This is a genomic window from Streptomyces sp. NPDC046870, from assembly GCF_040704595.1.
In the GTDB taxonomy this organism is placed as follows: Bacteria; Actinomycetota; Actinomycetes; order Streptomycetales; family Streptomycetaceae; genus Streptomyces; species Streptomyces argyrophylli.
Genome location: NZ_JBEYXM010000019.1, coordinates 1 through 114,136, shown reverse-complemented (window position 1 = coordinate 114,136; position 114,136 = coordinate 1). Strand labels below are relative to the sequence as shown.

The following is a 114,136-nucleotide window of genomic DNA, read 5'->3' as shown; positions in this document are numbered from 1 at the left end:
GGCAACGTTCCCCTTCATGCCCCACGCGAATCCCCTGCTGCAGGTGATGTGATGACCACGGCGACGACCCCGGCACTCCGGACGCCGCCCGGCCGGACGGCGACCGCCGGGTCAGCCCCGCCTTCCCTGCCGTCCCTCACCGGGCTGCGCTGGATGGCGGCGCTGCTGGTGTTCGGACTGCACGTGCACAACTTCGGCTGGTTCGGCGGCACCGGTGGCCGCCTCGTCTCCTGGGCCTTCGGGGCCGGCGCCACCGGAGTGTCGTTCTTCTTCGTCCTGTCCGGATTCGTCCTGACCTGGTCGGCGCGGCCCCGCGACCGGGCGCTCGCCTTCTGGCGGCGGCGCGTCGCCCGGATCTACCCGGTGCACCTGGCCACCCTCGCCGTCGCCCTCGTCATGGCGTACACGCTGTCGCACCAGGCGCGGCCGACGGCGAAGCAGGCACTGGCGAACGCGCTGCTGCTGCACTCCTGGTGGCGGCCGTGGTGGCAGACGCTGAACCCGGTGAGCTGGTCGCTGGCCTGCGAGGCGTTCTTCTACGCCGCCTTCCCGCTGCTCTTCCTGCTGCTGCGCCGGCTCGGGGCGCGCTCCTCGGCCGCGCTGGGCGGGCTGTCGGGGGTGGCGGTCGTGATGCTGGCCTGGACCGACGCCCACCACTGGTGGACCTACTCGGTCTACTCGTTCCCCGCCGCCCGGCTGCCCGAGTTCGTGCTCGGCGCGGTCACCGCGCGACTGGTGCTGCTCGGCCGCTGGCGCGGACCGGGTCTGGAGGCCTCGCTCGCCCTGGCCGTCATCGGCTACTTCATGGTCCCGCAGGTCACGCCCGGCTACTCCGCCACGGTGTGCACCGTCACCGGGTTCACCCTGCTCATCCCGGCGGCGGCCGTCGCCGACCTGCGGGGGCTGCCCTCCCTGTGGCGGCGCCGGCGGATGGTACGGCTCGGGGAGCTGTCGTTCGCCTTCTACATGGTTCACCTGCTGGTCCTGCGCGCCGCGACGGAGGTGCTGGGCAAGAAGCCGCACTTCGGCGCCCTGATGGGAGGGGCGGTCACCGCGACCGCGTTCACCGTGTCGCTCGCCCTGTCCTGGGCCCTGTACGAGGGGGTGGAGCGCCCGGCACGGCGCCTGCTGCTGCGCCGTCGCCGTCCGTCTCCGCGGCCGGACCCGGCACCGGTCCGCCGGGAGGCCCCGGCGGACGAGGCCGGTCGCACGCACGGGTGACGTCCGCAACAGCGAGGAGAGTCCCGCGCGATTCGGGGTAGGCGGCTCCCCGACACCGGCCCGGCGGCACACCGGCGGGCCGGCACCACGTGATCGCACCGAAGGAGCCGCATCGACGTGCGCGGGAAGCAGACCGGGACGAGCCGACGGCCGACGACGGCCGGGCCATGCCCCGCCCCCGCCGCCCGCCCGGCGCACGTCACACCACGTCCCGGTACGAGGGGCCACGGCCCGGCTCGCGCTGCGGACCACGGCACGGGGGTCTCCGGCTTCGCGCGCCTTCCAGGCAGCGGCGCGAGAGCCGGCGCCCCGGCCGGTGGACGGCACCACGACAGGGCGGCCGTCCACGGCCGAACACGCACACGGCACCGGGACACGACGGGTCACCGCCCGCTCCCGGCCCCGCGCCACGGCACGGGGTCCCGCGGCCCGGCTTGTGCTCCGGACCACAGTGCGGCAGCCCACGCCCCGACCCGGGGGCGGCAGCACGACAGGGCGGCCGTCCATGCCCGAGCCCGGGCAGGGCACCACGACACAGCGGCCGATGCCCCAGCCCGCACAGGGCCGGGTGCCCCGGCCCGTACGCCACGCCCCGGCCCGGTGGGTCCGGCCCGCACACGGCACCACGACACGACGGCGCATGGCCAGGGCGAGGAGCCGTGCCGCGGGACGGCGGCGTACGGCCGTGCCGTCCGTCCGGCGTGCCCGTCCCCCGGTCGCGCCGGCCCTCCCGCCCTGGACCGTGGCCGGTCCCCCCGCCGTGCTCCCGGCCCACGCCCGGGCCGTCCGGCCGTCCCGGCCCACCCGGCCGCGACCCCGGTCCACCTGTCTGCCCGGTCCGCGCGGTGTTCCCGGTCAAACGACCCTGACCTGGGGAAAGTTGTCGGGGCCGGGTTTGGCCCGCTCGGACGGCGGGGGCTACGGTGGGCGGTCGGCAATGATCGGTACGGGGAGCCGGCCGACCGGCGGACCTGGCTGTGCGAGAGGAGAGGATGAGAGTGCCCGAGCAGGACGCGGCCGCATCGGCCCCGCAGGTGGTGAGTGCCTTCCTGGAACGGCGCAAGGAGCAGATCGCCCAGCGCTGGGCCGACGCCCCTCTGTTCCGCTCGGTCTTCACCGTCTCCCGCGACGAGGCGGTCGAGGCGTGCAAGGCCGTCGTGGACGCGCTGTCCGACGTGGCGGTCAGCGGACGGCTGGAGGACATCACGTCGCCCGGTTTCACGCCGGTGCGTGACCAGCTGGGGCGGATGACCCAGACCCGGACCCGCACCGGATCCACCCCGGCCCAGATCGCCGACGAGGTGGCCGGCCTGCGCGTCCCCGTGGTCGACCTGCTGCGCGAGGAGTTCACCGACCCCGCCACCGCGCAGGCCCAGGAGTGCGTGGTGGCGCTGACGCTGCTGCTCGGCACGCTGCGCCTGGTGGTGATGGAGACGGCCCTGGACGCGAACGCCGAGCTGATCGAGCGGCAGCGCCAGCAGCTGCTCGAAGTGGCCACCCCCGTCATCAAGTTGTGGGAGGGCACGGTCGCCGTACCCCTGATCGGGACACTGGACAGCGCGCGCAGCCAGGTCGTGATGGAGTCGCTGCTGGAGGCCATCGTCGACCAGCGCGCCCGGTACGCCATCCTGGACATCACCGGCGTGCCGACGGTCGACTCGCTCGTGGCGCAGCACCTGATGAAGACGGTGGCCGCGGCGCGCCTGATGGGCGCGGAGTGCATCGTCTCCGGCATCCGCCCGGCCATCGCGCAGACCATCGTGCAGCTCGGCATCGACCTGGGCTCGGTGCTCACCCGGGCCTCGCTGTCCGACGCGCTGGCCTACGCACTGGGCAAGCAGGGCATCGAGGTGTCCCGCGCGGACGCGGGTGCGAGCGCCCGGTGAACCAGCCCGTCCCCGCCCAGCCGTCCCAGGTCCCGGTGCTCGCCCTGGGCGACGTGCTGCTGGTCTCGTTGCAGGGCGAGCTGCACGACGGCATGGCCGAACAGCTGCAGCACGACATCACCAACCGCATCGCCACCAGCCGGGTGACCGGTGTGGTCCTCGACATCTCCGGTGTGGACATGGTCGACTCGTTCCTCGGCCGGGTCCTCGCGGAGATCGCCTCCACGGCCGCCCTCCTGGCGGCCCGCACGGTCCTGGCCGGGATGCGGCCCGCCGTGGCGATCACGCTGGTCGAGCTGGGTCTCACCCTGCCCGGCCTGGTCACCGCCCTGGACGTCGACCGTGCCCTGGAACTGCTCTCACAGAGGGGGAGCTGATGCAGTCGTCCGGCCAGGCTTCCGCGACGAGCCTGCCCATCGGCTCGGACGCGGATCTGGCCTGGGTCCGGCAGCAGGTGCGGCAGTGCGCGGCGCAGCTCGGCTTCGGTCTGGTGCAGCAGACCAAGCTGGTCACGGCGGCGAGCGAGCTGGCCCGCAACACGCTGGTGCACGGCGGCGGCGGGCGGGCGGAGATCACGCCGCTGGACAACGGCCGCAGCCGAGGTCTGCGCATGAGTTTCATCGACGACGGTCCGGGCATCCGCGACATGGAACTGGCCATGACCGACGGGTACACCACCGGCGGCGGCCTCGGACTCGGGCTGAGCGGAGCGAAGCGGCTGGTGCACGAGTTCAGTGTGGTCACCGAGCCCGGGCGGGGCACGACCGTCACCGCCGTCGCCTGGGTGGCCCAGGTGCCCGCGTCGCGTCCGGGGGTGGGATGAGCCGGGTGTGGGAGATCCCGGTCCACGACTCCACGCGCGTCCGGGACGCCCGGATAGCGGCCCGTGAGGCGTGCGGACAGGCGGGCCTCGCCGCCGCGCGCACGGCGGCCGCGGAGCTGGTCGCCACCGAGCTGGCCACCAACCTGCTCAAACACGCCGGCGGCGGCCGCATGGTGGTCAACCTGGTGGCGGCGCCCGCCGGCGGCGGGGAGACCGGGTCGGTGCAGCTGTTCTCGCTCGACCACGGTCCGGGCATCGCCGACGTCGGCGCCGCGCGACGGGACGGCTGGTCCACCGCCGCCGGCTCGCTCGGCGCGGGCCTCGGCAGCTGTCAGCGCAGCGCCAACGCCTTCCACCTGTACAGCCTGCCGGGCCGGGGAACGGTCGCGGCGGCGCGGATCGATCCCGAGCCGATCAGGCGCGGGGCACCGGCGGCACCGGTGCCGGCGGGCGGGATCACCACCGCCCTCGCGCAGGCCGAACAGTGCGGTGACGCATGGAGCTGGGTGCGTTCCGGGAGCCTGGTGACGCTGCTGCTCGCGGACGGTCTGGGGCACGGTCCGAAGGCCGCGCACGCCTCCACCGCGGCCGTGGCGGAGCTGCACCGCGCCGCCCAGCTGCCGCCGGCCGACATCCTGCGCCGGCTGCACACCGTGCTGCGGCCGACCCGGGGCGCGGCGGTCTCGGTGGCCCAGGTGGACACGGACCGGGCGGAACTCAGCTTCGCGGGCGTCGGCAACGTCGGCGCCCGGGTGCGCACGGGGGATTCCTGGACGTCCCTCGTCTCCCATCCGGGGATCGTCGGCGCGTACTTCCCGGCGCAGGTCCCCGTGCGCCGGGTGCCCTGGCACGGGGACAGCCTGCTCGTCCTGCACAGTGACGGGCTGCCCAGCCGGTGGCAGCCGCCGCAGGACCCCCATCTGCTCGCCCAGGACCCGTCGGTGGTGGCCGCGGCCATCCTGCGCGACGCGGGCAGCCCGGCCCGCCCCGCACGCGACGACACCAGTGTGGCCGTACTGGCCCCCGACCGCCGGACCAGCGCCCATGACAGCCGCCTCTGACACCTGGACCATCGCCCGCGCCGCCGACGCGGCCCGCGCCCGTGCCCTGCTGGCGCGGCTCACCGCGGACGCCGGGGTGCCCGCGCTCGACCGCGCCCGCTTCCTGAGCGCGCTCGGCGCCCGGCTGCGCCGCGCCGTCGACGCCGGGGGCGCGGACCTGGCCGTGAGCGCCGAGGCGGGCGGGGAGCTGCGGGTCGCCCTGGACGGGCCGGAGCCGTGGCGGCACACGCTCGTCTGCCCCGCCCCCGTGACCGGCCCGCTGCCCGGCCTGGACGACGCCCCGCTCGCCGAGGCCGTGCTGGACGCCGACGAGGACACCGCCGCCCTGCTGGCGCACCTGGCGGAGACGGAGGAGCTGCTGCGGTTCCACCGGGAGGAGCTGCACCAGACCAACCAGGGCGTGCTGGCGCTGCACGCCGAGCTGGAGGCGGCGGCGCTGGCGCAGCGCGAACTCCTGGACGCGGAGCGGACGGCGCGCGCGGAGGCGGAGAAGGCCCGTCGTCTGCTGACCTTCCTGGCCAACGCGAGCGCCGTGCTGAACGCCTCCCTCGATCACGAGGACATCCTGCGCCGGCTGCCCGAACTGCTGGTCCCGGAGTACGCGCGGCACGTCGACGTCTGGTTCGTGGACGACGAGAGCGTCCCGCCGGCCGAGCGGGCCGCCGCCACGGTGACGGCGGCGCGCACCGGCCGCCCGCAGCACGCGGGCCCCCACCCCGGTGACCTCCCCGGCGTGGACGACCTGCCGGCGTCCGCGCTCTCCCCGCGGCGGCCGCTGCTGTGCCTGCCGCTCGGCGCGCGCACCGTGCAGGGGGTGCTGACACTGTCGGCGCCCGGTGAGCGCTTCGACCCGGACACCACGGTGATGCTGCTGGAACTGGCCCGGCGGGCGGGTATCGCCCTGGACAACGCCCGCCAGTACGAACAGCACCGGGACGTGGCGGAGGCCCTGCAACGGGCGCAGCTGACCGAGCTGCCCACCACGCCGGGTCTGGAGCTGGCCGCGCGCTACCTTCCGGCGACGCACGGTCTGAACATCGGCGGCGACTGGTACGACGCCTTCCCGCAGCCGGACGGCAGTGTGCTGGCGGTGATAGGGGACGTCACGGGGCACGGGCTGCGCGCGGCGGTGATCATGGGCCAGCTGCGGACCGCGCTGCGCGCCTACGCCGTCGAGGGCAACGGCCCGGCGCGCATCCTCACCCTGCTGCACCGGATGCTCCGCCATCAGCAGCCGGAGTTGTACGCGACCTGCGTCATCGCCCGGTTCACGCCCGGGGAGCCCGGGGTGGTCTGGGCGGCGGCCGGGCATCCGCCGGCCATCGCGCGCGGCCCGGACGGCGAGGTGCGGGTGCTGGAGGGCAGACCGGGGATCATGCTGGGCATTCCGATGGCGTTCTCGTACGAGGAGCACACCCTGGAGCTTCCGGTGGGCTCGACGCTCGCGCTGTACACGGACGGTCTGGTGGAGCGGCGGTCGGCCGGGATCGACGCGGGCATCGAGCGCCTCGCCGAGGCCATGAGGGCGCTCGGCCGGTCGGACCTGGCGGATCTGGACGGCGCGGCCGACGCGCTGCTGAAGCCGATGCTGCACGACTCCGAACACGACGACGACATCTGCCTGCTGCTGTGCCGCACCACGCTGGAGTGAGGAGCCGCGTGCGCCGGCTTCCCCTGGCGGGGGAGCCGGCGCGGGGGCGTGGCGCGTACGGCGGACAGGTGACCGAGGCCGTCAGGCGGCGGACGGGAAGCGTTCCCAGACCCGGTGGGCGCCGAGCAGCTGGGTGAGCTGCTGGAGCGCGGCGGTGGCGGTGTCGTCGGCGACGACACCGGGTGCCTCCAGCGGGATGCCGGCCGCTTCCAGGGCGCTCTGCCCGCCCTTGGCGGCGCCGATGGCCTTGCCGTGCCGGAAGGCCTCCGCCAGCAGCAGCCCCACGCGCGGGTCGGGGGTGCCCGGCCGGCCGTTGGGGTGACCTGCCTTGGCGTCGCGGGCGCCGTAGGCGTCGGCGCCCACGCCGGGGGTTCCGGCCACCAGCAGGGCGTCGAACTCCACGGAACGCGCGGTGGCGTAGGTCCGCTGCACGGTCAGGGCGTCCTCGCCGTCGCCGAGGGTGCCGCCGGCCGGTGCGACGATCAGCGGGACCATGCCGCTGTCGAGCACCTGCTGGCGTACGGCCCGTACGCCGTCCAGGTCGCCGTCGGGGCCGGTGACGATGCCGATGATCCGGCCGTCGGTGGGCCAGGTGTGCCCGACCTGGGAGAGGGCGGGGCTGGGCTCGACGTCGGCGAGCGGCACCGTCGGCGCGGGGGCGGGCAGGCCGAGGCCGGCGGCGACGCCCTCGCACAGCTCCGGGTCGATGTTGGCCAGGACCTGAAGGGCCCTTTCCCGGATGGCCTGTTCGTAGCACTTGCCGAGTTCGAAGGTGTAGGCGCCGATGATGTGCTCGCGCTCCACCGGGCTCATGCTCAGCCAGAACCTGCGGGGCTGGCTGAAGTGGTCCTGGAACGACTCGGGCGCCTCGCGGACCTTGGTCGCCTCGGGGACGCGGACGGGGGTCTCGACGTAGGCGCCTTCGAGGTCCGTGCCGGGGGTGAAGGGGCAGCCGCCGTCGAGGGAGTTGGGGCGGTAGGGGGCCACGCCCCGGTGGACGGCCGTCTGGTGGAAGCCGTCGCGCAGCATGTCGTTGACGGGCGAGTGCGGCCGGTTGATCGGGATCTGCGGGAAGTTGGGGCCGCCGAGCCGGGTGATCTGGGTGTCCAGGTAGGAGAAGAGCCGGCCGGCGAGCAGCGGGTCGTCGGTGATGTCGATGCCGGGGACGAGGTGGCCGACGTGGAAGGCGACCTGCTCGGTCTCGGCGAAGAAGTTCGACGGGTTGCGGTTGAGGGTGAGCCGCCCGATCGGCTGTACGGGGGCCAGTTCCTCGGGGACGATGTTCGTCGGGTCCAGCAGGTCGATGCCCTCGAAGGTCTGGTCGGGGGTGTCGGGGAAGGTCTGGATCCCGAACTCCCACTCGGGGTAGGCGCCCGCCTCGATGGCGTCGTAGAGGTCGCGGCGGTGGAAGTCGGGGTCGACGCCGTTGATGATCTGGGCCTCCTCCCACACCAGGGAGTGCACGCCCAGCTTCGGCTTCCAGTGGAACTTCACCAGGGTCGTCTCCCCGGCGGCGTTGACCAGGCGGAAGGTGTGGACGCCGAAGCCCTCCATCGTGCGGTACGAGCGCGGGATGCCCCGGTCGGACATGTTCCACAGCGTGTGGTGGGTGGCCTCGGTGTGAAGGGTGACGAAGTCCCAGAAGGTGTCGTGGGCGCTCTGCGCCTGCGGGATCTCCCGGTCCGGGTGCGGCTTGCCGGCGTGGATGACGTCCGGGAACTTGATGGCGTCCTGGATGAAGAACACCGGGATGTTGTTGCCGACGAGGTCGAAGACGCCCTCGCTGGTGTAGAACTTCGTCGCGAAGCCCCGGGTGTCGCGGACGGTGTCGGAGGAGCCGCGGGAGCCGAGCACGGTGGAGAAGCGGACGAACACCGGTGTCTCGACGTCCTCGGCGAGGAAGGCCGCCTTGGTCACGTTGGCGGCGGTGCCGTAGCTGCGGAAGACGCCGTGCACTCCGGCGCCGCGGGCGTGGACCACGCGCTCCGGGATGCGCTCGTGGTCGAAGTGCATGACCTTCTCGCGCAGGTGGTGGTCCTGGAGGAGCACCGGTCCGCGGGGGCCCGCCTTGAGGGAGTGGTCCGTGTCGTAGAGCCGGGTGCCCTGGGCGTCGGTCAGGTAGCTGCCGCTCTGCGCCATCCGCGCCTGGTCGGCGCCGGTCGGCTGCCCGGTCGGCGAGACGGTGGCCGGGCCGCTCTGGTCGGGCTTGGGCGGGTACGGCTCATGGGGGTCGGTGGGCTCCGCGACCGGCGGCGACTTGGGTGCCGGCTTGCCGGGGATGCCGTCGTCGGGGCCCGCCGGCCCGCCCTGCAGGGCGTCCGCCACCTTGTCCGCCGCTCGCTTCAGGGGATTGGTCTCGCTCATCAGTTCTGATTCCTTCGCTGGTCACGGGGGCGGGTCCGGCAGGGGCTGGGTACGTGTCCGAGGCGCGGCTGCCCGCGCCGGGACACGGCATCGAAGCCGTACCGGGCGAATGTCGATGGGAAGGTGGTGTGACAGGGCTCGTACCGAGGTCCCCGGGCCGGGACGTCCGAAACCGGGAATCACGGGGGATTTCCGGTCGGGGTGAAGTCGGGCCGTCTCCTGTCGTGTTGCCGGGGCGTGAGGCCCGCCGGACGCGCTGGTCCGGACCCGGGGAACCACCGGCAGGGCCAAGTGCCCCCCTGCCGAGGACGTGTCGGTCAGCAGGGCCGGCTTCTTGACCCGGGGCAGGCGGCCACCCGGCGGCCGCCCGCACAGGCCACCCTAGGCGCTGACCCCGCCGGGCGCAGTTCGGGACGGGCGTGGGCGTACGGCGTGGAGTACGGCTTCCGGCCGCCGGTCACGGACGCGCGACGACCCGCAGGGTCTCCAGGGAGGAGTCCGCCGCGTCCGGGATGAGGAAGCCGTGGGCGACACCGCTGCGCAGGTAGTAGAGGACCTCCGCGGTGATCACCTCGCCCGGCGCCACGACCGGCACGCCCGGCGGGTACGGGCTGATCGTCTCGGCGGCGATCCGGCCCACGGCCCGCTCGGCGGGCACCTCCTCGGCGGGGCCGAAGAAGGCGTCGCGGGGCAGCACCGCCTGCTCCAGTTCCAGGACGCCGGGCTCGGGCAGGTGCACCGCGGGCCGTCGCTCGATGGAGTCCGCGCGTTCCACCAGGGAGCGCACGGACTCCACCAGCAGCTTCTCGGTCTCCTCGTCGTCGGCGTGGGTGATGGAGGCGCTGATCCGGCAGGTGTCGGAGCCGCCCACGTCGACGTGGCAGTTGGCGCGCAGCCACTCGGCCGCCTGCATACCGCTGATACCGAGGTCGCGTACGTCGACTACGATCTTCAGGGGGTCGAACTCGGCGGCCAGGTTCTCCTCTACGACCTCGCCGCCCATCACCTTCAGCCCCGGCAGCTCGCGCAGCAGGGCCCGGACGCGCTCGGCCCGGTGCAGCGCCGCGTCCAGGAGGTCGTGCCCCTGTTCGACCATCTGCCGCCGCCAGCCGTCGAGAGCCGCGTAGATCAGGGTGGAGGCACTGGTGGTGCCGAGCAGGTCCTCGCGCTGTTTGAGCACGGTGGGCGAGACCCGGTCGTGCTGGAGGTGGAAGACGGAACTCTGCTCGATCGCGCCGCCCATCTTGTGCACGCTGGTGACGACGAGGTCCGCGTCCGCGTTCATGCCCCAGACGGGCAGACCGTCGTGGAAGGGCAGGTGGGCGCCCCACGCCTCGTCCACGATGAGCGGGACGTCGGAGGCGTGGCAGGCGTCGGCCACCGCGCGCACGTCGGCGCAGGTGCCCCAGTCGGTGGGCGTGATCAGCAGCATGCCCTTGGCGTCGGGGTGCTCGCGCAGCCGGTTGCGCACGTCATCGGCCTCGGGCGGGTGGGCCATGTGCCGTTCGGTGTCGAACTTGGGGTGCACCCAGATCGGCTCCACACCGTTGATGATCACCGCCGCGATGACCGACTTGTGGGCGTTGCGGGACACCAGCAGCTTCTCCCCCGGTCCGGCGACCGAGCACATCGCGGTCCGCACGGACAGGGAGCTGCCGCAGGTGGAGAAGAACGCCTGCTCGGCGCCGACCGCGTCCGCCATCAGCTCCTGGGCCTGCTCCAGCACGCCCTGGGACTGGCGGCGGTCGTCCAGACCGTTGAGGCTGAGCACGTCGGAACGGAAGACGTCCATTCCCAGGATCTCGGCGACCCGGGGATCGGTGCCGCGGCCCTGCTTGTGCCCGGGGGGCCCGTACGCCACGTCTCCTCGCCGCCGGAACTCCTGCAGAGCCTCCAGGACGGGTACCCGTGAGTGGTCCATGCCTGTCCTCCTGAGCTGGTCGGTGCCGCATCCACCGTGTTGCACCGGCCGCGCTCCCCAAACACACGGCCGGTGTCAGGCGGCCGTTCGGTGGAACCCGGCCCCGGCACGGAACACGCCCGCCGCACCCCCAGGAGGTCTCGTGTCGCTGTACCAGCGGATCCGGGAGGAGACCGCGCGCCGCGCCGACGCGCTGTGGACCGTGGCGACCGCCCTGCACGCGGACCCGGAGACCGCGTTCTCCGAGCACCGCGCGGCGAAGCTGCTCACCGGCGAGCTGGAGCGCGCGGGGTTCGAGGTGCGGCGGGAGGCCGCCGGCCTGCCGACCGCGTTCACGGCCCGCGCGGGCGAGGGCCGGCCGGTGGTGGCCTTCCCCCTGGAGTACGACGCGCTGCCCGGCCTCGGGCACGCCTGCGGGCACAATCTGATCGCGGCGGCGGGCCTGGGCGCGGCCCTGGTCACGCAGGCCGTGCGGGACGGCACCGGGGGCACGGTCCTCGCGGTGGGCACGCCGGCCGAGGAGGGCGGTGGCGGCAAGGCCCTGGAGGTGGAGGCCGGGGTCTTCGACGGGGTGGACGCCGCCCTGATGTTCCACCCCGGGGTGTACGACTGGGTGCGGGCGCCGCTGACCGCGCAGGAGCAGTACCGGGTCGGCTTCCGGGGCCGGGCCGCGCACCCGACGGGCAACCCGACGGAGGGCATCGACGCGCTCGCCGCGCTGATCGAGCTGTTCAACGTGCTGTCGGCACTCGGGCGGCGGCTGCCGGAGGGCTCCCATGTGCAGGGGATCATCACCCAGGGCGGTACGGCCACCAACATCGTGCCCGAGTACGCCGAGGGCCGCTTCGGGCTGCGCGCGGTCACGACGGCGGCCCTGGACGAGCTGGCGCAGCAGCTGCGCACCGCCGCGGAAGGGGTTGCGCTGGCGACCGGCACGGCCGTCACGGTGGAACGCGCGAGCGTGCGCTACGAGCACTTCCGGGACAGCTCGGTGCTGTCCGAGCGGTTCGCCGGGCACCTGGACCGCGCCGGGATCGCGCTCACCGCGCCCACGCCCGGCGTCTACCTGGGCTCCTCCGACATCGGCAACGTCAGCGGCCGGGTGCCGGCCATCCACCCGTTCGTCGCGATCATGGGCGCCGACGGCTCCGACCACACGCCGGAGTTCGCCGAGGCCGCGGCCTCGGAGCGGGCCCGCCGGGTGCTGACGGCGGTGGTGGAGGCGCTGGCCTGTACGGCGGTGGACCTCCTGGGGGACGCGGACCTGCGCGGTCGCGCGTGGGCGGACCTGCACCTGACGGCGGACTGACGGCCGTGGGCCCGCCGGCCCCGCGCACCATCCGTCGTGCCGCCGTCCGGACGGTCAGCCGGGCCGTCCGCAGCGGACCTCGCGCCGGTCCTCCCGTTCGGCGGCCTTCGCCTGGCCCCGCACGTCCTCCACGGCGGCGGGCAGGGCCCGGCGGATCGCCTCGGGCAGCCGGCGGCGCGTCGGCCACTCCACCAGGCAGCGGGCGACCTCCCGCAGTTTGATGTTGGTGTGCTGCGAGACGTGCCGCAGGACGTCCCAGCCCTGCTCCGGACGCAGCCCGCCCATGGTGATGACCACGCCGATCGCCTGGTCGACCAGGGCGTGCGAGCCGAGGGCGTGACGCAGTTGCTCCACCTCCTCCTGAAGGGCCTTCAGCTGGTCCGTCTGCTCCTCGGGTCCGATCATGCGCCTCACACTCCGCAGCCCGGGCACACAGCGCCAGCCGTCAGGCGAACAACAGGGCAAGAGGCCGTACAGAAAGCGAAAAATCGCTGGTCGGCGGGCCGTGGAAGGGGAATTCGGGGGCAGCAGCTGGGCATGGACAGCCTCACCTTCGACAGCCATGACCTGGACGTGACGGAGGACTTCCTCAGCCGGGCCTACGCCAAGATGCGTATCGCCAGCGGGACGCCCGGCTCGAACCGTGCCCAGATCCGCCGCGCCGGCATCCCCGCGGTGAGCGTCGACGAACTCGCACTGGACTTCGAGATGTCCTACTCGGTGTCACCGCTGGGCCGGATCTGCCTGTGCGTCGTGCACGAGGGAACCGTGCGGGACCACGCGTTCCAGGGTGTCGAGGACTCCTTCGGGCCGGGAGACGCGGTGCTGTTCGCGCCGCCGGACCTGCCGTACCAGGGCCGCATCTGCAACGCCCGGTACAACATCACCATGCTGGATCCGGCGCTGCTCGCCCAGGTGGCCGGGGACGGGTCGCGACCGGTACGGCTGATCGGGCACCGGCCGCGCTCGGCCGCCGCGGCGCGCCACCTCACCCGTACGATCGCCCATCTGCGCGACGACGTGCTGTCCGACGCCCAGATCGCGGACCAGCCGCTGATCGCCGCCACGGCCGCCCAGCACCTGGCGGCGAGCGTCCTGGCCGCGTTCCCCAACACGGCGCTGGACGAGCCCGCCGCCCACGACACCGGCGCGCACCCGGCGGTGCTGCGCCGCGCGCTCGCCTACATCGACGACCACGCGGACCAGCCCGTCACGGTCGCGGACATCGCCGCCGCTGCCCATGTGACGGTACGGGCGCTGCAGTACGCCTTCCGCCGTCACCTGGACACCACTCCGCTGGCCCAGCTGCGCCGGGTGCGGCTCTCGCACGCCCATCACGAGCTGATGGCCGCCGATCCCGGCAGCGGCGTCACGGTGACGGAGATCGCGGCCCGGTGGGGTTTCCACCACCCGGGCCGCTTCGCCTCCCTGTACCGGGGCACCTACCGCAGGGCCCCGCACGAGACCCTGGCCGGCGGCTGACACCGGCCGGCCGGTGTCCTTACGGGAAGGACGTCACCTTGGACGGGACCGTGTCGGTCCCCGAGGTGGGTGCGCCCGTGCTGTTGACGACGTGCGCGTACTGGCCCTTGCCGCCGAGCGAGATCACCAGCAGGTCGTGCATCCTGATCCCGCTCTTCACGGGCACCTGGAAGCCGTGGGCCTGGACGATCGAGGGATCGGCCGTGTAGTTGCAGTAGCTGCCCAGGCCCCACGCCTCGTGGGTGGTGACGGAGTCGGCGACCTTGTAGGCCGCGTAGCCGGTGATGCCGTCGTGGGTGATGGCGGCGGCGTTCGGGGCGTCGTAGGCCTTCTCGTTCTGGAAGAAGATCGTCCGGCCGCGTTCTCCGTTCCAGTAGACGTCGTACTTGTTGAAGTGCTCCACGAACAGGCCGGTGGCCAGGACGTCGTCGCCGTTCACACGCAGGCCGTAGTCGGCGCGGTTGGTGTCCCAGCCGACACCGCTGCCGTGGTCGGCGCGCCAGAGCCAGGTGTGGTCGATGATGACGTCGTCGCTGTTGACCACCACGGAGTTGGTGGCGAGTCCGGGCCCCGCTCCGCCGACGCGGATGAAGACGTCCTGCATGGTGGTGGGGTTCGCGGAGTGGTCGGCGGCGGCGTCGGGGGTGCCGATGCGCAGGAGCGTGTCGGAGTTGACCGGGCCCGCGTCGATGAGGAATCCGGCGAGCCGCACCCCGTCGACGTCGGCGACGTGCATCGCGTCGACGCCGTTGTCGGGGACGAGGGTGGCGAGACCGAGTCCGAGGACGACGGTGTTCGGCCGGGTGACCTCGATGGTCTGGTCCAGGTGGTAGACGCCGGGGGTGAACAGGAGGTTGAGGCCCTGGGCGAGGGCCTGGTTGATGGTGGCGGCCGTCGCGCCGGGCTTGACGACGTAGAACTGGTCGAGCGGGAGCGACGTACCGGCGTTCGCGGGCCAGGAGACGCCCCGGGCGTTGGTGCGCTTGGCCGGGACGAACACCTTGTAGGCGGACCCGTCGAGGTAGAGGAACGGCTTCTCGCGGGAGACCGGGGTGGTGTCCAGGGTGGTGTACGGGCCGCTGTCGAAGTTGGTGGCGGGGGCGCCCTGGACACCGCTGAAGGTCATGTTCCACACGCCGTTGGTCCAGCCGCCGACCGAGCTGTCCCGGGTGTACCACTGCTGCTGGGAGTACGGGCCGACGGTGCCGTCGATCTTGGAGTCCGCGATGTAGCCGCCGGAGGCCCAGCCGTAGCCGTTGGGGGCGAGGTTGAGGCCGCCCTGGACGTGGATGCGGCGGAAGGGCGCGGCCTGGGCGACGGCCCAGCGGTCGGTGCCGTTGACCGGCTTGAGGGCGAGGTTCTCCGCCGAACGCCAGAAGTTCTGGGTGGCGTTGCCGTTGAACCAGCCCGCGTCGACCGTGATGTCACCGTTGATCTGCGTGTCGTCGGGGTTCAGGCCGAGACCGGAGATCGAGGTGTAGAAGCCGAGTTGGGCGTTGATGTTGTTGTAGGTGCCGGGCTTGAGCAGGAACTGGTAGCGGCCGGTGCCGAACTGGGCCGACTCCTGCTTGGCGAAGACGTCGTCGAACTTCTGCTGGAGGTTCGGTGTCGAGGGGTCGACGACGATGACGTTGGGGCCGAGGTCGCCGCCGCCCTGGACGGGCGGGACGCCGGTGGTGCCGGTGTGCACGGCCACCTCCCACAGGGAGTAGCCGTAGCCGGTGCCGCGGGCGGTGCCGTAGATCCGGACGTACCGGCCCGAGCCGCTGACGTCGTAGGACGCCGTGCCGCCGGTGGCGCCGGTGACGCTCTTGAGGGTGTTCCAGCTCTGCCCGTCGGAGGACGCCTGGATCTGGAAGTCCTTGCCGTAGGCGGCCTCCCAGTTCAGGTCCACCTTGCACAGGTCCTGGACGGAACCGAGGTCGATCCTGAGCCACTGCGGGTCGGCGGCCTGGCTGGACCAGCGGGTCCCGGTGTCACCGTCGACGGCGGCGGAGGCGGGGGTGCCGGCGTTCTCGGTGGAGGAGGCCGTGGCGGCCTTGCCCTGGGCCGCGTTCGCGGTGCCGCAGCCCGCCTGGGCGCCGTCCGCGGTACCGAACACCTGGAACTCCCACAGGGAGTAGCCCCACGTGGTGGCCCGGTGCACGCCGAGCATCCGTACGTAGCGGCCCCGGCCCGACACGTCGAGCGTGTCGGTGCCGCCGTCGGAGCCGGTGACGGACTTCAGATCGGTCCAGGTGCTCCCGTCCCCGGAGATCTGGACCTTGTAGTCCTTGCCGTAGGCGGCCTCCCAGTTGAGGACGACCTGGGTCACGGTGGCGGTGCTCCCGAGGTCGACCCGGACCCACTGGTCGTCACTCGCGGCCGAGGACCAGCGGGTCCCGGTGTCGCCGTCGACGGCCTTGGCGGCGGCGGTGCCGCCGTTCTCCTCGGACGACGCGGTGGCGGTCTTCCCCTGGGACAGGGGTGTCTCGGCGGCGGTGGCCGAGGGATGTGTGGCGGGCAGGACGAGCAGCGCGGCCGTGGCGGCCAGCACTGCGCCCAGCGATCTCAGTCTCATGCAGCGGCTCCAGACATGTGGGGATGCAACGGGAGTGACCCATGGCTTAGTTCATGCTTTGATTTAAGAGATGAACCAACTCGCCCACAAGTCTTCGGACACGAGATTCCTTCAACTGCCGGTGTCGCCCCGCGGTTTGCTCGGCCGCTTCGCGTACGTGGTCGGGCGCGGGTCAGCCCGGCTCGGGCGGGGCCGCGGACAGCGGGACGTCCCAGGCGAGTTGGCGGACGAGCTGCTCGTCCGGGCCGTGGACGCGGCAGCCGGGCACGGGGGGCTGACGGTGATGTTGCGCTCCGTCCGCGGGCGGCGGAGCCGCTCGTACCCGGCGCACGCGGCCCGCGTGTCGGGCAGGTCACGCAGGGCGTCGCCCCCGGCCACCCGGCGGCCGGCTCGGTCGCTTCCCGTACGTGGGCGGGCGCGGGTCAGCTCGGCTCGGGCGGGGCCGCGGACAGCGGGACATCCCAGGCGAGTTGGCGGACGAGCTGCTCGTCCGGGCCGGCGGGACGCGGCGGGCCGGGCGCGGGGGCGCCGCGGGTGAGAGCACCGCTGACGGTGATGTTGCGCTCCGTCCGCGGGCGGCGGAGCCGCTCGTACCCGGCGCACGCCGCCCGCGTGTCGGGCAGGTCACGCAGGGCCTTGGCCAGGACCACGGCGTCCTCCAGGGCCATCGAGGCGCCCTGGCCGGTCGCCGGGGAGGCCGCGTGGGCCGCGTCACCCACGAGCAGGACCCGCCCGGTGTGCCAGGGGGTGCCGAGCGGCAGCTCCGTGGCGTTGGTGACCATGAGGGCGTCGGCGCAGTCCTCGACCAGCGCGGCGGCGGGGGTGTCGTCCTCCCTCAGCGGCGGCAGCAACTGCGCGCGCAGCACGGCCGGCGGCGCGGCGAGGGCATCGGCGGGCAGCGGACCGCCGCCGGTGCGGGCGAACCAGTACGCCTCCCCCGTCGGTGACACCGCGTACCCGAAGGCGGTCGTGCCGCCCCGCACCATGGTGATGGCGCCGTCCGGGCCGGGTTCGGGGACGTTCGCGGTGTAGCCGTAGTAGACCCGCTGGCCGGCGTACCCGGGCCGGGCCCCGGGCATGAGCAGGCCGCGCACGGTGGAGTTCAGGCCGTCGGCGCCGACGAGCAGGTCGCCGGTGGCCGTGGAGCCGTCGGCGAAGTGGGCGGTGACGTCGTACGGGCCGTCCGTCACGGACACCAGCCGGGCGCCGTGGCGCAGCCGGACACCGCGGCGGACCGCCTCGCCCTGGAGGGCCGCGTTCAGCTCACCGCGGCGCAGGCACCGGTAGCGCAGGGCGGGGTCGTCCGCCTCGCCGAGCGGTGTCTGCGCGAGCTCGGTGCCCCCGCTGTCCAGTAGCCGCAGCGAAGTCAGCGGAAAACCGACGGCCGTGACGGCGCGCGTGGCGTCCAGCTCGGCCAGGGCGCGCATGCCGTTGCTCGCCAGCGTGAGGAAGGCACCGATGTCCTCGGCCGTGTCCGGGTGCGCCTCGTAGACGGTGACGTCGACACCGGCCTTGTGCAGGCCCAGGGCGGTCGCGGTCCCCGCGATGCCGCCGCCGATCACCAGTACCCTCATCGCGTCCGCTCCCTCATCTCCCGCTGCGCGCGCCGACCGTGGCCGTGACCATCCAAGGGCAGCGCCGGGGGCCGCCGGAACGCACGGGGCCGAAATCAGGACAGTCGGGCCCTCCCGGGTCCCTGGCAAGGCGCGGGTCACGGCCGCCGCTGCGGTAACCGGCCTTCGGGGGACCCTGGTTCGCGGCGGGCGTCCGCTGGTTCCCGGCCCGTGCGCCGCGCGCTCCCGGTCCGCCTCCGGCTGCCGCGCGAGCCGCTCCTGAGGCACGCGGCCGGGTGCGCTGTGCGCCGGCACGCCCCCTGTGTGAAGGGTGGTCCCCGGTGAAACGGGTACTCCTCGGCCATGCGGGTGAGCGTGGTGGACGCGGGGTCGAACACGGTCCGACTGGTGATCGCAGATGTGGAGGGTGGCGTTCCGCTGCCGGTGCACACCGTCAAGTGGAAGCTCCGCCTTTCCGAACAGGTCGGCCCGGACGGCACCATCGCCGACGAGGCGGTGGAGCGACTGGTGAAGGCGGTGGCCGCGGCGGGCGCCACGGCCCGGCGGTGGCACGCGGCGGGCCCGCTGGCCTTCGCGACCGCGGTGGTGCGCGGCGCCCCCAACCGCCACGAGGTGCTGCAACGGGTGGCGTCCGGCACCGGTATCCGCATGTGCACCCTGCCCGGTGAGACGGAGGCCGAGCTGACCTTCCTGGCGGCGCGGCGCTGGCTGGGCTGGAAGGCGGGGCCCCTGGCACTGCTCGACATCGGCGGCGGCTCGCTGGAGGTGGCCTTCGGCCGGGGCCGGCTGCCCGACTTCGCCGCGTCCCTGCCGCTCGGCGCCAACCGGCTCACCCGGGAGCATCTGGGCCTGCAGGATCCGCCCGGCCCGGGCGAGCTGAAGGAGCTGCGCCGCCGCATCCGCCATGAACTGCGGGACGTGGCCGCGCGGATCCGCTGGGAGCGTCCGCGCACCGCCGCCGTCACGTCCCGTACGTTCCAGCAGCTGGCGCGGTTGTGCGGAGCCGCGCCGGGCCGGTTCGGTCCCTTCGTGGACCGGGAGCTGGTCTGCCGGGATCTGCGCGCGGCGGTGCACGCCCTCGCCGGGCTGCCCGCAGCCGAACGCGCCCGGCTGCCCGGGATCTCCGCCCCGCGCGCCGCCCAGAGCCTGGCCGGCGCGGTCGTCGGGCACACGGCGCTGAAGCTGATGGGCCTGCCCCGGGCCCTCGTCTGCCCCTGGGCGATCCGCGAGGGCGTGCTGCTGCGCTACGCCGAGGACGGCGCCGACTGGTGGGTGGACGCCACCGGCGGGACCGGGGTCAGCGCGCCGGCCCCCGCGGCGCCGCTCCGCATCGCGAGCCCGTCCCCGTGACGGACGGTCACCGGGCGCCTGAAAAGGTTCTCCTGACGGTTCGCCGCGCGCAGGGGGACCACCGGTCGTCCCCGTTCGGGTGAGCGGTGCTTCGGGGCGGTCGGCCGGGTTGAACGCTCCCGCGTGGGGCCGGGGCCCGTCCGCTCACCCGGTCCGGCGGCGCGTGCCGCGAGCGCGCATGAGGTGTCCCTTGCAGTGCCCGGCGGGCCCGCGCCGCCGCCCTCCTCCCAAACGACCGCGCGAACACCTCCGAGGACCAGGAGACCGGCACGCTCGCGGGCGAGGGATGCGCCAAGGCCCCCGAGCTGCGTGCGAGCCGGCCGCCCACTCTTGACGTGTCTGGTTCAGACCTTTACCTTCTCGGGTCACCGGCGAACAAGCATGAGTCCAGCGTTCACCTACATGAACGCTCTCGTCGCTTCGCAGCCGGCCCGCATCCGGTCCGAAGAAGGGACCCCCCACATGACCCGATCCCGGATACCCACGGCGACGGCCACCGCCGTCCTCGCCCTCGCCCTCACCGCGCTCGCCACCGGCGGCGCGGACGCGGCCGACCCGCGTGTCGCTCCCGGCGGCAACTTCGACCTGTCCGTGTGGCAGCTCCAGGAACCCGTCGGCTCCCCCGGCAAGCCCACCACCATCCCGTCGTCCCGGCTCCAGGGCGCGAACGGCTACCAGGACGCGTACTTCTACACCGACACCCGCGACGGCGCCATGACGTTCTGGGCGCCCGAGAAGGGCGTCACCACGCCGAACTCCAAGTACGCCCGCTCCGAACTGCGCGAGATGAACCGAGACGGCTCCGCCGCCGACTGGGCGCTCGGCGGCAGCCACCGGCTGAGCGCGACGCTGCGCGTGGTGTCCGTGACCAAGAACGTCTGCGTCGGCCAGATCCACCTCGGCTCCGGCGGTTCCTCCACCAAGCCGCTGGTGGAGCTGTACTACCGCGCCAACGGGGACATCGTCCTCGGCACCGAGGACTCCCCGGACGGCGGCCAGACCCAGCACCCCGTGGGGCACGTGTCCATCGGCAAGACGTGGAGCTACACCATCGCCGTCTCCGGCGGGAACACCATCGACCTGACCGTGAACGGCACGACCACGCACTACGCCATCCCGTCCTCCTTCAAGCCGTACAAGCAGTACTTCAAGGCGGGCTCCTACAACCAGTCCTCCTCGGACAGCACCACCAACGGGGCCCGCGTGGCCTTCTACGGGCTGACCGTCTCGCACGGCTGACACACGGCCCGACCTGCGCGACTGGTGCGAACGGCGGGACGGTCGTAGCGTCGGGTGCACGCGGTCGGACACAGCACGACGGGTGGGAGCGACCATGCGCGGATCAGTGACGGGAACGGCGGTCCTCCTCGCGGCGGGAGCGCTGGTGACAGCGGCCATGACCACGGCAACGGCCAGTCCGCCGGTCACCGCCACGACGCAGCCCCGCGCCGGCACCTCGCCGTCCCACACCGACGCCTCGCAGCCGGTCCTGGTCGACTGCCTGTGGAACCGCACCGTCCGCCCCGGCGACTTCATCCTGGCCTGCGGCGACGGAAACAGCCGTCTCACCGGGCTCCACTGGACCAAGTGGAGCCCGGAGGGGGCCACCGCCGTGGGCATGAACATGGTCAACGACTGCAAGCCGTACTGCGCGGCCGGCACGTTCCACGCGTACCCGGTGACCGTCCGGCTGGACGACACCGAGCCCTGGAAGAAGCACCCCGACGTGCAGCGCTACAGCCGGATCAGCCTCACCTACGAGGAGGGCCGTCCGGAGGGCTTCAAGCAGGTCATGACGTATCCGCTCTGGGACTGACGGGACCCGCGGGGAAGGCGCCCGGCAGTGGTCCGGGCGGGCGATCCCGCGGCCCGGCTCCCGCCACCGGTGACCCGTTCCCCGTCATGTTGGTGTGACCCCGCACGCCGGCGCCCCGCGCGCCGACCGAGAAGAGGTCACATGCCCCGACTCCCCCGCCCGGCCGGTGCCGCCGCGGTCGCGCTCGCGCTCGGCCTCGTCGCCGCCGCGCCGGCCGCCGGCCAGGAGCCGCTCGTCACCGACGCGCGCGTCCTCGCCCACCTCGACCTGGCCGCCGGGCAGACGCCCGAGAACATCGCGCTCGACCAGGACGGCTCGGCCTACCTGACCTTCGCCTCCGCCCGGCAGGTCGCCCACGTCACCGACGACGGCCGCGTCAGGACCCGCGCCACCCTGCCCGCCGTCGCGCACGCCGCCACACCCCTGCTGCACAGCGCCGCCGTCACCGGCATCGCCCGCGCCCACGACGGGACGCTGTACGTCAACTACGCCACCGGCACCAGCGCGACCGGCGTCTGGCGCCTCTCCCCCGGTGACGCGCCGGAGCGGATCGCCGCGCTGCCGGCCGACGGGCTGCCCAACGGACTGGCCCTCGACGAGCGGCGGGGCGTGCTCTACGTCGCCGACTCGGTGCGCGGCACCGTCTGGCGCGTCCCCCTGTCGGGCGGCACGGCCACGGCGTGGGCGAGGGGCGCGGCGCTCGCCCCGCTCCCGGCGGCGCCGGCGGGCGGCTTCGGCGCCAACGGCGTCAAGCTCCACCGGGACGCCGTGTGGGTGTCCAACACCGACCGGGGCACGCTGCTGCGCATCCCCGTCCGCGCGGACGGTGCCGCCGGCCCCGTCGAGACCCGGGCCGGCGGACTCGCCGGCATCGACGACTTCGCCTTCCCCGGCCACGGACGGAGCGTGCTGGCCGCGCTGAACCCCGGCAACAGGGTCGTCCTGGTCCGCGCGGACGGCACCGTCACAACCCTGCTCACCGTACGGGAGGGCCTGTCCGGCCCGACCTCCGTGGCCGTCCGCGGGCGAAGCGTGTACGTGCCGAGCGCCGCGTCCGCCACCCGGCACGACCCGAACCTCCTCCTCGCCCGCCTGCGCCACCTCATCGGCCGGGGGTAGCGCGGGCGCGGGGTCTGCCGGGGCGCGCGCGGTCCCGGCCCCCGCTCAGCTCAGTTCCGCCAGGAGGTCGCCGCCCTCCACCTGCTGGATGCGGTTGATGGCGAGGCGGGAGACGCGGCCCGCCTTGGGAGCCGTGATCGTGGCTTCCATCTTCATGGCCTCGATGGTGGCGATCGTGGCACCCGCCGCCACCTCGTCGCCCTCGGCGACGGCCAGGGTCACCACACCGGCGAAGGGGGCCGCGACATGGCCGGGGTCGGAGCGGTCGGCCTTCTCCGTCACCGGGATGTCGGAGGCCGCCGCACGGTCACGGACCTGGATGGGCCGCAGCTGGCCGTTGAGCGTGGACATCACGGTCCGCATACCGCGCTCGTCGGCCTCGCCGATCGCCTGGAGCTCGATCAGCAGCCGGACGCCGGGCTCCAGGTCGACGGCGTACTCCTTGGCCGGGCGCAGGCCGTAGAAGAACGCCTTGCTGTCGAGGACGCTGGTGTCGCCGAAGGACTGGCGGTGCGTCTCGAACTCGCGGGCCGGGCCGGGGAACAGCAGCCGGTTGAGGGTGGCCCGGCGGTCCTTCGCCAGCCCCTCGCGGTCCTCGGCGGACAGCTCGGGCGCGGGCCTGGGCGCCGCCCGCCCCTGCAGCGCCTTGGTACGGAACGGCTCCGGCCAGCCGCCGGGCGGCGTGCCCAGTTCGCCGCGCAGGAAGCCGATCACCGAGTCCGGGATGTCGAACTTGTCGGGGGTGGACTCGAACGCGTCCGGGCTGACCCCGGCGCCCACCAGGTGCAGGGCCAGGTCGCCGACCACCTTGGAGGACGGGGTGACCTTCACCAGACGGCCGAGAATGCGGTCGGCGGCGGCGTACATCGCCTCGATGTCCTCGAAGCGGTCGCCGAGGCCGAGGGCGACGGCCTGGGTGCGCAGGTTGGACAGCTGGCCGCCGGGGATCTCGTGGTGGTAGACGCGCCCGGTCGGGGAGGCCAGGCCCGCCTCGAACGGGGCGTAGATCTTCCGGACGCCCTCCCAGTACGGCTCCAGGTCGCCGACCGCCTGGAGGTCCAGGCCGGTGGGCCGCTCGGAGTGGTCGGTGGCGGCGACGATCGCGGACAGCGACGGCTGGGAGGTCGTACCGGCCATGGAGGCCACCGCGCCGTCGACCGCGTCGGCGCCGGCCTGGATCGCGGCGAGGTACGTGGCGAGCTGGCCGCCCGCGGTGTCGTGCGTGTGCAGGTGCACGGGCAGGTCGAACTCGCGGCGCAGCGCCGAGACGAGCTTGGCGGCGGCCGGGGCGCGCAGCAGGCCGGCCATGTCCTTGACGGCGAGGACGTGGGCGCCGGCCTCGACGATCTGCTCGGCGAGGCGCAGGTAGTAGTCGAGGGTGTAGAGGCGCTCCGACGGATCGCTGAGGTCCGCGGTGTAGCAGAGGGCGACCTCGGCGATCGCGGTGCCCGTCTCGCGCACGGCGTCGATGGCGGGCCGCATCTGGCCTACGTCGTTGAGGGCGTCGAAGATGCGGAAGATGTCGATGCCGGTGGCGGCGGCCTCCTGCACGAAGGCGTCGGTGACCTCGGTCGGGTACGGGGTGTAGCCGACGGTGTTGCGGCCGCGCAGCAGCATCTGGAGGCAGATGTTGGGGACGGCCTCGCGCAGGGCGGCCAGCCGCTCCCAGGGGTCCTCGGCGAGGAAGCGCAGCGCGACGTCGTAGGTGGCACCGCCCCAGCACTCCAGGGAGAGCAGCTGCGGCAGGGTGCGGGCGACGACCGGGGCGACGGCGAGGAGGTCCTTGGTGCGCACCCGGGTGGCGAGCAGGGACTGGTGGGCGTCGCGGAAGGTGGTGTCGGTGACGCCGATGGTCGGCGACTCGCGCAGGTGCCGGGCGAATCCCTCGGGGCCGAGGTCCACGAGGAGCTGGCGGGAGCCGGCGGGCGGCTCGCCGGCCGGCAGCGGTGGCAGCTTGGTCAGCGGGTCGAGCGTGTCGGGCCGCCGGCCGTGCGGCTGGTTCACCGTCACGTCGGCGAGGTAGGTGAGCAGCTTGGTGCCGCGGTCGGCGGAGGAGCGGGCGGTCAGCAGGTGGGGGCGCTGCTCGATGAACGAGGTGGTGACCCGGCCGGCCTGGAAGTCGGGGTCGTCCAGGACCGCCTGGAGGAACGGGATGTTGGTGGCCACGCCGCGGATGCGGAACTCGGCGACCGCGCGCCGGGCCCGGCCGATGGCGGCCTGGAAGTCACGGCCCCGGCAGGTGAGCTTGACCAGCATCGAGTCGAAGTGCGCGCTGATCTCCGTACCGGCGTGGGTGGTGCCGCCGTCGAGGCGGATGCCGGAGCCGCCCGGGGAGCGGTAGGCGCTGATCCGGCCGGTGTCCGGGCGGAAGCCGTTGGCGGGGTCCTCGGTGGTGATGCGGCACTGGAGGGCGGCGCCGCGCAGGGTGACCGTGTCCTGGGACAGGCCGAGGCCGGCGAGGGTCTCGCCGGAGGCGATCCGCATCTGGGCCTGGACCAGGTCGACGTCGGTGACCTCTTCGGTGACGGTGTGCTCGACCTGGATGCGCGGGTTCATCTCGATGAACACATGGTTGCCGTCGCGGTCGAGGAGGAACTCCACGGTGCCGGCGTTGCGGTAGCCGATCTCGCGGGCGAAGCGGACGGCGTCGGCGCAGATCCGGTCCCGCAGCTCCGGGTCCAGGTTGGGCGCGGGGGCCAGCTCGATGACCTTCTGGTGGCGGCGCTGGAGCGAGCAGTCCCGCTCGAAGAGGTGGATGACGTTGCCCTCGCCGTCGGCGAGGATCTGCACCTCGATGTGGCGGGGCTCCACGACGGCCTTCTCCAGGAAGACGGTGGGGTCGCCGAACGCGGAGGCGGCCTCGCGGGAGGCGGCCTCGATGGATTCGCGCAGCTGGGCCGGGTCCTCCACGCGGCGCATGCCGCGCCCGCCGCCGCCGGCGACCGCCTTGACGAAGACGGGGAAGCCGATCTCCTCGGCGGCGCGCACCAGTTCGTCCACGTCGGTGGAGGGCTGGGAGGAGCCGAGGACGGGCACGCCCGCGGCGCGGGCGGCGGCGACCGCGCGGGCCTTGTTGCCGGTCAGCTCCAGCGTGGCCGCGCTGGGGCCGACGAAGGTGATGCCGGCCTCCTCGCAGGCGCGGGCCAGTTCGGGGTTCTCGGACAGGAAGCCGTAGCCCGGGTAGACGGCGTCGGCGCCCGCCCGGCGGGCGGCGCCCACGATCTCCTCGACGGAGAGGTAGGCCCGCACCGGGTGCCCCGGCTCCCCGATCTCGTACGCCTCGTCGGCCTTCAGCCGGTGCAGCGAGTTGCGGTCCTCGTGCGGGAACACGGCGACGGTGCGCGCGCCGAGTTCGTAGCCCGCCCGGAACGCGCGGATCGCGATCTCTCCACGGTTGGCGACCAGCACCTTGCGGAACATCATGGATTCCCTTCAGCTGCCTGCCGGCGACGAACACCCTGGTGTCAGCCACACCTGCCGTACTCGCGGCCACCCTAGGGGGTGCCCGTACAGGTCGATGTGCGAAAACCATCACACTGACGGGGTGGGCCGCGCCACACGGGCGCGCCGCGGCGCGAGGCGGAGGAGAGCGCCGTGGCGGAGCCATGGCAACCGGCGACGACGCGGCGGGGCGTGGTGCCAGGGCCCGCGAGCCCGGCATGATCCGAACGAGAGGCCCTAGCGGTCGAGGAACCGCGCCGGGACCCTGGGCTGGGCGTCTTCGGGGCGGTCGGCCTTTGGAGGGGGGCCGGGGGCGGGCGGGGGTGTGCGCGAGGGCCGTCGGCGCACGGGCCACGGCGACCGTACGGCGGAGCGGAACCGCTCCCCCCGGCCGCGCAGCAGGCCGAGCACGATCGCCGCGGCCACCGCGACCAGGTGCTCGCGGCCGGCCAGGTTGGGGACGGCGATGGACTCCCACACCATCGAGCCGCCGGTCAGCGTGAAGACCACGGGCGCGCGGCGGACCACCGAAAGGTAGGTGAACAGGCCGACCACGGCCGCGGAGGGCCCGGTGTCCAGGACGTGTCCGGCCTCGGGCGGCAGCCCGAACCCCCACCAGCCGGGCCCGAGCGCGATCATCAGGCGGGCGGTGAGGGTGCCCGCCAGAGTGGTGGCGTAGGCGATCACCAGGGTCCGGGCCCGGCCCAGGGTCAGCTCGGCGACGGCGAAGGCGAGGAACAGCTGGGTGATGCCCGCCCACACCGGCAGGTCCAGCGCGGGGACGTACAGCGACACGGGGGTGCGCAGCAGGGACAGCCACAGCGGCAGCTCGGCCCGGACCCCGCCGAGCCGCTCCACCCACAGGGCTCCGGTGGGGTGCTGGGCGATGTCGTGGAAGAAGACGACGCCGAACGCGGCGACGAAGGCCAGTACCAGCCCGGACAGTCCGCGCCGCGCGAGCCGCCGTACCGGGTCGACGACGATGGCACGCCACTCGCCCCACAGCGTCCGCCCGGTGAACCGGGCGAGCCGCGCGAGCAGTGGGGTGACCCGCGGGATGCGCCCTTCAGCGGTCATGAGGCACGGCAGCCCGTCGCCGTCTGTTCCCCCGTCACGCGCACCGCCTCCTCCACCTCGCTCCCGGCGGTCCGACCGTGCGAGGCGTTTCGTCCGTCACACGCCCACTTCAGGCGTCATCGTACGGATGCACCGATCGCTCCGGTCCGACCCGTCCCTCCGTGCAGTCCAGCGAGCCGGGAGGCGGGCGTCAAGATTCGCCGCGAGGGCGCGCCGGTGTGGGAAGACCCACAGGCGTACGGCCCGGAAAGCCGGGGCCGGGAGGCAACCGGCACCCCCTGCGGAACCGTCCTCGGAGACAGGCGTTTCCGGTACCGCGGACGAGAACGAACACGGAACCTTTCTGTTTCGATCACGAACTCTCGTATAGTGACGGCCAGTTCACCACCGGTGTCATCTCTCACCACCCGATGTTCCCGCCAGCCCCGCCCCAGCCTGCCGCCTCTGCCGCAAGGACCAGACCGGACCGATGACCGCGCCCACGCATCCCGGCGACCGACCTTCCCTCCGTACGTTCGTCTCCGCCCTCGCCGTGACCGGTGTGCTGTCGGCGCTCGTGGTCTGCGCGGCCGTGGCGGTGGCACCGGACGCGGTGCGCACCCCGCTCGCCGCGGGCGCGGGCGCGGCGGCTGTCCTGTTCAGCACGGCGGTCGCCACGGCCGCGCACGCCCTGCGGACCGCGCGGGGCACCCGGCGACGGCTGGAGAGCGTCACCCAGGACGTCGGACGGCTGCTCCAGCAGCAGGCCCGTACGGCCGAGGAGGCACGCCAGGAGCAGCAGCGGCTCATCGACGAACTCGCGCAGCAGCGCACCGAGTTCACGGAGTCCTTCGCGGCCGAGCGCGCGCGTCTGGAGGAGGACGGCGCACGGGAGCTGAACCGGCTGGCGAAGGAGAACGCCCGTCTGGCGGGCGAGTTGGAGCGGGCCCGGCGGGACCGGGCCGCGGCGGTCGCCGCGACCTCCAACGCGGCGGCCCGGATGCAGGCCCTCGCCACGGCGACCCTCGCCGACCTGCGGGCGATGGAGGACCGGCACACCGACGAGGACGTGCTGGCCGACCTGCTCCACCTCGACCACCGCACCGCCCAGGCCGGCCGGCTCGCGGACTCCGTCGCCGTGCTCACCGGGGCGCGTTCGGGCCGCCGCTGGGCGCGGCCGATCGGGATGGAGTCGATCCTGCGGGGCGCGATGGGACGGATCGCCGGGTACCGGCGGGTGCGGGTGCACTCGGTCAGCGAGGCCGCCGTCACCGGGCACGCCGCCGAGGGCGTGATGCACGCGCTCGCCGAACTCCTCGACAACGCTGCCAACTTCTCGCCGCCGACCGCCGAGGTCCACGTCTACGTGGAGGAGGTGCCGGCCGGGGTCATCGTGTCCGTGGAGGACAGCGGGCTGGTGATGGGCGAGGTGCAGCTGCGCCGCGCCGAGCGGGCGGTCTCCGGCGACGTGTCCGAGCTGGGCGGTCTGACCGGCACCCGGCTCGGGCTCGCCGTGGTCGGCCGCCTCGCCCGCAAGCACGGGCTCACGGTGTCGTTCCGGCCGTCGGCGCGCGGCGGCACGGGCGTGCTGCTGCTCATCCCGCAGGAGATCCTGACCAGCCCCGCCCCCGCAGCCGCCGAGCCGGCCGCCGCGGACCCGCGGCCGGAGACCAGCCCTTCCGCGCCGGTACGGGAAGCCGTGGACACCGGCGTCGTCCACGAGCCCGCCGCGCCGCCGGAGGAGGGCCCGGCCGGCCTGCCCAGGCGTCGCCGGGGCCGCACCCTCGCCCGGGCGGAACGCGCCCGTACGGCACCGGACACGTCCGGGCACCGTACGGCCCGCGGCGCCACGGACCACGGCACCACGGACCACGGCACCACGGACCACGGCACCGCGCCGGCCACGGACGCACCCCGCTCCGCACCGGCGCCCGCCGGGCACGGCACCGCGACGGACACCGCCGGACACCGCACCGCACCGGCCGCCGACGTAGCCCGCACGGCCCCCGCCTCCGACCCGGGCCGGGCCCGCGCCGCCCGTTTCAGCAGCTTCCGCCAGGCGGTGCGCCCGCCCGCACCGGGCACCCGCGGTCCCGGATCCGCCCCGGGGGACTGCGCACCGGACCAGTCCCGTGACCGCACCACCGACCCCGCGCACACCACGGCACCGGACGAGGGAGCCGCCACCGCGCCGCCGGACGACGGTGTGCCGGCCGGCGACTCCCCGTACGGCGCCGGCGAACACGTCTCCCCCGCCCCCTCCCACCCGCACGCGCACCCGGAAGGCGACACCACTTCATGACCGGCCCGACCACCGCCGACGACAAGCTCACCTGGCTCCTGGAGGGCCTGCTGGAGAGGACCCCGGGCGCCCGGCACGCGCTCGTGCTGTCCCGGGACGGGCTGAAGCTGTGCCGCACGCCGGAGCTGAGCGTCGACCAGGCGGACCAGCTCGCCGCGATCGCCGCCGGCATCCAGTCGCTGTCGCACGGCGCGTCCGTGGAGTTCGGCGACGGCAGCGGCGGTGTCCGCTCGGCGATGACGGAGTTCTACGGCGGCGTGCTGTTCATCGTGGAAGCCGGCGACGGCGCCCATCTGGCCGTGATCGCCACGGAGGACGCGGACGCCGGCGTCATCGGGCACAACATGAGCGAGTTGGTGGAGCAGCTCGGCGAGCACCTCACCGCTCCGCCCCGCACGTCATGAGCGGACCGGACACCGACCGGCCGGACAGGGGCCGCCCGGGCGTGAACCGCCCGGGCCGGGACGACGCCCCCGACCGGCTGTACACCATCACCCAGGGACGCACCCGCACCGGCCCGGACAACCCCTTCGACCTCGTCACCCTCGTGGTGGCCGAGTCGGAGCCGGCGGCCGGCATGCAGTCGGAGCACGTGGCGATCCTGGAGCTGACCCGGTTCCCCGCCTCGGTGGCGGAGATCGCCGCCGAGCTGCGGCTGCCCGTGGGCATCACCAAGGTGCTGCTGTGCGATCTGCTCGCGGCGGGCCGGGTCAGCGCCCGGCACCCGCGCAGACCGGCCATTACCGATCCCGACATCCTGGAGCAGGTGCTCGTTGGACTCCGCAACCTCTGACGCGCGCACTCCCGCGCGCACCCCGCTGGGTGCCTCCGCCGACCAAGGTTTCAAGATCGTGGTCGTGGGCGGCTTCGGCGTCGGCAAGACCACGCTGGTCCGCTCGGTCAGCGAGATCCGTCCCCTCAACACCGAGGAGACGATGACGCAGGCCGGTGCGACCGTCGACGACATCCGCCAGGTGCGCGGCAAGTCCGGCACCACCGTCGCCTTCGACTTCGGCCGGATCAGCCTGGACGCCCGCAACGTGCTGTACCTGTTCGGCGCGCCCGGACAGGAACGGTTCTGGTTCCTGTGGGACCGGCTGTTCTCCGGCACGCTCGGGGCCGTCGTCCTGGTGGACACCCGGCGCATCGACGACTCCTGGTACGCCATCGACCGGCTGGAGCACCACGGCACGCCGTTCATCGTGGCGTGCAACGACTTCGGCGGTCCGGTCCGTGCCGGCGCGGACGTCCGCGAGGCCCTCGACCTGGATCCGCAGGTGCCGCTGGTCGACTGCGACGCCCGCTCCCGGGAGTCGGGCAAGCAGGTGCTGATCACGCTGGTGCAGCACGTGAAGAACCGGTACGCCGACCCGTCCGCGCGGACGGTCCTGCCCCGACAGGAGTTCGTGTGACCACGCCCGACGCCGTCCCGCTGAGCGGACCCCGGTTCCAGGCCGAACCCGCCCGTCTGTACCGGGAGATGCGGCGCGACCACGGCGCCGTCGTACCGGTGCTGCTCGACGGCGGCATCCCGGCCTGGCTGGTGCTCGGCTACCGGGAACTGCACCAGGTGACCGGTGACCCGGTGCTGTTCAGCCGGGACTCGGACCTGTGGAACCAGTGGGAGAACATCCCCGCGGACTGGCCGCTGCTGCCGATGATCGGGCACAAGCAGCCGTCGATCCTCTACACGGTCGGCGAACGGCACCGGCAGCGTGCGGCGATGATCAGCAACGCGCTGGAGGCGGTGGACCCGTTCGAACTGCGCACGCACGCCGAACGGTTCGCGGACGAACTGATCGACGCGCTGTGCGCGGCGGGCGAGGCCGATCTGGTCGGGCAGTACGCGATGCTGCTGCCCGTACGGGTCCTGGCCCGGCTGTACGGCTTCCCGGACGAGGACGGTCCGGGGCTGGTCACCGCCCTGAACGACATGATCGACGGGCGGGAGCGGGCGCTGGCCGGACAGGCCCATCTGGCCGCGTCCATGGCGCAGTTGCTGGCCGACCGGAGGAAGGAGCCGGCGGCCGACGTCGTCTCCCGGATGCTGGCCGACGAGAGCGGGTTCGGCGACGAGGAGATCGCGCAGGACCTGATGGTGATGATGGCGGCCGGGCACCAGCCGACAGCCGACTGGATCGGCAACTCGCTGCGGCTGATGCTCACCGACGACCGGTTCGCGGCCTCCCTGTTCGGCGGGCGCAACAGCGTCGCCGAGGCGATGAACGAGGTGCTGTGGGAGGACACGCCGACGCAGAACGTGGCGGGCCGCTGGGCCGCCCGTGACACGCACCTCGGCGGCCGCCGCGTCAAGGCCGGTGATCTGCTGCTGCTCGGTCTGCAAGGGGCCAACTCCGACCCGCAGGTGCGGACCGACGCCTCCGCGCTGACCGGCGGCAACAACGCGCACTTCTCCTTCGGTCACGGCGAGCACCGCTGTCCGTTCCCCGCGCAGGAGATCGCCGAGGTGATCGCGCGCACCGGTATCGAGGTGGTGCTGGACCGGCTGCCCGACATCGATCTGGCGGTGCCCGCCGAGTCCCTCACGCGCCGGCCCTCGCCCTGGCTGCGGGGGCTGTCCGCGCTGCCCGTCCGGTTCAGCCCCGTACCCGCCCGCTGACCCGCGCCACGCCGGCCGGCCCGCTGTTCCGCCGCCCGTCCGGGGGCGCCGTCCCCGGACGCGGCGCCGTACCCGCCGTACCCGACCCCCGCCCTGGGAGGCACGTCACGATGACGACCGGTACCGAAGCACCCCGCATCGCCCTCGATCCCTTCGTCACCGACCTGGACGCCGAGAGCGCGGCGCTGCGCGCGGCCGGCCCGCTCGCCGCCGTCGAGCTCCCTGGCGGTGTCCCAGTGTGGGCCGTCACCCACCACGCCGAGGCCAAGGCGCTGCTCACCGACCCGCGGCTGGTGAAGGACATCAACGTCTGGGGCGCGTGGCGGCGCGGTGAGATACCCGCGGACTGGCCGCTGATCGGCCTGGCCAACCCGGGCCGCTCCATGCTCACGGTGGACGGCGCCGACCACCGCCGGCTGCGCACCCTGGTCGCGCAGGCGCTGACCCCGCGCCGGGTGGAGCGGATGCGGGAGCGGATCGAGAAGCTCACCCAGGACCTGCTGGACGCGCTGCCCGCGGATGGCGGGACCGTCGACCTGAAGGCGGCCTTCGCCTACCCGCTGCCGATGTACGTCATCGCCGACCTGATGGGCATCGACGAGGACCTGCTGCCCCGGCTGAAGGTGCTGTTCGAGAAGTTCTTCTCGACGCAGACCCCGCCGGAGGAGGTCGTCGCCACGCTCACCGAGCTGGCGCAGATCATGGCGCGGACGGTGTCGGCCAAGCGGGCCGCACCGGGCGACGACCTGACCAGCGCGCTGATCCTCGCCTCCGAGGACGGCGACCACCTCACGGACGAGGAGATCGTCTCCACCCTCCAGCTGATGGTGGCGGCGGGCCACGAGACCACCATCTCGCTGATCGTCAACGCCGTCGTGAACCTGTCCGCCCATCCCGAACAGCGCGACCTGGTGCTGTCGGGCCGGGCCGACTGGTCCGCGGTCGTCGAGGAGACCCTCCGCTACTCCACCCCCACCTCCCACGTCCTGATCCGCTTCGCGACCGAGGACGTGCCGGTCGGCGACAAGGTGATCCCGGCCGGGGACGCGCTGATCGTGTCGTACGGCGCGATCGGCCGGGACGAGGGTGCGCACGGCCCGACCGCCGGGGAGTTCGACATCACCCGCGACACGAAGAACCGGCACATCTCCTTCGGCCACGGTCCGCACGTGTGCCCCGGCGCCGCCCTGTCCCGCCTCGAGGCGGGTGTCGCCCTGCCCGCGCTGTACGCCCGTTTCCCCGGACTCGACCTGGCAATCCCCGCGACCGAGCTGCGCAACAAGCCGGTGGTCACGCAGAACGACCTGTACGAACTGCCGGTGCGGCTGAATCCGTGACGCGGCGGAACACCGTCCCGCCCGGCACGGCTTGACTTCGAGAGCGCTCCAGCTCGTAGCGTCGCAGAGCGCCGGTGCGCACGGCCGGCACCCGGTTCCCCCACGGGATGCCGGGCTCCGGATTCCGTCGCTAGATGGAAGAAGGCCCTCGCGCCCGGAGAACGACCGACGAACGCACGAAAGGCTGTGACCCCACATGCACAAGCGCAGGCTGCGGGACCTCCAGGTATCGGCCATCGGACTCGGATGCATGGGGATGTCCGCCTTCTACGGCTCCGCCGACCAGGAGGAGGGCATCGCGACCATACGACGCGCCCTGGAACTCGGCATCGACTTCCTCGACACCGCGCAGGTCTACGGGCCGCTGACCAACGAGTCGCTCGTCGGTGAGGCGATCAGGGGCCACCGCGACGAGTACGTCATCGCCACGAAGTTCAACTACCGGATGGACGACGCCGTCCCCGGCGACATGAGCACGGTCGGCCGGCAGGACGGCTCGGCCGAACACGTGCGCAGTTCGGTGCACGGCTCGCTCCAGCGGCTCGGCACCGACCACATCGACCTGTACTACCAGCACCGGGTCGACCCGAACGTGCCCATCGAGGAGACGGTCGGCGCGCTGGGTGAGCTGGTCGCCGAGGGCAAGGTGCGGTACATCGGGCTGAGCGAGGCGAGCGCGGAGACCATCCGGCGTGCGCACGCCGTGCACCCGGTCACCGCGGTGCAGAGCGAGTACTCGCTGTGGACGCGGGACGTGGAGGCCGAGGTGCTGCCCACCTGCCGGGAGCTGGGCATCGGCTTCGTGCCGTACTCGCCGCTCGGCCGGGGTTTCCTCGCGGGCCGCTTCACCTCCCCCGATGAGCTGGACGAGAACGACTTCCGGCGCACGAACCCGCGCTTCACGGACGCCAATCTGGAGGCGAACCTGCGGCTGGCGGAGAAGGTGAAGGAGATCGCCGCCGAGAAGGACGTGACCCCGGCCCAGCTGGCCATCGCCTGGGTGCTGGCCCAGGGCGAGGACCTGGTGCCGATCCCGGGCACCAAGCGCCGCACCTACCTGGAGCAGAACGCCGCCGCGGTGGACATCGAGCTGACCGAGGACGACCTGGCCCGCATCGACGCGGAGCTGCCCGCGGTGGCGGGTGAGCGGTACGACGAGGCCGGGATGAGGACCGTCAACCGCTGAGGCTCTCTCGTAGGGCGACCCGCGGGACCCCCACCCGGCGACCGGGCTGTCGCCGGGTTTCTCCCGCGCCTTCGCGTACCGGGACGGACAGGGCGGAACGGGACCTGTGAGGAACCCCACGCAGACTCCAACTCCCCGAGTGCCGCCGCCGTTTGACGGGGCTCACCGGACGCCGGCGAACGGCGTGGCGTCGACCGCGCCGTCCCGTCTGCCACCATGGTCGGCGCCCTGACCTGGCAGCCCCGGCCGTGCAGCGCTGCCGAACCGACGGGCTGGCCGGTCGTTCCGCTTTCCCGGTTGTCGAGTGTCCCGTCGTGTCTTCTGAGCCCGCCCAGCCCCCGTCGGCGTCCATCACCGCCCCGGCCTCGCGTTCGCCGTGGCGTTCCCTGCGGCACCGGGGCATGCGCTGGTGGTCGGCCGCGAACTTCGTCTCCAACGCCGGTACGTGGATGCAGCTCACCGTGCAGAACCTGCTCGTGCTGCACATCACGGGCTCGGCGGCGGCCACCGGGCTGTCCATGTCCGTCCAGGCGGCGCCCGCGCTGTTCGTGAGCCTGCTCGGCGGCGCCGCCGTGGACCGGTGGCCCCGGAAGCTGACGGTCACGGTCAGCCAGGCCCTGCTCGGCGCGGTCGCCTTCACCACGGCGCTGCTGGTGGCGCTGGACCGGATCGACATGACGGCGCTGCTGGTGCTGGCCGGCGTGACCGGCCTCATCGCCACCGTCGACGGACCGGCCTGTGCCCTGCTCGGCAACGATCTGGTGCCGGTGGCGGACGTGCCGTCCGCGATCGGGGTGGGCGCGCTCGTGCACAGCTCGGGCAGGCTGGCCGGCACGGCCCTGGCCGGGGTCACCGTCGGTTTCCTCGGCACGTCCGCCGCGTACGCCGCGAACGGGCTGTCGTTCCTGTTCGTGGCCGCCGTGGTCCCGTTCCTGCGGCCGGTGCCCGGGTCCGCCGGGGAGCCGGCGGCCGGGACGCGGGCGGTTCCGGCGCGCGCGGGCATGACCGTACGGGAGGGCCTGTCCTTCTTCGCGCGCCGGCCGCGCCTGGTCGCGCTCGCCGGCATCACCGGCCTCAGTTCCGTCTTCGGCCGCAACTACGGCCTGACGCTCGCCGTCCTCGTCACCGGACCGCTGGCCGGCGGCGCCGGGGCGTTCGGCACGGTGTCCACGGTGCTCGCGGTCGGCGGCATCCTCGGCGCGGTCCTCGGCGCCCGGCTGCGCCGGCCGTCCGTGCGGACCGTGGGTGTGCTGGCGGCGGGGGGTGCGCTGCTCCAGGTGGTGGCGGGGCTTTCGCCGTCACTGGCCGTGCTGCTGGTCCTGGTGCTGCCCATGGCGATCGTGGAGTCCGTCTCCGACACCGCCGGTACGGCCGTCCTCCAGACCGATCCGCCGCCGCACCTGCGGGGCCGGGTGCTCGGCGTGTGGAGCAGCGTCGGCACGGTGTGGAGCCTCGGCGGTCCGCCGCTGCTGGGCCTGCTCATGGAGTGGGCCGGCGCGCGCGGCGCGCTGGTGGCCGGCGGTCTGCTCATCGCCGGGCCGATCGGCGCGGGTCTGCTGTTGCGGCGCCGCCGTACGCCGGCGCCGCTGACACTGCCCGCGCGGGACGGCGACGTCCCGGGCCGCGAGACGCTGGGCACGGCGGCGTGACGCTCCGGCGGGGGCCGCGTGCGCCTCGCCGGACACGACGGCTCCGCCGGGCGCCGGCCGGCCTGCCCGTCCCTGGCTCCGCCGCCCGTCAGTCGTGCCGGCCGGGCAGGTGGTACACGTGGAACGCCTGGCCGATCACCGGCTGGGCGACGTTGCGCACGCGCACACCCCCGCTGGTCATGCCGTGCTCGGTGCCGGCGTGGGCGTGGCCGTGCACCGCCAGGTCGGCGCCGCCGGTGTCGATGGCCTCCGCGAGCAGGTAGCTGCCGAGGAAGGGGTAGATCTCCAGCGGCTCCCCGGCCAGGGTGTCCGGCACCGGCGAGAAGTGGGTCAGCGCGATCCGCACGTCGCAGTCCCACTCGTGCAGGTCCTTCAGGGCGCTGTGCAGGCCGTCGGCGCTCCGCCGGGTGTAGCGGACGAACTCCTTCATCAGCGGTTCGCCGAACTCCCCCGCGCAGCGGCCGACGAAGCCGCCGCCGAAGCCCTTGGTCCCGGCGACCCCGATGCGGGCGCCGTCGGCGGTGACGACGGCCGCCTGCCCCTCGAGGACGTGCGCGCCGGCGTCCCGGAGGATCGCCGTGACCTCCTCGGGCCGTTCGTCGTGGTGGTCGTGGTTGCCGAGCACGGCGACGACGGGCACCCCGAGGTCCTTGATCTCCCGGGCGACGATCGCGGCCTCCTCCGGTGTGCCGTGGCGGGTGAGGTCGCCGGCGAGCAGCAGGACGTCGGCGCACTCGGGCAGTGTCTCGAAGGAGGGCCGCAGGGTGCCCTGGCTCTCGGGGCCCATGTGGATGTCGCCCACGGCCGCGACGCGGATCATGTCAGGTCCTCTCCGTGGTCGGGCGAGGAGGTCCCGGCGATGAGCAGGTCGCTGTGGACCGGGTGCCCCGCCAGTTCCTCGCGGGCCGTGCGCAGGATGTGGTCCCGGCACTGGGTGGACGGCACGGTGCCGGTGAGCAGGACGGTGTCGCCGCGCAGTTCGAGCCGTACGCCGAGTTCCGCGAGGTCTCCGGAGGCCAGGTGCTCGGCGAGGTGGGCTACGCGGTAGTCGAGACTCCCTGCCGCCGGCGGGGGCGGCGGGGGCGTTTCGGTCATGACTGCCCCTCCTGGGCGTCGATCACGTTCAGCCGTTCGAGCAGGAAGAGGAAGGCGGCCGGCATGGGCTCGCCGCCGCAGGTCGTGCGGACCTCGTCCCAGTCGACCTTCTCGCGGACCGCGCGGGCCACCGGCAGCACCGACCCGAAGTCGCAGTAGTGCTCGGAGAAGGCGCTGATCAGGCTGCGGATGAGGTCGGTCGGCGACAGCACCGGCATGAGCACCGAGTCGACCGGCAGGACATGGGCCCGGTCGAGCATGTCCCGGGTGACGGGCTGGTGGGCCAGCGCGAAGATGATGTCGACGTTCTGCCCGTGGCAGGTGGTCTTCAGCAGCCAGTCCTCCGGTGGGGTCCGCACGGGCAGGCCGGCCTCGCTCAGTGTGGCGGCCACCGCCTCGGCGTCGTCGGGCAGGATCGCGAAGTCCGCGTCGTGCTGGAGGTAGCGGCTGCCGCCGTGGGCGTAGACGGCCACGCTCCCGGCGAGCGCGAAGGGGTGGCCCGCGCGTTTGAGCAGCGAGCCGATCTCCTTCGTCGCCTCCAGGATCGCCTGGCTGCGGTCGTGCGGCAGTTGCGCCGGTTCCCGCGCGGACGAGAACTCCAGGTCGGGCCCGTCCGAGGCGAGGCGGAGTTCGGTGACATCCGGTCGCCGGAGGGATGCGGTGTCCTCCCCGTTGTGCGTCATGACCTCTCCATTCGGCACCCTGCTTCCCGGGACGGCCGGATCGGCCCCGGGGCCGGTACGGGTACCCGGCGCACGGCCGGCGACACGGCGTCACCGAAAGGCTTCACCCGTCCGATGACGGGGTCCGGGGTTGCCGGGGGCCGGGGCGCGGTCGGCCGGGGAGCCGGGAGCCGGGGTACGGACAGCCAGGGCGCAGTCGTCCGGGGTGTCGGGGTGCCGGGAGCCGGGGTACGGACAGCCAGGCGCGGTCAGCCGAGGCGGGATCACCCGAAGCAGGCCGACCGAGGCGGAAGCGGCACCACCGCCCCAGGCGGGACCGGCCCAGACGGGCACGGCCGGGACGGGACCCGCCGTGGTGGCACCGCCCGACGTGGCGCCGCCCGCAGTGGACCGCCCCCCCCCGCGTGGGCTCGCCCGAGGCCCGGTCCGCCGGTTCCACGGCCTGCGGTCGGCCGGGCGGCGACGGCCGTCGCCGCGAGGCGGTCGCCTTACCGGGGCGGCCGTCGGTGAGTGGCCGGGCGACCTGGGCGGGAGCACGCTGGTAGGCATGGCACCCGGGGGCCCGCGCGTCCGTCTCCGGCAGCCGTGGCTCAAGGTCCACGCGCTGCTGGCGCTCCCGGTCGTGCTCATCGTGGTGATCACGGTCGTGGACCTGCGGCTGCCCTGGGACATCCACCTCGGACCGGCCCTGGTGATCGCCCCCGCGCTCACCCCTTCCTTCGCCGGCCCCCGGGCGACGGCGGGCGTCGGGGCGCTGGCAGTGGCCGCCCAGTTCCTCATCGGCGTCCACCGCGGCGGGCTCGCCACCACCAATCACATGGTGCAGCTCATCACCCTCGTGATCCTCGTGGTGCTCACCGTCGTCTACAGCGCCCTGCGCGAGCGCCGGCAGGCCCTGCTGGCCCAGGTCCGCACGGTCGCCGAGGCCGCGCAGCACGTCCTGATGTGGCCGCTGCCCGAGCAGATCGGCCCGCTGCGGATCGCCTCGCTGTACCTGGCCGCCGAGGACGAGGCCCAGATCGGCGGCGATCTCTACGCGGCGACCGTGTCCGACGGCTCGGTCCGCCTCCTCATCGGTGACGTCCGCGGCAAGGGGCTGCCCGCCATCGGCGAGGCCGCCCTGCTGCTCGGCTCGTTCCGGGAGAGCGCCCACCGGCGCATCCCGCTGGCCGAGCTGGCGACCCGGCTGGACCAGAGCGTCACCCGCTACGCGGCCGATCTGGAGAGTCCGGAGGAGGAGGGCGAGCGGTTCGCCACCGCGCTGCTCCTGGACATCCCGGAGCGCGGCCCGGTCACCATGACCAGCTGTGGTCACCCGCCGCCGCTGCTGCTGAGCCCCGGCCATGTGGTGACCGTGCCGAGCCTGCACCCGGCTCCGCCGCTCGGGGTGCACGCGGCCGCCGAGCACACCCTGGACGTGTTCTCCTTCGAACCGGGCGACACGCTGCTGCTCTACACGGACGGGGTCATGGAGGCCCGGGACGAGCACCACCGGTTCTATCCGCTCGCCGACCGGGTCGCGCGGTGGACCGAGGACAGCCCCGAGGCGTTGATGCACCACCTGCGGCGCGATCTGCTCGCGCACGCCGGCGGCCGGCTCGGCGACGACGCCGCGCTCATCGCCGTGCACCGCACCCCCGTCGAGCGCCGCCGTCACCACGGCCGCGGCGAGATGGCCCGCCACGGGTGAGCCCCCGGCCCGACCCCGCCGGCTCACGATCCAGGCCATCGGCCCGTCCCGCGCCTTACGGCGGCAACCAGGGCGAACGTCTGACTTCCGGTCGATAGCGGTACGACGGCACCCATGCGGGTGCCTGTCGCCGCCACGTTCAACTCACCTTGTGGCAAAGTTCAGTTCGGAGGGTGGCCCCTCCCGCCGAGACGTTGCGAGAATCTGCGGCGCCTCGACAACAGGGAGCCCACGTGCGTCAGTTGACCTCCGCGCTCGCCGCCGCCCTCGGCGCGCTCGCCCTCGTCCTCAGTTCGCCCGGCACCGCGGGCGCCAACGTCCTGCAACTGCTGCCGCAGAACGCCGACGGCCTGGAACAGACCTTCTCCCCCGCCTACGACTACGACGGGGACGGCTGTTACGCCACCGCCGCCATCGGCAGCGACGGCACCATCAACCCCGGTCTGAAGCTGGGCGGTGACGTCAACGGCCACTGCCACGACTACGCCCAGCTCGCCAACGCCAACACCTACTCGCGCGAGAAGTGCAACAACGGCTGGTGCGCGGTGATGTACGCCAGCTACTTCGAGAAGGACCAGGCGACCCTCGGGCCCGCCGCCATCGGGCACACCCACGACTGGGAGCACGTCGTGGTGTGGATCAAGGACGACACCGTCCAGTACGTCTCGGTGTCCCAGCACTCCGGCTACCAGGTCGCGGCCCGCTCCTCGGTGCGCTTCGACGGTACCCACCCGAAGATCGTGTACCACAAGGACGGCGTCTCCACCCACTGCTTCCGGTTCGCCAACACCAACGACGAGCCGCCGGAGAACGTGACGGGCGGCTGGTTCTATCCGCGGCTGGTCGGCTGGAACGGCTACCCGGCGGGCTATCGCGAGAAGCTGCTGAGCGCGGACTTCGGCGCGGCCACCATCAAGATCGACGACGGCGACTTCCAGTACGCGCTGGCGCACTCCATGCCGTCGGGCATCCCCTTCGACCCCAACGCCTGACCCCGGGCGCCCGCGTCGGCCCCGCGGGCACGCCCGGCCGGCCGGTGGGCGCGGGCCCCGCTCCGAATGGGGCGGGGCGGGACCCGTGCCCGGTGCCCCGGGTCAGCCGGCCGGCTTCAGGTCGGTGATCTTCAGGGTCTTCAGGTCGGACCGTACATCGATCCGGCTGACCTGCGGGTGCGGCCCGTCCCCCCAGGTGAGCGTGACCCTGCTGGTGGCGTGACCGGCGCCGGAGCCGGTGTAGGCCACCTTCCACTTCACCGGCACGTTCTGCGCGAAGAGGATGCCGTCGGCGTGTTCCCTCTTCTCGTAGGCGGCGACCTTCTTCTGCGCGGCGGCGGTGAGGTAGAAGCCGCGCAGCGCCTTGGCGCCGGCCGCGGCGGTGGGGTCGTCGGTGGCCCAGACGGCGTCGATGTAGGCGCCGTAGAAGTCGGCCACGTGCTGGGTGACGTTCCGCGGGTCGCCCTGTGCGGACGACACGGCGGCGGCACGGGTGGTGCCGTCCGCGGAGGCCCCCGCCAGGGCGGGCGTGACGGCGGCCAGGGTGAGGCCGGCCGTGAGGGCCGCGGCGGTGAGCAGGGTCTTGCGGCTGCGCATGGACATGTGTCCCATTCCCCCGGTTTCTTCGCGACCGGTCCGATCCCGGTCGTCGACAGCCCTTAAGACCGCTTTTCCCGCGCCCCGGTTCCGCTTTCCGCTCCCCTCTTTCCGGTCATTTCCCGTGCGGGGGCTGCGGCCCTTCGACGAGCCGGGCGAGGTTGTCCAGGGCCATGCCGGTGCCCCGTTCATTGTCCTCGGGCGGGATCGCGTCCGGGACGCCCTCGTGCCGGATCTCCACGTCCGTGCCGCCGTCGGCCGCGGTGAGCGTCGTCGTCATGGTCATCGTGGAGCGCAGGGCGTCGTCGCCGGTCTCGAAGGCGAAGACCTCGACGACCAGGGCGCCGGGCACCAGTCGGGCGAAGTGCCCCCAGTAGGTGTCCGTGCGCCCGCCGGACTTCCCGGCGCCGGCCGGGTCGTCGTAGGTGAGGGAGATCCGGAAGGTTCCGCCCTCACGGGCGTCGAAGGCGTGCACGCGGGCGGTCATGCCGGCCGGGACCCGCTAGGCCACGACCGCCTCCGGGTCGGTCAGGGCCCGGTAGACGGCGTGCGGGGGCGCTGCCACGTGCCGGGTGACGCGGGTGGTGTACATGGGGCTCACGGTAGCGGCCGGCGACCGCCCCGTCCGTCGTACGACGGGAGGCGGGGCCGAGGTCCGGGAGGTGGGTCGGACCCCGGCCCCGGGTCTGTCACGGCTTGCGGGCGACCGCGCCGTACATCGCGATGTCCTCGTCCCGGATGCCCTGTTCGCCGTTGCCGTCGGGGTGCCACTTGTGCACCTGGACGATGCCGGGCTCCACCAGGTCCAGGCCCGTGAAGAACGCGTGGGCCTCCTCCAGGGTGCGCAGCCGCATCGGCATGTTGCGGGCCGCGTACTCGCGGGCGACCCGGCCCACCTCCTCGGGCGCGAACTCGGCGGTGCCGATGGACATCGCGAGGTGGCTGCCGGACGGCAGCGGTTCCAGCAGCCGCCGTACGACGCCCACCGCGTCGTCGGCGTCCAGCATGAAGTGGACGATCGCGATGACGGTGAGGGCGACGGGCCGGCTCAGGTCCAGGGTCTCGCGCAGCTCGGGGGCGTCCAGAATGGCCGCCGGGTCACGGAAGTCGGCCTCGATGTAGGCGGTCCGGCCCTCGGGGGCGCTGGCCAGCAGGCCCTGGGAGAGGGTGAGCACGATCGGGTCGTTGTCGACGTAGACGACCCGGGACTCGGGGGCCACGGCCTGGGCGATCTCGTGCAGGTTCGGCGAGGTCGGGATGCCGGTGCCGATGTCCAGGAACTGGCGCATGCCCGCCTCCTGGGCGAGCCAGCGCACGGCACGGTTCATGAAGTCGCGGTTGGCCCGCATGTGCACCGGGAGCGCGGGCCACTCCCGGGACATGGCGTCGCCCGCCTCCTTGTCCGCGGGGTAGTAGTCCTTGCCGCCGAGTATGTAGTCGTAGATGCGGGCGGAGTGGGCGTTCTCGGTGTCGATCCGGTCGGCCGGCCATCCGTTGTCGGGCAACGCCGTGTCTCCCATTCGGTCAGGTGGGGCTCGGGGCTTCGCGTCAGCAGGTACGAGGGCGGGGCGGGCAGGCGGTATCGGGGCGGGTCACCACTCCTTGCGCAGCGCGGCGAGCAGGGTCTCGGTCCTGCGGGCGGACGCGGCCTGGGCGCTGAGCCGGTCCAGGGACTCCCGGTAGACCACGACCTCGTCGGCCTTGTCGAGGTAGACGGCCCCGAGGAGGCCGCTGAGATAGGCGATGTCGGGCAGTTCGCGGGCCCGGAACCGGAAGAGGTGGAAGGCTCCGGCCGGCAGCGCGGGGTGCGGGCCGTTGGCGAACGGCATGAGCTGCACGGTGACCTGGGGCAGCCGGCTGACCTCGATGAGGTGGTCGATCTGTGCGCGCATCACCCCGGGGCCGCCGACCGGCCAGCGCAGCGCGGTCTCGTCCATCACCACCCACAGCCGTGGCGGTGTGGCCCTGGTCAGCAGCTCCTGGCGGCGCATGCGCAGGGCGACACGGCGCTCGGCGACCTCGGCGGGCAGGTGCGGACCGGCCGTGGTGAGCAGGGCGCGGGCGTAGTCCTCGGTCTGCAGCAGGCCGTGCACGAACTGGTTCTCGTACGCCCGGATGTGCAGGGCCGCCTGTTCCAGGCTGAGGTAGGCGGAGAACCAGTCGGGCATGACGTCGCGGTAGGTGTGCCACCAGCCGGGCTTGTTGGCCTCGCGCACGGACTGCAGGAAGGTGTCGATCTCCTGCTGGTCGGTGACGCCGTAGACCTGGAGGAGTTTCTCGGCGTCCGCGAGCCGCAGCCGGGACACCTTGGCGGCCTCCATACGGCGGATCGTGGAGTGGCTGACCCCGATGGCGGCGCCCGCGTCGGCGTAGCTGAGGCCGGCCCGGGTGCGCAGCTCCTCCAGCCGTCTGCCGAGGATCATGCGCAGCACGGACGGGGCGCCGCCCCAGTCGGTCTCCGCGGTCACGCCCACCCCCTCGTCAGCTCCCAGGACACCCTCGCACGCGATCGGTGTGCGCAGCCCATTCGATCACGTTCTGGCCGATGCAGCATGCACTTCACCGCCTGCAAATTTCAACTTGTCGGTTGCGGAGCGTGGTTGGCGGGTGCCAGAGTGGACGCACTGCTCCGGCCGACCCGAGGAGCAGGCGACGCTGCCGGTCCGGGGAGGCAGGCCGCCGCCACGGCCCGCCGCCAGGCGGTGGGACGTCTGTTGCCCGAGCGGCCGGCCGACGCCCGCATCCTCACCCGCGAGGCCGGACGAAAGGCGCACGGCGATGGCTCCGCCCTCCCCCCACCGACGGTTCCCCCGACCGGCCGGCCAGGACAGCCGACTCGCCGTGCGGGAACGGCCGTCGTCCTCGTCGGCGACGGCGCCGCAGCGGCTGCCGGTCCCGGCCGGCGCCCCCGACCACCCGGAGGCGAGCACCCTGGTCGACTCCCTGGGCCCCATGGCCCCGACCACCTCGCCTCCGGGGCCGCATGTCCCGCTCCCACCCTCTGCCGAAGCGCACCGCTACGGGCGGTGAGGCCCGCGCCGCGCCCGAGGGAGAGGCCCCACCGACCCCGCGCGCCGGTCACCGCACCGCCCCCGGACCATCCCCCACTCGTCCGAAGGACAGCCATGCACCACGCCCCCACCCCTGCCCCCACCCCCACCCCCACCCCGGCCGCCGACCCGTCCTGGACCCGCACCCGTCCCAAGCCCGGCTCCCAGGAACAGGCCGGCTGACACGAGCGGCGGCCGGCCCGGGCGCCGGCACCCCGGTCGCCGGGTCGCGCGTCCGAGGAGAACGGCGTCCTTGCCGACGTCTGCGGGTGGCGCTTCCCGGCAGGGCCCGCCACAGCACGGGCCTCGTGCGGCCGGGACCCCGTACGGCGTGCCGGCCGCGACCCGCTAGATTCACCGCCGGTGCGGAGCGTCCGTGCTCTCGGTGGGCCGGTGCCGTGTCCGCCGTGTCTGCTGGGATGCGGGGTCGCATGGGCTGGTCGCTGTTCCGCCGTGGCCGGATCGCGTCGGGACTTGTGGTGCCGGGTCGGTGTACACCCGGGCGGCATGTCCTGCGCACCGAGCGGCTGTTGCTGTTCACCCCGCGCACCCGCCTGGACGTGGCGGCGGCACTCGCCGCGAGCGCCGACGCGGAGGCGCAGCGGTGGCTCGGCACCAAGGCGGACGAGGTGCTGCCCGACCCCGCCGTCCGCCGGGCCCTGCTGGCCTGGCGGCCCGCCGGGGAGGACGGCCGCCCGATCCCCCGCGAGCTGGCGGAACCGTTCACCCCCGGCCCGGACGACCCTCTCCTGCTGGTCGTGTTGCGCCGGTCCGGCCTCGGTTACGCCGGTGCTCTCGAACTGCACCACCTGACGGGCGAGATGGGCGGCTGGCTGGCGCCGGGCTGCCGTGGCCAGGGTCTGGGCGCGGAGCTGTTCCGCGCGGGCCTGGAGCTGGCCCACACCCACCTCGGGCTGGCCACGGTACGAGCCGGGGCCGAGCCCGCGAACGCCGCGAGCCGGCGTGCCCTGACCCGCGCGGGCCTCGTCCCCGACCAGGGCCCGCGCCGCCACACCCTGCCCGACGGCCGCGTGGTGGACGCCGTCTGGCACCGGCACGACACCACGACGCCGACGCACTGCGGCGACCGTCAGGGACCGTCCCGGCGGCGCCCGGCCACCCGGTCCGCGTCCGGCCGCCGTACGTCGTAGGCCCGGCCACGCCGGTCGGCAGGTTCCGGGTCATCGCACCTCGTTTGGCCCGGGCGGGTTGGCGGACCACCTCCCGCCGGGTCCGCCCCTCCTGACGCATCCTTCAGGGCCCGTGCTTCCCGTCGGCCCTGTCCTCCCCCTCGGCCCCTTCCTCCTCCGTTCCGCCCCCCAGGGCGCGGACGGCGGTCGACCACGCCTGGACGAGTGCGGTTTCCAGGTCGTCCAGCGGGTGGTCGGACGTGTCCAGCCGCAGGGCGGGGCCGATGTGCACGTGGACGCGGGGGCGGCGTACGGGCGCGGTGGCCCAGCCGGCGAGCTGCTTGACGAGGCTGCCGGAGGAGACCCGGCGGGCGCCCGCGTGCCCGACCGGCAGCACCGGGACGCCGGTGGACAGCGCGAGGCGTACCACCCCGGACTTCAGGCGTCCGGGCGGGCGGTCGTGGGAGGCGCGGTAGCGGGGCAGGCCGCCCTCGGGGTAGACGAGCACACCGCGCCCGGCCGCGAGGGCGTCGGCGGCGGCCCGGAGGGCGTCAGGGGCGCGGCGGCCGCCCCGGTGGACGGGCACGTGGCCCTCCCGGGTGAGGGCCGGGCCCAGCAGGGGCACCCGCCACAGTCCGGCGGTGGCCAGTACGGCGGGGCGCAGGCCGAGCCGGTGCAGGATGCCGATGAGCAGGACCGGGTCGAAGAACGAGGTGTGGTTGGCGGCGAGGACGTATCCCGTGCCGGACGGCCGCACCAGGTGCCGGGTGCCGCTCACGTCGGTGTCGCTGAAGACGGGCACCAGGGCCCCGGCCCATGCGGACAGCATCGGGCCCTCCTCTCCGCTGTTTCTCCCCCGTGCCGGTCATCACCGGCACCGCGCTCGCACGCACGGCCATTCTGCCCCTGATGCCCGTTTGGCGTGCGGTGTCCACAGGCCGGCGGGTGAAGGCGGACACCCTGGCCGGCGACTGGGACCGTGCTGCTACGACGGGATCCTCGGCGCCGGGATGTACGCGCTGTCCGCCGTGGGCATCACGACCGGCCGCCACCGACGCTTCGCCCGGTCCGGTGACGACGCGGGTGGCCGGGCACCGGCGCCACCACCAGAACGCCGGCCCGGAGGGCCGGCAGGCCGGGGCGTAGCGCGGGGACCGCTCCGGGGACGTGGCGGCGGGGCGGCTCAGGCGCCGGGCATCAGGCCCGCAGCCATCGTGGCCCCCAGCTCCCAGCACGCCCGGACGTCGGCCTTGCCCGGTTCCCCGGTGACGGTCACCGGCTCGGCCGCCCGGCGCCAGCCGAGGCCGGTGGTGACGGTCTCGACGGCGCGGACGGCACCGGTGACGTCGTTGCCGCCGTGGACGTAGAAGCCGAAGGGGCGGCCCCGGGTCTCGTCCAGGCAGGGGTAGTAGACCTGGTCGAAGAAGTGCTTGAGGGCACCGGACATGTAGCCCAGGTTGGCGGGCGTGCCGAGCAGGTAGCCGTCGGCTGCGAGCACGTCGGAGGCGGTGGCCGACAGGGCCGCCCGGCGTACGACGCGCACGCCCTCGATCTCGGGTGTCGTGGCTCCCGAGACGACCGCCTCGAACAGGGCCTGGCAGTTCGGTGAGGGGGTGTGGTGGATGATCAGCAGGGTAGGCACATCCGGCACCCTGCCGTGCGCGTACCGTCCCTCGCAAACGGCCGCTCCGAGGCGCCTTCCGAGGCATACTGCGAGGCGCGGTCCACGGGCGGAGTCCGGGGCCGCGCGACCGGCTTTCCGGGACGGGACGCGCGGCCGGACCGAGACAGGAGGATCAGTCGTGGTCGACGAGGACCGCAGGGCACAGGCCGCCGTGGTGTTCGACGCGCTGGGGCTCGCCTACGAGCAGGCGTTCGCCGGCTCCGCACCGCACCGGGCGTCACTGCGCCGGCTGGTGGAAGGGCTGGCGCCGGGCAGCAGGGTGCTGGACGTGGGCAGCGGGACGGGCCGCCCGACCGCGCAGACCCTGACCGAGGCCGGACACCGGGTGCTGGGCATCGACATCTCACCGGTCATGGTCGACCTGGCCGCGCGGCAGGTGCCCGGGGCCGAGTTCCGGCTCGCCGACATCCGAAAGACGCCGCTGCCGGAGGACTCGTTCGACGCCGCGTGCGCGTACTTCTCGCTGTTGCAGATGTCCCGCGCCGAGCAGGCGGCCGTCGTGGCGAAACTGGCCCGCGCGGTACGGCCCGGCGGCTTCGCCGCGCTGGCCACCGTGCCGCTGGACCTGGAGGACGCGGAGGGTCTCTTCATGGGGCAGCCGGTCCGGGTCACGAGCTTCGCCGCGGAGGCGTTCACCGCACTCGTCTCCGGCGCGGGCCTGACGGTCCTGGCGCAGGAGCAGGCCCTGTTCACCCCGAGCGCCCCCGAGGCGGGACCCGAGCCCCATCTCTTCCTGCACTGTGTGCGCGAGGCCGGGTGAGGGACAGCCGGTGAACCGCAGCTGGTGAACCTCATCGCGGCCGGTGTTGTCGGTGCCCTCGGCTACAGTGACGCCTCTGAACCGAAGGGGAGGCAACAGTGCAGGTCGGGGTGGGGACCGTCGGAGGCCGCATCGTCGTGGTGGCCGCGCTCGCGGCGGTGCTCGGCGGGTGCGCCGGGTCCGCGGACGGTGACGGGAGGAAGTCCGCGAGCGCGTCGGCGAGCACGCGGGGCACGGCGGCCGGGGACACGGGCGCGAAGGGCGCGACGGCGGCACGCGGCGGCACGATCGGAGCGGCAGGCTCGGCCTGCGAACTGCCCGTCAGCTTCGCCGTCGCCCGTCACTGGAAGCCCAAGTCGATAGACGCCGAGGAGGAGTTGGCCAAGTCGTCGAAGGGCGAGGACGGCGACCTCAGCGGGGCGCTCGCCGACGCCTTCCTCCGGCAGGGCCCGGTCACGGCCGCCTGCGAGATCGACGCCAAGCCGGCCGGCAACATCGGCTTCCTGCGGGTGTGGAAGGGCAAGGCCGGCGACGCGGACGCGGGCAGTGTGCTGCGCGCGTTCGTCGCCGCCGAGGACAACGTCGGCAAGGCGAGGTACCACTCCTTCAGGACCGGCGGCGGCGTCCCCGCGGTCGGGGTCGAGTACCTGTACACGAGCAAGCTGCTGGACGAGACGAAGAAGGAGAGCGCCTTCGCCGTCAGCACGCCCGACGGTCCGGTCGTCCTGCACCTCGGGGGCATGGACACCCAGGAGCACGAGGAGATGCGGCCCGCGTACGACCTCGCCCAGCAGACGCTCAAGCTGAGCTGAGGTCCGCCGCCCGCTCCCGCGCCGTGGCCCGGCCCAGGTAGGTGAGGGGGCCCGCGTCGGCGACCGGGATCTCGTGGAAGCCGACCCGGTCGTAGAAGGCGCGGGCGGCGGTGTTGGCGGTGACCATGCCGAGGTGGACCGCCTGGACGCCCTGTCCGCTCAGGGCGTCCAGGAAGGTGTGCAGCAGGCGGCGGCCGTGCCCCTGCCCCTGCCAGGGCGGCAGCAGGTCGATGTGCAGGTGGGCGGGGTAGGCGGCGAGTTCGGGGACGAGCATCCGCTCCGGGTGGTGCAGGAGGCTGATCATCTCCTCCGTGGGCGTGCGGGGCGGCGCGACGGGCTCGGGATAACGGCCGGCCAGCCGGGGGATCCAGCTCCGCCGGAAGTCCTCCACGAAGCGTTCGGTGTCCGCCGTACCGACGATGTATCCCACGGCCCGGCCCGTGCCGTCGTCCAGTACGAAGGCGAGGTCCGGGTCGAAGTGGCAGTACGGCTCGGCGAAGAGCGACGGCATCAGGCGCTGGTCGGGGTAGAGGGCCCTGGAATCGCCGCCGTTGTCCGCGGTGCGGACGCAGACGTCGGCCACGGCGTCGCGGTCGGCGGGGCGGTAGGGCCGTATCGGCGGGTTCGGGTGGAGGGACGGCATGGCCCCTATGCTCGCTCCTTGGGAGCGCTCCCACAAGGGGTGTGCCGTACGGCGGCGACCGCCTCGGAGAGGGCCGCCGCCGTACGCGGACGGTCAGTAGCGCATGCGCCTGGCCCGGAGCAGCATGAACAGGCCTGACAGCCCGAGCAGCGTGCCGATCGCCGCGGGCCACAGCTGGGCGCCCGTCTCCGCCAGACCGCCCCGGCTCGCCTGCGGTTCGGTCCCCGCGGCCGCCGGTGGGGCGTACGCGGCGGCGGTGGTGCCCTGACCCGGTGCGGTGGCGGTGGCCGTGGCGCCCCGACCCGGCGCGGTGGCGGACGGGGCCGGTGCCGGACGCGCCGCTGTGGACCGGGGTTCGGCGGACGCGGCAGGTGCCGCCTTGTCGTCCGTGTCGTGCTTGGTGGTGCGGGCGGGTGACGTCGTCGCGTCGTGCCGTGGCACCTCACCGGCCCGGGACGCCGACGGCGCGGGCGGGGAGGTGACGCTCCCGCCGCCGTCCTCCGTGGAGCCGTCGCCCGGCGTCGCCGTGGCGCTCGGACTCGCCGTGGGCGCCGGCGTCGTGGCGGAGCCGTCGTCGCCCGGGGAACCGCAGGTGCGGCCGGAGTTGATGCAGTCGACCATCTCGCGCATCAGCTTCTCGTCGAAGACGTTGATGAAGTCGCCGTGGTCGGTGACGGGCTTGTGCAGCTGCTCGGGGAAGGAGTCCACCGCGAACAGCGGGACGGTACGGCCGCCGTCCGTGAGGCTCGGCGCGTCGACATCGTAGACGATGCGCTGCACCAGCTGCGGAATGGGCGCGAAGCCCGCCGGGCAGGAGCCGTCGGCGGACGTGAAGGCCACGTGGGTACGGTGGTTGGCGCTGTCGATGTTGCGGCCGTCCCAGCAGCTCTGGAAACGGAAGGTGCGCACCACGTCACTGCCCGGCGGGCACAGCGGGTACTTGTCCTTCAGCTGCCGGTTCTCGTAACCGGTGCAGCTCCAGGACGCGTTGGCGTTGCCGGGGCCGTTGACGAAGGCCTTGGCGTCGCCCGTGATGATGCGCAGCAGGCGCGGCATGGCGGTGACCTTGCCGCGCGGGTTGCCGACGAACGTCAGCGTGACCTGCCTGGGCGTCACGATCCGGCCCGCGTTGCCCTCCGTACCGCCGCCCGGCGCGCCGGCGTCCCGCTCCTGGGTGCCGTTCTGCAGGCGCAGCACCGGCCAGTAGTACGACGACTTGTCGCCCTGGTCCGCACAGCTCGTGCCGGCCTCGGCCAGGTCCTCGTCGCTCGCGAAGGCGTTGTTGCCCTGGTTGCCGACGTAGTCGTGGAAGTGGTGGGCGCCGTTGGAGACGCCGGGGGCGACGATGACGTTGTCGGAGTTGAACAGGCCGCCCGCGTTGACCCCGCAGTCGGAGGTGAACGTGCCGCGCGAGGCGTCGGCCTGCGGCGGCGGGGCCGGTGCCTCGGGCGGTACGGAGGTGATGTCCGCGTAGTCCGAGACGACGGGCCCGTTGCCGCCCTGCCCGGCGCCGTTCTGTCCTTGACCGCCGCCGTTCTGTCCCTGCGCGTCGCCGCCCTGGTCCGCGCCTGCGCCGTCCTGCTCCTGGCCGGTGCCGCCCTGCCGGCCGCCGTCGGCCGGCGTGCCGGTGGCCTGACCGTCGTCGCCGGGACGCAGGGTGCAGGCGGCCAGATCGTCCAGGCCCCGCGGACGTTCCCCCGACCGGCCGAGGGCGTCGGCGATCCGTCCGATGGACTCCGAACGCTTCTCCTCCAGCGGCTTCATGATGGTGTCCCCGGCGGAACCGGCGTCCTGGCCGCCGGCCCGCCCCGCCTGCTGCACCTGCTGGTACGCCGCAGCGATCTGCTGGTCCAGCGCGGCGAGTTCGCGGTCGACCTCGGGACGGGCCGCGTCGGGCACGTCCGTCAGCCGGCCGCCGACATCGGGGCAGTCGATGGTCGCCATGCCCGAGGAGAGGACACGCCCGGAGGCGTCCGTGCCGGAGCCGTCGCCCCAGCCCTCGGTGGCCGAGGCGTAGACGTTCGCCCCGACGAGCCCGGCTCCCCCGAGCATCAGGGCGACCGCGGCGAGGGTCGCGCGTCGTGCGCCGGTCGGGCGTCTGCGCCTGTTGCGTACCAAGGTCGTCCCCTGTGTGATCGCCGGTGGTCTGACCGCCGGTGGGTGTGGCCGGCGGCCGGGCATGGAGTTCCCCGGCTTCATACGGCGGGCGGAGCCGCTGTGTTCAACGGAATCACGAATTCACCGGGACCTCACAGAAAACCATGGTCGCCGCCCTTTCCCCGTCGAACACCGTCGCGAACATCACGAATACGTATCGGACATTCCACACCTCAACCTTCACACGAGGTACACACGTTGGCTAGGTTGACGCGAGGCCGCCGCCCGGCTCTGCCCCGGCGAGCCGCCCAACTGCCCTGCGGGGCGAGGAAGGAGCACGTCCTCCATGTCGCCGGAGAGCCGCGACGAGGTGCGACAGCGGATCGCATCCCTCTACGACCGGGCGGAGAACGACACCGGTAACTTCAACGCGACCCGGGCCATGGCCGCCCGGACGCGTTCGCGTGGCGTACCGCTGGCCAAGCGGGCGGGCCGGCGTCAGGACCCCGCGCTGGACGAGGTCGCCCGGAAGTGGTTCGACGCGGCACGCGCCGCCGTCGGCCCGACCGTCCCCGCCGTACTGCCCGCGGACCGGCTGCCCGACAGGTCCGCCGCTCCGGCGCGTTCGCGGGAGCCGATGGACGGGGTGCCGCTTCCCGGGGGTGAACGGGAGGTCCGCGCCCTGCCGGGTGGGGGCGGTGAGCCCCTCGCTCTGCCGCGGGGTGGCGGCGACGCCCTGGGCCTCCCCGCCCTCCCGGGCGGCGGGGAGCCGCGCGCTCTTCCGGGCGGTGAGCGGCGGGCGCTGGGGACGGGCGGCCTGCCCGAACAGCGGTCCGCCGGACGGGAACCGGGTACCGGCCGGGTTGTGGCCGAGCTGACGACCGGCTCGGTGACGGGCTCGGTGACGGATGCGACGAGCGGGTTCCTGCCGGGCGGGGCCCTGCCGGGCGAGTCCCTGCCGACCGGGTTCCTGCCGGGCTGGGCCGTGCCGGGCGGGGCCTTGCGGTCGGAGCCCTCGCAGACCGCCGGGCTCCCGGCCACCGGACCCTTGCCCGTGCTGGACACCGGCCCGACCGCGCTGGTCGACACCACGAGCGGTACGGACCTCCCGGGCGCCGGGATCGGGTGGGGCGGCGGTGCGGCGGACACGTCCGGCCGGGGCTTGACGGGAACGGCAGAACCGGTCGGCTGGGCCACGGCCATACCGGCGGGCCCTGCCGTTGCGCCGGTCGCCGCGCCCGTCGTTCAGCGGGCGGCGGTCCAGTTGCCCCGGGCACTCCCCGGGTCGGCCGGACTCCTCCGCCTGTCCCCCGCCGCTTCGAAGGCCGGAGCGCGGCGGAAGCTCGACACGGCGCGCGACCTGCTGTCCGGGCGCACCCTCAGAGCGGGCCTGCCGGACACCGCCGACCGGCCGTGGACGGCGACGGCGCAGTCCGCCATGACCTCGGCCGTCCCGTGGCAGCGACACGGCGCGGAACCCGTCGTGTCGGCGGCGCCAGTGGCAAGTCCTCCGCCGGTCGGCATCACCGCTCCCATGACCGACACCGGCTCCCTGTCCCTCCCTCTCCCTCTCCCCCTGCCGGCACCCGCGCCCGTCGAGCCGCCCCGCGCCCCCCGTGCCGCGAAGGCCATCGCCTTCGCTCGGGCGCAGCTCGGGAAGCCGTGCGTGTGGGGTGCCACCGGTCCGGACTCCTACGACTGCTCCAGCCTGACCCAGGCGGCGTGGAAGGCGGCCGGCGTCACGTTGCCGCGTGCCGCGCACGAACAGGCGCTGGCCGGAACGCCGCTCACGACCGCCGGACTGGAACCCGGTGACCTGGTGCTCTTCTTCGAGGACGACCGGCACGTGGGCCTGTACGTCGGCGACGGGATGATGGTCCACGCGCCCGGGCCGGGGTCGTCCATCCGCGAGGAGTCGATCTACGGCGCCGGGGAGGCGGCGATCCACCGGATCATCCGGCCGGCCTGACGGGGCCCGGCCTCGGCGTCGGCCGCCCGCCCGCGCGCGTTCGGGCCGGGCGTGCGCCGGCGCCGCAGCGACCGGAGGAGCGGACGCGCGCGGAGAGCCGGCAGGTCCGGGGGGCGCGGCGATGTGGCCGGTCGCGCGGCCAAGACGCACGTCACCGCCTGAGGGCGACGCCCCGCCGAGCCCCGGCCGGCCTCGCCCTGCCCATAAGGCACCCCTGGGAGAGGCATAAGATCAGCTTATGAGGTCATAGACGGGACCCGCGTACCGACTTAGGTGTGCCTTAGTTTAGGCTCCTGATCACGTGCCCCATTCACGTTCGAAGGGAACCTGATCATGCCGCGCCCCCTGCGGGTAGCCATCGTCGGAGCCGGCCCCGCCGGGATCTACGCCGCCGATGCCCTGCTCAAGTCCGAGGTGGCCGCCGACCCCGGTGTCTCCATCGACCTCTTCGAGCGGATGCCCGCCCCGTTCGGCCTGATCCGGTACGGCGTCGCGCCCGACCATCCGCGCATCAAGGGCATCATCACCGCCCTGCACCAGGTGCTGGACAAGCCGCAGATCCGTCTGTTCGGGAACGTCGACTACCCGACGGACATCAGCCTGGACGACCTGCGCGCCTTCTACGACGCGGTGATCTTCTCGACCGGCGCGACGGCCGACCGCGAGCTGCGCATACCCGGCATCGACCTGGACGGCTCCTACGGCGCCGCCGACTTCGTCTCCTGGTACGACGGCCACCCGGACGTGCCCCGCACCTGGCCGCTGGAGGCCGAGAAGGTCGCCGTTCTGGGAGTCGGCAACGTCGCCCTGGACGTCGCCCGTATCCTCGCCAAGACCGCGGACGAGCTGCTGCCGACCGAGATCCCGCCGAACGTCTACGACGGCCTGAAGGCCAACAAGGCCGTGGAGATCCACGTCTTCGGCCGCCGTGGCCCGGCACAGGCGAAGTTCAGCCCGATGGAGCTCCGCGAGCTGGACCACTCCCCGAACATCGAGGTCATCGTCGATCCCGAGGACATCGACTACGACGAGGGCTCGATCGAGACCCGGCGCGGCAACAAGCAGGCCGACATGGTCGCCAAGACGCTGGAGAACTGGGCGATCCGCGACGTCGGCGACCGCCCGCACAAGCTCTTCCTGCACTTCTTCGAGTCGCCGGCCGAGATCCTCGGCGAGGACGGCAAGGTCGTCGGCCTGCGCACCGAGCGCACCGCCCTGGACGGCACCGGCAACGTCAAGGGCACCGGCGAGTTCAAGGACTGGGACGTCACGGCGGTCTACCGCGCGGTCGGCTACCTCTCCGAGAAGCTGCCCAAGCTCCCCTGGGACATCGACTCCGGGACCGTGCCGGACGAGGGCGGCCGGGTGATCGAGGAGGGCGGCGCCCACCTGCAGTCCACCTACGTCACCGGCTGGATCCGGCGCGGCCCCGTCGGCCTCATCGGCCACACCAAGGGCGACGCCAACGAGACCGTGGCCAACCTGCTGGACGACTACGCCGGCGGCCGTCTGCACACTCCGGCCTCCCCCGAGCCGGAGGCCGTGGACGCCTTCCTCGCCGAGCGGAACGTCCGCTTCACCACCTGGGAGGGCTGGTACAAGCTGGACGCCGCCGAGCGTGCGCTGGGCGAGCCGCAGGGCCGCGAGCGCGTGAAGCTCGTCGAGCGTGAGGACATGCTGCGGGAGAGCGGAGCGTAAGCCCCTCTCCTCCCTCCGGGCCCCTGGGGGCCGGCGCCGCCGCGCCGGCCCCCGCCGCGTTCAGTGCCGCACCGCCCGGCGAACGACTCGGTCGCGCAGCGAGCATGAAGGCGCGCCGGATTCCGGCGCGTGCCGACAGGGGTGAACGGGGTCCGCCCTCGAGCGGATGGACGGGCGGGCCCCGTTCGCCGGACATTGTGGGGGCCGGGACCGCCGCCCGGGCACGGGTGAACCGCGGTCACCTGACGCGCACCGCGCACACCCCGGGCGTACGGCGCACACCCCGCGCTCCGTGCGCACCCCGGGGCGACGCGCGGGGCCGGGCCCCCATCGCCGTGTCGCCGCGCCGAACGGTGATACTGGGAGGCCCACCCGCCCCCATCAGCAGATTGGCTCATGTCGAACTCCGCCGGCGACCGCGCCACCACCCCGCAGACCCTCTGGGCGGCCCGGGGCCGCCACACCGGTCCCGCCCCCGAGAACGTCGTCCGCCGCACCCTGCGGCAGCGCAAGGAGAGCGGTGACATCGACGACTTCACCGAGCCGCCCACGGCCGGCGACCCGGACCGGCGGGTCTTCGAGGCCCGCTGGCGGGCGGACGGCGCGGTGACCGTGCGGGCCCGGCTCACCCTCGTACCACGCGAGGGCCGGCTGCCCGGCCACGAGTGGCGGCTGGTCGCGGAGGCGGAGCGCCCGTGGGACGACGCGTGGCCGTCGCCCGCGACGCTGTTCTGGCCCGAGGGCGGCCCGGGCGAGGACGACGACGGTTCCTGGGACCACCACCCCACGGTCGCGGGCCTGCGCCTGCGGCACGCCAACGCGCTGCCGGAGGACGACAAGGACATGCGGCGGCTGCTGCGGGACGCGGCCCGGGAGGCGTGGTGCGTCCATGTCGTCGTGCACGAGGCCATGACACCCGACGAGCGGGGGAGGCTGCCGCTGGCGCGGCTGCTGCCGCCCGGCCTGCGGCACCGTGTGATCGAGCACCGGGCCACACCGCAGCAACTGCGCGCCGTCAACTGGGCGCTGAAGGACCTCGGCGTCGAGGTGCCGCGCGGCGGGGCGGTGCTGCTGCCGCCGGATCCGGCGCCGGAGGGGTACGACGGCCGGGAGCACAGCGTACGCACCGTCTTCCTGGACGGTTCGGAACCGGCCGGACTCATCGCGGCGCTGCGGCACTTCGTCGCCCTGCCCCGGCCGCTGCCGGCGGACGCCGAGGAGGCGCTGACCGATCTGCGCGAGAACTGGACCCTGTTGACCCTTCAGGAGGAGCTGGAGCGCGAGCGGCGGCTGGTCGCCATGTACGCCGAGGCGCTGGAGGCGATGACGAAGTCCCGGGACCTGTACAAGCAGGCCGCCGAGCAGGCGCTGGAGGCCCTGGCTGCGTACCGCGACGTCCCCCTGCCCGCCCTTCCCCAGCAGCGGCCCGCCTCGCGGGCACCGGGCGCCCTGCACCAGCTGACGCGGACGTTCGAGCGGCTGAGGCTGACGGGCAAGGGCAGGCAGCAGCAAGGGCCTGCCGCGGACTCCTCCTCCTACGGCACGACGCCGGCGGACGGCAGCGCCGGGGCCACGGGCGGCGCTGCGGACGGCCGTTCATCGTAGGCGTTCGCCGGGGTACACGGACGGTCGTACGCTTCACAGGCGCCCCACTCCCGCAAGGAGCCGCGATGGACATGCCCACGACCCTGCTGGTACTCGCCGCCGCGGTCGCGGTGGTGCTGCTCGCCGTCGCGGTCGGTCTGCTCGTGCGGCTGGTGCGGGCGCGCCGGACGCTGCGGCGGGCGGGGCTGCCGACAGGGCCCCGTTGGGTGTTCTGGGGCGCGGTCGCGTATCTGGTGCTGCCCACCGACCTGCTGCCCGACCCGGTCTACCTGGACGACATCGGCGTCCTCCTCCTCGCCCTGCGCAGCCTGCGCGCCGCCCGGCCGCTGCCGCCGGGGACGACCGAGCCCTGACCGGCCGGGCGTGGTGTACCGCACCCCGGGTGGTGCCGCACCATGGGGCGATGCGACCCGTGTTCACCGGCATACCCGGTGCCCCGACGGCTCCCGGCGTGGCCGTGGTCGTCGACGTGATGCGCGCGTTCACCGTGGCCGCCTGGGCGTTCCGGCGCGGCGCCGAGCGGATCGTCTTCGCCCGCACGCGGCGGGAGGCGCTGGCGCTGAAGGCCCGTCACCCGGACTGGCTCGCCTGCCAGGACGGGGCGCCGTCGCCGGGGTTCGACCTGGTCAACTCGCCCGCGCGGCTGCGTGCGCTGGACCTGCGGGGCCGTACGGTCGTCCAGAAGACCACCGCCGGGACGGCCGGGGCGCTGGCCGTGGCGGACGCCGGACTGCTGCTGTGCGCGAGTTTCGCGGTGGCGGGGGCGACCGCCAAGGCACTGCGACGGGTACGGGCGCAGGCGGTGACCTTCGTGGTCACGGGGGACGGCGGACGGGCCGAGGAGGACCTGGCCTGCGCGCAGTACATCGTGGAACGCGTGCGGACGGACGACGCCGACGCGGGCCCCTACCTGGCGCGGGCCCGGCGCTCCACCGCCGCCGCACGGCTGGCCGACGGTGCGCGCAGCGGGTGGGCCGGTGTCGACCCCGAGGACGTGGCTCTGTGCCTGGAGACGGACACGTTCCCCTCGGCGATGGCGGCCGCCCGGGAGGACGGCCACCTGGTGCTGTGCCCCTGGGCACCCGCCGAGGCGGCCGCCCTCGCCTGAGCGGCCCCGGCGGCAGCGGTCCGGACACGCTCCCGGCAGCGGGCCCGGCCCCCTGGACGGACTCAACCGGCTTCGGCGGGCTGGGCCCTGCCCGTCGTCAGGGCCGTGAGCAGGACCGCCAGTGCGCCGAGTGCCGCTGCCGCGGCCGTCGGGCCGGCCAGCCACGACGGTGCGAGGGTCGCCGCGCGCAGCCGGGCCGGGTCCGGCAGGTTGAACCGTCCGCCGAGCACGTGTCCGGCGGCGAGCACCGCCGTGACGCCGACCGCGGCCGTCGCCGCCACGAGCCGGGCCGGCGCCGCCCGGGCGGTGAGGGCGAGCGCCAGCAGGCCGCACAGCGCCGAGGCGAGCAGGGTGGCTCCGAGGGCGCCGTGGGACAGCCCGGTCCAGTAGCGCGGGGCGTGCGCCGTCCCGCACAGGAACACCAGCGACGCGGCGCACCGCGTGGCCCACACGCTTGCCGTCGGCGACCGGTCGTCCCCGGACCGTTCCGCGGCGGCCTGCCGTCTTCCCGCCCGCCCTTCCGCACCGGACCGCGGCGCCCTCGGGCGCCCTTCGACCAGGATGCGCCGGGTCCTCACCGGCGCCGCGTCGGCCGGCCGGACCGCCGGCGCCGGCTCTTCCGCCACGGAGCACTGCGTCTGCGCCGGTTCCTCCGGGGCCGACCACCCCACCTCCCACACGACCGCCGGTACCACGGCGGCGGACACCGACGGCTCCTCGGCCTGCCCGGCCTCCCGTTCCGCCGCGAGCCGGCCGATCAGCTCGGCGAGCTCCTCCACGGGCCGGTGCACCGCCACCGCCCGCACGGCGGCTTCCGCGCAGTGGGAGGGTTCCCCCGGGCCGCGGTGCAGCAACTGCACCAGCCGGGAGACGTCCTCCAGAGGGCGGCGCTGAGCTGCGGCCCGGATCGCCTCGTCGGCGCTGTCGCTGTCCCGGGGCGGTTCGGTCAGCAGCGTCACCAGCCGGGTGACGTCCTCCACCGACCGTTCGACCGCGACCGCGCGCAGCACGTCGGAGGTCGTCCGGGCCGGCTCGGGCGAGCTCTCCAGCAGCGTGACGAGCCGGACCACGTCCTCCACGGGGCGGTCGGCGACGGCCGCGTGGACCAGGCTGCGCAGGGGGTCGCCGTGCGGGGGTTCCTCCGGGGGAAGCGGCCGTGCCGCGGGCGTGAGCGGGTCCGGGGACGAGGTGGGGGCGCCGGGGGCAGCCGGTGCCGTGGGTATCACCGAGTCGTCGGGACGAGGGGATGAGGAACAGGTCGTCATCTCGGCTCCAGGAGAAGGGTGCGACCGCACCCGCGCCCCGTCTGCGGTCGCCGCGTCACGGAGTCCATTACTAGGAGCGGGCACGGCAGGCCGCCACTCGGGCGGGGCACTGGTGTGAGCCGCCCGTCCCCCGGCCCCGCGCCCGCTGCGGCCGGGCCCGCCCCCCGCCGCAGTCCCTGCAAGGCCCGCCCACCGGACCCTGATCCACACCCGCCCTGCCCGCGCCCACCCCCGGCCGACCGGCACCGCGCCACGCGCGAGCCCCCGCCGCACCCGCACCGCGCCCCGCCCTTCTCCCACCCCGCCCAGGTGCGTTCCGCGCGTCTGGTGGCGCATTCTTGCTGTGTCATCCACCCGGAGCCGCACGGGACGAGGTGGGGCCGATGGCCGGGAGCGACGAGCAGGCGGTCCGTACGCGGGCCCGGCTGACCGCGCTGCTGGCGGACGTCTCGACCAGCGCCCTCACCTCGGCCGGCGGCCGGGTGGCGGGCGTTTACCTGCGCTCGCGCGCCCCGGGCCTGCTGCGTCTGGCGGTGCTCACGGGGCTGCCCGGTCCGCTGTTCAGGTCCTGGTGGCGGCTGCACGTGAGCCGGCCGTTCCCGGTCGCCGACGCCTACCGGCTCGGCGTCCACGTGGTCCTGCCGAACGCCACGGAGACCATGCGCCGGTATCCGCAGTTCGCGGCCGGCCTGCCCTTCCCCTTCGGGTCGGTGCACGTTCCGGTACCGGGCGGCACCGGGCCGCTGGGGGTGCTCACGGTCCTGCACCCGGCGGTGACGGACACCGTGGACGACCTGCTCGACCGGGAACTGCTCGGCCGGCTGGCCGAGGGCCTGGGCACCGAACTGCTCGGCCTGGCCGACGGGGACGAGAGCGCGATCACCTGGGACGGCGAGCCGCTGTGCGTACGGCCGCCCGCGAGCCGGCCCGCCCGGGCCGCCGTGGGACGTTTCAGCTGGGACCCGTCGACCTCCCTGGTCCGTGCGGACGACCGGTTGCACGCGCTGCTCGGGCTGCGCCCCGGCGAGTTCGCGGGCACGATGACGGAACTCGCGAACGCCGTGGCCCCCGCCGACGCCCACCGGGTGCTGGCCGCGCTGCGCGACACCGCCGCCGGGAAACCCCCGAGCGCGCCGCTGAGCCTGCGGGCCCACGACGGCACACCACGGCTGCTGGACCTGTGGCCGGTTTCCGCGGACCGGGCCGGCACGGCGGTCCACGGGGTGGTGTTCGAACCCGGTACGGCCGCCTCCGCCGACGGCGCGGCCGACCTGCTGCCGGAGGGCGTGTTGTGCGTGGACCGGCTGGGGCTGATCGTGTACGTCAACCCGGCGGCGGCCCGGCTCACGGGCCGGGCGCGGGAGCGGCTGCTGGGGCGGGCACTGTGGGACGCGCTGCCCTGGCTGACCGGGCCGCCGTACGACGACCACCTGCGCGGGGCCCTGCTCTGCCCCGAGCCGGTGCACTTCCACGTCCGGCGGCCGGCCGACGAACGGGACGGGCCCGGGGAGGGCGACTGGCTGGCGGTGTCGGTGCACCCCGGCACGGACCTGCTGACCTGCGTGCTCGTCCCGGCCAGCCGGGTGGACGCCGCGAGCGGGCCGGTGCCCGAGGTCCAGGACGCGGAGCACACGGTGGCGGGCGCCCACGCGATGGCGCCGCTGTACCGGCCGATCGCGCTGGCCATCGCGCTGACCGACGCGGTGACCGCCCGGCAGGTGTCGGCGGTGGTCATGCAGGAGCTGCTGCCCGCGTTCGGCGGCCGGCGGCTGGCCATCTACCTGCTCCAGGACCGGCATCTGTACCTGGCCTGGGAGACGGGGTTCCCGCAGGGGTTCCTCGCCCCGTTCGAGGGCATCGGCCTCGACGCGCACGTGCCCGGTGTGGAGACCCTGACCACCGGCCGGCCACTGTTCTTCGAGTCCATGGGGCAGCTCGCGGCGGCCTATCCGGGCCTCGCCCTCGACGCGCAGGTGGGTTCGCGTGCCTTCCTGCCGCTGATCGCCTCCGGCAGGCCGGTGGGCTCCTGCATCCTCGGCTTCGACCGCGAGCGCGGGTTCAGCACGGAGGAACGCGCGGTCCTCACCGCGCTCGCCGGGCTGATCGCGCACGCGATGGAGCGGGCGCGGCGCTACGACGACGAGGCGGCCCTCGCCCGCGGCCTGCAGCAGGCCCTGCTGCCCCGGCGGCTGTCGACGCATCCGCGGGTCGAGACCGTGGGCCGGTACCTGCCGGGGACCCAGGGCATGGACGTGGGCGGTGACTGGTACGACGTGGTGGAGGCCGGGGACGGGCTCGCGCTGGTCATCGGCGACGTGCAGGGGCACGGGGTGCAGGCGGCCGCCACGATGGGGCAGCTCCGCAGCGCGGTGCGCGCGTTCGCGCTGGGCGACCGGCCGCCGGACGAGGTGCTGTGCGGCACCAACCACCTGCTGATCGACCTGGACCCCGGCCAGTTCGCCAGCTGCTGCTACCTGCGCCTGGACCCCGCCACCGGCCGGGCCCGGATCGCCCGGGCGGGCCATCCGCCGCCGCTGCTGCGCTGTCCGGACGGCCGGACCCGGCTGCTGGACGTCGCCGGGGGTGTCGTCCTCGGGGTGGATCCGCACGCCCGGTACCCGGTGACCGAGCTGTGGCTGGAGCCCGACGCGATCCTCGCCCTGTACACCGACGGCCTGGTGGAGCGGCCCGGCGCCGACATCGACGACGGCATCGCGGCGCTGCGGCGGGCGCTCGCCCAGGCAGGTGCCGGTGCCGGCCGGGGCGGCGGGCGGTCCCTGTCCGGGGTCGCCGACCGGCTGACGGCCACCGCCCGGCACGCCACCGACCGCCCCGACGACGTGGCCCTCCTGCTGGCCGCCCGCCGCCCGCCACCCGGCACCGGCCGGTGAACGGCCACCGCGCCCGCCCGGACCCGGCCCGGCGCCGGGCTGCCGTGGCCCCGGGTGATGGTCTCGCCTGACGGCGCCGGGCAGTGTAGACATGGGCACATGGTGCGACTGTCCGGACGGCCCGTGAGCCGGCCGCCCCGACCTTTCGGGTACCCGCGCGCACCGCACAGCCCGCCACCGGCGGACCGCGGCGCGGGCGGCGGCCGGCCGGGGGTCCTCCGGGCGGCGGTGACCGGGCGCAGCGTGGCCGGGCAGGTCTTCGTCCTGCAAGTGGTGATCGTGCTGCTTCTGGTCGTCTCGGCGGTGGTGGCCCAGGTGCTCCAGGTACGGCACGACAGCGACACCGAGGCGAGCAACCGTTCCCTCGCCGTGGCCCAGGCGTTCGCCAACGCGCCCGGTACGGCCGCCGCCCTGCGCTCCCCGGATCCCACGGCCGTGCTCCAGCCGCGCGCGGAGGCGGCCCGCAAGGCGACCGGCGTGGACTTCATCGTCGTGATGAACACCGACGGCATCCGCTACACCCATCCGCAGCCCGACCGCATCGGCAGGAAGTTCGTCGGCACCATCGCCCCGGCCGTGGCCGGCGGCACGGTCACCGAGCACATCACCGGCACCATCGGGCCGCTGGTGCAGGTCGTGGTGCCGGTGAAGGACTCCGGCGGCCAGGTGGTGGGCCTGGTGGCGGCCGGGATCACCACCGCGCACGTGGGCGGGGCCGCGGACCAGCAGCTTCCGCTGCTGCTCGCCGCCGCGGCCGCCGCGCTCGCGCTGGCGACCGCGGGCACGGCCCTGGTGAGCAGACGGCTGCTGCGCCAGACGCACGGCCTCGGTCCGTACGAGATGACGCGGATGTACGAGCACCACGACGCGGTGCTGCACGCGGTCCGGGAGGGCGTGCTGATCGTCGGCGGTGACGGCAGGCTGCTGCTCGCCAACGACGAGGCCCACCGCCTGCTGGACCTGCCGGCGGACGCCGAGCGGCGGCATGTGCTGGAGCTGGGCCTGGACGACGAGACGGCGGGGCTGCTGGCCTCGGGGCGGGTCGCCACGGACGAGGTGCACCTGGTCAAGGACCGGCTGCTGGCGGTCAACCAGCGGCCCACGGACCTGCGCGGCGGTCCGCCGGGCAGCGTCACCACGCTGCGCGACTCCACCGAGCTGCGCGCCCTGTCGGGCCGCGCCGAGGTGGCGCGGGAGCGGCTGAACATGCTGTACGAGGCCGGGGTGGGCATCGGCACCAGCCTGGACGTGACCCGGACCGCCGAGGAGCTGGCGGAGCTTGCGGTGCCCCGGTTCGCGGACTTCGCGACGGTGGACCTGTTCGACGCGGTGCTGGGCGGGGAGGAGCCGCGCCCGGGAACGGCGCTGCGCCGCACGGCCTGCGCGGGCATCCGCAAGGAGACCCCGCTGTATCCGCTCGGCGAGCGGATCCGGTTCGTGACCACCTCGCCGCAGGCGCGCGCCCTGACGACCGGGCAGTCGGTCGTGGTGCCGCGGCTGCGCGACGAACCCGGCTGGCGGGCGCAGGACCTGGAGCGCACCGGCCAGGTGCTGGCGTTCGGCATCCACTCGCTGATCACGGTGCCGCTGCGGGCGGGCAGTCTGGTGCTGGGCGTGGCGAACTTCTGGCGTGCGGAGAAGCCGCAGCCGTTCGACGCCGAGGAGCTGGCCCTCGCGGAGGAGCTGGTGGCGCGGGCGGCGGTGTCGATCGACAACGCCCGCCGGTACACCCGTGAGCACAGCATGGCGGTCACCCTCCAGCGCAGTCTGCTGCCGCGCACCCTGCCCGAACAGGGCGCCCTGGACCTCGCCTACCGCTATCTGCCGGCCCAGTCGGGGGTGGGCGGCGACTGGTTCGACGTGCTGCCGCTGTCCGGTGCCCGGGTGGCCCTCGTCGTCGGGGACGTCGTGGGGCACGGGCTGCACGCGGCGGCGACGATGGGCCGGCTGCGTACGGCCGTGCACAACTTCTCCTCGCTGGACCTGCCGCCGGACGAACTGCTGAGCCTGCTGGACGAGCTGGTCGGCCGGCTCGACCAGGACGACGAGACATCGGTGACGGGCGCGTCCGTGGTGACGGGCGCGACCTGTCTGTACGCGATCTACGATCCGGTGTCCCGGCTGTGCACCATGGCCCGGGCCGGTCATCCGCCGCCCGCGCTGGTGCGGCCGGACGGCGGCGTGGAGTTCCTGGACGTGCCCGCGGGACCGCCGCTGGGCCTGGGCGGGCTGCCGTTCGAGACGGCCGAGCTGGAACTGCCGGAGGGCAGCCGGCTGGTGCTGTACACCGACGGTCTGGTGGAGGACCGGGAGCGGGACATCGACGAGGGGCTGGGCCTGCTGCGTGACGCGCTGCTGCGCACGCCGGGCGCCTCCCCGGAGGACACCTGCCGTACCGTGCTGGACCGGCTGCCGGCCCGGCCGAGCGACGACGTGGCGCTGATCGTCGCCCGCACCCGGGTGCTGGGCGACGACCGGGTCGCACAGTGGCAGGTGCCGTCGGACCCGGCGGCCGTGTCGGAGGTGCGGGGCTCGGTGACCCGGCGGCTGGCCGACTGGGGCCTGGACGAGCTGGCGTTCACGACGGAGCTGATCCTGAGCGAGCTGGTCACCAACGCCATCCGCTACGGGCGCGCCCCGATCGGGGTACGGCTGCTGCGCGAGCGCACGCTGATCTGCGAGGTGTCCGACCGCAGCACGACCTCGCCGCACCTGCGGTACGCGGCGAGCACCGACGAGGGCGGCCGGGGCCTGTTCCTGGTCGCCCAGCTCGCCGGGCGGTGGGGCACCCGGTACACCCCGAACGGCAAGGTGATCTGGGCCGAGCAGCCGCTTCCGTGAGCGTCCGGGGTGCGGGGTGCGCTCGCCCGGCCCCGGGGACGGCGGCGGCCCGGCGGACGGCCACACGGAGTCCGCCGCGTTCGCCACGGCCGTGGAGGGCACGTGGCTGCGCGGCGAACGGGCGCGTGTGCGGTCCGCCGGGCCGGTCCCGGGTTCCCGGTTCGCCGGAGGCGAGCGGCGCTCAGCCGCCGTCGAGCCGCGAGCGCAGCAGCTGCTTGCCCAGCTCGGCGCCCTTGCGGCTGTCGGACTGTGCCTTGCGGAAGAGCTCCACGACCTCGTTGTCCTTGTCGCGCTCCGCGTCCTGGATGTACTGCTCCAGGCGCAGGGCGTTGCTCAGGCACGCCTCGACGTACCAGATGAGGTTGTAGTCCTTGTCGCGGGTGCCGGTGACGTCGCCGGACTCGCTGGTGCTGGTCATCCGGGGTCTCCTCCTTCTGTCGACCCTGTGCCGATTCCGCTTGCCGCCGCGCCGGGTACCCGTGCGCCCTGCGGGCACACCGGCGGATCGGGCCGTCCCTACTCGTCGATCACGGCGCCGAAGCGGGCACCGTGGGCGGTGCCGCCGAGCCCGGCGGCACCGTAGGACCAGGAGCCGTCGGCCAGCAGCCCGCCGCCGCTCGCGGGCAGCAGCCACACCGCGCCGTCACCCGCGTTCTCGCCGGGCGCGGCGGCCACCAGCTCGGCGCGGCCGTCGCCGTCGGTGTCGGCGAGCCGCACCTGGGCGCCCCAGGCGTCATCGGCCTCCGGTGCGCGAGCCGGGCAGCAGCCAGAGGGCGCCGGCGTCGGCGACGGTGCCGATGTCCTCGCGCACGGTCTGTGACACGTCGGTGACAGACGTGGTCCGGCCGGGACGTGCGGGCGGTCTCAGCCGAGGGCACGGTCCAGGTTGAACGCGGCGCTGATGAGGGACAGATGGGTGAACGCCTGGGGGAAGTTGCCCTGTTGCTCGCCGGTGCGGCCGATCTCCTCGGCGTACAGGCCGAGGTGGTTGGCGTAGGTGAGCATCTTCTCGAAGGCCAGCCGGGCGTCGTCGAGCCGGCCGGCCCGGACGAGTGCCTCGACGTACCAGAACGAGCAGATGGAGAAGGTGCCCTCGTCGCCGCGGAGTCCGTCGGGGCTGGCCTGCGGGTCGTAGCGGTAGACGAGCGAGTCGGAGACGAGGTCCTCGGTGAGGGCGTCCAGGGTGGACAGCCACTTGGGGTCGGTGGGGGCGATGAACTTGGCGAGGGGCATCATCAGCAGGGACGCGTCCAGGACGTCGCCGCCCTCGTACTGCACGAAGGCGTTCCGGTGCTGCGACCAGCCGCGTTCCATGATCCGCCGGTAGATGGTGTCGCGGGCCTGGCGCCAGCGGCGGTGGTCGGCGGGCAGTCCGCGGTGGGTGGCCAGGCGGATGGCCCGCTCGATGGCGACCCAGCACATCAGCCGCGAGTACGTGAAGTCCTTGCGCCCGCCGCGGGTCTCCCACACGCCCTCGTCGGGCTGGTCCCAGTGGTCGCACACCCAGTGCACCAGGCCGCACACGTCGTCCCACTGATCGCTGGAGATGGGCTGGGCCCACTTGTCGTAGAGGTAGATGGAGTCGATCAGGGCGCCGTAGATGTCGAGCTGGAGCTGGCCGACGGCGGCGTTGCCGACCCGGACCGGGGCGGAGCCCAGGTGGCCCTCCAGGTGCGGCAGTTCGCGTTCGGGCAGCTCGGTGCGGCCGTCGATGCCGTACATGATCTGCAGCGGGTCGGAGCCGTCACCGCAGCCGGGGCTGATGTGCGTGGTCAGGAACCGCATGAACGCCTCGGCCTCGCCGGCGAAGCCGAGCCGCAGCAGCGCGTAGACGGCGAAGGCGGCGTCGCGCACCCACACGTACCGGTAGTCCCAGTTGCGCTCGCCGCCCAGCTGCTCGGGCAGGCTGGTGGTGGGTGCGGCGACGATGGCGCCGGTGGGGGCGTAGGTGAGGAGCTTCAGGGTGAGCGCGGAGCGGTGCACCATCTCGCGCCAGCGGCCCCGGTAGCGGGACTGGTGCAGCCACCGCCGCCAGTAGGCGACCGTCGCGTTGAACTGGTGCTCCGCCTCTTCGTGGGCGCAGCCGCGCGGGGACACCTCGCCGTCGACCTGGTCGAGGGCGAACACGGCGGACTCGCCCTCGCCGAGCTTGAAGTCGGCGCGCGCGTCCCGCCCGTCGCACTCCAGGGCGACGGTCGAGGTGAGCGACAGCGACTGGGCCGGCGACTCGAACACCACCATGCCGTCCAGGGGGCGCAGGGTGTGCCCGGCGGCGCCGTAGTCGAAGCGGGGGGCGACCAGCGTCCGGAAGGGGACGGTGCCGCGGACGCACACCACGCGCCGGATCAGCCGGTGCCGTCCCGCGTCCCCGGGCTTCTCGCCGGTGATCGGCATGAAGTCCTGCACCTCGCCGACGCCGTCCTCGGTGAAGAACCGCGTGATCAGCACGTTGGTGTCGGGGAAGTAGAACTGCTTGGTGCGTGCCTGGACGGCGGCGGCCAGCTCGAAGCGGCCGCCGCGCTCGGCGTCGAGGATTGCCGCGAAGACACTCGGGGAGTCGAAGGCCGGGCAGCAGTACCAGTCGATCGTGCCGTTGCTGCCGACCAGGGCCACCGTGCGCAGGTCGCCGATCAGTCCGTGCTCGGCGATGGGCAGGTAACGGTGGTCGCGGGGTCCGTTCCCGTGGAACGGCGATTCGGCCATCGGCGGCCTCCCGGTGAGCGGGGCGGTTCGGGCGGTATGCGCCTGTTGCGAGTGTTTTCCAGCTTAGGCGAGTGGTTCGCCGTGGTGTGGGCAGGTGGTCCTCACCCGCTCCCGAGGCGCTTCCGGATGCAGGGTGCGCCGGGGAGGGCAATGGTGAGAGTGTGCCCCGTTCGAGAGGCACCGGCACGGATGCGGTCATCCGGACCGAGGAGGAGGCATCATGTCGACATCCACACCCGAAGAGTCCCGTTCGTCGGACGACGTCTGCACCCCGGACGCCCTGCTCCACTCCGCGCCCGCCAGGGACGTCACCCCTGAGGACCTGGTGATGGCGGCGGGCAGGGACGTCACACCGAAGACGCTCGACTGGGCGCGTCGCAAGCTGGAGTCGGAGGGCACGGCGGCCATCGAGAAGCTGCTGCCCTAGGCGATCCGGGGAGCACAGGGACACGAACGGGGACCGGCCGGGCGCGCGCCCGGCCGGTGTCCTGTGCGCGGAGGGCGGCGGGGCCGGTGTGGTGCGCCGCCGCCACCGGTCACTCCGGCAGTTGCGTCTCGTCCGGTACGACGTGCATCGCCGCCTCCTCCGCCCCGGCCGCTCCGGCGTCGATGCCGACGTCCTCGGCGATCTCCTCCTTGGTGGTGTCGGCGTGGGCGCCCTCGTCCGGCGCGACCAGCCGGCCCGCGCGGGACGCGCCGGCCTCGGGGTCGACCGGCTCGCCCTCCCCGCCGGGCAGGTCGCCGATCTCGTCGCCGGCCGGCGGGGTCACGTCGGGGACCTCCTGGCCGAGCCGTTCGTCCAGGGTCTCCCCCTCGTGCTGCTCGGCGGCGGTGGTGCCGTGCTTGGTGACGCCGAGGGGTCGCTCGGGCGGGGAGTATCCCTCGTCGAGCATGTCGTCGTAGGAGCGCTCGCCGACCGCGTCCTGCAGGTCCAGGGGGCCGGCGTCCTCCTGTTCCTCGTTGCTGCCCGTGGGCTGGTAGACGTCGTCCGCCATGGGGGTCTGCTCGGACTGCTGGTCGCTCATGGTCGCCTCCTCCGGGTTCGCGGGCGGTCCTGGTCCGCGTTTCCCGTGACCGGATCATTAACCCCGCCGGCGCCCGGACGGTTCGGCCGGCGCAGTGCCCGGTGAGGCGACCGTCCCCCTCTCCCCGGAGGGACGGCGGCCCGGGGCCCGTCAGGGTGAGGCGTGCGGGCCGTCCGGGCGTCCGGCCCGCTGCCGGACCGTCTCGCGGCTCAGGTCCTCCGTCTCCGTCTGCGGCAGCCGCTCGAAGCCGTCCTCGGTGATGACCGAGACGACCGGGAAGATCCGGCGGCTCAGGTCCGGGCCGCCGGTGGCCGAGTCGTCGTCCGCCGCGTCGTACAGCGCCTGGAGTGCGGCGAGGGCCGCCTCCCGTCGGGACAGGTCCGGCCGGTACAGCTTCTTCAGCGCGCCCCGCGCGTACGGGGAGCCGCTGCCCTCGGCGTGGAAGTGCCGCTTCTCGTAGAGCCCGCCGGCCGCGTCGAAGCCGAAGATCCGGCCGCGTCCGCCCCCTGGCGCGGTGAGGTCGTAGCCGACGAGCAGCGGGACGACGACCAGGCCCTGCATGGCCTGGGCGAGGTTCTGCCGGATCATGGCCGCGAGACGGGTCGCCTTGGCGCCGAGGGTCATCGGTACGCCCTCGATCTTCTCGAAGTGGGTCAGCTCGACCTGGTAGAGCCGCACCATGTCGAGGGCGAGGCCGACGGTGCCGGCGAAGGCGACGGCCGTGTGGTCGTCGGCGGGGTGCACCTTCTCCAGGTCGCGCTGGGCGATGAGGTTGCCCATCGTGGCCCGGCGGTCCCCGGCGATCAGCACGCCGTCGCGGTAGGTGAGCGCGAGCACGGTGGTGCCGTGCGGGAACCGGTCCGCCGGCATCCGCACGCCGGGCGGTAACGGCGGGGCGGTGGGCAGCAGCCCGGGGCGGTGCGAGGTCAGGAACTCGGTGAAGGACGACGTCCCCGGTATGAAGAAGGCCTCGCTCGGCAGGCCCGCGCTGTCGTTGCCCGGCATGACTCCCCCTCCTGTGCCACACGGCGTACCCGAGTCCTACCTGAAGCCGGCGCGTGGGAAACTCCCCCGTGCTCACAGGGCCTTGCGGCGCACCAGCACCCCGAGCACCAGCAGGCCGGGAAGCAGCGGCAGCCACACGGTCAGCAGCCGGTAGCCGAGGACGGCGGACGCGGCGGCGGCTCCCGGGGTCCCGGCGGCGGTGAGGGCGAGACCGAGGGCGGCGTCCAGCGAGCCGAGGCCGCCCGGGGAGGGCAGCAGGGCGGCGGCGCTGCTCGCCGCGAGGTACAGCAGGGCCACCTGGAGCGGCGCCAGCGGCAGGCCGACGGCGCGGGTGACGGCGACCAGGACGAACGCGTGCAGCCCGGCGAAGGCCAGCGAGCCGCCCCACAGGGCGGCGGCCCGGGCCGGGCAGGCGTGCAGCGCGCGGACGTCGGCCACCACGCCGGCGAGCGCCCGTCGGCAGCGCGGCCACCAGGGCGTGGCGAGCGGGGCCGCCGCGAGGGCGAGGACACCCAGGACCACGGCGACCGCCGTCGGGGAGACGTGCGGGAGGCGCAGCAGCCCGGGACAGGCCGGGGCGAGCAGCGCGATCAGCGCCAGGCGGACGGCGGCGCCCGTGGCGGCCTTGACGGCGAGCGCGCCGGCCGAGCGGCCGGCCGGGAGCCCGCAGCGCGTCAGGAAGCGCAGGTTCACCGCGCCCGCGCCGAGCCCCGCGGGCAGCAGGTGGTTGGCGGCGGAGGCGGCGAACTGGGCGGCGACCAGCCGCGGCCCGGGCAGCCGGGGTACGACGGCCCCCTGCTGGGCGAGCGCGGAGGCCGCCCAGGTGCCGATGGCCGCGACGGCCCCGACCAGCAGCCAGCCCTGGTCGGCGACCGCCAGCCGGCCGGCGCCGCTCTCGACCGTGGGCCAGTGCCGGTGGAGCAGGTACAGCGCGGCGAGCAGCACGGCGAGACAGGCGCCCGCCTGCCAGCGGGCGCGCCGGCGGCCGAGGGAGGCGGTGAGCCCGGCCGGTGAGGTCATGAGGCGGCGCCCGGTACGACGTAGTAGAGCCGGACCGCGCCGACGGGGACGGACGGCCAGTCGCGGGCGTACCGGGGCGGCGCGGACCCGGCCGGCACGAGGGTGGCGACCGGGGTCCGCCGCGCGGTCCGGATGATGCCGTCCTCGGTGGTGTTGGCGTTGGGTCCGCTGGTCGCGGCGGAGGCGCAGCCGGCGGCGAAGCCGACGGGGATGGCCTCCTGTCCGGTGACCAGGCAGGGCGGGCGCACCCCGCGGCGTCGCATCTCGGCCGCGGTGCGCCCCCAGGCGTCGTGCGCGGCGGTGGCGGCGCCGACCACGTGCAGGAGGACGACGAGCTGTACGGCGAGATGGGTGGCGAGACCGGCACCGACCGCCACGAGGGCCAGGGGCCGCCGGGGCGGGCGGGGTGCGGGGCGGTGGTCGGGGGACGCGGTCGGGCACCGGGACGGGGACAGGACGGGACGCGGGTGGGGGGCCGGGTCCGGGGTCGGGCGGAGTGCCGGGGGTGCGTCGGGCCGGCGGGCCGGGTCCCGGGGCGAACGACGGTCCGGGCGCAGGGCCGGGCGCCGGCCGCCGGCGCCCGGGGCGGGCCGGTGGTCCGGGGGCTGGGCCCGGCGGGGGCCCGTGGCCAGGTGTGCCAGTGCGTCGGCGACCGGGATCGCGAGGAGGGCGTAGGCGGGGAGCAGGAAGCGGGGTGCCGCGTAGCCGATCAGGAACAGGTAGGGGAACGCGGCCGTCGCCGCGCAGGCCAGCGGCAGCACCGTGGCCGCCGGTCGCCGCCCGCGCCGGGCGACGACCAGCGCGAGGGCGGCCAGCGCGGGCAGCGTCCACCACCAGAGCGTGACCAGCGGGTGCGGCAGGGCGCCGGTGCACGGCCGGCACAGCGTGCGCCCGCCCAGGGCGCGCAGCTGGTCCACGACGGCGAAGTGCCAGCCGAGGCCGCCCTGGATCGCCGAGCCGTCGGACAGCCGGCGCGCCAGACCGCCGTAGCTCGTGTACGCCTCGGCCACCCACTCGGCGGCTCCGGCGGCGAGCCCGGCGAGGAGGACGAGCAGGGCCCGCCGGTTGCGGCGGGCCAGGCCGAGCGCGAGCAGCGGTGCGGTCGCCCAGACCGCGTCCACCGGCCGCATCCACGCCATCAGCGCCGCGCTCCCCGCCAGTCCCCACAGCGCGCTCCGGTCGGTGGGGGCGCGCAGGAAGCAGGCGACGGCGGCCAGGGCGGCGACGGCGACCCAGTAGTTGGGCATGGCCTGCGGGCCGTAGAACAGGGTGACCCAGAGGGACGCGAACAGGGCCCCGCCGAAGGCGAGGACCCGGACGGGGAACAGCCCGCGCCAGGCGCGCAGGGCCAGGAACAGGGCGAGGCCGGAGAGGAGGGCGAGGTAGGTCCGCAGCAGGGCCGTCGAGGACGACCACGCCGCCACGGGGGCGACCAGCAGGGAGACGCCCCGGGCGCGGGGGGCGCTGAAGAAGGAGGCGGGAGCGTGTCCGCTGACCTGGCTGACGTACACCGTCTCGTCCCAGCCGAGCCCCAGACCGGGGCGCACGAGAACCAGTTGGGCCAGGGTGAAGGCCGCGGCGACGGCCGCCGTCGGCCAGAGCGCGCGCCCGGAGCCGGCGGACGCGCGGCGCGTGTGCTCGCGGTTCGCCGCGTCGACTGTCGCGTGCGCACTGCCGGTCATGTCCACCCCTCCGTCCCCGTCCCCTACAGCCCGTAGGGCCCGCGGCCACCCTACGTCCTGTAGGGCCGGAGACGGGAGCAGGGGAAAACACGGACAAACTAACGCGAATCCCCTGACCGTGCCCGCAGGCAGGGCCATCCGGCCGACGGCCCTACGCGCTGTAAGGTTGGGGCATGGCTGGCACAAGGTCCCGCGGCAGGGCGGAGCGGCGCAGCGCCGGGGCGCTGGAGAGCGAGGTGCTGGCCGCCCTCTGGGCCACCGAGCGACCGCTGACGCCGGCGGAGATCCAGCACGAGATCGGCGGCGGGCTCGCGTACAACACGGTCCATACGATCCTCAAACGGCTCTACGACAAGGGGCTGGTGCTGCGGGACGCCGACGGGCGGCGCGGCGCGTACCGGCCGGCCAAGAACGCGGCCGAGCTGACCGCCGCGGCGATGCACGAGGCCCTGGACCGGGGGCCGGACCCGATCGCCGCGCTCCAGCAGTTCGTGACGGGGCTGAGCGCCGAGGAGGAGCGGGCGCTGCGCGAGCTGCTCGCCGGGGACGGCGCGTGAGGCCGGGCTCATGAGGTGCGGCGCATGACGTTCGACGTGTACGCCCCGCTGGCGCTGTCGCTGCTGCTGTCGGCTGTCGCTCCGGTGCTCGCGCGGCGGGCCGCGCCGGCGCTGGCCGCGCGCGTGCTGGCCTCGGCCGCCGTGCTGACGGCGGCCGCCACCGCCTGGTCGCTCCTGCTGCTGGCCGCCGCGCTGCTCGGGGACGCGCCGCCGGTGATCCGCGAGGCCCGCGAGGACGGGCACCCGCTGACCGACCCCGTGCCCACGGTGATCGGGCTCGCCGCCTGCCTGGCGCTGGCGGCCGTCGCCGTGCGCGTCCACCGGGCCGTGCGCGCCGAGCGGTGCACGCGGCGCGCGCTGCGGCGGCTCGGCGCGGGGCAGCCGGCGGACACCGAGCTGATCGTCGCCGCCTCGGAGGTGCCGCGGGCGTTCGCGATCCCGGGGCGGCCGGGCCGGATCCTGGTCACCTCCGCGATGCTGAGCGCGCTGGACCCCGCCGAGCGACGGGTGCTCCTCGCCCACGAACGGGCCCACCTCACGCACCGGCACGGGCTGTTGGTGTCGGCGGTCACGCTCGCGGCGGCGGCCGATCCGCTGCTGGAACCGGTGCGCGCGGCGGTCGCCTTCCTGGTGGAGCGGTGGGCCGACGAGCGGGCGGCGGCCGTCGTCGGGGACCGGCGGGTGACGGCGCGGGCGCTGGCCCGGGCCGCGCTCAGCGCGGGCCCGGCACGCGTGGGATGCGCCCTGCAGTTCACCGACCGGGCCGTCACCCGCCGGATCGCGGCCCTCCGGACGAGCCCGCCCCCGCGTCTGGCGTCCGCGGCCCTGGCCGTCCTCGCCCTCGGCACCCTCCCGGCCCTCCTCGCCGCGGACGCCACCGGCGACCTGCTGCACCTGCTGTCCGGCGCGCTCGGCTGAGGGCCACGAGCCCGGCACGACAGGGCCCTTCGCCCCTCGGCACCCCTGCCTGCCGCTGTCCGCCGCGCTCGACCGACGTCGCGAGCCGCCCATGGCAGCGTCCATCGCCCCGGGCGCCCCGGCAGGGCGGCGCCCGGCGTGCGCCTCGGTGCTCCGCGGTGCCCGGCACCGGGCCGCCGTCCGGTGACACGCCCGGGCAGCCACCGGCACCCGGACCCGTCCGGCGCGCGGCGCCCCGGCCGGGCAGCCGCTCATCCCCCGTACGCGCCGCCTTCCCCGCCGCCCGGTCCCCGGTGCGGCGGCTGTCGCGGCGTGGGGCGCCGGGGTGCCGGCGGTACCGCGCGGACGGCCGGCTCGTCGGTGCTGACCGTGAGCGGTTCGCCGTGGTGGCGGAGCGTCAGCGGCGGGCCGTCGAGGAGCGCGTACGTCACCTTGTCCGCGCCGATGTCCACGCGCAGCCGGCGTCCGCGGAACTGGATGTTGAAGGCGAGGCGGCGCAGCCGCTCGGGCAGGCGGGGGGCGAACCGCAGCCGGTCGCCGTCGTGCCGCATGCCGCCGAAGCCCGCGACCAGGGCCATCCAGGTGCCGGCGAGGGAGGCGATGTGCAGTCCGTCCCGCGTGTTGTGCTCCAGGTCCTGGAGGTCCATCAGCGCGGCCTCGGCGGTGTAGGCGTAGGCGAGGTCCAGGTGGCCGGTCTGGGCGGCCATGACGGCCTGGCAGCAGGCGGACAGGGAGGAGTCGCGGACGGTCAGCGGCTCGTAGTAGGCGAAGTTCCGGGCGATCTGCTCCTCGTCGTGCTCCTGCTCGAACCAGTCGCCGCAGGTGTACATGGCCAGCACCAGGTCGGCCTGTTTGACGACCTGCTTGCGGTAGAGGTCGAAGTAGGGGAAGTGGAGCAGCAGCGGGTACTGGTCGGGGCGGGTGCCCTCGAAGTCCCAGCGCTGGTAGCGGGTGAAGCCGGCGTGCTGCTCGTGGACGCCGAGTTCGTCGTTGTAGGGGACGTGCATGGAGTCGGCCGCGTCCCGCCAGGCCGCGCTCTCCTCCTCGTCCACCCCGAGCCGCCGCGCCTGGTCGGGATGGCGTTCGACGGCGTCGGCGGCCGCGCGCAGGTTCTGGCGGGCCATCAGGTTGGTGTAGGTGTTGTCGTCGGCGACCGCGCTGTACTCGTCGGGTCCGGTGACGCCGTCGAGGTGGAAGACGCCGTGGATGTCGTGGTGGCCGAGCGAGCGCCACAGCCGGGCGGTCTCCACCAGCAGTTCCACGCCGGTCTCCCGCTCGAAGGCGGTGTCGCCGGTGGCCTCGACGTACCGGACGACGGCGTCGGCTATGCCGGCGTTGACGTGGAAGGCGGCGGTGCCGGCCGGCCAGTACGCGGAGCCCTCCGGCCCGGCGATGGTCCGCCAGGGGAACGCGGCGCCGGCGATGCCGAGTTGGGCCGCGCGCTCGCGGGCCTCGTCCAGGGTGTTGTAGCGCCAGCGCAGGGCCTCGGCGACGGCGCCGGGCGCGGTGTGGGTGAGCACGGGCAGCACGAACATCTCGGTGTCCCAGAAGGCGTGCCCGTCGTAGCCGGAGCCGGTGAGCCCCTTGGCGGGAATGGCGCGCTGCTCGGCACGGGCGCCGGCCTGGAGGACGTGGAACAGCGCGAACCGGACGGCCTGCTGGATCTCCTCGTCGCCCTCCACCTCGACGTCGGCGCGGGCCCAGAAGTCGTCCAGCCAGGCCCGCTGGTCCTCGAGCAGGCCCTGCCAGCCGTCGTGCCCGGCGGCGGCGAGCGCGGCGTCGACCTGGTCGGCCATCGCGGGCAGCGACCGGGTGCCGGACCAGCCGTGGGCGACCAGCTTCTCCATCCGCAGGGTCTGTCCGGGCTCCAGCACGGAGGTGACGGTCAGCCGGGCCACGTCGATGCCGCTCTCGCTGCGGCTGGTGGTGCGTTCGGGCCCGGTGACGACGTGGTCGGCGGCCACGGCGACCCTAAGACCGCTGCGCCGGGTGCGGTGCACCAGCCGCAGCCGGTTGCCGGAGGCGAAGCCGTCCTCCTGCTCCAGCGGGGACTTCAGCGCCTTCGCCGCGCGCGGGTCGCCGTCGGGGTCGGGCAGGCTCTCGTTGGCGACCAGCTCGGACTGGATCACCACCCGGCTGCGGCTGCCGACGGCCTCCACCTCGTACGCCACGGCGGCCACGGCCCGCTGGGTCAGCGAGACCAGCCGGGTGGAGCGCACCCGGACCGTGGAGCCGGCCGGGGAGGTCCACTCGCAGGTCCGCTCCAGCACCCCGCGGCGCAGGTCCAGGACGCGTTCGTGGGCGACGAGCCGGCCGTAGCGCAGGTCGAACGGCTCGTCGTCCACCAGCAGCCGGATGACCTTGCCGTTGGTCACGTTGATGACGGTCTGCCCGGACTCCGGGTAGCCGTAGCCGGCCTCCGCGTACGGCAGCGGGTGCACCTCGTGGACGCCGTTGAGATAGCTGCCGGGCAGGCCGTGCGGTTCGCCCTCGTCCAGGTTCCCGCGCCAGCCGACGTGCCCGTTGGACAGGGCGAACACCGACTCGCTCTGGGCGAGGACGTCGAGGTCGAGGGCGGTCTCCCGCACGGCCCACGGTTCGACGCCGTAGGAGCGGTCGGTGATCACTGCTTGCCTCCCAGTTCGGCCAGGTCCGTGACGACGACGTCGGCGCCGTGCGCGTACAGCGCGTCGGTCTGGCCCACCCGGTCCACGCCCACGACATGGCCGAACCCGCCCGCTCGCCCGGCGTCCATGCCGGCCAGCGCGTCCTCGAAGACGGCCGCGCGGGACGGCTCGACACCGAGGTCCCGGGCGGCGGCGAGGAAGGTGTCGGGGTGCGGCTTGCCCGGCAGCTTCCGCTCGGCCGCGACCACACCGTCGATCCGTACGTCGAAGAAGTGCTCGGCGCCGACCGCGCGCAGCACGTCCCGGCAGTTGGCGCTGGAGGAGACGATCGCGGTGCGCAGCCCCGCGGCACGGACCGCCTCCAGATACCGCAGGGTGCCCTCGTAGGCCTCGACCCCGCCGGTGCGGATCTTCTCCAGCAGCAGGTCGTTCTTGCGGTTGCCGAGGCCGTGCACGGTGCGGGCGTCCGGCGGATCGTCCGGGCCGCCTTCGGGGAGGTGGATGCCGCGGGAGGCGAGGAAGGCGCGGACACCGTCGGCACGGGGGCGGCCGTCGACGTACTCGTCGTAGTCGGAGGCGGCGTCGAACGGCCGTCCCTGTTCCCCCTCGTAGTCGCGCAGGAAGGCGTCGAACGTCTCCTTCCAGGCCGCCGCGTGCACGACGGCGGTCTTGGTGACGACCCCGTCGAGGTCGAAGAGACAGGCCTGGATGGTGTCGGGCAGACCGAGCTGAGTCATATCCGGACTGTTCCCCGCGAAGCGTCCGTCCAGTGGGTGGCGCACGCCACACTGCCGGCGCGCGGGGGATGCCACACTCTCTGTGTGCCGCTGACCTTCGACGACCTCATCGCCCGTGCCCGCGCCCTGCCCCGGGACGGCCGGCGCGCCCTGCTCGGCATCGCGGGCAGCCCCGGTTCGGGCAAGACGACGCTGGCCGAGCGCCTGGTGGACGCGCTGAACGGCGACGGCCCGCCGTGGGCGGCGCACGTGCCGATGGACGGTTTCCACCTCGCGGACGCCGAACTGGACCGGCTGGGCCGCCGGGACCGCAAGGGCGCTCCGGACACCTTCGACGCGGCCGGGTACGCGGCGCTGCTGCGGCGGCTGCGCGAGGAGACCGACGCGGTGGTGTACGCGCCGGGCTTCGAGCGGGTGCTGGAGCAGCCGCTCGCGGGCGCGATCCCGGTGCCGCCGCGGGCCCGGCTGGTGGTGACCGAGGGGAACTACCTGCTGCTGCGGGAGGGTTCGTGGGCGCGGGTGCGGCCGTGCCTGGACGAGGTGTGGTTCTGCGAGATCGCCGAGGAGGAACGGATCCGCCGGCTGGTCGCCCGCCACGAGGAGTTCGGCAAGGAGCACGAGGCGGCCGTGGCCTGGGTGCGCGGCTCGGACCAGCGCAACGCCGACCTGGTGGCGACGACACGGCGGTGGGCGGACCTGGTGGTGCCGGCCGGTGTGCTGCTCGCCGTGAGCTGACGTCCCGGCGCCGGCCGGGCACGAACCGGCGCCGGCTGTGCGGCTCTTCACCTCCTCGCTCGTCGGCGGGCCGTTTCAGCGGGCCTGTTGCGAGAGGCACAGGAAGGAAGCGGCTCGGGGTGAACCCCGAGCGGCTGCGGGCCGTACCCGTGTACACGGCAGAAGGTCTGCCGGTGCGACTCGTGCGGCGGTGAGGGCCGTGGGGGCGGCGGAGCGACGCAGCGCCGTGATCGGGCCCGATGGCCCGCCCGCCCCCGCCACGACCCTTCCGCCGCGGGACGGATGATGGCGCGCCAACAGCACCCGGTCCTCACCCCCACCGCTCCCGCCGCGGTCCCGGCACGACAGGACCCGCCGGGACGGTGGGCCCGGCTGCGCCGGCACCGGCGGTGGCTGCCGCCGGTGCTGGTCGTCCTGCTCCTCGGGCAGATGGCCGCGGCGATGGTCACCACGGCGGTGCGGCAGACCCCCACGATCGACGAGCCGGTGTACGTCGCCACGGCCACCGACTATCTGCGCGAGCACCGGCTGCGCTACAACCCCGAGCACCCGCCGCTCGGGAAGCTGCTGATCGCGGCCGGGGTGGCGGTGGCGGACCCGCACTACGACCCGTCGTACCCGGGCGACCAGGGGCAGGTGGGCCGGCATCTGCTGTACGCGTCGGGCAACGATCCCTGGCGGCTGATGCTGTGGGCGCGCCTGCCGGTGATCGCGCTGACGCTGCTGTGCGGGCTGGTGGTGGCCGCCTTCGCCCGGGACCTGACGGGTACGGCGGGCGGCCTGGTCGCGCTCGCCCTGTACGCGTTCTCGCCCGACGTGATCGCGCACGGTTCCCTGGCCACGCTGGACCTGCCGGCGGCCGGAGCCGTCCTGACCGCGGCCTGGCTGGTATGGCGGGCCCGGCGCCGCCCCGTCCTGTACCTGCCGCTCGCGGGGGCTGCGCTGGGCGCGGCCGCGGCGACCAAGATGAGCACCCTGCCCGCGGTACCGGTGCTGATGGCGCTGGCGGCGGTGTCCGCCCTCGCCGCCCACCGGTCCGCCCCGGCGCCGCGACGGTGGCCCCTGGCCTGGCTCGGGGCGCGGCGTCCGGCGGTGGCGGCGGTGGCGGCCGCCGTCGTCGTCGCGGTCGTGGCCCTCGCCGTCGTGTGGGCCGCGTACCTCGTCGTCGACCCCCGGCTGCGGTTCGCGCCGGCCGGGCCGGTGCCGGGTGTGCACGGGGCGCGGGCGCGGCTGGTGGAGCTGTTGCCGGTGCCGCCGGCGTACCGGGCGGGGATGCGGGTGCAGTTCGGGCTGGAGGAGCAGCCCTGGCAGGGATACCTGTTCGGGCACCTGTACACCGGTTCGCTCTGGTACTACCTGCCGGCCGCGCTGCTGGTGAAGACCCCGCTCGGACTGCTGGCGCTGGGCGCGGCCGGGGCGGTCGCGGTCGTGGCGGTACGGCGGCTGCGCCCGGCCGCGTCGTACCTGCTCGCGCCGCCCGTGGTGCTGCTCGCGGCGGCGATGACGGGGTCGCGGGACTTCGGCACCCGGTACGCGCTGTTCGTGCCGGTGTTCCTCGCGGTGGCGGCGGCCTGTGTGCCGGCCCCGCGGCGGCGGTGGCGCGGGCTGCTGACCGGCACCCTGGTGCTGTGGGTGGCGGTGAGTTCGCTGCGGACGTTCCCGTACTACCTGCCGTACGCCAACGAGGCGTTCGGGGGCCCGGAGCGCACCCACCGGCTGCTGCACGACTCGAACGTGGACTGGGGCCAGGACCTGGGACGGCTCGCCGACCGGCTCCGGGAGCGGTACCCGGGCGAGCGGGTGTGGCTGGTGTACAAGGGCAGCGGCGTCCCGTCGTACTACGGCATCGACGCCGCCGATCCGCGCACGGTGCCGCCGGAGCGGGTGCACGGGCTGCTGGTGGTCTCGGACTCCGCCGCCGCCAAGGCGCGCGGCCGGCTCGCGCGGCTGCTGGCGAGCAGCCGGCCGGTCGGTGAAGTGGGCCATTCCATCGGCCTGTACCGGCGGTGAGCCCGGTGTCTCAGCGCCCTGGTCACGACGGCCGGTGAGCTATGTTGAGTCCTCGTGGCAGACAAAGGAGGCCGACCGGTGCCCTCGCCGCAGCAGGCACGCGCACAGGCATCAGCGATCACGTCGGGCAGGTCGGTGCCCGCGGCCGAGGCCGCTCCGACCTCCCGGCTCAGGGAGCTGTTCGACGGCCCGCGTCTGTCGCCGGGGCAGCGGCGCATCGCCCAGTACCTGATCGAGCACATCACCGAGGCCGCGTTCCTGTCGATCACCGAGCTCGCGGACCGGGTCGGGGTCAGCCAGCCCTCCGTCACCCGGTTCGCCGCCGCCGTCGGCTTCAGCGGCTATCCGGCGCTGCGCGAGAGGCTCCAGTCGATCGCCCTGAGCAGCCTCGCCGGGGGGCCCGGCGAGGAGGACCGGGCCAACGAGCTGCAGGCGGCCGTCGACGCCGAGATCGAGAACCTGGAGAACCTGCGGCGGGACTTCGCCGACCCCGACCGGGTCATCCACGTCGGCCGCGAGCTGTCCCGCTCCACCCCGCTGACCGTGCTGGGCCTGCGGATCTCGGTGTCGCTCGCCGAGTACTTCGGCTACGCGGCCCGCCGCATCCACCCGGACGTGCGGCTGGTGACCCGCGGCGGCAGCGTGGCCTACGACGCGCTGCTCCAGGCCCGCGAGGCCGGCGGCAGCTGGGTGCTGGCCTTCGCCATGCCCCGGCACTCCCAGGAAACGCTGCACGCCGTCCGGGTGGCGCGCGGCGCCGGCCTGAAGGTCGCCCTGGTGACGGACCTGGCGCTGGGGCCGCTGGCCGACGAGGCCGACGTCACCTTCGCCACCGGTACCGGCTCCCGGCTGGTGTTCGACTCCTACGCCGCGCCCGGGGTGCTGGCCGCGGCGCTGCTGCAGGCCATGACCGACGCCGATCCGGAGCGCACCCAGGCCCGGCTGGAGAAGTACGAACAGCTCTCCGAGCAGCATCAGTTCTTCCTGAGGGACTGAACCGGGGCCGGTCCGGCCGATCCTTCCGCCGATTGCGGGCATCCGTGAAGATCTTGCGGTCGTCCGTGGCGTGGACGGGGATGATTCACCGCATAACGAGCATGAATGTTTTCATACGTCTTGCAAACGGGTCGGCATATATAAATACTGCTCGGCGGGCTCCCCCGCTCGTCCGGGGCCCGCGCACGGACACCCCGCGCCGCCGTCCCCTACCCACGTCGGCGCCCGGGGTGCACCGGGGCGCGTCGTCTGCGCGACGCGCCCGTGGCGGCCCCGGTCATCCCCTAGACCGGGGCCGCCCCGAACCCGTCGGCCACTTTCCGACACCGCACACCGGAAGCGATGGACATGCCCCTGACCAGCACGCGCATCAGTCGAGACTGGCCCTGTCAGGTCAAGACGCCGGGCTCGTACGACTGGGAGCGCTCGGCCGCCAAGTGGCTGCGCGAACTGATCCCCGCGCGCTACGCCAGCTACCCGGCGCTCATCCGGTACCCGGTCCTGCTGGCCCGGCACGCGCAGATCCAGGTGCAGCAGGAGATCCGGGTCGCGCGCACCGCCCTGCAGACCGCGCGGGCGGAACTTCCCGTGCTCGGACTGCCCGAATCGGTGATCGAGCACACGATCAAGCTGTATGCGGCGGAAGTGCTGCAGCTTCAGCACATCGCCCGCAGCGTGCGGGTGGTCAGCGAGGCCCTGGCCGCCCGCGGCACACCCCGCTGACCTGGCCGGGCCGCTCCCCCACGCCCCTTCACCGCTGCCTCCCGCGGCCTCGCCGCGCCGCCTCCCGCCGCTTCCCGAGCCGTCCCTGACGTCCACCGTTCGTGTGAATCCCGACCCGGCAGACGAGTGATCGAACGAGTCCGGATGTGCAATGCTCGTCGCGTGACGAGCGAGCCCCTGCCCCCGGCGGACCGCGGAACCGCCGCCGACCTCACGGCGCTGGCCAAGGTCGTGGCCCGGCAGCGCGCCGAGATGGAGCGGCTGCGGGACCTCGCCGCCACCTCCGCGGTCCTGGAGCGGGCCAAGGGCGTGCTGATGGCCGTCACCTCCTGCAGCCCGGACGCCGCCCACCAGGAGCTGGTCCAGCGCGCCAAGGACGGCAACCGCACCCTCCTCGAACAGTGCTGGCTCACCCTGGGCGCCCTGCCGCCCCGCCAGCAGTCCGCCACGCCTCCCGCGCCGGCCGACGCCGTGCGCTCCTGGGAGCACGTGCCCGCGGGCACCACCGACCTGACGGACGTCCTGGGTCACATCGGCCGCGATCTGCTCCGGGTCGGCTCACCGCACGAGCTGGCCGGATGCCTCATGGACCACCTCGCCTCCGAGGCGGGCGCCGACGCGGTGATGCTGTACGAGCGGCTCCCCGAGGGCGGGCTCGGACTGATCGGGTACGCCGGTCTCGACCCCGCCCTCGCCGCCCAGTGGCGCCAGCTCCCCCCGGTGACCGGCATGGCCGCGCTGGACGCCCTGGGGTCCGGGGAGCCGCGCTGGCTGGAGGACATCGCCCTGGACCGCGCCCGGTACCTGCTCATCGGGGATCCCCCGGAGCGGTGGCTCACCCGGGCCTGGCTGCCGGTGCCGGCCGGGGACGCCGCCTGCGTCGCCCTCGGGGTGCTGCGCCGGCGTCCCGAGCCGTTCACGGACCGCGAGCGGGAACTGCTGCGGGCCGTGGCCCGGCTGTGCGCGGGCCGGCTGCGGGCCTTCGACAGCCCGCGCCCCGGCGCGCCCGCGGACGTCTCCCAGACCGTGCAGGCGGTGTTCGACGCGCTGCCGGGTGCGGCGATCCTGCTGACCCCGCTGCGCGCCCCCTCCGGCGAGGTGGAGGACTACCTCATCGACGCGGCCACCCCGGAGGCGGTCGACGTGTTCGGCCGCACCGGCCGGGACATGGTCGGCAACCGTGTCCTGGAGAGCTACCCGTCGGTCGCGGGCGAACCGCTGTGGCGGGGCTACCTGCGGGCGCTGGAGACCAAAGTGCCCTTCGAGGGCGAGCCGTTCGCCTACCGGGACGTGGTCGGCGAGGTGCCCGTGACCGCCACCTACACCGTGCGGGCCGCTCCGCTGGGCGAGCGCCTGGTGGTGACCTGGCTGCGGCACGACCCGGTGGAGCGCCAGGAGCAGCGCCTGGCCGACGTGCAGCGGCTCGGCAACCTGGGCTGGGCGAACTGGAACCTGATCACCCAGGAGATCTCCTGGGCCACGCAGACGTACGCCGTGCTCGGTCTGCGCCCCGGGCAGCGGCCGGTCCGCCTGGAGGAGCTGCCCGACCTGGTCCTGCCCGAAGACACCGGGCCGCTGGCCCACGCGATCGCCGAACTCGTCTCCCACGGCCACCCGTTCGACGTGCCGTTCCGCGTCGAGACACCCGAAGGGGTCCGGCACCTGCGGATGGTCGCCGAGGCCGTCACGGAGCCCGACGGCACCCCGGTCGAGGTGCACGGCTTCGTCCAGAACCTCACCGCGCAGCGCAGCGCGGAACTCGCTTTGGTGGAGAGCGAGCGCGCGATGCTGCTCCAGCGCGGCATCCTCCAGGCCGAACGGGCACTGGCGGCCCGGCTCCAGCACGCCCTGCTGCCGCTGCCCAGCAAGCCGGTGCTGCTGGCCGGGCTGCGCGTCGAGGTCGCCTACCTGCCCGCGCAGGCCGGCATCCACGTCGGCGGCGACTGGTTCAGCGCCATCGAACTGCCCGACTACGACGCGCTGTTCGTGGTCGGCGACGTGGCGGGCCACGGCATCGACGCCGTGGCCACCATGGCCCAGCTCAGGTTCACCGCGAAAGGCATGGTCAGCACCGGCTCCTCGCTCACCGGGGCGCTGGCGCGGCTCAACCAGCTGCTGCTGCACTCCCGCGACAGCCAGATCACCGCCACCATGGTCCTCGCCCGTTACGACCCCGACCGGCAGGTCCTCGCCTGGGCACAGGCGGGGCACCCGCCGCCGCTGCTGGTGCGCCGGGGCGAGGTCCGCTTCCTCGAACGGCCCGGCGGCATGCTGCTCGGCGCGACGGCCGCCCCCGCCTACGAGTCGCGGGAGCTGCGGCTGGAGCCCGGCGACCGGCTGCTGCTCTACACCGACGGCCTGGTCGAACGCCCCGGCGAGGGCCTCGACGCGGGCTTCGCCCGGCTGGCCGAGGCGGTGCGCGCCCACGGCAGCGGCGAGTCCGACTCCCTGGACGCGCTGCTCGCGGCGCTGCTGGCGGACGAGCGGCGCGACGACGTCTGCGTGCTCGACATCCGCATGCCCCTGGAGGGCGTGCAGGACGCGGCGGAGGCCGCGGTGGGCTGACGGCGCCTCACTCGTCACGGTGGCCGCGCTCACTCCGCGGGATGGCCGGCCTCGATGGTGACGGCGTCGGAGAGGCGCAGCAGGGGTCCGCTCCGGCCCTCGCCCCACTCGACGGGGTCGAGCAGGAAGCCCACGTGGTCGCCGCCGTCGGTGCGCCGCAGGACGGCACCGACGAACCAGGCCGCCGTGTTCTCCAGGACGGCGGTGCCGCCGTGCCCCTCCCGCCAGGCGAGCCGCGCGAACTTGTCGACCTCGTCGCCCGTCTCGCCACCGAAGAGCTCCGCCAGGTCCCGCTGGTCGCGGGTGAGCAGATGGACGGCGAGGAACCGCGCGTCCCGGGCGACCCGGTAGGTCCGGTTGACCTTGGACAGCCACACGGTGAACCGGGGCGGCCGGATGGAGCACTGCGAGGCGAAGCCGACCAGGCAGCCGGCGCGCCTGCCGCTCGCCTCGGCGGTCACCACGCACATGTCCGGGTCCAGCCGGTCGAAGAAGCCGTCCAGGTCCGGCCGTGCCTGCCGGCCCCGCGTGCCGCTCTCGTCCGCCATCCCGCTCCGCTCCCGTCCGCCGTGGTCCGTCGCCGGCCCGCGCAGGCCGCCCGGTGGTCCTCGTGTGCCCGGTGCGCCGCTCATGAATCGTCACCGAAGCCGGTGCGGGACTCCAGCGCGCGGCGCGTGTCGTTCCCGTAGACACCCGTCTCGTCGCCGCTGACGCCGTACCAGAGCTGGAAGCGGGCCACGGCCTCGGTGAGCGTGGTGTCGTAGGTGCCGCTGGTGGAGCCGTCGCGGTAGACGTCCGGGACGCGCAGCAGGCGTCGCTGCAGTTCGGCGACCTCGGGTCCGGTGTCGCCCTGACGGAGGGTGCCGGGGCCGTCGGGGTCGGGCGCGGTGGCGGCGGTCGCGGGTCCGGCCGGCGCGGACGCCGGGGCCGACGGGCCGCCGGGTGCCGTGGCCGGCGGTGCGGTGGTGACCGCGGGCGCCGGGCGGGCGGTCGCGGCGGCCTGCTGACGGCCGGGCAGGAGCAGCGCGCAGCCGAAGCCGACGAGGGCCGCCGCCACGACGGCCGCGGCCACGGCGGCCCGGCGCGGGCCCGGCGCACCCGGCGCACGGGAGACCGGGGCGGGTACGGGCGGGAGTTCCCGGGTGTCGTCCTCGTGGCCCACCGGACCGGGCGGCCGCATCTCCCGCATGAGTTCCGCGAGGGCGTCGAAGCGGCGCAGGCGCACCACCCGGACGGGCTCCAGGACCGGTCCGGGCTGCGGCTGTTCGGGATCGGGCGGTGTCGGCACCTGGCTCTCCTTCCGTCCCGCCGGCGGGGGCGGGGCTCCTGCGGCCCGCGTGCTCAGATACGGCCCGCGCCGCCACCCCGTTCAGCGATCCCCGCCGGGGGTTCACGGATGGAGGTGCCGCTGCATCCAGTCGGCCGCCGCGCGGCGGAACAGGCGCCGGTTGTCCGCGCGCAGGAAGTCGTGCCCTTCGTCGCGCAGGGTCAGCAGTTCCGCGTGGACGCCCCGTTCCCGGGCGGCCCGCACGAACTGCTGGGACTCCCCCGGTGGCACGTTGGTGTCGTGCTCGCCGTGGACGGCCAGCACCGGGACGCGCAGCGCGTCGATGCGGCTCATCGGCGACAGGGCGCGCAGCAGTTCCCGGTCGCGCTCCGGGTGGCCGTACTTGTGCGCCGCCGACTCCGCGATCCACGGCTCCGTACCGGCGAAGAAGGTGAGGAAGTCGGACATGCCGCAGACGGCCACTCCGGTGCGGAACAGGTCCGGGTGCCACACGAGGGAGGCGAACGTGAGGTAGCCGCCGTACGAGCGGCCCATGACCGCGAGCCGCGTCGGGTCGGCGGGGCCGGCGGTGACCGCGTGCACCGCGCAGTCCGCGACGTCGTCGAGGGCGGCGAAGCGGCCCGCGCCCAGGTCGGCGTCGACGAACGAGCGGCCGTGCCCCAGGGAGCCCCGGACGTCCGGGGCGAAGACGTCCAGACCGCGCCCGACCAGCTCGTGGTAGAGCGGGTGGAACACCGGGCGTTCCTGTTCCTCCGGGCCGCCGTGCAGGTGGATCACACAGGGTGCCGGTTCGTCGGTGGCGCGCCCCGGCGCCCGGTAGTACCAGCCGCTCAGGGGCAGCCCGTCCCGCGCGGTCAGCCGCACCGGGACGGGGCGCACCGGCGGGCGGCCCGGCGGGACGGCGTCCTCGTCCTTCGAGGACCACGGGGTGCGCAGCAGGGACACTCCCTCGTGGGCCCACCACAGGCCCGGGCGGCGCTGCGAGCCCGACAGCGCGAGCAGCAGGCGTCCGGCACCGGCGGCGCTCACGCGGGTGACGACCTCGTGGGGCAGGGGCAACGGCCGTGCCGGGCCCGTGCTGTCCGGGGTCCGCCCCGTCGGGAAGGTCTCGACGAGTTCCAGTTCGCTCGCGCCGCGCACGTTCCACGCGAGCGCGGCGGTGCGGCCGTCGTGGGCCAGCGCGAGGAGTTCCAGGTCGCTTTCCGCGCGCTCCGCCGCGACCGACACCGCCTGCGGCCGGCCGTCGGTGTCGAGGGCGACCGCGAGGAGGGCGGCGTACTCGCGGTCGTCGTTGCTGCGCAGCCACAGGGTCCGCGCGTTCGGGGAGAACCGGCCGATCCACGGATCGCCGTCGGCGACCGGCACGACGAGGGTGGTCACCGAGTCGGCGGTGCGCAGGACGACCGCCTCGCGCCGTCCGCGCGGCCCCCGGCGCAGCAGCGCGAGGCCGCCGTCGGGGCTGAGGTCGCACGCGCGCAGGGAGGCGGCGTGGGTCTCGGTGGTGAGCAGGACGGGTGAGGCCAGGCCGTCGGGATCGATCAGATAGACCGACAGGCCGCCGTCGGGCCGGGCCGCCGGGGCCGTGGTGCCGGTCGGCGTCCCGTCCGGTGCCACACCCGAGGCGGCGTCGTACGCGGCCGGGCCGAGGAGCGTGGCGTGACCGTCCCGCTCCGCCCAGTCGGCCGCCGGGCTCATCCCGGCGAGCAGGCCGTCGGCCGGGCCGGGGTCCGCCAGGCCCCGCGTCGCGAGGGTTCCGTACGCGGCGGCGGCCGGCGCGGCGACGGTGACGGCGACGGCCGAGCCGTCGTGCGCCCAGCAGCCCAGGTAGGCGGAGCTGGCCGGGTCGGCCCCCGCCAGGACGCGGCGCCCGGTGCCGTCGGGCCGCACGCAGAGCACCCGTGAGTGCTCACCGCCGCCCGGCGCCGTGGTGTACGCGATCCAGCGGCCGTCCGGTGACCAGGACACCTCCTTGACCGGGTCCGGTGAGGAGTCCAGCAGCCGCACCTCGTCGCCGTCGACGGGCCCGGCCCACAGCTGGGGGACGCCTCCCCGGTCACAGATGAAGGCCGTCTCGCTGCCGTCGGGGTTCGCGGAGGGGTACCAGCAGCCGTGCGCGCGCAGCCGTGTCACCGCGTCCCGCGGGCCGCCCGCCTCGGGCAGCGGCACCGGTGCGGGGGCGGCGGCACGGGCGGCGTCGAGGACGTCCCCGGTACGGCGGTCCGGGGACCGGACGGGGCCCGCACCCGCCGGGCCCGGTGGTCCGGAGCGGATGACGGCGGGTGCCGGGCCGTGCGCCACCCGCGCGCCCCGGTCGTCGGTCACGTGATTCCGTGGGTCTGCAGCCATATCTCCAGCACAGCGATCTGCCAGAGCGCGTTCGCGCCCCGCCTGGTCCGGTGCTCGTCGGGCGCCTTGAGGAGCTCCGCCACGTACGCGTCCTGGTACACACCGCGCCGCCTGGCCTCCGGTGCCTCCAGGGCCTCCCGCACGCGCCGCAGGACGGGGCCCGCCATGTGCCGGATGGCCGGCACGGGGAAGTAGCCCTTGGGGCGGTCGACGACCTCGTGGGGCAGCAGCTTGCGGCCCGCCTCCTTCAGCACGCCCTTGCCGCCGTCGGCCAGTTTGAGTTCCGGCGGGCAGGCCGCCGCCTGTTCGACCAGTTCGTGGTCCAGGAACGGCACCCGGGCCTCCAGGCCCCAGGCCATGGTCATGTTGTCGACCCGCTTGACGGGGTCGTCGACGAGCATGACGTGCGTGTCCAGCCGGAGAGCGGCGTCCAGCGCCGTCTGTGCCCCCGGTCGCGCCATGTGCTCGCGTACGAAGCGTGCCGAGACGTCCTCGCGGGGCAGCAGCTCGGGCCGCAGGACCCGGGCGAGGTCGGCGTGCGACCGGTCGAAGTAGGTCGCGGCGTACTGCTCCGGCTCGTCCTCGCGGGCGACCGAGGCGAGCTGCGGGTACCAGTGGTAACCGGCGAAGACCTCGTCGGCGCCCTGCCCGCTCTGGACGACCTTGACCTCCTTGGACACCTGCTCGGACAGCAGGTGGAAGGCGACCACGTCGTGGCTGATCATCGGCTCGCTCATCGCCTCGAACGCCCCGTCCAGAGCCGTCGAGACCCGTTCGGAGGGGACCATCAGCCGGCGGTGGTCGGTGCCGAACTCCCGGGCCACGAGATCGGAGTAGCGGAACTCGTCGCCCTTCTCGCCGCCCTCCGTCTCGAACCCGACGCTGAACGTCATCAGGTCGCGCCGGCCCTCGTCGGCCAGCAGCGCGACGATGAGGCTGGAGTCGAGGCCGCCGGAGAGCAGGACACCGACCGGCACGTCGGCCACCGTCCGCCGGCGCACGGCCAGGCGCAGCGCGTCCAGCACCGCGTCCCGCCACTCGTCGGCCGTCATGCCGTCGTGCTCGGGCCGGCGCGTGTAGTCCGGCTGCCAGTAGCAGTGGTCCCGGTACGTGCCGTCCGGTTCGACGACCCGCACGGTGGCCGGGGGGAGCTTGCGCACCCCGTTGAGGACGGTGCGCGGGGCCGCGACCGTGGCGTGCCAGCTCAGGTACTGGTGCAGCGCCTCCGGATCGAGTGAGGTGTCCACGTCTCCGGCGGCCAGGAGAGCGGGCAGCGTGGAGGCGAAACGGAGCCGGCCCGGCGTCCGCGCCAGGTAGAGGGGCTTGATCCCGAGCCGGTCCCGGGCGAGGACGACGCGGCCGGTCCGGTGCTCGGTGATCGCGAAGGCGAACATGCCCCGGAAGCGCTCCACACAGGCGGTCCCCCACTGCCGGTAGGCGTTGAGGACGACCTCGGTGTCCGACGTCGACTCGAAGCGGTGCCCGAGGCGGCGCAGCTCCTCCCGCAGCTCCGGATAGTTGTAGATGCAACCGTTGAAGACGCCGGTGACCTCGCCCCGGACGTCCGTCATGGGCTGGGCCCCGCTGTCCGACAGGTCGATGATCTTCAGGCGGCGATGTCCCAGCGCCACCGCGCCCCGTCTCCAGGTGCCCTGTCCGTCGGGTCCGCGGTCGGCGAGGCGCTCCGTCATGCGCTCGACCGCCGCGAGATCGGGCGACCGTCCGTCGAAGCGGACCTCCCCGCTCAGACCGCACATGACGCCCCGCCTCCGTCCGGCGCGCCGGCATACCCTCCGGCGCGGAGCTGGGCGGTACTGCGATACATGACGTCCCCTTCTGTAGACGACAGAACGTGTCGCGCGGCTCGCCGCTGCGGCGACTGCCACCGCCGACGTGCCGCAGCGCATGCGGGCCGGACCGGCGCCCGGACGACTTCGGGGATCGCGGCCGGACAGGGGTCGGCACCGAGCGGCTGCGGCGGCTTGTGCCGTTTTCGAGTGCCCACGCCCTGAGCAGGTAAGCCCCACCCCGCGCACCCGGCACGTCCGCACGTGGTGCACTCGGTGTATGAACCCTGTCCGGACCGGTCCCGTGGGCGGGATCCACAGCTCGGGCCCGGAGCTGATCACCTTCGGCCACGGCACGGCCGGGCGGACGGCGCTGGCGGGGCTTCTGCGGGAAGCCGGCGTCGCCGCCGTCGTGGACGTCAGGACCGCGCCGGGCAGTCGCCGGGACCCGGACCTGTCGCGGCAGCGACTGGCCGAGTGGCTGCCCGAGGAGCGGATCGCCTACCGCTGGGAGCGGCGGCTGGGCGGGTGGCGCAGGCCTCCGCCCGACTCGCCGGACACCGTCTGGCGCAACGAGTCCTTCCGGGGCTACGCCGCTCACACGCGCAGCCCGGAGTTCCTGACCGCGATGGACGGTGTGCTGCGGCAGGCGGGCGGGGAGCGTACCGCGGTGATGTGCGGCGAGGCGGTGTGGTGGAGATGCCACCGGCGCCTGATCGCCGACTTCGCCGTCCTGGCCCGCGGGGCGCGCGTCCTGCACCTGATGCACGACGGCCGCCTCACGGCGCACAGTCCGACGCCCGGTGTACGCCTGCGCGACGACGGCCTGCTGGTCTACGACGACGGTCCGCGGGCAGCGGGGTGAGGTCCGCCGCCCAGGAGGCGCGGCATCCCGGGTCCGCGGGGCCGCCCGCGCCGCGCGGGTGTGGCGGGCGCCCGGCGGGGCACGCGGAGTGCGGTCCAGCCGATTCGAGGACGGTGCCACGATGACAGACTACGAGCGTTCACGCGTCCTGCCCGCTCTCCCCCCGGCACACAGGGCCGGCGCCGGACGGCCGCGCGTCGCCGTCACGGCCGGCTGACCGGCCCCGGAGCACGCCATGGGACGCCCTAAGCAGTACGCCGTCGCCGCCTCCGGACAGTGGACCGACGAGGAGGACGGCCGGCGCCGGCTGCCCGCCGGCGAGGTCCACGCGTGGGAGCCGGGTCTGAACCAGACCGTCTGCGGACTCTCCCTCAGCCGCTCCCGGCTGACGCGCTTCCCGCACGTCGGCTGGGCGGACACCTTCCCGGAGTCCGGGGGCGCGGCGGACCGGGTGCGGCGCGTGTGCCCACGCTGCGCGTCCGTGGCCGGGCGCCGCGGCGGTGACGCCCGGCCCCGGTGGCACCGCACCGATCCCCGGCCCTGAGCGGCACGTCGGGGACGAGGTGCCCGGGTGGTCGCCGCCCGCCGTCAGGCCGGTGTGAGCACTCCCCGCGCGAACCGGCTCAGGGACGCGGTGAACGCGGTGACGAAGGCGTCCCTGGCCTCCTCCGGGAGCGCGTCGAGGGACAGGTAGGGGTTGAGGTCCTCCAGTTCGACCAGCAGCAGGCTTCCGTCCGCGGCGCGGCAGGCGTCGACGCGCTGGATGCCGTGGCCGAGGTCGTTCCAGTCGATGAACCGGCGGGCGAACTCCAGGTCGGCGGCGGTCGCCTGGTACGGCCGCAGCTCCCAGCGCCGCTCCGGGTCGGGGGCGTGGAGGGCGTACTGGAAGTCGTCGTCGACGAAGTAGAAGGACACCTCGTAGGCGAAGTCGACGCACGGCTGGATCAGGACGTCCCCGGTGGCGAGTCCGTCGACCCCGCCCGCGGGGACGATCCGCAGGCCGAGGGAGTCGGCGCCCTGCTTCGGTTTGACCACGTACCGCTCGGCGGCCGGCAGCCGGTCCAGGTGCTCGGCGCGGTCGACGGTCGGGATCACGGGGAAGCCGGCGGCGGTCAGGTCGAGCAGGTACTGCTTCCCGGCCATGTCGGCCTTCCCGGTGAGCGGGTTGTACACCCGGGTCCCGGCGGCGAGCGCCCGCGCGCGGAAGGCGTCGTACTGCTTGCGGTAGCCGAGCACGGGCCCGCTGTTGCGGACGACGACGGCGTCGAAGCCGTCCATCAGGCCCGCCGCGTCCACCGGATGACACAGGGCCAGCTCGAAGTGGGCGCGCAGCCGGGAGGTGAGGTGGATGTCCTCGTCGCAGTAGCGGCGCCCGCGCGCCTGGTACGCCAGGTCGGTGACGTAGAGCAGGCGGGGGCGGGCGGCGGGCATGGGGGCTCCTCGGGGCGGCACGGGGCCGCGGTCGTGGTGCGGGTGGGTGGTGCGGGCACGGTGCGGGGGCCGGTGCCTGCGGCGTCCTCGACGGCGGCGGCAACGGCGGAGAAAGGTTACGCCGCAGGGTACGGCGACTTCCGGCCACCCCCGGTCACCGCCCCCCTCGCGACCCGTGCCCCGCGGTCCGGCCGGGCCGCCCCGAGGCGACCCCGGAAGCACTCAGTTCCCCCGTCAGGACACTCGCGCTGCACTGAGTGCCACGAAAGCGGTCCGGGTGCTACGTTCCCGTCCATGAGCTCCAGCAGCGCGGTGCCGGCCGCGAAGCCGCCGATCCGGGACGCCCTGGTGGCGGCGGCCTTCCGGCTCTTCCTGGAACGCGGGTACGAGCAGACCACCGTGGACGACATCGTGGCCCTGGCCGGGGTCGGCCGGCGTTCGTTCTTCCGCTACTTCCCCTCCAAGGAGGACGTGGTCTTCCCCGACCACGAGCGCTGCCTGGCCGACATGACCGCCTTCCTCGCGGCCGGCGGCGCGGAACACGAGCCGGTGCGTCGGGTGTGCGACGCCGCCCGGCTGGTGCTGCGGATGTACGCCGAGAACCCGGCCTTCTCCGTGCAGCGCTACCGCCTCACCCGGCAGGTGCCGGGGCTGCGCGCGTACGAACTGTCGGTGGTGTGGCGCTACGAGCGCGCGCTCGCCGAGTACCTCCGCGCCCGTTTCACGGGACGGCCCGACGGCACCCTGCGCGCCGACGTGATCGCGGCCGCGGTCGTCGCCGCGCACAACAACGCCCTGCGCTCCTGGCTGCGTTCGGAGGGCAAGGGCGACCCGGGGGCCGGGGTGGACCACGCACTGGGGTACGTGCAGAGGACGTTCGGCCGGCCGGCGGAGGCCGCGCCGGCCGCCGCCCGGTTCGGGCCGGTGCCGTCCGGCGCGCAGGCGGGGCGGCCCGACGACGTGGTGGTGCTGGTGTCCCGCCGGGACGCGCCGCTGTGGCGGGTCGTGCAGGAACTGGAGGCGGCGCTCGGCCGGGACTGACCGGGAACAGGGGTGATTAGGGGTACCGAGTGCCTTTACGAGTGACACTGAGTGCCATACCCTGTCGGCGTGCACGGTGGCACGGCAACCGCGCACACGTGTGTCCGGTCCGCCCCGGGCACGCGGCATTCCGGCCGAGCGCAGGGAGTTGACCAGCGTGTACCACCCCTCAGCAAGCACCTCGCATCCGGTGGCCGGTGCCGCGGCGGGCGTTCTCGATCCCGCCGCCACGGACGCCAAGGACGCCATCCTCTTCCAGCGCTGCACCTGGTGCGGCACCGCGATGTACCACCGGCTGCTGTGTCCGGTCTGCCAGGGCAGTGAGCTGCGCACGGAGCGCAGCGAGGGCGTCGGCACCGTCCGCCACTCCACGGTGGTGCACCGCAACACACCGGCGGCGCGCAACGTGTCGCTGATAGAGATGGCCGAGGGGTTCGTCGTCCGGGGCCGGGTCATGGGCCCGCCGATCGGCATCCACAGCGGTGACCGGGTGCGGCTGTCCACCGCCAAGGACCCGGTGCGCGGGGAGCCGGTCTTCCAGCTGGTGGACGAGCCGTACCGGGCCTGGACCTGACCGGCCTTCACCGCCGTACCCGACCCGCACGCCGCCGCTGAGGCCACCGCCGGGCCCCCTTTCCTCCTCCCCCGCGGTCCATCACCTCCCCGCCACAGGCAACCCACAGCCTCCGCTCGCCATCCTCCCCGGGCGAGGGGCGTGCGGTGACACCGGGACGCCCGAGGTCGGTGTTGGAGGAGGATCAGTGGTCCGTGCCCTGCGCATAGGGGTGACCGCCGCCGCGCTGCTCGCGGTGGCGGGGGCGTCCCCGGGAGTGGCGGTCGCCCACTCCCGGCCGTCCGCGTTACGAGGCGTGTCGGAGGAGCCGGACGGCACGCCGCTGCCGCCCGGGTGGCGGCTGACCGGCGAGGGCCCGGCGCCGCAGCTGGTGTGGCGGTCGGCCCGGACGGTGCCCATGGGGGACGCCCGGGTGGAGTTCCGGGCGGGCGGACGCCTGTTGGGGGTGCCACGGCCGGCGGCGGACGGGCACACCTTCCGGCTGCCGCTCGACGGGAGACGGACGACGGGCCTGCGCGGGCTGGAAGTCTGGTCCGGCGGGCGGCGCTTGGACACGCGGGCCGCGGCCGGTGCGACCTCGGCGGCGCGGTTGCCGGCGGCGCTGCCCGCGAACGGCGTGGACCCGGGCAAGCCGGGTCCGTACCGCACCAGGACGGGCGAGTACAGCCTGAAGTCGGTGCGCCTGCCGGGGTTTTCCGCGCCCGTGGAGATGCGTGCCGTGGTCGTCGCGCCCGTCGGCACGTCCGGTGGGCGCCCCCTCGCGCTGTTCCTGCACGGCCGTCACTACACCTGCTACAAGGGGCCGGACATCACCGCCGACTGGCCCTGCAAGGCCGGCACCAAGCCGGTGCCCAGCCACCGCGGTTACCTGCGGGACCAGAAACTGCTCGCCTCCCAGGGCTACCTGACGGTGTCCGTCTCCGCCAACGGCGTCAACGGGCAGGACTTCGCGGCGGAGGACGGCGGCGCGCAGGCACGGTCGTCGCTGGTCCGGCTGCACCTGGCCCGCTGGGCCGACTGGGCCCGGCACCCGGAGTCGGCGCCGAAGGCGGTCCGCGAGGCGCCCCGCGCGGATCTGTCGCGGGTACTGCTGGTCGGGCACTCGCGCGGCGGCGAGGGCGTCAACCGTGCCGCGCTGGACAGCCTCACGCCGCCGCCCGCCGACCAGGACGGCTATCACGGGCCGGTGCACTGGCACATCCGGGGCACCGTCCTCATCGGCCCGACGGTCTTCGGGCAGAACCCGGTGCCGGACGTGCCCTCGGTGACGATCCTGCCGGGCTGTGACGGTGACGTCTCCGACCTCCAGGGCGAGCTGTACGTCGACGGCACGCGCGCGGTCGGCAACGGCACCGCCCTGCACAGCGCGGTGTACGTGATCGGCGCCAACCACAACTTCTTCAACTCCCAGTGGACACCCGGCCAGTCCGCGGCGCCCGCCGAGGACGACTTCTCCGACGACCCGCAGCACCCCGACCCGGTGTGCGGCAAGCGGGCCGCGACCCGGCTGACCGCCGACCGGCAGCACCGGGCCGGCTCGACCTACATCGCCGCCGCCGCGCGGCTGTTCCTCGCCGGGGACGACCGGGTACGGCCGCTGCTCGACGGCTCCGGGAGACGGGCGCCGTCGGCGGACCCGGCCCGGGTCCTCAGCCACGCGGTGGGCGCCCGCCGGAGCGGCGGGTTCCTGCCGGACGCGGGGGTGTCGGTGACCGGCGGCAGGCTGTGCGCCGCGGTGGACCCGAGCCCCGCCAGGACCTGCCTGGGCACGGGCGCCAAGGGTGCCTCCCCGCACTTCGCGCGGTGGGAGACGGACCGGGAGACCGGCCGCAGCGCGATCGCGGTGCGCTGGACACGCGCCGGCACCCCGGCCCGGGTGACCGTCGCGAAGCCGGTGTCGCTGTCCGGCGCGAAGGCGCTGGCGCTGCGGCTGTTCGTACCGCCCGGCTCCCGGGCCGCACGGCTGGACGTGACGCTGACCGACGCCTCCGGCAAGAAGGCGAAGCTCGGCCGGATCACACCCGCCGGGCTGCCCGGCAGCGAACGGACCGCCTCCTACTGGGCGCAGGAGATCCGGGTGCCGCTGACAGCGGCCGGCCGCGCCGGGCTCGACCTCCGCTCGGTCAAGTCCATGGAGCTGACGCCGCGTTCGGGGTCCGGGCGGGCCTGGCTCATGGACGCGTGGGGCTGGCGGCCGGGAACGCCCGCGGTGCGCACGGACGCGCTGCCGCGCGTGGACATCGGCCGGACGACCGTGGACGAGGGCGACTCGGGCGTGCGCACCTACCGGGTCCCGGCCCGGGTGACCGGCCGCGGCGGCAGCGGTCAGGTCCGCGTGTACGTGATCGACCCGGCCACCGGCAAGGCGCAGGACCGGCTGGTGACGGTGCGTCCGGGCGGCCAGGACATCGACGTGGCCTTCGAGGTGAAGGGCAACACCCGGTACGGCGCCGATGTGTCGTACGACGTGCTGGTCAAGGCGGTCCGGGGGGCGGTCGTCGGCTCCTACCGGGGCGGTGTCACCGTCCACGACGACGATCCGGCGCCCACGATGACCGTGACGCCCGTCGCCGGCGAGGTGACCGAGGGGCGGACGCTGAAGTGGCGGGTGTCGCTGTCGGAGGCGGTGGACGTCGACATGGGCGCGCTGTTCGAGGTCGCGCCGGCCACCGCGCCGGAACTGTCCACGAAGGACGTCCCGGCGAGCTGGCTGCGGGACACCACCGGGGAGAAGCCCGACCCGGAGCGTCCACTGTCCAAGGTGAGCGGGTTCTACCTGTGGGCGGACATCCCGGCGGGGCGGACCAGCGCGGAGATCACCCTGCCCACGGTGACGGACCGGGTGCGGGAGTCCCCGGAGTCGGTGCTGTTCCGGCAGGTCGACCCGCGCACCGGGGGGCCGGGGACCGGGGGCCTCGAACTGTCCGGTTCGGTGCTGGACGCGTCGTAGGACGCCGGTCCCGGGTGGCCCTCAGTCCCCGAGGGTCACCCGGAGGCCGACGGTGCCGTCCAGGCCGCGCCGGAGCCGGCTGCCCAGCAGGGTGAGTCGGCCGAGGAGGCCGTACTTGCGGGCGATCAGGGCCCGGTAGCGGGCGGTGGTGGCCGGGTCGGCGATCTCGGCGGTGGCCGGCACCTGGTCGCCGGTCGGGTTGCCGCGCACGTCGCACGGGCCGACGAGGACGTCCGGGCGGCGCCGGATCCGCTTGACCTTCCCGCTGCCGGCCGCCGTCCACGCCCCGAGCGTGCCGCCGTCCCGTACCACCCAGACCGGGGTCGCGACGGGCGTGCCGTTCTTCCGGTAGCTGGTCACCAGCAGGTACTTGCCGGACCCGAGCCGGTCGAGCCGCGTGTCGTCCATGCCCGCAGTGTAGGAGGCCGGCCCCTGCCCGGCGAAGCCCGGTGACACGTTCCGGCCCCTCGGCCGGGCGGTGCGTGCGGGATGCTGGTCGTGAGGCTCGGTCGGGACGAAGGGCTGTGACGTGGCGGGAGACGGAGTCGGCGGGACGTGGGAGCGGTGGGACGCGTCGGAGGGACGCGTCCGGGAGGTGGCCTGCGACGAGTCGGGGTCGGACGGGGAGAACCTGCTCGGCGGGAACACGGACGTGTTCGCGCACGCGAGCGTGGCCCTGCCGGTGGACGTCGCGGCGGAGTGCGTGCGCGAGATCCGGCACCGGATCCGTTCGCCCGCCGAGGAGTACAAGGCGAACCATCTGCTGCGCGAGAAGCACCGGGGGGTGCTGGTGTGGCTGCTGTCCCCCGGCGGTCCGATCCACGGGCGGGCCCACGTGCATCTGACGGAGAAGGCGTTCCTCGTGGTGGACCGGGTCGCCGGCCTGCTGCTCGGCGACCCGGCGGACGCCGTCCCCCTCTACCGGCAGGGGCCGGAGGTCTTCGGGGCCGACGCCTGGCGGACGTTCCTCGTGACCGCGAACGCGCTGCTCCGGGTCCGCGCGAACGCTCCGCGGGACACGGGCGGGGGCGGGGCCCCCGCGCCCGGAGAGGCGCCCTGCGCGGCCGGGGAGGGGTCGTCCGTCACCGGGGGCGAAGTACCCGACGGGGTCAGGGAAAGCGCCCCCGGAACCGGCGGAGCACCCCACACGGCCGGAAGGGACACCCCCGCGGGCGGCCCAGCACCCGGCACGACCAGGGAAGCCGCCCCCACGACCGGCCGAGCACCCCACACGGCCGGGAAGGGTGCCCACCCGAGCGGCCACACACCCGACGGGGGGAGGGAAGGCTCCCGCACGACCGGCCGGGCACCCCGCACCGCCGGGAACTACGCCCCTACGTCCGGCCAGGCATCCAACACGGCCAGGGAAAGCTCTCCCACGGCCGGACGAGCACCGCGCACGGCCAGGGAGAGCTCTCCCGCGGCCGGACGAGCACCCCGCACGGCCGGGGAAGGGTCCGCCACGGCCGGTCAGGCGGCCCTCGCGCCGGGTGACGCCTTCTTCGGGGCCGTCGACGCGCTCCTCCGGGCCGCTCCCGGGTCGGAGGCCGCCGGGGTGCTGCGCCGGCTCGCCGCGCAGCGGCAGCGGGCGGACGCCTACCGGGCGCGGATGCGGGTGGCACCGGCCCTCTTCCCGGTGCTCAATCCGCTGTTCCCCGCGCTGCGGCATACGGCCGCGCACTGGAGCGCCGACGGCCGGCCGGTCCTGCTCGTGCACGACCGGCAGAACGCGCTGACGCCGGGCCGGACCGCCCGCATCGTGCAGTCCGCCCGGCGGGACGGGATCGCCCTGCACGGGCTGCGGCTGGTCGACTCCCGGGACGACGCCCGGGTGCAGATCGCCGACTTCCTGGCCGGGATCGCCCGCCGGATCGCCTCCGACGAGCTGGCCGGCGCGGGTGACCCCGAGCTGACCGCGTGCCTGCGGCCGTACGTGGCGGCGGAGTCGGTGTGGGGCGACGCGCGCAGCTGGGCCCGGCTCGCTCCGGGCGGAGAAACCCCGGGCCGGGCGGCGGAGATCAACTCGGGCGTCTAGATTGCGTCTTGCACGGTGCAGTCCCCGTCAGGCGTCTTCGCCGGACACCCCCTCAGGCATCTCTTCAGGCACCCAGGAGCTGACCCACGTGACCGACAACCCGGCAGCCACCAACGACGTGGCCGCGTCGCTGCGCTCCCGCATCAACACCGGCCAGCCGCACACCGCCCGGATCTGGAACTACTGGCTCGGTGGCAAGGACAACTACGAGGTCGACCGCGCGGCGGGCGACCAGATCCGCCGGCTGCACCCGGGCATCGGGGAGTACGCGCGCGCCGACCGGCTGTTCCTGGGCCGCGCGGTGCGCCATCTGGTCGGTGAGGTGGGCATCCGGCAGTTCCTGGACATCGGCACCGGGCTGCCCACCGCCGACAACACGCACGAGGTGGCGCAGCGCATCGCGCCGGAGTCCCGGATCGTGTACGTCGACAACGACCCGCTCGTCCTCGCGCACGCGCGCGCCCTGCTGACCAGCACGCCGGAAGGCCGTACCGACTACCTGGACGAGGACCTGCGCAACGTCGACGCGATCCTCGAACACGCGGCGAAGACGCTGGACCTCACTCAGCCGGTGGCGCTGATGCTGCTCGGGGTGGTCATCTTCATCGGCGACGACGAGGACCCGTACGGCCTGGTACGGCAGTTGACGGACCGACTGCCGGCGGGCAGCCACCTGGTGCTGTCGCACACCGTGACCAGCCCGTCGATGCCGGACGTGGACGAGGCGGTGAAGTTCTGGAACGAGCACGGCACCCCGAAGCTGAAGCAGCGCACTCCCGAGGACGTGGCGCGGTTCTTCGACGGCCTGGAGTTGCTGGAGCCGGGAGTGGTGTCCTGCTCGCGGTGGCGCCCGGAGGACGGCGACGGGGCCGAGCCGGAGGAGGTCGCCATGTTCGGCGGGGTGGCGCGCAAGAACTGACCGCGCACGGGAGTTCACCGGCGCCGGTGAACGCCGTGGCTCCGGCCCCCGTATGGAGGAGCGGGCCCTCGACGATCCGGGGGCCTCGCGGTGCCGGTAGGGGCAGCGCGCGTTCGGGTTCGGCTTCGGGAGCCACGCATGCGGCACGCACGACGACGGGTCGTCCGGCGAGTGACACGGCTGGCGGCGGTCGGCGGACTCCTCCTGGGGGGCGCGATGGTCGCCCAGGCGGCCATGGCGAGCGAGACACCGCCCGCCGCCGCCAGACCGCTCGCCGCCACGGACGGCACCGGTGCCGCGCTGGTGGCACGGCTCGGCACGGCCCGTACGGCGGGCGACTGGATCGGCGCCGACGGGCGTACGGTCGTGGCGGTGACCGACCAGGCCGCGGCGCGGGAGGTGCGGCGGGCCGGGGCGGAGCCGAAGGTGGTGTCGCACAGCATGAACGAGCTGAAGTCGGCGACGGCGACGCTGCGTTCGGCTCCGCGCGTGCCGGGCACGGCGTGGGCGGTGGACTACCGGACCAACCGGGTCGTGGTGCGGGCGGACCGCACGGTGTCCGCCGGGGACTGGTCGCGGCTGACCCGGGTCGCCACGGGGATCGGCGGCTTCGTGCACATGGAGCGTACGAAGGGCACCTTCACCACACGGCTGAACGGCGCGCAGCCGATCCTGTCGACGGGCGGCCGCTGCTCGGCCGGGTTCAATGTCACCGACGGGCAGTCGGACTTCATCCTGACCGCCGGCCACTGCGGGCCCGCCGGGTCCACCTGGTTCGCCGACAACCAGGGGAACCAGCAGCTCGGCCGGACGGTGAACAGCTCCTTCCCGGGCAGTGACTTCTCGCTCGTGCAGTACGCCGGCGGCAAGGCCGGTGCGGGCGCCGACGTCGTCGCGATCGGCGGTGGCAAGGGGGTGCGGATCACGGGGGTCGCCGATCCGGCGGTGGGGCAGCGGGTGTTCCGCAGCGGCAGCACCAGCGGTCTGCGCGACGGCCAGGTCACGGCGCTGAACGCGACCGTCAACTACCCGGAGGGCACGGTCACCGGGCTCGTCGAGACCACCGTGTGCGCCGAACCGGGCGACAGCGGCGGCCCGTTGTTCTCCGAGGGCATCGCGCTCGGCGTCACCTCGGGCGGGAGCGGCGACTGCACGGCGGGCGGGACGACGTTCTTCCAGCCGGTGACCAAGGCGCTGACGGCGCTCGGGGTCCGGCTGATCGTGTCGGCGCAGAACGCGGGCGGCGCCCCGGGCGGCGCCTCCCCCGCGCCGGCGGCCTCGGCGGCCCAGGGCGCGATGGCGCCGAACGCGGCCTCGCCGGGCTCCTCGGCACCGGTCACGGGCGCGTCGCAGGGCAGCACTCTGCTGGCGCGGCTGACGGACACCCGGAACGTCGGGCCGGGGCTGCTGGTCATCGCGGGCAGTCTGATCGCACTGGTGGCGACCCGGTACATCCGGGCCGAGCAGGACCGCAAGGCGTATCAGCGGTACTACTCGGCGACGTGGGGCTGACGGGGGCCGGGGAAAGACGAGAAGGGCATCCGTGTGTTCACGGGTGCCCGGGACGGTTCGGCGCGGTGTGGCTCAGGCGGCCCGGTGCGGTCGCGGGGCCGCGGCGGCCCACTCCATCACGAGCCGCTGGTACTCCGCGCGCTGCTCGGTGGTCAGTGTCCCGCCCGACCGGCGCCACAGGGCCCGGATCTCCTCGTTGACCTCCGCGGCCGATCGCTCGGAGACGGCTTCAACAGTGGTGGACATGCTGTGAAGCATATGCCGATCGAGGTGAAGGCGCTGTGAGTAAGTGCGAGCGATACGGACATTTCGGACCGTGTTACTCATCACGTCAATGTGTCAATCGGAAGCGGGAATTCACTGTCCGCGCCCCTCGCCGTGCCGCTCTCCGGCCCACCCCCGGCTCATTCCGGCTCAGTCCCCGGTCCGGCCCAGCACCAGCACCTGGATGGCCAGCACGGCGGCGCCGCGCGCCCAGTCGTGGAAGTCGGACACCTTCGTCTCCAGGTCGACCGGGGCGGCCAGCGGGTGCCGGTGGGAGCGGATGGTGTCGCGGACCGTGTTCCCCGCCACGTCCATCAGGCCGACGCCCTCTCCGGCGAGCAGGATCTTCTGCGGCATCGCGAAGTTGGCGATCTGCGCGACCAGGGTGCCGAGGGCCCGGGCGGCCTCGTCGACGACCCGGGAGGACATGGGGTCGCCGGCGGCGGCACCGGCGAGGATCTCCTCGTAGCCGACGTCCCGGCCGGTGGCGGCGCGCACCTGGTAGCGGATGCTGGGGATGCTGAGCAACGACGTGGCGCTGCCGCGGGCGCCCTCGGGGGTGAGCGGGCCGTACGGGTCGATGATCCAGTACCGGCCGAAGCCGCGGTCCTCCTCGTCGTACGGCACCCGGCTGCCGCCGAGCACCAGCCCGTAGCCGATGCCGGCGCCGATGGTCAGCACGGCGAAGCGGTCGAGTCCCCGGCCCGCGCCGAACCAGGTCTCGGCCTCCACCAGGGCGGCGACGTCGTTCTCCACGACGACCGGCAGCCCGGTGCGCTCCCGCACGAGCGTGCCGAGCGGCACGTCCCGCCAGCCCAGGAAGGCCGACTCGCCGACCACCGCACGCTCGCGCACCCGTCCGCCGACGCCGATGCCGATGCCCGCGGGTGCGGGGTGGCGTCCGGCCAGTTCGGTGGCCATCTGCGCCAGCAGCGCGGCGACGACGTCCGGGTCGTGCGTGGTCAGCGGCCGGTCCAGCCGGCCGGTCACCTCGCTGCGCAGGCTGGTGACGACGCCGTAGACCCGGTCGGCGGTGATCTTGAACCCGAGGAAGGAGCGGGACCCGGCGACGATGTCGAGGGGCCGCGACGGCCGGCCCTGACGGTTCTCGCCCGCCCCGCCCGCCTCGGCGGCCTCCACCAGCAGCCCGGACTCGATGAGCGGTTTCGTGAGCCGGGTGAGGCTGCCCTGGGAGAGGCGCAGTCTGCGGGCCAGCTCGGTGCGGGACAGCGGGCCGTGCACGAGCACCTCGATGGCCACGGAACGCTCCGCGGGGCTCAGCGGCAGCCAGCTGGTCATGGCAGCGAACCTCTCTCTTTTCTTCCGGTACGGAAGTAACAGGGCCAGCATACGCGGGGGACACTGGCGGCCGAGCGGAGAGCGCCCAGTTCCGGCGTAGCCCTTGACGGTCAAATTATTCCGTGGCGAAAGTAACCACATGACCTTCTCCCTCGGCATCGTCGGCGCCGGACAGTTCTCCGGGCAGTTCGCCACCCTCTTCCACGCCCATCCCGGTGTCGGTGACGTCTACGTCACCGACCTGCTGCCCGAGCGGGCCGAGCGGCTCGTCGCCGCACAGGGGCTCGCGGGCACGTTCCCGTCGTACGAGGCGATGCTGGAGTCGCCGGCGGTCGACGCGGTGGCGGTCTTCACCCAGCGCTGGACCCACGGACCGCTGGTCCTCCAGGGACTGGCCGCGGGCAAGCACGTCTACTCGGCCGTCCCCATGGCGATCACCGTGGAGGAGATGGCCGCGATCATCGACGCGGTCCGGACCACCGGGCTGACGTACATGATGGGCGAGACCAGCCACTACCACCCGGCGACCGTGCACGCCCGCAACCAGATCGCGGCGGGTGCCTTCGGGCGGCTGTTCTACGCCGAGGGCGACTACGTCCACGACATGGACCTCGGGTTCTACGAGGCCTACCGGTACAGCGGCGGCGAGAACTGGAAGGCGACCGCCAGCTATCCCCCGCTGCTGTACCCGACGCACTCGGTGGGCGGGGTGCTCGGGGCCTGGCAGACGCACGCGGTGAGCGTGTCCGCGATCGGGGTGCGCGACGAGCGCGGCGACGGCGTCTTCGACCGTTCGGTCAGCCAGTTCGACAACGACGTGTCCAACGCGACCGCGCTGTTCGAGGTGGCGGGCGGCGGATCGTTCCGTACGAACGAGTTCCGGCGGGTCGGCTACCCCTCGCACATCCGCGAGTCCCGGTTCCGGTTCTTCGGGACGGAGGCCAGCATGGAACAACTGGCGACGGTGGCGCTGTGGCAGGACAAGAAGGGGGTCGAGGACATCAGCGAGCTGCTGGAGCCGAAGCCGACCCTGGCCCCCGACGACCCGTCGCTGGCGCACATCGCGCCGGAGCTGCGCGCGGCCTTCACCTCCGGCTCGGCGCCGGTGCACGACCGCTCACGGCTGCCCCGGGTGTTCGACCGGCTGCACAACGGGCACGAGGGCAGCCACCACTTCCTGGTGGACGACTTCGTCACCGCGGTCACCACGCGCACGCTGCCGCCGGTGAACGCGTGGGTGGCCGCCCGCTACACCCTGCCGGGCGTCATCGCGCACGAATCGGCACGGCAGGGCGGTGTCCGGCTGGAGATCCCCGACTTCGGGGACGCGCCGGAGGCGTGACCGGTCCCGGCTGGCTCAGGTGCCGGGCTTGCGGCCGTAGACGAAGACGTCGTCACCGTTCTTCAGCAGTGACCAGTACTTCTTGGCGGTCGTGGTGGTCATGTTGACGCAGCCGTGCGAACCGGGCGGGTTCCACATGCTCAGACCCACCGAGTGGAAGGCCTGGCCGCCGTCGAAGAACTGGCTGTACGGCATCGGCACGTTGTAGATGGTGGAGACGTGGTCGATGTCCCGCCAGTAGATCTTCTTCAGGCCGGTGCGGGTCTCGTAGCCGTCACGCCCGGTGCGCACCGGCACCGGGCCGTAGACGAGCCGGTTGCCGTCCTGGATCCAGCTGAGCTGGAGCGTGAGGTTCACGCAGGCGATGCGGCCCTTGTTCACCGGGCACTTGCCGTCCTTGTTCGGCTTGTTCCCGACGGCCTTCTGCTTGTTCATCAGGTCCATCACGCCCCAGGTGACGGGACCGGCGTAGCCGATGTTCGGCGTGATGCCGTGCTTGTTCTGGAAGGCCTGGATGGCCTTGCAGTCGGTGGCGGACTGCTTGCCGTCGACCGGCCGGCCCAGGAACTTCTCCACCTGCTTCTGGTACGGCCCCGTCCGCGTGGTGCAGCTCGCGGCCTGGGCCGGCGTCGCGGTGAACGCGAGCGCCAGCGGCGCCACCAGTCCCGTGACGCCCAGCGCGACCGCGCCTCGTCTGTGTATGACCCCCATGACGGCCTCTCCCCTTCCCCTTCGCCCGTCCCGTTCGCCCGGGCCTCCCCCGGTGCTCTCCAGCGCGATTCCCGCGATGTCGGACTACTAGACCCGGCCCGGCCGGGGATGGTTGTGGTTCCGGTCAGGCTGTGACGAAACGGTGAACTTCCGGTCGTACGGCGCCCCGGCCGGTGCGCGGTGACCCCTACGCTGCGACGCATGGACCCTGTTCTCGCCGACGACCTCGCCCGGCTCCCCGAACTGCTCCAGGCCGCCCGTGATCTCGCCGTCCGGGAGGCGGCGGGGCTCGCCGGGCGGCCGGTCGCCGCGCCCGGGCCGGCACCCGGGCGGGAGCCGCTCCCGGCCTCAGGCGTGGGCGGTGACGGGGCCCTCGCCCGGTTCGCCGAGCGCTGGGCGCCCGGTTTCTCCGGTTCCGCCGGTCCGCGCTACCTCGGCTTCGTCACCGGCGGCGCCACACCCGCGGCGGTCGCCGGTGACTGGCTGACCTCCGCCCTCGACCAGAACCTGTCCGGGGCGGGCGGCTCCTGGGCGCAGGAGCTGGAACGGGAGACGGTGGCGTGGCTGCGCGAGCTGTTCGGGCTCGGCGAGGCGCACAGCGGGGCGTTCGTGACGGGCGCGACCATGTCGAACGCGGTCGGTCTCGCGATCGGCAGGGAGTGGGCCGGCGAGCGGCTGGGCGTGGACGTCTCCCGGTCGGGCGCCGCCGCGCTGGGGCCGCTCGACGTGCTCTCCGGCAGCCCGCATTCCAGCATCGGGAAGGCGATGTCGGTGCTGGGCCTGGGCCGGGACCGGCTGCGGCGGGTGCCGCTGCTGCCCGGCGACCGGGAGGCCGTCGACGTGGCCGCGCTGGAGACGGCGCTGGCCGGGGCCGGCGGCCGGCCGGTGCTGGTCGTCGCGAACGCGGGCACCGTGAACACCGTCGACTTCGACGATCTGCGGGCCATCGCGGCGCTGAAGGAACGGTACGACTTCTGGCTGCACGTGGACGCGGCGTTCGGTGCCTTCGCCGCGCTCTCCCCGGAACACGCCGCGCTGGTCGACGGTCTCGACGCGGCCGACTCGGTCTGCGTGGACCTGCACAAGTGGCTGAACGTCCCCTATGACGCGGCCCTGCAGTTCACCCGGCGACGCGATCTGCAGGTGGCGGTGTTCCACAACGCCTCGCCGTACCTCGGCCTGCCCGGCACCGACCCCGACTTCCTGCATCTGACCCCGGAGAACTCGCGCCGGCTGCGCGCACTGCCGGCCTGGTTCTCGCTGGTGGCGTACGGGCGGGACGGACACCGGGAGGTCGTGGAGCGGAACGTGGCGCTGGCCCGCCGGCTCGGCGCGGGCGTCGACGCGCTGCCGGGTCTCACCCTGCTGGCTCCGGTCCGGCTCAACGTCGTGTGCTTCACCCTCGCCACGGACCCGTCGGCAAAACGGGTGGCGGCGCTGGCCCGGGCGGTCGCCGAGTCCGGGGAGGCGTACGTGACGCCGACGGTGTACGGCGGGGTGCCCGGGCTGCGCGCCGCGTTCAGCAACTGGCGCACCACCGAGGCCGACACGGACCGGGTGCTCGCCGTGCTGGCCGCGGCCTAGGGTCTTCCGTCGGGATCAGGCCGGACCAGGGCCCGCGAGCCCGGCATGATCCGAACGAGTGGGCCTGGCGCTGACGGTCAGGAGGTGTGCCGGACGGCCGCGCGGAAGCCGGTGTTGACGGCGGTGAGACCGCCGTCGACGACGAGGGAGGTCCCGGTGATCCAGGCGGCGTCGCGCGAGGCGAGGAAGGCGACGGCGGCGGCGACGTCCTCCGGCTCGCCGACCCGGCCGAGCGGGTACAGGGGGCGGACCGCGTCGAGTTCGTCCTCGCGCCCTTCCCACGCCGAGGTGCGGACCGTGCCCGGCACGACCAGGTTGACCCGCACGCCCCGGGGCGCCGCGTGCCCGGCGAGGGTACGGGTGAGCGAGCCGAGGCCGGCCTTGGCGGCGCTGTAGCCGTGGTTGCCGAAGTCCTGCGCGCCGTTGACGGAGCCGATGCTGACGATCGCGCCGCGTCCGGAGGCGGCGAGGTGCGGCAGGGCGGCACGGCAGCAGCGGTAGGCGCCGGTGAGGGTGATGTCGAGGTCGCGCGCCCAGACCTCCTCGGGGTCGTCCTCGAACAGGGCTGTGTCCGCGGTGCAGTGGGCGGCGCTGTTGACCAGCACGTCGAGCGAGCCGAACGCGGTGACGGCGCGGGAGACGGCCGCCTCGACGGCGGCGCGGTCGGCCACGTCACAGGCGAACGCCTCGGCGGCGAGGCCCTGGCGGCGCAGCGCGGAGGCGGTCCTCTCCGCCTCGGGCAGGTCCCGGTCGGTGACGAGCACCCGGCCGCCCTCCTCGGCGAGCCGCCGGGCGACGGCCGCGCCGATGCCGCGGGCGCCGCCCGTGACGAGAACTCCGTGTCCTGCGAAGCGAGTCGGATCAGTCATGGGCCGACGGTACGGCCACCCGGGCGCGCTTTCACCGGTCCGGCGCCCGGTTTCACCGGTAGCCGGTGACGTCCGCCGGCTTGCCCGCGTCCTGCACCTCGGCCAGGTACCGCCAGGCGTCCGGCCGGCTGCCGTCGAGGTCGGTGAAGCCGTACACCCGGGCGAGGCCGCCGCTGGACAGCGACCGGCCGTTGAACCGGGCCACGTCCGGATCGGCGGCCAGGGCGGCGACGGCCCGGCCGGTGAAGCGGGGGGTCTCGGAGATGGCGAAGTGGGGTTCGCGCGCCAGGGCGTCCCGCCAGTTCTCCTCGCGGACGCCGTACGCGTCGAGCATGATCTCGGAGCGCATCCAGCCCGGGGTGAGGGCGACGGCGGTGGCACCGCGCGGGCCGAGTTCGTGGCCGAGGGCGAAGGCCATGCGCAGGACGGAGGTCTTGGCGAGGTCGTAGAAGAAGTTCACCCGGTAGGTGCCGCGGTTGTACTCGGCGGTGCCGTCGGTGACCTCCACGACCAGGCCGCCGGGGTGCCGCAGCAGCAGCGGCAGGGCGTAGTGGCTGGTCACGGCGTGGGTCTCGACCGCGAGGCGGAGCAGGCGGAGCCCGTTGCCGAGGTCGTGCTCCCACACGGGGGTGTCCCACTCGAAGAGGTTCTCACCGCCCCAGATGTCGTTGACGAGGACGTCGAGGCGGCCCCGCTCGGCCGCGACGCGGTCCACCAGGCCGCGCACGGCGGTCTTGTCGAGGTGGTCGGTGGCCACGGCGATGCCCTGCCCGCCGGCCGCGGTGACGAGGTCGGCGGTGTCCTCGACGGTCTCGGGCCGGTCGTACTCCGAGCGGCGGGCGCGGGTGGTGCGGCCGGTGACGTAGACGGTGGCGCCGGCCGCGCCGAGTTCCACGGCGATGCCGCGCCCGGCGCCCCGGGTCGCCCCGGCGACCAGCGCCACCCTGCCTTCCAGCGGTCCTGACATGTCCGGCCTCCCGTGCGGTACGACTGCGGTGCGACTGCTGTCGCCGCCCACTGTCGCCGGGAAGCCGGACATCTTCTGTCGGCTTTTACGCCGAGCCCTGCGACGTGCCGGCGGCCGGGCTCAGTGGCCGCGGGTGATCCACTCCTCCAGGTGGGGGGCCTCGTCGCCGATGGTGGTGCCGTCCCCGTGCCCGGTGAGGACCTTGGTCTCCGGCGGGAGCGTGAGGAGGCGGTCGCGCAGGGAGTCGATGATGGTCGGGAAGTGCGAGTAGGAGCGCCCGGTCGCTCCGGGGCCGCCCTTGAAGAGGGTGTCGCCCGTGAACACGGTGCCGAGGCCCGGGTCGTACAGGCAGACGGCACCGGGGGCGTGCCCCGGGGTGTGCAGGACGGTGAGGTCGGCGCCGGCGGCCTCGATGACCTGGCCGTCGACGAGGTGCCGGTCGGGGTCCCGGTGCGGGTGGGTCTGCTTCCACAGGGCCAGGTCGTCGGGGTGCAGCCAGATCGTGGCGCCGGTGAGGTCGGCGAGTTCCGGTGCCGCGTTGACGTGGTCGTTGTGGGCGTGCGTGCACACGATGGCGGTCAGGCGCCGGTCGCCGACTGCGCCGGCGATGGCCTGGGCGTCGTGGGCGGCGTCGATGACGATCACCTCGCGGTCGTCGCCGACGATCCAGACGTTGTTCTCCACGTCCCAGGTGCCGCCGTCCAGGGTGAACTGGCCGGAGGTGACGAGGCGTTCGATGCGCGCGGTCATCACAGCACCACCACCGAACGCAGCACGTCACCGTGGTGCATCCGCTCGAACGCCTGCTCCACCTGGTCCAGTTGGATCGTCTCGGTGACGAACGCGTCGAGCGGCAGGCGACCCTGGAGGTGGAGGTCGATCAGCATGGGGAAGTCCCGGCTGGGCAGGCAGTCGCCGTACCAGGAGGACTTCAGGGCACCACCGCGGCCGAAGACGTCCAGCAGCGGCAGTTCGAGCTTCATCTCGGGAGTGGGGACGCCGACGAGGACGACGGTGCCGGCCAGGTCACGGCCGTAGAAGGCCTGCTTGTACGTCTCCGGGCGGCCGACGGCCTCGATGACGACGTCGGCGCCGAAGCCTCCGGTCAGCTCGCGGATCGCCTCGACCGGGTCGCTCTCCTTGGAGTTGACGGTGTGGGTGGCGCCCAGCGTGCGGGCCTTCTCCAGCTTGCGGTCGTCGATGTCCACCGCGATGATCTTCGCCGCTCCGGCCAGGTTCGACCCGGCGATCGCCGCGCCGCCGACACCGCCGCAGCCGATGACGGCGACCGAGTCGCCCCGGCCGACGTTCCCGGTGTTGATCGCCGCGCCGATACCGGCCATCACCCCGCAGCCGAGGAGGCCCGCGACCGCCGGGGAGACGGCCGGGTCGACCTTGGTGCACTGGCCGGCCGCGACGAGCGTCTTCTCGGCGAAGGCGCCGATCCCGAGCGCCGGGGACAGTTCCTGGCCGGTGGCGGCGAGGGTCATCTTCTGCCGCGCGTTGTGGGTGTTGAAGCAGTACCAGGGCCGACCGCGCAGACAGGCCCGGCACTGCCCGCACACCGCGCGCCAGTTGAGGATCACGAAGTCGCCGGGGGCGACGTCGGTGACGCCCTCGCCGACCGACTCCACGACTCCGGCGGCCTCGTGGCCGAGCAGGAAGGGGAAGTCGTCCGAGATGCCACCCTGCTTGTAGTGCAGATCGGTATGGCAGACCCCGCAGGCCTGGACGCGTACGACGGCCTCGCCGGGCCCCGGGTCCGGCACCACGATCGTCTCGATCCGTACGGCCTCGTCCTTGCCCGGTGCGATCACGCCGCGGACTTCCTGCGCCATGGTCTGGTTCCTTCCTTCGTTTGCCTTCGCCGCCGACACTACGCGCGACCGGTCGGTGGCGGGACGGGCCACGAGGAGGCGGGTGGATCTTTCCCACCTCCCGCGGGCGCGTCGACCGGCGGGCCCGGACAGCGGTCAGGGCCGCCCCGGCGGGACGGCCCTCGTACCGGCGGGCGGGATCAGTGGACGGCGCCGGCCAGACCGAGCAGCGGCGCGGCGGGCGCGAGGACCTGCTCCACCTGGTTGAGCTGGTTGAGCTCCCGGAGGTGCTTCAGCTCCTGCACCTGTTCGCTGACCCGCGGCACCTGGGCCCGCTGCTCCGCCGGGAGGTCACTGACCGCGAGCGAGTCGAGCGCGCTCAGCGCGCCGAGCTTCCCGACGAGCGGTGCGCCGGCGCCGGCCGCGGTCGCCTGGGGTACGGCGAGGCCGGCGATCCCGGCGGCCAGACCGACGGCGGCGGCGATACGTCGTGTTGAGATCATGCCATCAGCAACGGCGACGGGCCCCGGGCGGACACGGGCGGCGGGCCACGCTCACCCGGGAGGTGGAGCGCGCGGCCGGGCTTGCCGGGGCCGCCGGGGCGGAGGAGTCTCGGAGGTGGGCCCGTGCGGCCCGCTCCTGGCCGGACCGCACGGGCGCCTGGACCACACGGGCACCTGAAGGAGGTCACCATGGGTACCGCGGCGGGGTCCGCCTTCGACACCGACACACTGCGCCGGGCCATCGAGGGCAACACCGGCAACAACCTTCTGTCGCTCTACGCGGACGACGCGGAGATCCGCATCGTCGACCGCAACAACCAGCCCAGTCACCCCACGGTCCTGCACGGCCGGAGCCAGATCGCCGAACTGCTGGACGACGTCTACAGCCGCGACATGACGCACAGGCTGGACCGGTGCGTCGTCCAGGGCGACCACGCGGCGTACTGCGAGTCCTGCGAGTACGGGGACGGCACCCGGGTCCTCGCCGAGTCGATGGTCACCCTGCGGGACGGCAAGATCTCGGATCAGCTGATCATCCAGGCCTGGGACGAGTAGTCCCGGCCGGGTACGGCGGGAGCGGAAGGAGGCCGAGCGGGGTCGGGAGCCCCCACGCACCCTCGGTTACGCTGTACGCGGGCCGTGACTGGCGCTGAGGTGGAGCACCACCGGGGAGCGGTCCGCGCTGGTTGCCGCGCGCCTGGGCGAGGAGAGCCGATCCAGCCCAGGAGTGTGCAGCATGACCCAGGCCCGTCTGATGGACGGCACCGCGCCCGCCCGCCGCATCGTCGAGGACACCGCGGAGAAGGCCGCCGCCCTCACCGAACGCACCGGTACCGCGCCGTGTCTGGCGACCGTGCTGGTCGGCGAGGACCCGGCGTCCGTGACGTACGTCCGGATGAAGCAGAACCGCAGCCGCAAGGCCGGCATCGAGTCCCGCCACGTCGCCCTGCCCGCGGCCACCACGACCGGTGAACTCGTCGCGACCCTGCGGGAGTTGTCGGCCGATCCGGGGGTGCACGGCATCCTGCTCCAGCACCCGGTGGGCGATCACATCGACGAGCGGGCCGCGTTCGAGGCGATCGCGCCCGAGAAGGACGTCGACGGTGTCACCTTCGCGTCGTTCGCCGCGATGAGCTTCGGGCTGCCGGGGTTCGTCTCCGCCACGCCGGGCGGCATCCTGCGGCTGCTCGACGAGTACGGGGTCGACCCGGCCGGGAAGCGGGCCGTGGTGGTCGGCCGCAGCGCGATCCTCGGCAGGCCGGTGGGCATGCTGCTGCTCGCCCGGGACGCGACCGTCACCTACTGCCACTCGCGCACCCGCGAGCTGTCGGCCGTGGTCCGCGAGGCCGACATCGTGGTGGCCGCGGTCGGCCGGCCGCGGCTGATCCGGGGGCAGGACGTCAAGCCGGGCGCGGTCGTCGTCGACGCGGGCTACAACCCGGGGAACGTCGGCGACGTCGACTTCGACTCGGCCGTGGAGCGGGCCTCGCTGATCACCCCGGTACCGGGCGGCGTCGGCCCGATGACGATCGCCACGCTCCTGAGCCAGACGGTGACGGCCGCCGCCCGGCAGCTGGGGGTGTAGGGGCAACGGAGCCGGTCCGGACGGCACGGACCCCCACCGGGAGGCGGCGCCGAGCAACACCGGACGGCGTGGCCGGGCCGGAGGGGGCACGGTTCCCCACCGGGAGGCGGCGCCGAGCAACACCGGACAGCGAGGGCGGGGCCGGGGGCACGGTTCCCCGCCAGGAGGCGGTGCCGAGCGACACCGGACGGCGCGAGCCAGGCCGGGGGGCCGGGAACACCGAGAGGCGGCGCCGACAGCGCCAGGCGGCTGGGCTGACCCGGGTGGCACGAGGCGCCGCCGGCCACCACCGAGCGACCGGCCGGCGCGCCCACGCCCCACGGCGCACCGCCGGCGTGGCCGAGCACCACCGAACGGGCCGCTCAGCGCCGCACGTCAAGGGCCACCGCCAAGCGCCGCCGAACAGGTGGCGGGCCACCGCCAGACGTCGCCGACCCCCGCCGAACAGCCCCAGGCGGCGGTCGCTGCCACGGCCTGCCGAACAGGTGGCGGGCCAACGCCGGGCAGCGCCAACGCCGCTCAGCGCCGCACGTCAAGGGCCACCGCCAAGCGCCGCCGAACAGGTGGCGGGCCACCGGCGGGCGTTACCGACCCCCGCCGAACCGCCGGTCAGCACCACCACACGGGCCACTGCCAAGCATCACCGGACAACCCCAGGCGGCGGTCACTGCCACGCCCTGCCGAACAGGTGGCGGGCCACCGCCGGGCAGCGCCGCACGGCACACGGCACAGCACCAGGCGTGCCCGCACCCCCAACGGCGGCGGGTCACCGCGAGGCGTCACCGGTCAGCGCCGCACGGCACGCGGCATCAGCAGGCGTCGCCAGGCACCGCTCGCGGTCACCGCAGCCAGGCGCTGTAGTCCATGACGTCCCCGGCCTTGACGCCGTACTCGGGGGCGTCGCGGGTGAAGGTCGTCTCCAGGCCGAGGACGGTGCCGGTGCGCGGGTCGAGGATCAGCATCCGCCGGCTGCCCTCGCCCTCGTACACGTACGCCTGCCCCGGGCGGCCGAGGCGGTCGGTCACCGGTCCCACGGCCCGCAGTCCCTTGGCGTCCGCGAGGACCCTGACCAGCGCCGCCGACTCGCGGGCGCCCAGGGTCCAGTGGTCCAGCAGCTCCGCGACGGCGTCGAGGAGCCGGGGGGTGCGCAGGGAGTCGGTACGGACGGTCTCGGCGAGGTAGGCGCGCAGGGCGGCCGGGGTGTGCGGCGGTGGCGCCTCGGGCGGGGCGTCGCTCCAGCTCGGCGGGTAGGTGGCCCGGCTGAGGACGTGGTCGTCGGCCACCACGCGGGGGTCTCCGCCCTCGTCGGTGAGGACCGGGCGGCCCGGGCGGCGCGGGTCGGTGGCCACGACCAGCTCGGTGTGGCTGTGGTCCGCGCGCCAGCGCACGACCCGCTCCTCGGGCAGGGTGACGGGCGGTTCGCCGTCGGCCATGCTCAGGCTCCACGCCTGCACGTGCGTGCCCTTGCGCAGGCGCGGCGAGCCGTCGGCGGCGGCGGTCGCGGCCAGTTCGGCCAGCTGCGGCAGCGGGACGGGCGGGGAGTCGGCACGCACGGCCAGCGGCCGGGGCGCGGCGAGGGCCGGCTGGGTGTTCGGCCCGCCGACCAGCGCGGCGAGGGCGGTCGCCAGGACGACGCCCGTGGCCGCGAGACCCCACAGCAGCCGGGCGCGGGGGGCGCGGCGCGGCGCGCGGGGCTGACCCTGCAGCCGCTCCAGCCGCCACTCGGCGCGCTGGTCCAGGGGCCCGTCGCCGAAGTGCGGCCCGTCGTCCGGTACGGGGTTGGCGCGCCGGAGGAGTTCGAGTTCGTCAGGCATGTCGGGGGTCCTTGCGCAGCGTTGCGTCGGTGGTGGGCGCGGGACGGGAGGTCCGCCGCCCGGGACCGGCGTCACCGCCGGGCATCGGTCCGCCCGGGGACACCGTGGGCAGCGCTTCGAGCGACGGTTCCTTGGAGGACACCTCGGCCAGTGCCTCGGGCGACGGTGCCGCAGGACTCGGGCGCGGCCCGGTCTGCGGTGCCGCAGGGCTCAGGCGGTCGATCTGCGTGCGCAGGCGGCGGCGGGCGCGGTGGAGGCGCATGGCCGCCGCGCGGCGTCCGCAGCCGAGGGCGACCGCGATCTCGTCGGCGCCGAGTTCCTCCCAGGCGGCGAGGCGCAGTATCTCCTGGTCGGCCGGGGACAGCCGGTCCAACGCCTCGTGCACCCAGGCGCCCGGCGCCTCCGCGTCGGGGCCCGTCGCGATGTGCCGGCCGTGCGCGGCCTCGTCGTTGCCGAGCCGGTCCACCAGCCGGCGCCGGCGCCCGTAGCCGCGTACCGCGTTGGCCAGGCAGTTCCGGGCCACCCCGTACAGCCAGGGCAGCGGCGCGGCCGGCAGGTCGGCCCGGCGTCGCCAGGCGACCGTGAACACCTCCGCCACCACTTCCTCCACCTCGTCGGTCCGCCCCTGAAGCCGCCTGGCGACATAACGGCTGACCGCCCAGTAGTGCTCGCGATAGGCAGCGGCGAAGATCTCGTCGTTGCTCATGCCCGGTCCGTGTCCGGCACCGCCCGGATCGTCACACCCTCCTCCCGTGATGTTCCTCGCGTCCCCCGAGTGTGACCTGCGGGCGGGGCGCGGACACAGGCGGGGCGTGAAGAGGATCCGAGACACCAGAGCCGTGCAGTGGCTCATCACCACCGATCACAAGACGATCGGCACGCTGTACCTGGTCACAGCGTTCGCGTTCTTCCTGATCGGTGGCGTGATGGCGCTGCTCATGCGCGCCGAGCTGGCCCGGCCGGGCCTGCAGATCATGTCGAACGAGCAGTTC

The 114,136-nt window shown here is 74.3% G+C and carries 92 protein-coding genes, 6 pseudogenes and 1 riboswitch; of the genes and pseudogenes, 54 read left to right on the top strand and 44 right to left on the bottom strand.

Going from position 1 to position 114,136, the window contains the following annotated elements; translation table 11 throughout:
- Positions 1-51 precede the first annotated feature (51 nt).
- The 6 genes from AB0946_RS30705 to AB0946_RS30680 all read left to right on the top strand — a co-directional run bounded on the left by AB0946_RS30705 (position 52) and on the right by AB0946_RS30680 (position 6,642).
- Positions 52-1,221 carry an acyltransferase gene (locus tag AB0946_RS30705; protein ID WP_366763921.1) on the top strand — a complete coding sequence of 390 codons (1,170 nt, stop codon included), beginning with the start codon at positions 52-54 and terminating at the stop codon, positions 1,219-1,221.
- A gap of 992 nt (positions 1,222-2,213) precedes the next feature.
- On the top strand, positions 2,214-3,107 hold the full coding sequence (locus AB0946_RS30700; protein ID WP_366763920.1) for an STAS domain-containing protein: 894 nt from the start codon (positions 2,214-2,216) through the stop codon (positions 3,105-3,107).
- The gene (locus tag AB0946_RS30695) at positions 3,104-3,484 is read left to right on the top strand and encodes an STAS domain-containing protein (protein WP_366763919.1); all 381 of its coding nucleotides are present in this window, start codon (positions 3,104-3,106) and stop codon (positions 3,482-3,484) included. The genes AB0946_RS30700 and AB0946_RS30695 overlap by 4 nt, the downstream gene beginning before the upstream one ends.
- Positions 3,484-3,930, top strand: a complete 447-nt coding sequence (locus AB0946_RS30690) for an ATP-binding protein (RefSeq protein ID WP_366763918.1) — start codon at positions 3,484-3,486, stop codon at positions 3,928-3,930. Before AB0946_RS30695 ends, AB0946_RS30690 begins: the two co-directional genes overlap by 1 nt.
- Positions 3,927-4,991: a SpoIIE family protein phosphatase gene (locus tag AB0946_RS30685; RefSeq protein WP_366763917.1), complete on the top strand. Its 1,065-nt coding sequence runs from the start codon at positions 3,927-3,929 to the stop codon at positions 4,989-4,991. Before AB0946_RS30690 ends, AB0946_RS30685 begins: the two co-directional genes overlap by 4 nt.
- The gene (locus tag AB0946_RS30680; protein WP_366763916.1) at positions 4,975-6,642 is read left to right on the top strand and encodes a PP2C family protein-serine/threonine phosphatase; all 1,668 of its coding nucleotides are present in this window, start codon (positions 4,975-4,977) and stop codon (positions 6,640-6,642) included. The genes AB0946_RS30685 and AB0946_RS30680 overlap by 17 nt, the downstream gene beginning before the upstream one ends.
- Positions 6,643-6,723: 81 nt before the next feature.
- Here AB0946_RS30680 and AB0946_RS30675 read toward each other — a convergent pair whose 3' ends face one another.
- Together AB0946_RS30675 and AB0946_RS30670 are read right to left on the bottom strand one after the other, a co-directional pair.
- A complete protein-coding gene (locus AB0946_RS30675) occupies positions 6,724-9,006 on the bottom strand; it encodes a catalase (protein WP_366763915.1) in 2,283 nt (760 codons plus the stop codon).
- Between the two features lie 457 nt (positions 9,007-9,463).
- Positions 9,464-10,927 (bottom strand): aminotransferase class I/II-fold pyridoxal phosphate-dependent enzyme, encoded by a 1,464-nt coding sequence (locus AB0946_RS30670; RefSeq protein ID WP_366763914.1) that lies wholly within the window; start codon positions 10,925-10,927, stop codon positions 9,464-9,466.
- A gap of 142 nt (positions 10,928-11,069) precedes the next feature.
- On the opposite strand from AB0946_RS30670, the gene AB0946_RS30665 reads away from it, so the two are divergent.
- The gene (locus AB0946_RS30665; protein ID WP_366763913.1) at positions 11,070-12,236 is read left to right on the top strand and encodes an amidohydrolase; all 1,167 of its coding nucleotides are present in this window, start codon (positions 11,070-11,072) and stop codon (positions 12,234-12,236) included.
- 54 nt (positions 12,237-12,290) lie between these two features.
- Here AB0946_RS30665 and AB0946_RS30660 read toward each other — a convergent pair whose 3' ends face one another.
- A complete protein-coding gene (locus AB0946_RS30660) occupies positions 12,291-12,641 on the bottom strand; it encodes an ANTAR domain-containing protein (protein ID WP_366763912.1) in 351 nt (116 codons plus the stop codon).
- 132 nt (positions 12,642-12,773) lie between these two features.
- On the opposite strand from AB0946_RS30660, the gene AB0946_RS30655 reads away from it, so the two are divergent.
- Positions 12,774-13,718 (top strand): helix-turn-helix transcriptional regulator, encoded by a 945-nt coding sequence (locus AB0946_RS30655; RefSeq protein WP_366763911.1) that lies wholly within the window; start codon positions 12,774-12,776, stop codon positions 13,716-13,718.
- Positions 13,719-13,737: 19 nt separating this feature from the next.
- On the opposite strand, the gene AB0946_RS30650 is transcribed toward AB0946_RS30655, so the two are convergent.
- Both AB0946_RS30650 and AB0946_RS30645 read right to left on the bottom strand, forming a co-directional pair.
- Complete coding sequence (locus tag AB0946_RS30650; RefSeq protein ID WP_366763910.1) at positions 13,738-16,278, bottom strand: discoidin domain-containing protein; 2,541 nt, start codon at positions 16,276-16,278, stop codon at positions 13,738-13,740.
- Positions 16,279-16,700: 422 nt separating this feature from the next.
- On the bottom strand, positions 16,701-17,852 hold the full coding sequence (locus AB0946_RS30645; protein ID WP_366763909.1) for an FAD-dependent oxidoreductase: 1,152 nt from the start codon (positions 17,850-17,852) through the stop codon (positions 16,701-16,703).
- A 342-nt stretch (positions 17,853-18,194) separates the two neighbouring features.
- Between AB0946_RS30645 and AB0946_RS30640 the strand changes: the two genes are divergently transcribed.
- From AB0946_RS30640 to AB0946_RS30625, 4 genes are all read left to right on the top strand, one after another.
- The gene (locus tag AB0946_RS30640; protein WP_366763908.1) at positions 18,195-19,202 is read left to right on the top strand and encodes a Ppx/GppA family phosphatase; all 1,008 of its coding nucleotides are present in this window, start codon (positions 18,195-18,197) and stop codon (positions 19,200-19,202) included.
- A gap of 462 nt (positions 19,203-19,664) precedes the next feature.
- A complete protein-coding gene (locus tag AB0946_RS30635) occupies positions 19,665-20,441 on the top strand; it encodes a polysaccharide lyase family 7 protein (RefSeq protein WP_366763907.1) in 777 nt (258 codons plus the stop codon).
- A gap of 94 nt (positions 20,442-20,535) precedes the next feature.
- A complete protein-coding gene (locus AB0946_RS30630; protein ID WP_366763906.1) occupies positions 20,536-21,018 on the top strand; it encodes a hypothetical protein in 483 nt (160 codons plus the stop codon).
- Positions 21,019-21,159: 141 nt separating this feature from the next.
- Positions 21,160-22,137 carry a hypothetical protein gene (locus AB0946_RS30625; protein ID WP_366763905.1) on the top strand — a complete coding sequence of 326 codons (978 nt, stop codon included), beginning with the start codon at positions 21,160-21,162 and terminating at the stop codon, positions 22,135-22,137.
- 45 nt (positions 22,138-22,182) lie between these two features.
- On the opposite strand, the gene AB0946_RS30620 is transcribed toward AB0946_RS30625, so the two are convergent.
- Positions 22,183-25,557: a pyruvate carboxylase gene (locus AB0946_RS30620; protein WP_366763966.1), complete on the bottom strand. Its 3,375-nt coding sequence runs from the start codon at positions 25,555-25,557 to the stop codon at positions 22,183-22,185.
- A gap of 258 nt (positions 25,558-25,815) precedes the next feature.
- On the bottom strand, positions 25,816-26,655 hold the full coding sequence (locus AB0946_RS30615; RefSeq protein ID WP_366763904.1) for a hypothetical protein: 840 nt from the start codon (positions 26,653-26,655) through the stop codon (positions 25,816-25,818).
- 469 nt (positions 26,656-27,124) lie between these two features.
- Here AB0946_RS30615 and AB0946_RS30610 point away from each other — a divergent pair, with 469 nt between their 5' ends.
- The 8 genes from AB0946_RS30610 to AB0946_RS30575 all read left to right on the top strand — a co-directional run bounded on the left by AB0946_RS30610 (position 27,125) and on the right by AB0946_RS30575 (position 35,728).
- Complete coding sequence (locus AB0946_RS30610) at positions 27,125-28,936, top strand: ATP-binding protein (protein ID WP_366763903.1); 1,812 nt, start codon at positions 27,125-27,127, stop codon at positions 28,934-28,936.
- Positions 28,933-29,340: a roadblock/LC7 domain-containing protein gene (locus AB0946_RS30605; RefSeq protein ID WP_366763902.1), complete on the top strand. Its 408-nt coding sequence runs from the start codon at positions 28,933-28,935 to the stop codon at positions 29,338-29,340. Before AB0946_RS30610 ends, AB0946_RS30605 begins: the two co-directional genes overlap by 4 nt.
- A 41-nt stretch (positions 29,341-29,381) precedes the next feature.
- Complete coding sequence (locus AB0946_RS30600; protein ID WP_014676780.1) at positions 29,382-29,729, top strand: DUF742 domain-containing protein; 348 nt, start codon at positions 29,382-29,384, stop codon at positions 29,727-29,729.
- Entirely contained in the window at positions 29,710-30,348 is a 639-nt protein-coding gene (locus AB0946_RS30595) for an ATP/GTP-binding protein (protein WP_366763901.1), read from the top strand. The genes AB0946_RS30600 and AB0946_RS30595 overlap by 20 nt, the downstream gene beginning before the upstream one ends.
- Positions 30,345-31,556 carry a cytochrome P450 gene (locus tag AB0946_RS30590; protein WP_366763900.1) on the top strand — a complete coding sequence of 404 codons (1,212 nt, stop codon included), beginning with the start codon at positions 30,345-30,347 and terminating at the stop codon, positions 31,554-31,556. Before AB0946_RS30595 ends, AB0946_RS30590 begins: the two co-directional genes overlap by 4 nt.
- A gap of 110 nt (positions 31,557-31,666) precedes the next feature.
- Complete coding sequence (locus tag AB0946_RS30585) at positions 31,667-32,893, top strand: cytochrome P450 (RefSeq protein WP_366763899.1); 1,227 nt, start codon at positions 31,667-31,669, stop codon at positions 32,891-32,893.
- A gap of 196 nt (positions 32,894-33,089) precedes the next feature.
- Complete coding sequence (locus tag AB0946_RS30580; protein ID WP_366763898.1) at positions 33,090-34,079, top strand: aldo/keto reductase; 990 nt, start codon at positions 33,090-33,092, stop codon at positions 34,077-34,079.
- Positions 34,080-34,429: 350 nt separating this feature from the next.
- Positions 34,430-35,728 (top strand): MFS transporter, encoded by a 1,299-nt coding sequence (locus AB0946_RS30575; RefSeq protein WP_366763965.1) that lies wholly within the window; start codon positions 34,430-34,432, stop codon positions 35,726-35,728.
- Between the two features lie 88 nt (positions 35,729-35,816).
- Here AB0946_RS30575 and AB0946_RS30570 read toward each other — a convergent pair whose 3' ends face one another.
- From AB0946_RS30570 to AB0946_RS30560, 3 genes are read right to left on the bottom strand one after another with little or no spacing between them, the layout of a single operon-like run.
- Positions 35,817-36,548: a metallophosphoesterase gene (locus tag AB0946_RS30570; RefSeq protein WP_366763897.1), complete on the bottom strand. Its 732-nt coding sequence runs from the start codon at positions 36,546-36,548 to the stop codon at positions 35,817-35,819.
- A complete protein-coding gene (locus AB0946_RS30565) occupies positions 36,545-36,823 on the bottom strand; it encodes a BON domain-containing protein (protein ID WP_366763896.1) in 279 nt (92 codons plus the stop codon). The genes AB0946_RS30570 and AB0946_RS30565 overlap by 4 nt, the downstream gene beginning before the upstream one ends.
- A complete protein-coding gene (locus AB0946_RS30560; protein ID WP_366763895.1) occupies positions 36,820-37,506 on the bottom strand; it encodes a hypothetical protein in 687 nt (228 codons plus the stop codon). Before AB0946_RS30560 ends, AB0946_RS30565 begins: the two co-directional genes overlap by 4 nt.
- Positions 37,507-38,053: 547 nt before the next feature.
- On the opposite strand from AB0946_RS30560, the gene AB0946_RS30555 reads away from it, so the two are divergent.
- Positions 38,054-39,196: a PP2C family protein-serine/threonine phosphatase gene (locus AB0946_RS30555; protein WP_366763894.1), complete on the top strand. Its 1,143-nt coding sequence runs from the start codon at positions 38,054-38,056 to the stop codon at positions 39,194-39,196.
- A 233-nt stretch (positions 39,197-39,429) separates the two neighbouring features.
- Complete coding sequence (locus AB0946_RS30550; RefSeq protein ID WP_366763893.1) at positions 39,430-40,188, top strand: NPP1 family protein; 759 nt, start codon at positions 39,430-39,432, stop codon at positions 40,186-40,188.
- A gap of 102 nt (positions 40,189-40,290) precedes the next feature.
- Here the strand turns inward: AB0946_RS30550 and AB0946_RS30545 are convergent, their stop codons facing one another.
- From AB0946_RS30545 to AB0946_RS30530, 4 genes and pseudogenes are all read right to left on the bottom strand, one after another.
- The gene (locus tag AB0946_RS30545; RefSeq protein WP_366763892.1) at positions 40,291-40,791 is read right to left on the bottom strand and encodes a hypothetical protein; all 501 of its coding nucleotides are present in this window, start codon (positions 40,789-40,791) and stop codon (positions 40,291-40,293) included.
- Positions 40,792-40,900: 109 nt separating this feature from the next.
- Positions 40,901-41,377: pseudogene (locus AB0946_RS30540) on the bottom strand (SRPBCC domain-containing protein).
- Between the two features lie 97 nt (positions 41,378-41,474).
- On the bottom strand, positions 41,475-42,290 hold the full coding sequence (locus tag AB0946_RS30535; RefSeq protein ID WP_366763891.1) for an SAM-dependent methyltransferase: 816 nt from the start codon (positions 42,288-42,290) through the stop codon (positions 41,475-41,477).
- Positions 42,291-42,377: 87 nt separating this feature from the next.
- Positions 42,378-43,253: a helix-turn-helix transcriptional regulator gene (locus AB0946_RS30530; RefSeq protein ID WP_366763890.1), complete on the bottom strand. Its 876-nt coding sequence runs from the start codon at positions 43,251-43,253 to the stop codon at positions 42,378-42,380.
- A 989-nt stretch (positions 43,254-44,242) separates the two neighbouring features.
- Between AB0946_RS30530 and AB0946_RS30525 the strand changes: the two genes are divergently transcribed.
- Complete coding sequence (locus AB0946_RS30525; protein ID WP_366763889.1) at positions 44,243-44,986, top strand: GNAT family N-acetyltransferase; 744 nt, start codon at positions 44,243-44,245, stop codon at positions 44,984-44,986.
- A 103-nt stretch (positions 44,987-45,089) separates the two neighbouring features.
- Here the strand turns inward: AB0946_RS30525 and AB0946_RS30520 are convergent, their stop codons facing one another.
- Both AB0946_RS30520 and AB0946_RS30515 read right to left on the bottom strand, forming a co-directional pair.
- Entirely contained in the window at positions 45,090-45,794 is a 705-nt protein-coding gene (locus tag AB0946_RS30520) for a lysophospholipid acyltransferase family protein (protein WP_366763888.1), read from the bottom strand.
- A 354-nt stretch (positions 45,795-46,148) separates the two neighbouring features.
- Entirely contained in the window at positions 46,149-46,607 is a 459-nt protein-coding gene (locus AB0946_RS30515; protein ID WP_366763887.1) for an NAD(P)H-dependent oxidoreductase, read from the bottom strand.
- A gap of 160 nt (positions 46,608-46,767) precedes the next feature.
- On the opposite strand from AB0946_RS30515, the gene AB0946_RS30510 reads away from it, so the two are divergent.
- The gene (locus AB0946_RS30510) at positions 46,768-47,409 is read left to right on the top strand and encodes a class I SAM-dependent methyltransferase (protein WP_366763886.1); all 642 of its coding nucleotides are present in this window, start codon (positions 46,768-46,770) and stop codon (positions 47,407-47,409) included.
- 98 nt (positions 47,410-47,507) lie between these two features.
- Positions 47,508-48,221: a lipoprotein gene (locus tag AB0946_RS30505; RefSeq protein WP_366763885.1), complete on the top strand. Its 714-nt coding sequence runs from the start codon at positions 47,508-47,510 to the stop codon at positions 48,219-48,221.
- Here the strand turns inward: AB0946_RS30505 and AB0946_RS30500 are convergent.
- Together AB0946_RS30500 and AB0946_RS30495 are read right to left on the bottom strand one after the other, a co-directional pair.
- Positions 48,208-48,864 (bottom strand): GNAT family N-acetyltransferase, encoded by a 657-nt coding sequence (locus AB0946_RS30500; protein WP_366763884.1) that lies wholly within the window; start codon positions 48,862-48,864, stop codon positions 48,208-48,210. The genes AB0946_RS30505 and AB0946_RS30500 overlap by 14 nt on opposite strands.
- A 93-nt stretch (positions 48,865-48,957) precedes the next feature.
- A complete protein-coding gene (locus AB0946_RS30495; RefSeq protein ID WP_366763964.1) occupies positions 48,958-50,916 on the bottom strand; it encodes a DUF1996 domain-containing protein in 1,959 nt (652 codons plus the stop codon).
- 391 nt (positions 50,917-51,307) lie between these two features.
- Between AB0946_RS30495 and AB0946_RS30490 the strand changes: the two genes are divergently transcribed.
- From AB0946_RS30490 to AB0946_RS30470, 5 genes are all read left to right on the top strand, one after another.
- Positions 51,308-52,930: a C40 family peptidase gene (locus AB0946_RS30490; RefSeq protein WP_366763883.1), complete on the top strand. Its 1,623-nt coding sequence runs from the start codon at positions 51,308-51,310 to the stop codon at positions 52,928-52,930.
- 333 nt (positions 52,931-53,263) lie between these two features.
- On the top strand, positions 53,264-54,628 hold the full coding sequence (locus AB0946_RS30485; protein WP_366763882.1) for an FAD-dependent oxidoreductase: 1,365 nt from the start codon (positions 53,264-53,266) through the stop codon (positions 54,626-54,628).
- 396 nt (positions 54,629-55,024) lie between these two features.
- Positions 55,025-56,233, top strand: a complete 1,209-nt coding sequence (locus AB0946_RS30480) for a hypothetical protein (RefSeq protein ID WP_366763881.1) — start codon at positions 55,025-55,027, stop codon at positions 56,231-56,233.
- A 65-nt stretch (positions 56,234-56,298) separates the two neighbouring features.
- Positions 56,299-56,586, top strand: a complete 288-nt coding sequence (locus tag AB0946_RS30475) for a YkvA family protein (RefSeq protein ID WP_366763880.1) — start codon at positions 56,299-56,301, stop codon at positions 56,584-56,586.
- Between the two features lie 50 nt (positions 56,587-56,636).
- A complete protein-coding gene (locus AB0946_RS30470) occupies positions 56,637-57,341 on the top strand; it encodes a 2-phosphosulfolactate phosphatase (protein WP_366763879.1) in 705 nt (234 codons plus the stop codon).
- 62 nt (positions 57,342-57,403) lie between these two features.
- Here AB0946_RS30470 and AB0946_RS30465 read toward each other — a convergent pair whose 3' ends face one another.
- Positions 57,404-58,606 (bottom strand): hypothetical protein, encoded by a 1,203-nt coding sequence (locus AB0946_RS30465; protein ID WP_366763878.1) that lies wholly within the window; start codon positions 58,604-58,606, stop codon positions 57,404-57,406.
- A gap of 383 nt (positions 58,607-58,989) precedes the next feature.
- Here AB0946_RS30465 and AB0946_RS30460 point away from each other — a divergent pair, with 383 nt between their 5' ends.
- Both AB0946_RS30460 and AB0946_RS30455 read left to right on the top strand, forming a co-directional pair.
- On the top strand, positions 58,990-61,497 hold the full coding sequence (locus AB0946_RS30460; protein WP_366763877.1) for a SpoIIE family protein phosphatase: 2,508 nt from the start codon (positions 58,990-58,992) through the stop codon (positions 61,495-61,497).
- Between the two features lie 99 nt (positions 61,498-61,596).
- Entirely contained in the window at positions 61,597-64,338 is a 2,742-nt protein-coding gene (locus AB0946_RS30455; protein ID WP_366763876.1) for a SpoIIE family protein phosphatase, read from the top strand.
- Between the two features lie 181 nt (positions 64,339-64,519).
- On the opposite strand, the gene AB0946_RS30450 is transcribed toward AB0946_RS30455, so the two are convergent.
- From AB0946_RS30450 to AB0946_RS30440, 3 genes and pseudogenes are all read right to left on the bottom strand, one after another.
- Positions 64,520-64,756: a hypothetical protein gene (locus AB0946_RS30450; protein ID WP_366763875.1), complete on the bottom strand. Its 237-nt coding sequence runs from the start codon at positions 64,754-64,756 to the stop codon at positions 64,520-64,522.
- Positions 64,757-64,854: 98 nt separating this feature from the next.
- Positions 64,855-65,143 (bottom strand): annotated as a pseudogene (locus tag AB0946_RS30445) (FG-GAP repeat protein); the annotation flags it as partial.
- 59 nt (positions 65,144-65,202) lie between these two features.
- Complete coding sequence (locus AB0946_RS30440) at positions 65,203-67,041, bottom strand: glycoside hydrolase family 15 protein (RefSeq protein WP_366763874.1); 1,839 nt, start codon at positions 67,039-67,041, stop codon at positions 65,203-65,205.
- A gap of 220 nt (positions 67,042-67,261) precedes the next feature.
- Here AB0946_RS30440 and AB0946_RS30435 point away from each other — a divergent pair, with 220 nt between their 5' ends.
- Entirely contained in the window at positions 67,262-67,468 is a 207-nt protein-coding gene (locus AB0946_RS30435) for a hypothetical protein (protein WP_171150396.1), read from the top strand.
- Between the two features lie 109 nt (positions 67,469-67,577).
- Here AB0946_RS30435 and AB0946_RS30430 read toward each other — a convergent pair whose 3' ends face one another.
- The 4 genes from AB0946_RS30430 to AB0946_RS30415 all read right to left on the bottom strand — a co-directional run bounded on the left by AB0946_RS30430 (position 67,578) and on the right by AB0946_RS30415 (position 71,773).
- Entirely contained in the window at positions 67,578-68,066 is a 489-nt protein-coding gene (locus AB0946_RS30430; RefSeq protein WP_366763873.1) for a DUF5709 domain-containing protein, read from the bottom strand.
- Between the two features lie 150 nt (positions 68,067-68,216).
- The gene (gene prcB, locus AB0946_RS30425) at positions 68,217-69,071 is read right to left on the bottom strand and encodes a proteasome subunit beta (protein WP_366763872.1); all 855 of its coding nucleotides are present in this window, start codon (positions 69,069-69,071) and stop codon (positions 68,217-68,219) included.
- Positions 69,072-69,143: 72 nt separating this feature from the next.
- Complete coding sequence (locus AB0946_RS30420) at positions 69,144-70,091, bottom strand: lysylphosphatidylglycerol synthase domain-containing protein (RefSeq protein WP_366763871.1); 948 nt, start codon at positions 70,089-70,091, stop codon at positions 69,144-69,146.
- Entirely contained in the window at positions 70,088-71,773 is a 1,686-nt protein-coding gene (locus AB0946_RS30415) for a hypothetical protein (RefSeq protein ID WP_366763870.1), read from the bottom strand. Before AB0946_RS30415 ends, AB0946_RS30420 begins: the two co-directional genes overlap by 4 nt.
- 173 nt (positions 71,774-71,946) lie before the next feature.
- Here AB0946_RS30415 and AB0946_RS30410 point away from each other — a divergent pair, with 173 nt between their 5' ends.
- Together AB0946_RS30410 and AB0946_RS30405 are read left to right on the top strand one after the other, a co-directional pair.
- A complete protein-coding gene (locus AB0946_RS30410; RefSeq protein ID WP_366763869.1) occupies positions 71,947-72,330 on the top strand; it encodes a BlaI/MecI/CopY family transcriptional regulator in 384 nt (127 codons plus the stop codon).
- A 24-nt stretch (positions 72,331-72,354) separates the two neighbouring features.
- Complete coding sequence (locus tag AB0946_RS30405; protein WP_366763868.1) at positions 72,355-73,248, top strand: M56 family metallopeptidase; 894 nt, start codon at positions 72,355-72,357, stop codon at positions 73,246-73,248.
- A gap of 251 nt (positions 73,249-73,499) precedes the next feature.
- Here the strand turns inward: AB0946_RS30405 and AB0946_RS30400 are convergent, their stop codons facing one another.
- Both AB0946_RS30400 and AB0946_RS30395 read right to left on the bottom strand, forming a co-directional pair.
- Entirely contained in the window at positions 73,500-75,875 is a 2,376-nt protein-coding gene (locus AB0946_RS30400; RefSeq protein WP_366763867.1) for a glycosyl hydrolase family 65 protein, read from the bottom strand.
- The gene (locus tag AB0946_RS30395; protein WP_366763866.1) at positions 75,872-76,612 is read right to left on the bottom strand and encodes a beta-phosphoglucomutase family hydrolase; all 741 of its coding nucleotides are present in this window, start codon (positions 76,610-76,612) and stop codon (positions 75,872-75,874) included. The genes AB0946_RS30400 and AB0946_RS30395 overlap by 4 nt, the downstream gene beginning before the upstream one ends.
- A gap of 84 nt (positions 76,613-76,696) precedes the next feature.
- On the opposite strand from AB0946_RS30395, the gene AB0946_RS30390 reads away from it, so the two are divergent.
- The 5 genes from AB0946_RS30390 to AB0946_RS30370 all read left to right on the top strand — a co-directional run bounded on the left by AB0946_RS30390 (position 76,697) and on the right by AB0946_RS30370 (position 83,641).
- Complete coding sequence (locus AB0946_RS30390) at positions 76,697-77,347, top strand: nucleoside/nucleotide kinase family protein (RefSeq protein ID WP_366763865.1); 651 nt, start codon at positions 76,697-76,699, stop codon at positions 77,345-77,347.
- A 282-nt stretch (positions 77,348-77,629) separates the two neighbouring features.
- Positions 77,630-79,357, top strand: coding sequence for a phospholipid carrier-dependent glycosyltransferase (locus AB0946_RS30385; RefSeq protein ID WP_366763864.1), 1,728 nt, complete (start codon positions 77,630-77,632; stop codon positions 79,355-79,357).
- A gap of 78 nt (positions 79,358-79,435) precedes the next feature.
- The gene (locus AB0946_RS30380; protein ID WP_366763863.1) at positions 79,436-80,353 is read left to right on the top strand and encodes a MurR/RpiR family transcriptional regulator; all 918 of its coding nucleotides are present in this window, start codon (positions 79,436-79,438) and stop codon (positions 80,351-80,353) included.
- Positions 80,354-80,695: 342 nt separating this feature from the next.
- On the top strand, positions 80,696-81,076 hold the full coding sequence (locus AB0946_RS30375) for a hypothetical protein (protein WP_366763862.1): 381 nt from the start codon (positions 80,696-80,698) through the stop codon (positions 81,074-81,076).
- Between the two features lie 144 nt (positions 81,077-81,220).
- Positions 81,221-83,641 carry a SpoIIE family protein phosphatase gene (locus AB0946_RS30370; RefSeq protein ID WP_366763861.1) on the top strand — a complete coding sequence of 807 codons (2,421 nt, stop codon included), beginning with the start codon at positions 81,221-81,223 and terminating at the stop codon, positions 83,639-83,641.
- A gap of 29 nt (positions 83,642-83,670) precedes the next feature.
- On the opposite strand, the gene AB0946_RS30365 is transcribed toward AB0946_RS30370, so the two are convergent.
- From AB0946_RS30365 to AB0946_RS30350, 4 genes are all read right to left on the bottom strand, one after another.
- Entirely contained in the window at positions 83,671-84,189 is a 519-nt protein-coding gene (locus AB0946_RS30365) for a flavin reductase family protein (protein WP_366763860.1), read from the bottom strand.
- An 80-nt stretch (positions 84,190-84,269) separates the two neighbouring features.
- Positions 84,270-84,929: a peptidoglycan-binding domain-containing protein gene (locus AB0946_RS30360; RefSeq protein ID WP_366763859.1), complete on the bottom strand. Its 660-nt coding sequence runs from the start codon at positions 84,927-84,929 to the stop codon at positions 84,270-84,272.
- A 102-nt stretch (positions 84,930-85,031) separates the two neighbouring features.
- Positions 85,032-87,251, bottom strand: a complete 2,220-nt coding sequence (locus AB0946_RS30355; RefSeq protein ID WP_366763858.1) for a prolyl oligopeptidase family serine peptidase — start codon at positions 87,249-87,251, stop codon at positions 85,032-85,034.
- The gene (locus AB0946_RS30350) at positions 87,248-89,032 is read right to left on the bottom strand and encodes an N-acetylglutaminylglutamine amidotransferase (RefSeq protein WP_366763857.1); all 1,785 of its coding nucleotides are present in this window, start codon (positions 89,030-89,032) and stop codon (positions 87,248-87,250) included. Before AB0946_RS30350 ends, AB0946_RS30355 begins: the two co-directional genes overlap by 4 nt.
- Positions 89,033-89,342: 310 nt before the next feature.
- Between AB0946_RS30350 and AB0946_RS30345 the strand changes: the two genes are divergently transcribed.
- Both AB0946_RS30345 and AB0946_RS30340 read left to right on the top strand, forming a co-directional pair.
- Positions 89,343-89,927: a DUF488 domain-containing protein gene (locus AB0946_RS30345; protein WP_366763856.1), complete on the top strand. Its 585-nt coding sequence runs from the start codon at positions 89,343-89,345 to the stop codon at positions 89,925-89,927.
- Positions 89,928-90,162: 235 nt separating this feature from the next.
- On the top strand, positions 90,163-90,471 hold the full coding sequence (locus AB0946_RS30340) for a hypothetical protein (protein ID WP_366763855.1): 309 nt from the start codon (positions 90,163-90,165) through the stop codon (positions 90,469-90,471).
- A 44-nt stretch (positions 90,472-90,515) separates the two neighbouring features.
- On the opposite strand, the gene AB0946_RS30335 is transcribed toward AB0946_RS30340, so the two are convergent.
- Positions 90,516-91,358, bottom strand: a complete 843-nt coding sequence (locus AB0946_RS30335) for a hypothetical protein (protein ID WP_366763854.1) — start codon at positions 91,356-91,358, stop codon at positions 90,516-90,518.
- A gap of 294 nt (positions 91,359-91,652) precedes the next feature.
- On the opposite strand from AB0946_RS30335, the gene AB0946_RS30330 reads away from it, so the two are divergent.
- The 3 genes from AB0946_RS30330 (at position 91,653) to AB0946_RS30320 (ending at position 95,923) form a co-directional block, all read left to right on the top strand.
- Positions 91,653-92,399, top strand: a complete 747-nt coding sequence (locus AB0946_RS30330; protein WP_366763853.1) for a TetR family transcriptional regulator — start codon at positions 91,653-91,655, stop codon at positions 92,397-92,399.
- A gap of 157 nt (positions 92,400-92,556) precedes the next feature.
- On the top strand, positions 92,557-92,973 hold the full coding sequence (locus AB0946_RS30325) for a zinc ribbon domain-containing protein (protein WP_366763852.1): 417 nt from the start codon (positions 92,557-92,559) through the stop codon (positions 92,971-92,973).
- A 187-nt stretch (positions 92,974-93,160) separates the two neighbouring features.
- A complete protein-coding gene (locus tag AB0946_RS30320) occupies positions 93,161-95,923 on the top strand; it encodes a hypothetical protein (protein ID WP_366763851.1) in 2,763 nt (920 codons plus the stop codon).
- A 21-nt stretch (positions 95,924-95,944) separates the two neighbouring features.
- On the opposite strand, the gene AB0946_RS30315 is transcribed toward AB0946_RS30320, so the two are convergent.
- On the bottom strand, positions 95,945-96,331 hold the full coding sequence (locus AB0946_RS30315) for a PPOX class F420-dependent oxidoreductase (RefSeq protein ID WP_366763850.1): 387 nt from the start codon (positions 96,329-96,331) through the stop codon (positions 95,945-95,947).
- A gap of 187 nt (positions 96,332-96,518) precedes the next feature.
- On the opposite strand from AB0946_RS30315, the pseudogene AB0946_RS30310 reads away from it, so the two are divergent.
- The 4 genes and pseudogenes from AB0946_RS30310 to AB0946_RS30295 form a co-directional block, all read left to right on the top strand.
- Positions 96,519-96,923 (top strand): annotated as a pseudogene (locus AB0946_RS30310) (hypothetical protein); the annotation flags it as partial.
- A 498-nt stretch (positions 96,924-97,421) separates the two neighbouring features.
- Positions 97,422-97,958, top strand: a pseudogene (locus AB0946_RS30305) (hypothetical protein); the annotation flags it as partial.
- An 88-nt stretch (positions 97,959-98,046) separates the two neighbouring features.
- Positions 98,047-98,877 (top strand): SAM-dependent methyltransferase, encoded by an 831-nt coding sequence (locus tag AB0946_RS30300; RefSeq protein ID WP_366763849.1) that lies wholly within the window; start codon positions 98,047-98,049, stop codon positions 98,875-98,877.
- 138 nt (positions 98,878-99,015) lie between these two features.
- On the top strand, positions 99,016-100,389 hold the full coding sequence (locus AB0946_RS30295; protein WP_366763848.1) for a S1 family peptidase: 1,374 nt from the start codon (positions 99,016-99,018) through the stop codon (positions 100,387-100,389).
- Between the two features lie 72 nt (positions 100,390-100,461).
- Here AB0946_RS30295 and AB0946_RS30290 read toward each other — a convergent pair whose 3' ends face one another.
- Together AB0946_RS30290 and AB0946_RS30285 are read right to left on the bottom strand one after the other, a co-directional pair.
- The gene (locus AB0946_RS30290; RefSeq protein ID WP_171150422.1) at positions 100,462-100,647 is read right to left on the bottom strand and encodes a hypothetical protein; all 186 of its coding nucleotides are present in this window, start codon (positions 100,645-100,647) and stop codon (positions 100,462-100,464) included.
- Positions 100,648-100,803: 156 nt separating this feature from the next.
- A complete protein-coding gene (locus AB0946_RS30285) occupies positions 100,804-101,952 on the bottom strand; it encodes an ROK family transcriptional regulator (protein WP_366763847.1) in 1,149 nt (382 codons plus the stop codon).
- Positions 101,953-102,091: 139 nt separating this feature from the next.
- On the opposite strand from AB0946_RS30285, the gene AB0946_RS30280 reads away from it, so the two are divergent.
- Complete coding sequence (locus tag AB0946_RS30280; RefSeq protein WP_366763846.1) at positions 102,092-103,294, top strand: Gfo/Idh/MocA family oxidoreductase; 1,203 nt, start codon at positions 102,092-102,094, stop codon at positions 103,292-103,294.
- A 15-nt stretch (positions 103,295-103,309) separates the two neighbouring features.
- Here AB0946_RS30280 and AB0946_RS30275 read toward each other — a convergent pair whose 3' ends face one another.
- Positions 103,310-104,005 (bottom strand): L,D-transpeptidase, encoded by a 696-nt coding sequence (locus tag AB0946_RS30275; RefSeq protein ID WP_366763845.1) that lies wholly within the window; start codon positions 104,003-104,005, stop codon positions 103,310-103,312.
- Between the two features lie 201 nt (positions 104,006-104,206).
- Here AB0946_RS30275 and AB0946_RS30270 point away from each other — a divergent pair, with 201 nt between their 5' ends.
- A complete protein-coding gene (locus tag AB0946_RS30270; RefSeq protein WP_366763844.1) occupies positions 104,207-105,589 on the top strand; it encodes an aminotransferase class I/II-fold pyridoxal phosphate-dependent enzyme in 1,383 nt (460 codons plus the stop codon).
- 77 nt (positions 105,590-105,666) lie between these two features.
- Here AB0946_RS30270 and AB0946_RS30265 read toward each other — a convergent pair whose 3' ends face one another.
- The 5 genes from AB0946_RS30265 to AB0946_RS30245 all read right to left on the bottom strand — a co-directional run bounded on the left by AB0946_RS30265 (position 105,667) and on the right by AB0946_RS30245 (position 109,745).
- On the bottom strand, positions 105,667-106,458 hold the full coding sequence (locus AB0946_RS30265) for an SDR family NAD(P)-dependent oxidoreductase (protein ID WP_366763843.1): 792 nt from the start codon (positions 106,456-106,458) through the stop codon (positions 105,667-105,669).
- A gap of 52 nt (positions 106,459-106,510) precedes the next feature.
- Complete coding sequence (locus AB0946_RS30260; protein ID WP_366763842.1) at positions 106,511-107,425, bottom strand: SDR family oxidoreductase; 915 nt, start codon at positions 107,423-107,425, stop codon at positions 106,511-106,513.
- A 120-nt stretch (positions 107,426-107,545) separates the two neighbouring features.
- Positions 107,546-108,175: an MBL fold metallo-hydrolase gene (locus AB0946_RS30255; protein WP_366763841.1), complete on the bottom strand. Its 630-nt coding sequence runs from the start codon at positions 108,173-108,175 to the stop codon at positions 107,546-107,548.
- Positions 108,175-109,263, bottom strand: a complete 1,089-nt coding sequence (locus tag AB0946_RS30250) for an S-(hydroxymethyl)mycothiol dehydrogenase (protein WP_366763840.1) — start codon at positions 109,261-109,263, stop codon at positions 108,175-108,177. The genes AB0946_RS30255 and AB0946_RS30250 overlap by 1 nt, the downstream gene beginning before the upstream one ends.
- Positions 109,264-109,442: 179 nt before the next feature.
- The gene (locus AB0946_RS30245) at positions 109,443-109,745 is read right to left on the bottom strand and encodes a hypothetical protein (RefSeq protein WP_366763839.1); all 303 of its coding nucleotides are present in this window, start codon (positions 109,743-109,745) and stop codon (positions 109,443-109,445) included.
- A 189-nt stretch (positions 109,746-109,934) separates the two neighbouring features.
- Here AB0946_RS30245 and AB0946_RS30240 point away from each other — a divergent pair, with 189 nt between their 5' ends.
- Both AB0946_RS30240 and AB0946_RS30235 read left to right on the top strand, forming a co-directional pair.
- On the top strand, positions 109,935-110,300 hold the full coding sequence (locus AB0946_RS30240; RefSeq protein WP_366763838.1) for a nuclear transport factor 2 family protein: 366 nt from the start codon (positions 109,935-109,937) through the stop codon (positions 110,298-110,300).
- A 74-nt stretch (positions 110,301-110,374) separates the two neighbouring features.
- Positions 110,375-110,455: riboswitch (ZMP/ZTP riboswitch) on the top strand.
- 26 nt (positions 110,456-110,481) lie between these two features.
- Positions 110,482-111,330 (top strand): bifunctional 5,10-methylenetetrahydrofolate dehydrogenase/5,10-methenyltetrahydrofolate cyclohydrolase, encoded by an 849-nt coding sequence (locus tag AB0946_RS30235; RefSeq protein WP_366763837.1) that lies wholly within the window; start codon positions 110,482-110,484, stop codon positions 111,328-111,330.
- Between the two features lie 839 nt (positions 111,331-112,169).
- Here the strand turns inward: AB0946_RS30235 and AB0946_RS30230 are convergent.
- Entirely contained in the window at positions 112,170-113,144 is a 975-nt protein-coding gene (locus tag AB0946_RS30230; protein ID WP_366763836.1) for a CU044_5270 family protein, read from the bottom strand.
- 208 nt (positions 113,145-113,352) lie between these two features.
- Positions 113,353-113,850: pseudogene (locus AB0946_RS30225) on the bottom strand (sigma-70 family RNA polymerase sigma factor); the annotation flags it as partial.
- Positions 113,851-113,956: 106 nt separating this feature from the next.
- Between AB0946_RS30225 and AB0946_RS30220 the strand changes: the two are divergent.
- Positions 113,957-114,136, top strand: a pseudogene (locus tag AB0946_RS30220) (cytochrome ubiquinol oxidase subunit I); the annotation flags it as partial.

Coding starts and splice junctions, on each gene's coding strand:
- AB0946_RS30705 (WP_366763921.1), top strand. CDS start 52: ATGACCACGGCGACGACCCCGGCACTCCGGACGCCGCCCGGCCGGACG.
- AB0946_RS30700 (WP_366763920.1), top strand. CDS start 2,214: ATGAGAGTGCCCGAGCAGGACGCGGCCGCATCGGCCCCGCAGGTGGTG.
- AB0946_RS30690 (WP_366763918.1), top strand. CDS start 3,484: ATGCAGTCGTCCGGCCAGGCTTCCGCGACGAGCCTGCCCATCGGCTCG.
- AB0946_RS30685 (WP_366763917.1), top strand. CDS start 3,927: ATGAGCCGGGTGTGGGAGATCCCGGTCCACGACTCCACGCGCGTCCGG.
- AB0946_RS30680 (WP_366763916.1), top strand. CDS start 4,975: ATGACAGCCGCCTCTGACACCTGGACCATCGCCCGCGCCGCCGACGCG.
- AB0946_RS30675 (WP_366763915.1), bottom strand. CDS start 9,006: ATGAGCGAGACCAATCCCCTGAAGCGAGCGGCGGACAAGGTGGCGGAC.
- AB0946_RS30670 (WP_366763914.1), bottom strand. CDS start 10,927: ATGGACCACTCACGGGTACCCGTCCTGGAGGCTCTGCAGGAGTTCCGG.
- AB0946_RS30660 (WP_366763912.1), bottom strand. CDS start 12,641: ATGATCGGACCCGAGGAGCAGACGGACCAGCTGAAGGCCCTTCAGGAG.
- AB0946_RS30655 (WP_366763911.1), top strand. CDS start 12,774: ATGGACAGCCTCACCTTCGACAGCCATGACCTGGACGTGACGGAGGAC.
- AB0946_RS30650 (WP_366763910.1), bottom strand. CDS start 16,278: ATGAGACTGAGATCGCTGGGCGCAGTGCTGGCCGCCACGGCCGCGCTG.
- AB0946_RS30645 (WP_366763909.1), bottom strand. CDS start 17,852: ATGAGGGTACTGGTGATCGGCGGCGGCATCGCGGGGACCGCGACCGCC.
- AB0946_RS30640 (WP_366763908.1), top strand. CDS start 18,195: ATGCGGGTGAGCGTGGTGGACGCGGGGTCGAACACGGTCCGACTGGTG.
- AB0946_RS30635 (WP_366763907.1), top strand. CDS start 19,665: ATGACCCGATCCCGGATACCCACGGCGACGGCCACCGCCGTCCTCGCC.
- AB0946_RS30630 (WP_366763906.1), top strand. CDS start 20,536: ATGCGCGGATCAGTGACGGGAACGGCGGTCCTCCTCGCGGCGGGAGCG.
- AB0946_RS30625 (WP_366763905.1), top strand. CDS start 21,160: ATGCCCCGACTCCCCCGCCCGGCCGGTGCCGCCGCGGTCGCGCTCGCG.
- AB0946_RS30620 (WP_366763966.1), bottom strand. CDS start 25,557: ATGTTCCGCAAGGTGCTGGTCGCCAACCGTGGAGAGATCGCGATCCGC.
- AB0946_RS30615 (WP_366763904.1), bottom strand. CDS start 26,655: ATGACCGCTGAAGGGCGCATCCCGCGGGTCACCCCACTGCTCGCGCGG.
- AB0946_RS30610 (WP_366763903.1), top strand. CDS start 27,125: ATGACCGCGCCCACGCATCCCGGCGACCGACCTTCCCTCCGTACGTTC.
- AB0946_RS30605 (WP_366763902.1), top strand. CDS start 28,933: ATGACCGGCCCGACCACCGCCGACGACAAGCTCACCTGGCTCCTGGAG.
- AB0946_RS30585 (WP_366763899.1), top strand. CDS start 31,667: ATGACGACCGGTACCGAAGCACCCCGCATCGCCCTCGATCCCTTCGTC.
- AB0946_RS30580 (WP_366763898.1), top strand. CDS start 33,090: ATGCACAAGCGCAGGCTGCGGGACCTCCAGGTATCGGCCATCGGACTC.
- AB0946_RS30570 (WP_366763897.1), bottom strand. CDS start 36,548: ATGATCCGCGTCGCGGCCGTGGGCGACATCCACATGGGCCCCGAGAGC.
- AB0946_RS30565 (WP_366763896.1), bottom strand. CDS start 36,823: ATGACCGAAACGCCCCCGCCGCCCCCGCCGGCGGCAGGGAGTCTCGAC.
- AB0946_RS30560 (WP_366763895.1), bottom strand. CDS start 37,506: ATGACGCACAACGGGGAGGACACCGCATCCCTCCGGCGACCGGATGTC.
- AB0946_RS30555 (WP_366763894.1), top strand. CDS start 38,054: ATGGCACCCGGGGGCCCGCGCGTCCGTCTCCGGCAGCCGTGGCTCAAG.
- AB0946_RS30545 (WP_366763892.1), bottom strand. CDS start 40,791: ATGTCCATGCGCAGCCGCAAGACCCTGCTCACCGCCGCGGCCCTCACG.
- AB0946_RS30520 (WP_366763888.1), bottom strand. CDS start 45,794: ATGCTGTCCGCATGGGCCGGGGCCCTGGTGCCCGTCTTCAGCGACACC.
- AB0946_RS30500 (WP_366763884.1), bottom strand. CDS start 48,864: ATGCCGTCCCTCCACCCGAACCCGCCGATACGGCCCTACCGCCCCGCC.
- AB0946_RS30495 (WP_366763964.1), bottom strand. CDS start 50,916: ATGCTCGGGGGAGCCGGGCTCGTCGGGGCGAACGTCTACGCCTCGGCC.
- AB0946_RS30490 (WP_366763883.1), top strand. CDS start 51,308: ATGTCGCCGGAGAGCCGCGACGAGGTGCGACAGCGGATCGCATCCCTC.
- AB0946_RS30485 (WP_366763882.1), top strand. CDS start 53,264: ATGCCGCGCCCCCTGCGGGTAGCCATCGTCGGAGCCGGCCCCGCCGGG.
- AB0946_RS30480 (WP_366763881.1), top strand. CDS start 55,025: ATGTCGAACTCCGCCGGCGACCGCGCCACCACCCCGCAGACCCTCTGG.
- AB0946_RS30475 (WP_366763880.1), top strand. CDS start 56,299: ATGGACATGCCCACGACCCTGCTGGTACTCGCCGCCGCGGTCGCGGTG.
- AB0946_RS30470 (WP_366763879.1), top strand. CDS start 56,637: ATGCGACCCGTGTTCACCGGCATACCCGGTGCCCCGACGGCTCCCGGC.
- AB0946_RS30465 (WP_366763878.1), bottom strand. CDS start 58,606: ATGACGACCTGTTCCTCATCCCCTCGTCCCGACGACTCGGTGATACCC.
- AB0946_RS30460 (WP_366763877.1), top strand. CDS start 58,990: ATGGCCGGGAGCGACGAGCAGGCGGTCCGTACGCGGGCCCGGCTGACC.
- AB0946_RS30455 (WP_366763876.1), top strand. CDS start 61,597: ATGGTGCGACTGTCCGGACGGCCCGTGAGCCGGCCGCCCCGACCTTTC.
- AB0946_RS30450 (WP_366763875.1), bottom strand. CDS start 64,756: ATGACCAGCACCAGCGAGTCCGGCGACGTCACCGGCACCCGCGACAAG.
- AB0946_RS30440 (WP_366763874.1), bottom strand. CDS start 67,041: ATGGCCGAATCGCCGTTCCACGGGAACGGACCCCGCGACCACCGTTAC.
- AB0946_RS30435 (WP_171150396.1), top strand. CDS start 67,262: ATGTCGACATCCACACCCGAAGAGTCCCGTTCGTCGGACGACGTCTGC.
- AB0946_RS30430 (WP_366763873.1), bottom strand. CDS start 68,066: ATGAGCGACCAGCAGTCCGAGCAGACCCCCATGGCGGACGACGTCTAC.
- prcB (WP_366763872.1), bottom strand. CDS start 69,071: ATGCCGGGCAACGACAGCGCGGGCCTGCCGAGCGAGGCCTTCTTCATA.
- AB0946_RS30420 (WP_366763871.1), bottom strand. CDS start 70,091: ATGACCTCACCGGCCGGGCTCACCGCCTCCCTCGGCCGCCGGCGCGCC.
- AB0946_RS30415 (WP_366763870.1), bottom strand. CDS start 71,773: ATGACCGGCAGTGCGCACGCGACAGTCGACGCGGCGAACCGCGAGCAC.
- AB0946_RS30410 (WP_366763869.1), top strand. CDS start 71,947: ATGGCTGGCACAAGGTCCCGCGGCAGGGCGGAGCGGCGCAGCGCCGGG.
- AB0946_RS30405 (WP_366763868.1), top strand. CDS start 72,355: ATGACGTTCGACGTGTACGCCCCGCTGGCGCTGTCGCTGCTGCTGTCG.
- AB0946_RS30395 (WP_366763866.1), bottom strand. CDS start 76,612: ATGACTCAGCTCGGTCTGCCCGACACCATCCAGGCCTGTCTCTTCGAC.
- AB0946_RS30385 (WP_366763864.1), top strand. CDS start 77,630: ATGATGGCGCGCCAACAGCACCCGGTCCTCACCCCCACCGCTCCCGCC.
- AB0946_RS30375 (WP_366763862.1), top strand. CDS start 80,696: ATGGACATGCCCCTGACCAGCACGCGCATCAGTCGAGACTGGCCCTGT.
- AB0946_RS30370 (WP_366763861.1), top strand. CDS start 81,221: ATGTGCAATGCTCGTCGCGTGACGAGCGAGCCCCTGCCCCCGGCGGAC.
- AB0946_RS30365 (WP_366763860.1), bottom strand. CDS start 84,189: ATGGCGGACGAGAGCGGCACGCGGGGCCGGCAGGCACGGCCGGACCTG.
- AB0946_RS30350 (WP_366763857.1), bottom strand. CDS start 89,032: ATGTGCGGTCTGAGCGGGGAGGTCCGCTTCGACGGACGGTCGCCCGAT.
- AB0946_RS30345 (WP_366763856.1), top strand. CDS start 89,343: ATGAACCCTGTCCGGACCGGTCCCGTGGGCGGGATCCACAGCTCGGGC.
- AB0946_RS30340 (WP_366763855.1), top strand. CDS start 90,163: ATGGGACGCCCTAAGCAGTACGCCGTCGCCGCCTCCGGACAGTGGACC.
- AB0946_RS30335 (WP_366763854.1), bottom strand. CDS start 91,358: ATGCCCGCCGCCCGCCCCCGCCTGCTCTACGTCACCGACCTGGCGTAC.
- AB0946_RS30330 (WP_366763853.1), top strand. CDS start 91,653: ATGAGCTCCAGCAGCGCGGTGCCGGCCGCGAAGCCGCCGATCCGGGAC.
- AB0946_RS30315 (WP_366763850.1), bottom strand. CDS start 96,331: ATGGACGACACGCGGCTCGACCGGCTCGGGTCCGGCAAGTACCTGCTG.
- AB0946_RS30295 (WP_366763848.1), top strand. CDS start 99,016: ATGCGGCACGCACGACGACGGGTCGTCCGGCGAGTGACACGGCTGGCG.
- AB0946_RS30290 (WP_171150422.1), bottom strand. CDS start 100,647: ATGCTTCACAGCATGTCCACCACTGTTGAAGCCGTCTCCGAGCGATCG.
- AB0946_RS30285 (WP_366763847.1), bottom strand. CDS start 101,952: ATGACCAGCTGGCTGCCGCTGAGCCCCGCGGAGCGTTCCGTGGCCATC.
- AB0946_RS30280 (WP_366763846.1), top strand. CDS start 102,092: ATGACCTTCTCCCTCGGCATCGTCGGCGCCGGACAGTTCTCCGGGCAG.
- AB0946_RS30275 (WP_366763845.1), bottom strand. CDS start 104,005: ATGGGGGTCATACACAGACGAGGCGCGGTCGCGCTGGGCGTCACGGGA.
- AB0946_RS30270 (WP_366763844.1), top strand. CDS start 104,207: ATGGACCCTGTTCTCGCCGACGACCTCGCCCGGCTCCCCGAACTGCTC.
- AB0946_RS30265 (WP_366763843.1), bottom strand. CDS start 106,458: ATGACTGATCCGACTCGCTTCGCAGGACACGGAGTTCTCGTCACGGGC.
- AB0946_RS30260 (WP_366763842.1), bottom strand. CDS start 107,425: ATGTCAGGACCGCTGGAAGGCAGGGTGGCGCTGGTCGCCGGGGCGACC.
- AB0946_RS30255 (WP_366763841.1), bottom strand. CDS start 108,175: ATGACCGCGCGCATCGAACGCCTCGTCACCTCCGGCCAGTTCACCCTG.
- AB0946_RS30250 (WP_366763840.1), bottom strand. CDS start 109,263: ATGGCGCAGGAAGTCCGCGGCGTGATCGCACCGGGCAAGGACGAGGCC.
- AB0946_RS30245 (WP_366763839.1), bottom strand. CDS start 109,745: ATGATCTCAACACGACGTATCGCCGCCGCCGTCGGTCTGGCCGCCGGG.
- AB0946_RS30240 (WP_366763838.1), top strand. CDS start 109,935: ATGGGTACCGCGGCGGGGTCCGCCTTCGACACCGACACACTGCGCCGG.
- AB0946_RS30235 (WP_366763837.1), top strand. CDS start 110,482: ATGACCCAGGCCCGTCTGATGGACGGCACCGCGCCCGCCCGCCGCATC.
- AB0946_RS30230 (WP_366763836.1), bottom strand. CDS start 113,144: ATGCCTGACGAACTCGAACTCCTCCGGCGCGCCAACCCCGTACCGGAC.